At 70.6% G+C, this 115,343-nt stretch carries 91 protein-coding genes, 2 tRNA genes and 2 pseudogenes (1 of these 95 cut by a window edge); 56 read left to right on the forward strand and 39 right to left on the reverse strand.

What is annotated here, in order from left to right; genetic code table 11:
- The 6 genes from A6A29_RS09100 to A6A29_RS09125 all read left to right on the forward strand — a co-directional run.
- Nucleotides 1-234 (forward strand): acyl carrier protein (locus A6A29_RS09100; protein WP_073719658.1); only part of this gene is annotated, 234 nt, incomplete at its 5' end.
- On the forward strand, nucleotides 231-629 hold the full coding sequence (locus A6A29_RS09105; RefSeq protein ID WP_073719489.1) for a 3-hydroxyacyl-ACP dehydratase FabZ family protein: 399 nt from the start codon (nucleotides 231-233) through the stop codon (nucleotides 627-629). The genes A6A29_RS09100 and A6A29_RS09105, both read left to right, overlap by 4 nt.
- Nucleotides 626-1,141: a 3-hydroxyacyl-ACP dehydratase FabZ family protein gene (locus A6A29_RS09110; RefSeq protein WP_073719490.1), complete on the forward strand. Its 516-nt coding sequence runs from the start codon at nucleotides 626-628 to the stop codon at nucleotides 1,139-1,141. Before A6A29_RS09105 ends, A6A29_RS09110 begins: the two co-directional genes overlap by 4 nt.
- Complete coding sequence (gene fabG, locus A6A29_RS09115; protein WP_073719491.1) at nucleotides 1,138-1,884, forward strand: 3-oxoacyl-[acyl-carrier-protein] reductase; 747 nt, start codon at nucleotides 1,138-1,140, stop codon at nucleotides 1,882-1,884. The genes A6A29_RS09110 and fabG overlap by 4 nt, the downstream gene beginning before the upstream one ends.
- Nucleotides 1,885-2,180: 296 nt before the next feature.
- A complete protein-coding gene (locus A6A29_RS09120) occupies nucleotides 2,181-3,122 on the forward strand; it encodes an ATP-binding cassette domain-containing protein (protein WP_073719659.1) in 942 nt (313 codons plus the stop codon).
- Between the two features lie 37 nt (nucleotides 3,123-3,159).
- Nucleotides 3,160-4,002: an ABC transporter permease gene (locus A6A29_RS09125; RefSeq protein WP_079182666.1), complete on the forward strand. Its 843-nt coding sequence runs from the start codon at nucleotides 3,160-3,162 to the stop codon at nucleotides 4,000-4,002.
- Between the two features lie 101 nt (nucleotides 4,003-4,103).
- On the opposite strand, the gene A6A29_RS09130 is transcribed toward A6A29_RS09125, so the two are convergent.
- Nucleotides 4,104-6,065: an ABC1 kinase family protein gene (locus tag A6A29_RS09130; protein ID WP_073719492.1), complete on the reverse strand. Its 1,962-nt coding sequence runs from the start codon at nucleotides 6,063-6,065 to the stop codon at nucleotides 4,104-4,106.
- Between the two features lie 839 nt (nucleotides 6,066-6,904).
- Between A6A29_RS09130 and A6A29_RS09140 the strand changes: the two genes are divergently transcribed.
- Nucleotides 6,905-7,771: a helix-turn-helix transcriptional regulator gene (locus tag A6A29_RS09140; RefSeq protein WP_143196968.1), complete on the forward strand. Its 867-nt coding sequence runs from the start codon at nucleotides 6,905-6,907 to the stop codon at nucleotides 7,769-7,771.
- Nucleotides 7,772-8,070: 299 nt separating this feature from the next.
- Here A6A29_RS09140 and A6A29_RS09145 read toward each other — a convergent pair whose 3' ends face one another.
- Together A6A29_RS09145 and A6A29_RS09150 are read right to left on the reverse strand one after the other, a co-directional pair.
- Complete coding sequence (locus tag A6A29_RS09145; protein WP_073719495.1) at nucleotides 8,071-8,538, reverse strand: MarR family winged helix-turn-helix transcriptional regulator; 468 nt, start codon at nucleotides 8,536-8,538, stop codon at nucleotides 8,071-8,073.
- Nucleotides 8,535-9,131 carry a type 1 glutamine amidotransferase family protein gene (locus A6A29_RS09150; protein ID WP_073719661.1) on the reverse strand — a complete coding sequence of 199 codons (597 nt, stop codon included), beginning with the start codon at nucleotides 9,129-9,131 and terminating at the stop codon, nucleotides 8,535-8,537. Before A6A29_RS09150 ends, A6A29_RS09145 begins: the two co-directional genes overlap by 4 nt.
- 159 nt (nucleotides 9,132-9,290) lie before the next feature.
- On the opposite strand from A6A29_RS09150, the gene A6A29_RS09155 reads away from it, so the two are divergent.
- The 3 genes from A6A29_RS09155 (at nucleotide 9,291) to A6A29_RS09165 (ending at nucleotide 12,268) form a co-directional block, all read left to right on the forward strand.
- Nucleotides 9,291-10,664, forward strand: a complete 1,374-nt coding sequence (locus A6A29_RS09155; RefSeq protein WP_073719496.1) for an aspartate aminotransferase family protein — start codon at nucleotides 9,291-9,293, stop codon at nucleotides 10,662-10,664.
- A 107-nt stretch (nucleotides 10,665-10,771) separates the two neighbouring features.
- Nucleotides 10,772-11,476 (forward strand): GntR family transcriptional regulator, encoded by a 705-nt coding sequence (locus tag A6A29_RS09160; protein ID WP_385730754.1) that lies wholly within the window; start codon nucleotides 10,772-10,774, stop codon nucleotides 11,474-11,476.
- 141 nt (nucleotides 11,477-11,617) lie between these two features.
- Nucleotides 11,618-12,268, forward strand: a complete 651-nt coding sequence (locus tag A6A29_RS09165) for a hypothetical protein (RefSeq protein ID WP_073719498.1) — start codon at nucleotides 11,618-11,620, stop codon at nucleotides 12,266-12,268.
- Nucleotides 12,269-12,791: 523 nt separating this feature from the next.
- On the opposite strand, the gene A6A29_RS09170 is transcribed toward A6A29_RS09165, so the two are convergent.
- On the reverse strand, nucleotides 12,792-13,580 hold the full coding sequence (locus tag A6A29_RS09170; protein ID WP_073719499.1) for an SLATT domain-containing protein: 789 nt from the start codon (nucleotides 13,578-13,580) through the stop codon (nucleotides 12,792-12,794).
- 371 nt (nucleotides 13,581-13,951) lie between these two features.
- Between A6A29_RS09170 and A6A29_RS09175 the strand changes: the two genes are divergently transcribed.
- The 3 genes from A6A29_RS09175 (at nucleotide 13,952) to A6A29_RS09185 (ending at nucleotide 15,712) form a co-directional block, all read left to right on the forward strand.
- A complete protein-coding gene (locus A6A29_RS09175) occupies nucleotides 13,952-14,287 on the forward strand; it encodes a YbaB/EbfC family nucleoid-associated protein (RefSeq protein ID WP_073719500.1) in 336 nt (111 codons plus the stop codon).
- 100 nt (nucleotides 14,288-14,387) lie between these two features.
- Nucleotides 14,388-14,987 carry a recombination mediator RecR gene (gene recR, locus A6A29_RS09180; protein ID WP_073719501.1) on the forward strand — a complete coding sequence of 200 codons (600 nt, stop codon included), beginning with the start codon at nucleotides 14,388-14,390 and terminating at the stop codon, nucleotides 14,985-14,987.
- Nucleotides 14,988-15,052: 65 nt separating this feature from the next.
- The gene (locus A6A29_RS09185) at nucleotides 15,053-15,712 is read left to right on the forward strand and encodes a DUF5063 domain-containing protein (RefSeq protein WP_073719502.1); all 660 of its coding nucleotides are present in this window, start codon (nucleotides 15,053-15,055) and stop codon (nucleotides 15,710-15,712) included.
- A gap of 57 nt (nucleotides 15,713-15,769) precedes the next feature.
- Here A6A29_RS09185 and A6A29_RS09190 read toward each other — a convergent pair whose 3' ends face one another.
- Complete coding sequence (locus A6A29_RS09190) at nucleotides 15,770-16,603, reverse strand: NAD(P)H-binding protein (protein ID WP_073719503.1); 834 nt, start codon at nucleotides 16,601-16,603, stop codon at nucleotides 15,770-15,772.
- A gap of 711 nt (nucleotides 16,604-17,314) precedes the next feature.
- Here A6A29_RS09190 and A6A29_RS09195 point away from each other — a divergent pair.
- A complete protein-coding gene (locus tag A6A29_RS09195) occupies nucleotides 17,315-18,649 on the forward strand; it encodes a LamG domain-containing protein (RefSeq protein WP_241838397.1) in 1,335 nt (444 codons plus the stop codon).
- 68 nt (nucleotides 18,650-18,717) lie between these two features.
- Here A6A29_RS09195 and A6A29_RS09200 read toward each other — a convergent pair whose 3' ends face one another.
- Nucleotides 18,718-19,836 (reverse strand): abortive phage infection protein, encoded by a 1,119-nt coding sequence (locus A6A29_RS09200; RefSeq protein WP_073719504.1) that lies wholly within the window; start codon nucleotides 19,834-19,836, stop codon nucleotides 18,718-18,720.
- 685 nt (nucleotides 19,837-20,521) lie between these two features.
- Between A6A29_RS09200 and A6A29_RS09205 the strand changes: the two genes are divergently transcribed.
- The 5 genes from A6A29_RS09205 (at nucleotide 20,522) to A6A29_RS09225 (ending at nucleotide 26,492) form a co-directional block, all read left to right on the forward strand.
- Nucleotides 20,522-21,544, forward strand: coding sequence for a hypothetical protein (locus A6A29_RS09205; protein ID WP_073719505.1), 1,023 nt, complete (start codon nucleotides 20,522-20,524; stop codon nucleotides 21,542-21,544).
- 280 nt (nucleotides 21,545-21,824) lie between these two features.
- Nucleotides 21,825-23,096, forward strand: coding sequence for an aspartate kinase (locus A6A29_RS09210; protein ID WP_073719506.1), 1,272 nt, complete (start codon nucleotides 21,825-21,827; stop codon nucleotides 23,094-23,096).
- Entirely contained in the window at nucleotides 23,093-24,157 is a 1,065-nt protein-coding gene (locus A6A29_RS09215; protein WP_073719507.1) for an aspartate-semialdehyde dehydrogenase, read from the forward strand. Before A6A29_RS09210 ends, A6A29_RS09215 begins: the two co-directional genes overlap by 4 nt.
- A 359-nt stretch (nucleotides 24,158-24,516) precedes the next feature.
- Nucleotides 24,517-25,092 (forward strand): SigE family RNA polymerase sigma factor, encoded by a 576-nt coding sequence (locus A6A29_RS09220; protein ID WP_073719508.1) that lies wholly within the window; start codon nucleotides 24,517-24,519, stop codon nucleotides 25,090-25,092.
- Between the two features lie 278 nt (nucleotides 25,093-25,370).
- A complete protein-coding gene (locus A6A29_RS09225; RefSeq protein ID WP_385732007.1) occupies nucleotides 25,371-26,492 on the forward strand; it encodes a hypothetical protein in 1,122 nt (373 codons plus the stop codon).
- A gap of 395 nt (nucleotides 26,493-26,887) precedes the next feature.
- Here the strand turns inward: A6A29_RS09225 and A6A29_RS09230 are convergent, their stop codons facing one another.
- Together A6A29_RS09230 and A6A29_RS09235 are read right to left on the reverse strand one after the other, a co-directional pair.
- On the reverse strand, nucleotides 26,888-27,667 hold the full coding sequence (locus A6A29_RS09230; protein WP_079182667.1) for an SURF1 family protein: 780 nt from the start codon (nucleotides 27,665-27,667) through the stop codon (nucleotides 26,888-26,890).
- Nucleotides 27,668-28,042: 375 nt separating this feature from the next.
- Complete coding sequence (locus tag A6A29_RS09235; RefSeq protein ID WP_073719510.1) at nucleotides 28,043-29,860, reverse strand: S9 family peptidase; 1,818 nt, start codon at nucleotides 29,858-29,860, stop codon at nucleotides 28,043-28,045.
- Nucleotides 29,861-29,949: 89 nt separating this feature from the next.
- Between A6A29_RS09235 and A6A29_RS09240 the strand changes: the two genes are divergently transcribed.
- Nucleotides 29,950-30,786: a class I SAM-dependent methyltransferase gene (locus A6A29_RS09240; RefSeq protein WP_073719511.1), complete on the forward strand. Its 837-nt coding sequence runs from the start codon at nucleotides 29,950-29,952 to the stop codon at nucleotides 30,784-30,786.
- Nucleotides 30,787-31,086: 300 nt separating this feature from the next.
- Nucleotides 31,087-31,383 (forward strand): hypothetical protein, encoded by a 297-nt coding sequence (locus tag A6A29_RS09245; RefSeq protein WP_073719512.1) that lies wholly within the window; start codon nucleotides 31,087-31,089, stop codon nucleotides 31,381-31,383.
- Nucleotides 31,384-31,455: 72 nt separating this feature from the next.
- Here A6A29_RS09245 and A6A29_RS09250 read toward each other — a convergent pair whose 3' ends face one another.
- From A6A29_RS09250 to A6A29_RS09285, 8 genes are all read right to left on the reverse strand, one after another.
- Nucleotides 31,456-32,262, reverse strand: a complete 807-nt coding sequence (locus A6A29_RS09250) for an SGNH/GDSL hydrolase family protein (protein ID WP_073719513.1) — start codon at nucleotides 32,260-32,262, stop codon at nucleotides 31,456-31,458.
- A 569-nt stretch (nucleotides 32,263-32,831) separates the two neighbouring features.
- Nucleotides 32,832-34,103 (reverse strand): TIGR02679 family protein, encoded by a 1,272-nt coding sequence (locus A6A29_RS09255; protein WP_073719514.1) that lies wholly within the window; start codon nucleotides 34,101-34,103, stop codon nucleotides 32,832-32,834.
- A complete protein-coding gene (locus tag A6A29_RS09260) occupies nucleotides 34,100-37,966 on the reverse strand; it encodes a TIGR02680 family protein (protein ID WP_241838398.1) in 3,867 nt (1,288 codons plus the stop codon). The genes A6A29_RS09255 and A6A29_RS09260 overlap by 4 nt, the downstream gene beginning before the upstream one ends.
- Before the next feature lie 378 nt (nucleotides 37,967-38,344).
- Nucleotides 38,345-39,673 carry a TIGR02678 family protein gene (locus A6A29_RS09265; protein WP_073719515.1) on the reverse strand — a complete coding sequence of 443 codons (1,329 nt, stop codon included), beginning with the start codon at nucleotides 39,671-39,673 and terminating at the stop codon, nucleotides 38,345-38,347.
- Nucleotides 39,670-41,373, reverse strand: coding sequence for a TIGR02677 family protein (locus A6A29_RS09270; RefSeq protein WP_073719516.1), 1,704 nt, complete (start codon nucleotides 41,371-41,373; stop codon nucleotides 39,670-39,672). Before A6A29_RS09270 ends, A6A29_RS09265 begins: the two co-directional genes overlap by 4 nt.
- Nucleotides 41,374-41,519: 146 nt before the next feature.
- A complete protein-coding gene (locus A6A29_RS09275) occupies nucleotides 41,520-45,287 on the reverse strand; it encodes a caspase, EACC1-associated type (RefSeq protein WP_073719517.1) in 3,768 nt (1,255 codons plus the stop codon).
- Complete coding sequence (locus A6A29_RS09280; protein ID WP_073719518.1) at nucleotides 45,284-45,697, reverse strand: hypothetical protein; 414 nt, start codon at nucleotides 45,695-45,697, stop codon at nucleotides 45,284-45,286. Before A6A29_RS09280 ends, A6A29_RS09275 begins: the two co-directional genes overlap by 4 nt.
- 217 nt (nucleotides 45,698-45,914) lie before the next feature.
- Complete coding sequence (locus A6A29_RS09285) at nucleotides 45,915-47,276, reverse strand: hypothetical protein (RefSeq protein WP_143196969.1); 1,362 nt, start codon at nucleotides 47,274-47,276, stop codon at nucleotides 45,915-45,917.
- A 351-nt stretch (nucleotides 47,277-47,627) separates the two neighbouring features.
- Here A6A29_RS09285 and A6A29_RS45750 point away from each other — a divergent pair.
- Nucleotides 47,628-47,928: pseudogene (locus A6A29_RS45750) on the forward strand (PE-PGRS family protein); the annotation flags it as partial.
- Between the two features lie 413 nt (nucleotides 47,929-48,341).
- Here A6A29_RS45750 and A6A29_RS09295 read toward each other — a convergent pair.
- Nucleotides 48,342-48,415 (reverse strand) — tRNA-Pro (locus A6A29_RS09295).
- A 175-nt stretch (nucleotides 48,416-48,590) separates the two neighbouring features.
- Nucleotides 48,591-49,529 (reverse strand): metallophosphoesterase, encoded by a 939-nt coding sequence (locus A6A29_RS09300; RefSeq protein ID WP_073719520.1) that lies wholly within the window; start codon nucleotides 49,527-49,529, stop codon nucleotides 48,591-48,593.
- 79 nt (nucleotides 49,530-49,608) lie between these two features.
- On the opposite strand from A6A29_RS09300, the gene A6A29_RS09305 reads away from it, so the two are divergent.
- Complete coding sequence (locus A6A29_RS09305) at nucleotides 49,609-50,073, forward strand: GatB/YqeY domain-containing protein (RefSeq protein ID WP_073719662.1); 465 nt, start codon at nucleotides 49,609-49,611, stop codon at nucleotides 50,071-50,073.
- Between the two features lie 261 nt (nucleotides 50,074-50,334).
- On the opposite strand, the gene A6A29_RS09310 is transcribed toward A6A29_RS09305, so the two are convergent.
- Nucleotides 50,335-52,560, reverse strand: coding sequence for a transglycosylase domain-containing protein (locus A6A29_RS09310; RefSeq protein ID WP_073719521.1), 2,226 nt, complete (start codon nucleotides 52,558-52,560; stop codon nucleotides 50,335-50,337).
- 419 nt (nucleotides 52,561-52,979) lie between these two features.
- Between A6A29_RS09310 and A6A29_RS09320 the strand changes: the two genes are divergently transcribed.
- Nucleotides 52,980-53,330, forward strand: coding sequence for a WhiB family transcriptional regulator (locus tag A6A29_RS09320; RefSeq protein WP_015609457.1), 351 nt, complete (start codon nucleotides 52,980-52,982; stop codon nucleotides 53,328-53,330).
- A gap of 213 nt (nucleotides 53,331-53,543) precedes the next feature.
- Here the strand turns inward: A6A29_RS09320 and A6A29_RS09325 are convergent, their stop codons facing one another.
- The gene (locus A6A29_RS09325; protein WP_073719523.1) at nucleotides 53,544-54,986 is read right to left on the reverse strand and encodes an ArsA-related P-loop ATPase; all 1,443 of its coding nucleotides are present in this window, start codon (nucleotides 54,984-54,986) and stop codon (nucleotides 53,544-53,546) included.
- Complete coding sequence (locus A6A29_RS09330; protein WP_073719524.1) at nucleotides 54,983-55,957, reverse strand: ArsA family ATPase; 975 nt, start codon at nucleotides 55,955-55,957, stop codon at nucleotides 54,983-54,985. The genes A6A29_RS09325 and A6A29_RS09330 overlap by 4 nt, the downstream gene beginning before the upstream one ends.
- A 71-nt stretch (nucleotides 55,958-56,028) precedes the next feature.
- On the opposite strand from A6A29_RS09330, the gene A6A29_RS43830 reads away from it, so the two are divergent.
- The 4 genes from A6A29_RS43830 to A6A29_RS09350 all read left to right on the forward strand — a co-directional run bounded on the left by A6A29_RS43830 (nucleotide 56,029) and on the right by A6A29_RS09350 (nucleotide 58,719).
- On the forward strand, nucleotides 56,029-56,187 hold the full coding sequence (locus A6A29_RS43830; protein WP_003967454.1) for a DUF4177 domain-containing protein: 159 nt from the start codon (nucleotides 56,029-56,031) through the stop codon (nucleotides 56,185-56,187).
- Nucleotides 56,187-56,657 (forward strand): RidA family protein, encoded by a 471-nt coding sequence (locus tag A6A29_RS09340; RefSeq protein WP_073719525.1) that lies wholly within the window; start codon nucleotides 56,187-56,189, stop codon nucleotides 56,655-56,657. Before A6A29_RS43830 ends, A6A29_RS09340 begins: the two co-directional genes overlap by 1 nt.
- A 344-nt stretch (nucleotides 56,658-57,001) precedes the next feature.
- Nucleotides 57,002-57,892, forward strand: a complete 891-nt coding sequence (locus A6A29_RS09345; protein WP_073719526.1) for an NUDIX hydrolase — start codon at nucleotides 57,002-57,004, stop codon at nucleotides 57,890-57,892.
- Nucleotides 57,889-58,719 carry an MBL fold metallo-hydrolase gene (locus A6A29_RS09350; RefSeq protein ID WP_073719527.1) on the forward strand — a complete coding sequence of 277 codons (831 nt, stop codon included), beginning with the start codon at nucleotides 57,889-57,891 and terminating at the stop codon, nucleotides 58,717-58,719. Before A6A29_RS09345 ends, A6A29_RS09350 begins: the two co-directional genes overlap by 4 nt.
- A 175-nt stretch (nucleotides 58,720-58,894) precedes the next feature.
- On the opposite strand, the gene A6A29_RS09355 is transcribed toward A6A29_RS09350, so the two are convergent.
- Nucleotides 58,895-59,569, reverse strand: coding sequence for a Crp/Fnr family transcriptional regulator (locus tag A6A29_RS09355; protein WP_014046869.1), 675 nt, complete (start codon nucleotides 59,567-59,569; stop codon nucleotides 58,895-58,897).
- 193 nt (nucleotides 59,570-59,762) lie between these two features.
- On the opposite strand from A6A29_RS09355, the gene nth reads away from it, so the two are divergent.
- The 3 genes from nth to A6A29_RS09370 all read left to right on the forward strand — a co-directional run bounded on the left by nth (nucleotide 59,763) and on the right by A6A29_RS09370 (nucleotide 63,095).
- Complete coding sequence (gene nth / locus A6A29_RS09360; protein WP_385732755.1) at nucleotides 59,763-60,812, forward strand: endonuclease III; 1,050 nt, start codon at nucleotides 59,763-59,765, stop codon at nucleotides 60,810-60,812.
- A gap of 308 nt (nucleotides 60,813-61,120) precedes the next feature.
- Entirely contained in the window at nucleotides 61,121-61,798 is a 678-nt protein-coding gene (locus A6A29_RS09365) for an NUDIX hydrolase (protein ID WP_198953030.1), read from the forward strand.
- A gap of 91 nt (nucleotides 61,799-61,889) precedes the next feature.
- Entirely contained in the window at nucleotides 61,890-63,095 is a 1,206-nt protein-coding gene (locus A6A29_RS09370) for a MarP family serine protease (protein ID WP_073719530.1), read from the forward strand.
- Between the two features lie 173 nt (nucleotides 63,096-63,268).
- Here A6A29_RS09370 and A6A29_RS46340 read toward each other — a convergent pair whose 3' ends face one another.
- The 6 genes from A6A29_RS46340 to A6A29_RS09400 form a co-directional block, all read right to left on the reverse strand.
- Entirely contained in the window at nucleotides 63,269-63,484 is a 216-nt protein-coding gene (locus tag A6A29_RS46340; RefSeq protein ID WP_073719531.1) for a hypothetical protein, read from the reverse strand.
- 105 nt (nucleotides 63,485-63,589) lie between these two features.
- The gene (locus A6A29_RS09380; protein ID WP_073719532.1) at nucleotides 63,590-64,564 is read right to left on the reverse strand and encodes an alpha/beta fold hydrolase; all 975 of its coding nucleotides are present in this window, start codon (nucleotides 64,562-64,564) and stop codon (nucleotides 63,590-63,592) included.
- The gene (locus A6A29_RS09385) at nucleotides 64,561-65,091 is read right to left on the reverse strand and encodes a phage holin family protein (RefSeq protein ID WP_073719533.1); all 531 of its coding nucleotides are present in this window, start codon (nucleotides 65,089-65,091) and stop codon (nucleotides 64,561-64,563) included. The genes A6A29_RS09380 and A6A29_RS09385 overlap by 4 nt, the downstream gene beginning before the upstream one ends.
- A gap of 39 nt (nucleotides 65,092-65,130) precedes the next feature.
- Complete coding sequence (gene nhaA, locus A6A29_RS09390) at nucleotides 65,131-66,537, reverse strand: Na+/H+ antiporter NhaA (protein WP_073719534.1); 1,407 nt, start codon at nucleotides 66,535-66,537, stop codon at nucleotides 65,131-65,133.
- 277 nt (nucleotides 66,538-66,814) lie between these two features.
- Nucleotides 66,815-68,809: an acetate--CoA ligase gene (acs, locus tag A6A29_RS09395; protein WP_073719535.1), complete on the reverse strand. Its 1,995-nt coding sequence runs from the start codon at nucleotides 68,807-68,809 to the stop codon at nucleotides 66,815-66,817.
- 222 nt (nucleotides 68,810-69,031) lie between these two features.
- Nucleotides 69,032-71,692, reverse strand: coding sequence for a SulP family inorganic anion transporter (locus A6A29_RS09400; protein WP_079182669.1), 2,661 nt, complete (start codon nucleotides 71,690-71,692; stop codon nucleotides 69,032-69,034).
- Between the two features lie 284 nt (nucleotides 71,693-71,976).
- Between A6A29_RS09400 and A6A29_RS09405 the strand changes: the two genes are divergently transcribed.
- Nucleotides 71,977-73,368, forward strand: a complete 1,392-nt coding sequence (locus A6A29_RS09405) for a hypothetical protein (protein WP_073719537.1) — start codon at nucleotides 71,977-71,979, stop codon at nucleotides 73,366-73,368.
- Between the two features lie 107 nt (nucleotides 73,369-73,475).
- On the opposite strand, the gene A6A29_RS09410 is transcribed toward A6A29_RS09405, so the two are convergent.
- A complete protein-coding gene (locus tag A6A29_RS09410; protein WP_073719538.1) occupies nucleotides 73,476-74,471 on the reverse strand; it encodes an ATP-binding protein in 996 nt (331 codons plus the stop codon).
- 102 nt (nucleotides 74,472-74,573) lie between these two features.
- Here A6A29_RS09410 and A6A29_RS09415 point away from each other — a divergent pair, with 102 nt between their 5' ends.
- A complete protein-coding gene (locus A6A29_RS09415) occupies nucleotides 74,574-75,398 on the forward strand; it encodes an oxidoreductase (RefSeq protein ID WP_073719539.1) in 825 nt (274 codons plus the stop codon).
- Nucleotides 75,399-75,817: 419 nt separating this feature from the next.
- On the opposite strand, the gene A6A29_RS09420 is transcribed toward A6A29_RS09415, so the two are convergent.
- Nucleotides 75,818-76,660: an HAD family hydrolase gene (locus A6A29_RS09420; RefSeq protein WP_073719540.1), complete on the reverse strand. Its 843-nt coding sequence runs from the start codon at nucleotides 76,658-76,660 to the stop codon at nucleotides 75,818-75,820.
- Nucleotides 76,661-77,160: 500 nt separating this feature from the next.
- Here A6A29_RS09420 and ssd point away from each other — a divergent pair, with 500 nt between their 5' ends.
- From ssd to A6A29_RS47485, 7 genes and pseudogenes are all read left to right on the forward strand, one after another.
- The gene (gene ssd, locus A6A29_RS09425; RefSeq protein ID WP_073719541.1) at nucleotides 77,161-78,297 is read left to right on the forward strand and encodes a septum site-determining protein Ssd; all 1,137 of its coding nucleotides are present in this window, start codon (nucleotides 77,161-77,163) and stop codon (nucleotides 78,295-78,297) included.
- Complete coding sequence (locus A6A29_RS09430; protein ID WP_073719542.1) at nucleotides 78,294-79,442, forward strand: TadA family conjugal transfer-associated ATPase; 1,149 nt, start codon at nucleotides 78,294-78,296, stop codon at nucleotides 79,440-79,442. The genes ssd and A6A29_RS09430 overlap by 4 nt, the downstream gene beginning before the upstream one ends.
- Nucleotides 79,439-80,311 carry a type II secretion system F family protein gene (locus A6A29_RS09435; RefSeq protein ID WP_073719543.1) on the forward strand — a complete coding sequence of 291 codons (873 nt, stop codon included), beginning with the start codon at nucleotides 79,439-79,441 and terminating at the stop codon, nucleotides 80,309-80,311. The genes A6A29_RS09430 and A6A29_RS09435 overlap by 4 nt, the downstream gene beginning before the upstream one ends.
- 47 nt (nucleotides 80,312-80,358) lie before the next feature.
- Entirely contained in the window at nucleotides 80,359-81,126 is a 768-nt protein-coding gene (locus A6A29_RS09440) for a type II secretion system F family protein (RefSeq protein WP_107468170.1), read from the forward strand.
- Between the two features lie 142 nt (nucleotides 81,127-81,268).
- Nucleotides 81,269-81,535, forward strand: a complete 267-nt coding sequence (locus A6A29_RS09445) for a DUF4244 domain-containing protein (protein ID WP_385731240.1) — start codon at nucleotides 81,269-81,271, stop codon at nucleotides 81,533-81,535.
- 61 nt (nucleotides 81,536-81,596) lie between these two features.
- Nucleotides 81,597-81,926, forward strand: a complete 330-nt coding sequence (locus A6A29_RS09450) for a TadE family type IV pilus minor pilin (protein WP_385731265.1) — start codon at nucleotides 81,597-81,599, stop codon at nucleotides 81,924-81,926.
- Between the two features lie 50 nt (nucleotides 81,927-81,976).
- A pseudogene (locus tag A6A29_RS47485) lies at nucleotides 81,977-82,381 on the forward strand (Rv3654c family TadE-like protein); the annotation flags it as partial.
- Between the two features lie 372 nt (nucleotides 82,382-82,753).
- Here the strand turns inward: A6A29_RS47485 and A6A29_RS09460 are convergent.
- A complete protein-coding gene (locus A6A29_RS09460) occupies nucleotides 82,754-85,267 on the reverse strand; it encodes a DEAD/DEAH box helicase (protein WP_073719545.1) in 2,514 nt (837 codons plus the stop codon).
- Nucleotides 85,268-85,345: 78 nt separating this feature from the next.
- On the opposite strand from A6A29_RS09460, the gene A6A29_RS09465 reads away from it, so the two are divergent.
- From A6A29_RS09465 to A6A29_RS09515, 11 genes are all read left to right on the forward strand, one after another.
- Nucleotides 85,346-85,699 carry an STAS domain-containing protein gene (locus A6A29_RS09465; RefSeq protein ID WP_003967428.1) on the forward strand — a complete coding sequence of 118 codons (354 nt, stop codon included), beginning with the start codon at nucleotides 85,346-85,348 and terminating at the stop codon, nucleotides 85,697-85,699.
- A gap of 196 nt (nucleotides 85,700-85,895) precedes the next feature.
- Nucleotides 85,896-86,366, forward strand: a complete 471-nt coding sequence (locus A6A29_RS09470) for an ATP-binding protein (protein ID WP_073719546.1) — start codon at nucleotides 85,896-85,898, stop codon at nucleotides 86,364-86,366.
- Between the two features lie 491 nt (nucleotides 86,367-86,857).
- Entirely contained in the window at nucleotides 86,858-89,290 is a 2,433-nt protein-coding gene (locus A6A29_RS09475) for a sodium-translocating pyrophosphatase (protein WP_073719547.1), read from the forward strand.
- 414 nt (nucleotides 89,291-89,704) lie between these two features.
- A complete protein-coding gene (locus A6A29_RS09480) occupies nucleotides 89,705-90,325 on the forward strand; it encodes a small secreted protein (RefSeq protein ID WP_073719548.1) in 621 nt (206 codons plus the stop codon).
- A gap of 85 nt (nucleotides 90,326-90,410) precedes the next feature.
- Nucleotides 90,411-91,943 carry a DUF7059 domain-containing protein gene (locus A6A29_RS09485; RefSeq protein WP_073719549.1) on the forward strand — a complete coding sequence of 511 codons (1,533 nt, stop codon included), beginning with the start codon at nucleotides 90,411-90,413 and terminating at the stop codon, nucleotides 91,941-91,943.
- Nucleotides 91,944-92,780: 837 nt separating this feature from the next.
- Complete coding sequence (locus A6A29_RS09490; RefSeq protein ID WP_073719550.1) at nucleotides 92,781-92,978, forward strand: hypothetical protein; 198 nt, start codon at nucleotides 92,781-92,783, stop codon at nucleotides 92,976-92,978.
- Between the two features lie 281 nt (nucleotides 92,979-93,259).
- Nucleotides 93,260-96,145, forward strand: a complete 2,886-nt coding sequence (topA, locus tag A6A29_RS09495; protein ID WP_073719551.1) for a type I DNA topoisomerase — start codon at nucleotides 93,260-93,262, stop codon at nucleotides 96,143-96,145.
- A 339-nt stretch (nucleotides 96,146-96,484) separates the two neighbouring features.
- A complete protein-coding gene (tmk, locus tag A6A29_RS09500; RefSeq protein ID WP_073719552.1) occupies nucleotides 96,485-99,799 on the forward strand; it encodes a dTMP kinase in 3,315 nt (1,104 codons plus the stop codon).
- 187 nt (nucleotides 99,800-99,986) lie between these two features.
- Nucleotides 99,987-101,192, forward strand: coding sequence for a DNA polymerase III subunit delta' (locus A6A29_RS09505; RefSeq protein ID WP_073719553.1), 1,206 nt, complete (start codon nucleotides 99,987-99,989; stop codon nucleotides 101,190-101,192).
- A 94-nt stretch (nucleotides 101,193-101,286) separates the two neighbouring features.
- Nucleotides 101,287-102,816 (forward strand): alpha/beta hydrolase, encoded by a 1,530-nt coding sequence (locus tag A6A29_RS09510; protein WP_073719554.1) that lies wholly within the window; start codon nucleotides 101,287-101,289, stop codon nucleotides 102,814-102,816.
- Nucleotides 102,817-102,932: 116 nt separating this feature from the next.
- Nucleotides 102,933-103,006 (forward strand) — tRNA-Thr (locus tag A6A29_RS09515).
- 74 nt (nucleotides 103,007-103,080) lie between these two features.
- Here the strand turns inward: A6A29_RS09515 and A6A29_RS09520 are convergent.
- From A6A29_RS09520 to A6A29_RS09540, 5 genes are all read right to left on the reverse strand, one after another.
- Nucleotides 103,081-104,445, reverse strand: a complete 1,365-nt coding sequence (locus A6A29_RS09520; RefSeq protein WP_073719555.1) for a cryptochrome/photolyase family protein — start codon at nucleotides 104,443-104,445, stop codon at nucleotides 103,081-103,083.
- Between the two features lie 191 nt (nucleotides 104,446-104,636).
- Nucleotides 104,637-105,041 carry a GntR family transcriptional regulator gene (locus A6A29_RS09525; protein ID WP_073719556.1) on the reverse strand — a complete coding sequence of 135 codons (405 nt, stop codon included), beginning with the start codon at nucleotides 105,039-105,041 and terminating at the stop codon, nucleotides 104,637-104,639.
- Nucleotides 105,042-105,088: 47 nt separating this feature from the next.
- Entirely contained in the window at nucleotides 105,089-106,057 is a 969-nt protein-coding gene (locus A6A29_RS09530; RefSeq protein WP_073719557.1) for an ABC transporter permease, read from the reverse strand.
- Nucleotides 106,054-106,998, reverse strand: a complete 945-nt coding sequence (locus tag A6A29_RS09535) for an ABC transporter ATP-binding protein (RefSeq protein WP_073719558.1) — start codon at nucleotides 106,996-106,998, stop codon at nucleotides 106,054-106,056. Before A6A29_RS09535 ends, A6A29_RS09530 begins: the two co-directional genes overlap by 4 nt.
- 167 nt (nucleotides 106,999-107,165) lie before the next feature.
- Nucleotides 107,166-107,477, reverse strand: coding sequence for a hypothetical protein (locus A6A29_RS09540; protein ID WP_073719559.1), 312 nt, complete (start codon nucleotides 107,475-107,477; stop codon nucleotides 107,166-107,168).
- A gap of 269 nt (nucleotides 107,478-107,746) precedes the next feature.
- Here A6A29_RS09540 and A6A29_RS09545 point away from each other — a divergent pair, with 269 nt between their 5' ends.
- Nucleotides 107,747-108,751 carry a helix-turn-helix transcriptional regulator gene (locus A6A29_RS09545; protein ID WP_073719560.1) on the forward strand — a complete coding sequence of 335 codons (1,005 nt, stop codon included), beginning with the start codon at nucleotides 107,747-107,749 and terminating at the stop codon, nucleotides 108,749-108,751.
- Nucleotides 108,752-108,869: 118 nt separating this feature from the next.
- Here the strand turns inward: A6A29_RS09545 and A6A29_RS09550 are convergent, their stop codons facing one another.
- The gene (locus A6A29_RS09550; protein WP_073719561.1) at nucleotides 108,870-109,514 is read right to left on the reverse strand and encodes a response regulator transcription factor; all 645 of its coding nucleotides are present in this window, start codon (nucleotides 109,512-109,514) and stop codon (nucleotides 108,870-108,872) included.
- Nucleotides 109,514-110,800, reverse strand: a complete 1,287-nt coding sequence (locus A6A29_RS09555) for a sensor histidine kinase (protein WP_073719562.1) — start codon at nucleotides 110,798-110,800, stop codon at nucleotides 109,514-109,516. Before A6A29_RS09555 ends, A6A29_RS09550 begins: the two co-directional genes overlap by 1 nt.
- 193 nt (nucleotides 110,801-110,993) lie before the next feature.
- On the opposite strand from A6A29_RS09555, the gene A6A29_RS46350 reads away from it, so the two are divergent.
- Both A6A29_RS46350 and A6A29_RS46355 read left to right on the forward strand, forming a co-directional pair.
- Complete coding sequence (locus tag A6A29_RS46350) at nucleotides 110,994-111,305, forward strand: DedA family protein (protein ID WP_241838400.1); 312 nt, start codon at nucleotides 110,994-110,996, stop codon at nucleotides 111,303-111,305.
- Nucleotides 111,302-111,652 carry a DedA family protein gene (locus A6A29_RS46355; protein ID WP_241838401.1) on the forward strand — a complete coding sequence of 117 codons (351 nt, stop codon included), beginning with the start codon at nucleotides 111,302-111,304 and terminating at the stop codon, nucleotides 111,650-111,652. The genes A6A29_RS46350 and A6A29_RS46355 overlap by 4 nt, the downstream gene beginning before the upstream one ends.
- On the opposite strand, the gene A6A29_RS09565 is transcribed toward A6A29_RS46355, so the two are convergent.
- Entirely contained in the window at nucleotides 111,598-112,359 is a 762-nt protein-coding gene (locus tag A6A29_RS09565; RefSeq protein WP_107468172.1) for a thioesterase II family protein, read from the reverse strand. The two genes, A6A29_RS46355 and A6A29_RS09565, sit on opposite strands and share 55 nt — an antisense overlap.
- Before the next feature lie 242 nt (nucleotides 112,360-112,601).
- Between A6A29_RS09565 and A6A29_RS09570 the strand changes: the two genes are divergently transcribed.
- Nucleotides 112,602-113,336 carry an ABC transporter ATP-binding protein gene (locus tag A6A29_RS09570; RefSeq protein ID WP_073719564.1) on the forward strand — a complete coding sequence of 245 codons (735 nt, stop codon included), beginning with the start codon at nucleotides 112,602-112,604 and terminating at the stop codon, nucleotides 113,334-113,336.
- A protein-coding gene (locus A6A29_RS09575; RefSeq protein WP_073719565.1) for an ABC transporter permease crosses the window boundary here: on the forward strand, nucleotides 113,330-115,343 show its 5' portion. 482 nt of this gene lie beyond the right edge of the window; only the first 2,014 of its 2,496 coding nucleotides appear in the window; its start codon is at nucleotides 113,330-113,332; its stop codon lies beyond the right edge, outside the window. Before A6A29_RS09570 ends, A6A29_RS09575 begins: the two co-directional genes overlap by 7 nt.

The following is a 115,343-nucleotide window of genomic DNA, read 5'->3' on the forward strand; positions in this document are numbered from 1 at the left end:
CGTGAAGAGCTGCGGACGTTGCTGGCCGAGACCATCGACACCGAGGTGAGCGAGGTCGGCGACGACACGGACTTCGTACAGACGCTGGGGGTCGACTCACTGATGGCCCTGGAGGTCGTCGTGGTGCTGGAACGCACGTACGCCATCAAATTCACCGAGGACGAGATGCGCTCGGTGAGGACGCTGAACAGCGCCCACGACGAGGTGCTCCGCAAGCTGCGGGAGCGCACGTGACCAGTCCGGTCCTGGCCGGGCGGCGGGTGGTGCGGGAGCCGGGCCCCGACCCGGCCACCGGGAAGTGGTCGGCCTCGTTCACGGTGGAGGTCACCGCGGACGAGCCGGTCTTCGCCGGGCACTATCCGGACTTCCCGATCTTTCCCGGCGTGTGCGTGCTGGAGTGCGTACGGCACGCCGCCGAGTCCGCCACCCCGCCCGAGGCCGGTGAACTGCGGCTGGCCGCCGTGGAGTCAGGCCGGTTCCTCGGCTCGGTCCACCCCGGTGACGTCATGACGGTCGACCTGACCTGGGTGCCGCACGGCACCGACTGGCGCTGCACCGCGAAGGTGGCGACCGCCCGCGGCCCGGCCGCGTCGTTCCGCTGCCGCTACCGGAGCGGGGGGACGGCATGATCACTTCCGCGGGAGTACGCGCCCTGCTGCCCCACCGGTACCCGATGCTCCTGGTCGACCGGGTCCTGACGGCGGGCGCCGAGGACATCCGGTCCCTCAAGGCCGTCACGCTCAACGAACCGTGGTACGCCCGGCTCGGCCCGCAGCCCGCGGAGGCGGACTTCGCCTACCCCGAGGTCCTGCTGGTCGAGTCCTGGACCCAGACCGCGGGACTGCTGGCCCAGCGACTGGCCGGCGGCGGGAACGACGACCGGACGATGCTGTTCGGCTCCATGAGGGACGTCTCGTTCCACCGACGGGTGTTCCCCGGTGACGTGGTCGAGCACCACGCCCGGCTGCAACGCGCGGTGAACGACACGGTGATCTTCGAGGGAAGCAGCCGGGTCGGCGACGAGCCGGTACTGACCATCGGTGCCATCACGGTCGCCTTCCGCCCCCGGGAGCGGCTCGACCCCGAACACTCCGGTCCGGCGGACCCGTTGACCGGAAGCCAGCGAGGAGAGAAGTCATGACGGACAACGCAGCACCGGTCGCCCTGGTGAGCGGGGGATCGCGCGGGATCGGCCGGGCCGTCGTCCTGCGGCTGGCGGCCGACGGATACGACGTCGGTTTCTGCTACCGGTCCAACGAGCGGGCCGCACAGGAGCTGGAGAAGGAGGCGGGCGAGCTCGGCGTACGCGCGCTGGCGGTGCGGGCCGATGTGACCGACTCCGCGTCGGTCAAGGAGTGGGTGGCCCGGACGGAGTCCGACCTCGGCCCGATCGGGGTGGCGGTCTGCTCCGCGGGCATCACCCGCGACAACCCGCTGCTGCTGATGTCCGACGAGGACTGGCACAGCGTTCTGGACACCAACCTCGACGGCGTCTACCACGTCTGCCGCGCGGTGATCTTCGAGATGATGAAGCGCAAGTCCGGCACGATCATCAATCTCTCCTCGGTCGCGGGTGTCTACGGAAACGCCACCCAGTCCAACTACTCCGCCTCCAAGGCCGGAATCATCGGCTTCTCCAAGGCGCTCGCCAAGGAGGTCGGCCGCTACAACATCCGCGCCAACGTGGTGGCGCCGGGCTTCATCGAGACCGACATGACCGCCGAACTGACCGACAAGGTCAAGAAGGACGCGGCGAAGCAGATCCCGCTGCGCCGCTTCGGCGGGGCGGACGAGGTCGCGGACCTGGTCGCCTTCCTGGCGAGCGAGCGTGCCGCGTACATCACGGGATCGGTCCTCCAGATCGACGGCGGCATCACCATATGAGGGCCGGCCGGGCCTGAGATGACGACGACCGGACACCGTCCCCGCGCCACGGACGGCATTCCGGTAAAGCCTCCAGCCGTTTCCCGAAGGCGCCGGTGGCCACAGCGAATTCTCGAAGTGCTCGTGAACGGGCCGCTGTTCGCTGATTTCCGCAACCTGCAGCGCTCCGTTCCCGGAGGTCGCGCACTTTTAGTATGGCCACCCGGCGCCGGTGGCTATTCCGAGCCCATATTCGAACCGGGGCCTGCCACCGGGCACCGGAAATAGCAACGGAGGCCCTGCACGTGGCCAAACCCATGATTGAGGCAGTCGACGTCATAAAGTCGTTCGGTGACGTCAAGGCACTGAACGGGGTGAATGTTTCCGTTCCCGAAGGTTCGATCCACGGTTTGCTCGGCCATAACGGCGCCGGCAAGACCACCCTGGTGCACATTCTCTCCACCCTGCTTCCGCCGAGCGGCGGCTCCGCCCGGATCTGCGGCTTCGACGTGGCCACCCAGCCGAAGGAAGTCCGCCGCTGCATCGGACTGACCGGCCAGTTCGCGTCCGTCGACGAACAGCTCAACGGCCGGGAGAACCTGGCCCTCGTCGCCCGTCTGCTGGGCGCGAGCAGGCGCCAGGCGGTCGCCCGTGCCGATGAGCTGCTGGAGATGTTCGAGCTGACCGAAGCGGCGAAGCGCCCGGTGCTCCAGTACTCCGGCGGTATGCGCAGGCGGCTGGACATCGCGGCGAGCCTCGTCGGCGGCCCCCGGGTCATCTTCCTCGACGAACCGACGACCGGACTGGACCCGAACGCCCGGATCGGTGTGTGGGAGACCATCGAGCGGCTGGCCAAGGACGGCACGGCCGTCCTGCTCACCACGCAGTACCTGGAGGAGGCCGACCGCCTCTGCGAGCAGATCACCGTGCTGTCCGAGGGAAGTGTGGTCGCGGGCGGCAACCCCGCCGAGCTCAAGGCCGAGGTCGGTCAGCGCATGGTCACCGTGACGATGACGGCGGAGTCCGACGTGCCGGTCGCGGTGAAGGCTCTGGAGGGTGCCGGTATCCGCGCGACGCCGCAGGAGTCGGGGAAGGCCATCAGCGCCCCGGTGGCCGCCGCGGCGGACCTCGCCGTCGTCGTACGCATCCTGAGCGACGCCGACACGGAGATCGCCGAACTGGCCTTCACCGAGCCGACCCTGGACGACGTCTACCTGACGCTGACCCACGAGGCCACCGCAAAGCCGGTGCCCGCGTGACCGTCCCCATCACTCCCATCGAAGAAGGAGCGTCGCGATGACGGTCATCGACGCCGAGATCAGCCCGCAGCCGACGGCACGTCTCACCAGGAGCGCCGCCGAACAGTGGGGCGGCAGCAGCCTGTTCACCCAGACCCTGGCGCTCACCGCACGGTCCGTCCGGCCGTACCTCCAGGCCGGGGTGCTCGTCGTGACGTTCATCGAGCCGCTGGTCATGCTGCTGATGTTCGGCGGTGTGCTGCGTGTGCTCGGCGACACGGCCGTGCCCGAGAACGACATGTCCTACATCGCCGGCCTGGCCCCCGCGATCATGATCATCACCGCGGTCGCGGCCGGTGCCCAGGCGGGCAACGGCCTGATCAACGACCTGCGCAACGATGTGATCACCCGGTTCCACACGATGCCGATCTCCCGGTTCAGCGTGCTGCTGGCCAGGAGCTTCGCGGACGCCGCCCGGTCGCTCTACCAGTTGATCGCCGTGGCCGTACTGGCCTGGCTGATCTTCGACTTCGAGCCGCCGGGCGGATTCTTCGGTGTGGTCGGCTCGATCCTGCTGGCCCTGCTCGTCGGCTGGTCCATGAGCTGGATCTTCATCGCGCTGGCCGCCGTGCTGCGCAACGGTGATGTGCTGCGCATGATCACGACCCTGTGCACCTTCCCGCTGCTGTTCGCCTCCAACGCGTTCGTGGACCCGGAGTCGATGCCGGTCTGGCTGCGCGTGGTCGCCGAGGCGAACCCGATCTCGTACGCCAACGACGCGATGCGCGGACTGGTGGCCGGGCAGGCCACGCTCACGGAGATGCTCGCCACCCTGGCCGTCTCCTTCGTCCTGGTGGTGGTGTGCGCACCGATCGCGAACCGTTCCTTCCGGGTGCTGTGACCGTTGGGCCCCGTGTGCTCCGGCCGGTGCCGCTCTGACCGGTGCCGGCCGGATGCGGGCCGGGAGGCGAGGTGCGAGCGCCTCCCGGCCGGCGCGTGCGGTCAGCCCCGGCCCCGGGAGATCGAGAAGATCACCCGGAGTACGAGAATGCAGCTGATCACCAGCAGGTTGTAGCCGATCAGCTGGCTGAGGGAGACGGAACCGATGATCGTCGGTTTGCTGTCGATGCTCAGCAGCACGGCACCGACCAGCGCGGTGATCCCGCCGATGAAGGAAAGCAGCACATCGTGGACGAGACCGCGCAGGAAGCGCCGGTCGCGCTCGTCCGCGAGCAGCCGTATCTGGATGCCGAGCCGGCCGCCCTCCAGCGCGCTGCTGATCCGGTCCACCCGCCGGGGCAGCCGGCGCAGCACGGACGTGAGCGAGATCGTCTCCTCGACCAGGGTGTCCTTGACCCGCTCGTAGGTCAGCCGCTCCTGGACCCGGGCGGCGGCGAACCTGCGGGCCTCCGTCACGATGTCGAAGTCCGCGACGAGCCGTTCGACGGTGCCCTCCACGGTGGCCAGCGCCCGGAAGGTCGCCGCCACCTCCGGCGGGACGGTCAGACCGTGCCGGGCGACGAGCAGGAAGAGTTCGGAGAAGATCTCGCGGTTCGGCCTGCTGCCGGGACTCAGATAGCGCGCCATGAACCTCCCCAGCGACCGTTCCAGCTTCTTCTCGTCGATCTGCTCCGGACGGTCGACCACCTCCAGCAGCGCGTCGCTGAGCGCCGTCGGATCGTTGCGGTGGAAGGCGAGGAGCAGGTCGCGCAGCGCGGTGCGCATCGTCCGGTCGAGCCGGCCGACCGAGCCGAAGTCGATCAGGCCCAGTTCGCCGGTGCTCAGCAGCAGTACGTTCCCCGGGTGCGGGTCGGCGTGGAACACCCCGCCGAGCATGATCTGTTCGAGGATGCAGTCCAGCAGTTGCTGGGCGAGTGCCGCGCCGTCCAGTCCGCGTGCGGCGATCGCGTCCCCGGCGGAGGTGAGGGGGACACCGTCCAGCCACTCCAGGGTCAGGACCCGCTCGGTGCTGAACTCCTCGTAGACGCGCGGCGTACGTATGGTGCCGGTGGCTCCAGATTCCGCGGCTCCTGCGGTGATGGCGGCCATGTTGCGGGCTTCGGTCCGGAAGTCCAGTTCCTCGTGGAGCGAGGCGGCGAACCCGCCGATCAGGTCGCAGAGCCCCAGGCTCCGGGCCCAGTGGGTGTGCTCCTCCAGCTTGCGGCCGATCCGGAGCAGGATGTCCAGGTCACGGTCGACGACCTGCTCGGCGCCGGGGCGCTGGACCTTGACCGCGATCTCCTGGCCGTCCGCCAGCCGGGCCCGGTGCACCTGGGCCATCGACCCCGCAGCCAGTGGCTCCCGGTCGAACGAGGCGAAGACCGCCTCCGGGTCGCGGCCCAGCTCCTCGGTCAGCGCCTCCCGCACCCGCTCCCACGGCTCGGCCGCCGCCTGGTGGTGGAGGCGCGAGAACTCCTCGACGTACTCGGCGGGGAGCAGGTCGTAGCGGGTGGACAGCATCTGCCCGAGCTTCACGAACGTCGCGCCCGCCTCCTCCAGGGCCAGCCGCAGCCGGCGCGCGGACTGCTGGCGGCCCGCGACCGATCCCTTCGGCGAACCGGCCCGGGCGAGTCCGCGCAGTGACGGCGAGAGACCGTTCCGCATGGCGATGGCGCTGAGTTCCGCGTAACGCCGGGTACGTGCCACCCGGCGGCGTATCACTCCGGGCAGCCGGACGAGGTCGGACAACATGCTGCTGGGCAGCAGGACCTCCGAGATCGCCAGGAACAGCATCGTGACCAGGATTCCGCAGCCCACCTGCACGGAGGTCATCGCCGGACGGTGACTGCTCGGGCCCATGGCCGAGATGATCTGCATCGTCGCCAGAACACCCACGGTCCCGCTGATCACCGCACGGATCTTGCCGATTCTTATACCGAGCAATCGCCGGGCGCCCATGGAGAGGCCGACCAGCGTGAACACGAAGAGGACCGGTATGAGGATCAGGAACGCTGTGTGCTGCATGGGCTGTGCCTTCCCGGACCGGAGTCCGCGTGCGGGTTCGGGTACGGGGCCTCACGTACGGGGACTTGCCCACGGAGGCCGTGGCGCTGACGGCAGGTCAGGCAGGGCCGGGGGTCGGCCGGTGTGCGGCCCCTCCTGGCTGGGGGGCCATTGTCCGTGCCCCGGCGAAGCCGCTCCACCGGGGCACGTTGCAGGAAACTGCAGATGTGCGGGCGAGGGCACCGTGGCGGCAAGGTGCGGCCCCGTTGCGGGGGGAGGCGCCCCGGCCCCGGATTCGGCCCAGGATTCGGGCCCGGATTCGGCCACGGAATCGGCCCAGGATTCGGGACCGGATTCGGGCCCGGCCCCGGAAATGCGTCGGCCGGCCGACTGCGGCGCGAAGCGATGACCCGCGCACACTCTGCCATCTTCCCCTTGCGCGACGGACGTTCACCGACCGTCGCGGCGAAGGCGGTGTCCTGAGAAGGGCGTCACACGGCGGTGATTTGATCCGGAACGGGACTGGATGGGTGCTTTCGTCGCCTTGGCCGGGAATGTGCTCACTCTTCCGGGAAGGCAGGAAACGCACCGCGGGTAGATGGCCTGTTCTGCCGCCTACCCGGCCTTGCGGTGGGGGAAACCCGAGCGGCCGTGGCACCAAGCTGTCGAAACGGGTCCTCGGACGCGCCGACTGTGCTGGACGCGGCCTAAGTTGACCTCGACAGAGCGGGCGGAGGGTTCGCCCGTGAGAAGGAAACTGCCGAGAGGTTGATGTGGCGGACACGGGGATCGGTCTGGATGCGCGGTCGGAGCTTCTGTACCGGAAGCTGCTTCTGCGGGCGACATGGAGGACGCACGAATTGGCGCAGGCCCTGGCGTGGTCGGCGGACCAGGTGATGCGAGCGCTGGACGGGCTGCGGACCGAAGGTCTGGCCAGTGCCTCCGGGGAGGACGGAGCGGCCTTCCGCGCCGTCGAGCCGTGCATAGCCCTGCCGGCGCTGCTGGCCTGGCGGATGCGTGAGGGCCGCTCGCCACAGCCCTGCCCCATCCAGATCGGCAGGTTCATCGCCCTGCACGAGCAGGCGGAACGATTCGGGGACCCCGTCGGCGGCGGCGAGAGCCGGCACGACGTGTCGGTGACGATCGAACGCCTGGTCGCCAAGGTCGAGCGCGAGGTCGTGTTCCTCGTCCCCCAGCACAACGAGGGCGGCTTCGAGTTCTCCCGCCCCATCGTGGACATGGTGCTGAGGCGCGGTGCGCGATTCCGGTCCGTGTGGGCGTCCTCGGTGCTCCAGTCGCCGGGAGCCATGGCACATGCCCAGTGGCTCACGCAGGAGGGCGCGGCGCTGCGCTCGGTCGGTACGGTGCCGCCGCGCGCCATGATCATGGACGGCGCTGTCGCGGTGGTCATCGACGAGACCGAAGGGGCCCGTGTCGTGCGCTCCGCTGCCGAACTGGACCGGCTGTGCGCCCTCGCCGAGCGGTTCTGGGAGCGCGGAGCGACGGTCCGCCAGACCGGCAGGCAGCCCGGTGCCACCACGCGCCGGCCCCGCTCGGAGGTCGTCCTGCGGCTCCTGTCCGAAGGGCTGACCGACGACGCGATCGCCCGTCGGCTGGGTTGCAGCGTCCGCACCGTGCGCAATGATGTCGCGTCCGCCATGGCCGCCCTCGACGCGCGCAGCCGTTTCCAGGCCGGGGCCCGAGCCATGCAGGTCGGCCTGATCTGAACACCCGGCGCCCTGCGCCCCGTCGAGCGGGAAGGCGGCTCCACGGCGCGGACGGGCAGCCGATGACCGGGCCGATGGGCCCGAGCAGGAACGGGCGGTGCCGGTGCGCCGGTCGCGGCGGGCGATGACCACATCGCGGGCCGCGCGTTCATCGGCCGGTACCCCCCACGCCGCCCAAGTCCGCCGTACCCAAGCCCGCCCCACCCAAGAGCCCCACCCAAGCGCCCTGCCCAGCGCCTCGCCCAAGGCCCCTGCCCAGCACCCTGCCCAAGGCCCCTGAGTGCTGCCGAGTCCTTCGGTTACGGGGCTTCCCCGGCCGGAGACGTGGACGTCACGGTGTCCAGCGCCGCCGACAGCCGCTCCAGCGCCTCCACGGCTCGCGTGAACTCCCCCTCGCCCAGCTCCTCGGCCAGCCGCGCCGCGAACTCCGCGTGTCCGGGGTTGATTTCGCCCACGGCGGCCAGCCCCTCCGTGGTGGGCCGGAGCAGCTTGGCGCGCCGGTGGGCCGGGTTCTCCACGTACTCCGCGAGCCCCTTCGTGACCAGCAGGTCCGCGATCCGCTGCACGCTCTGGCGGGTGATCCCCATCGCCCGTGCGATCCCGGCCACCGGCAACGGCTCGGGCAGCACCGCGCCCAGCACCTGCCACCACGCCGCCGTCAGCCCGCCGGGCCGGGCCAGCCCGTCCGCGACGGCGAGGAACTGTCCGTTCAGCCGGAAGACCGTGAGCGCCGCCCGGCCCAGCCGGTCCTGGTCCTCCCGGCTCATCCCTGCAACACTTCGAACGCGCTGACGTCGGAGTCGTGGAACAGCCGGTACCAGGCGTCCAGCTTCTTCGGCTCGTACACCCCCAGCAGTCCGAACACCTCGCGGGCGAACGCCACCGGCTCGGTCGGCCCCGCTGTGACGAGGAGCCCGCCATCCGTCACCGCGTCGGCGTCCACGTAGCGCTCGGCGCCCCCGTATCCGGTGGCGGCCAGGTAGAAGGAGACGGCGCTGGTGTGCGCCCGGTCGTCGAGGAGCCCCTCGCGGGCCAGTCCCGCCGTCGCCCCGCAGATCGCGGCGACCGGCACGCCCGCGTCGAGGAAGGTGCGGGCCTTGCGGGCGAACGGGGCCAGCTCGTCGCCGGAGTCCCAGAGGTCGGCCCCGGTGAGGAGGAGCAGCGCGCTGTCCTCGGGCCGCAGCTCGTCCAGCGTCAGATCGGGCAGGACGCGCATGCCGCCCATGGTGGTGACGGCCTCCGGGCCCGCGCCCACGGTCCGGACGGTGTAGCCGTTCCTGGCGAGATGGGCGGTGGTGTGCCCCGTCTCCCAGTCGGCGAACGTGTCGTAAACAGCCAGGTGAACGGTGGTGCGGGTCATGATGAACTCCTTCGACTCCATGACAGAATACTGTCATGTCGACAGCGTACTGTCAAAGTTTCGCCTCGCTCGAAAACCCGACACCTTGCCGAACCGCACGCCCCACGCCATACAAGGTGGCCATGGAGCACCACCCCTGCCACGGCCTACGCTCGCCGCATGACCCCTCATGCCCCTCATGCCCCGTATGTCGACTCCGCGGCCGGTGCGGCCGTGAAGGCCGCAGACCGCGCGCACGTGTTCCACTCCTGGTCCGCCCAGGGCCTGATCGACCCGCTCGCCGTCGCCGGCGCCGAGGGGGCGTACTTCTGGGACTACGACGGCAACCGCTACCTCGACTTCACCAGCGGTCTCGTCTACACCAACATCGGCTACCAGCACCCCACCGTCGTCGCCGCGATCCAGGAGCAGGCGGGCAAGCTCGTCACCTTCGCCCCCGCCTTCGCCGTCGAGGCGCGTTCCGAGGCCGCACGCCTCATCGCCGAGCGCACCCCCGGCGACCTGGACAAGATCTTCTTCACCAACGGCGGCGCCGAGGCCGTCGAGAACGCCATCCGCATGGCCCGGCTGCACACCGGCCGTACGAAGGTGTTCTCCGCCTACCGCTCGTACCACGGCGCCACCTCCACCGCGATCAACCTCACCGGCGACCCGCGCCGCTGGCCCTCCGACAACGGCTCCGCGGGCGTCGTCCGCTTCTGGACCCCGTTCCTCTACCGCTCGCCGTTCCACGCCGGGACCGAGGCCGAGGAGTGCGCCCGCGCGCTCCAGCACCTGGAGGACACCCTCGCCTTCGAGGGCCCGGCCACCGTCGCCGCGATCATCCTGGAGACGATCCCCGGCACCGCGGGCATCATGACCCCGCCGCCCGGCTACCTCGCGGGCGTCCGTGAGATCTGCGACCGGTACGGCATCGTGTTCGTCCTCGACGAGGTCATGGCCGGTTTCGGTCGCACCGGCAAGTGGTTCGCCGCCGACCACTACGACGTGGTGCCGGACCTGATGACCTTCGCCAAGGGCGTCAACTCCGGTTATGTACCGCTCGGTGGCGTCGCCATCAACGCCGAGATCGCCGCCACCTTCGACACCCGCCCCTACCCGGGCGGACTCACCTATTCCGGCCACCCGCTGGCCTGCGCCGCCGCCGTCGCCACCATCCATGTGATGGAGGACGAGAAGGTCATCGAGAACGCCGCGCACATCGGTGAGACGGTCCTCGGCCCCGGCCTGCGCGAACTGGCCGAGCGCCACCCCTCGGTCGGCGAGGTCCGCGGCCTCGGCGCGTTCTGGGCGCTGGACCTGGTCCGCGACAAGGAGACCCGCGAGCCGCTCGTGCCGTACAACGCCACGGGCGAGGCCAACGCCCCGATGGCGGCCTTCGGGGCGGCGGCGAAGAAGCACGGCCTGTGGCCCTTCATCAACATGAACCGCACGCACGCCGTTCCCGCCTGCAACGTCACGGAGGCGGAGGCGAAGGAAGGGCTCGCGGCTCTGGACGCGGCCCTCGCGGTCGCCGACGAGCACACGGCGTAGTCGTCCGCGCACGACCCCCTCCCCCTGCCCGGATCCGGGCACGGTGACCTGGCTTAAGGTGACCGAAGCCGAACAGGGGAGGGGGCGTCATGTGTGCGAGCGGAGGTGTGACCCGCAGTACGCTGCGCCAGCAGATCGCCGACGCGTTGCGTGACGAGGTGCTCGCAGGGCGTTTGCCACCGGGGCGGGAATTCACGGTCAAACAGATCGCCGAGCAGTACGGAGTCTCCGCGACGCCCGTCCGCGAGGCGCTCTTCGACCTCTCCGCGCAGGGGTTGCTCGCGTCCGATCAGCACCGCGGCTTCCAGGTCCGCGAATTCACCATCGCCGACTACCGCTCCATGGTGGAGGCGCGCTCCCTCGTGGTGGAGGGCATCTTCCGCAGCCCCGGGGACCAGGTGGCCACCCGGGACGACGCGATGGCGTCGATCCGGCGGCGCGCGGCGGAGGCGGTACGGGCGGCGAAGGGCGGCGACCTCGACGTACTGATCGGGTACGACCTGCGGTTCTGGCGGGAGCTCGGGGCGTTCGTCATGAACCCGTACATCAGCGACTTCCTCACCAAACTCCGCGTCCAGGCATGGGTGTTCGCCGTGCACCGGCTGCGCGGCGACGAGGACAACGGGAACTGGCTGTGGTTCGGCCACGAGGAACTGGTCGAGGCGATCGCCCGCGGCGACCGGGACCAGGTCCACGCGACGATGCGGTCCTACTACGCGCACGCGCTGGCCTGGGCGGACCGACTGGCCGAGGAGGAGGCCCGGGACAGGGCCCCCGCCGCCGAGCCCGCCCCGGAAGAGACCCGCGCCTGACGCCGGGGCCCCGCCCCCCCCGAAGAGCCCCGCCCCTGCCCCCTCGGCTCCCGTCTGCTTCCGGTCGGGGCCCTGTGCGCGACGTGGACGCCGCATTACGCTGTCCCGACGATCGCCGAACCCATTGGAGAGCGAGACTTCGTGGCCTGTGACCTGTGGCTGGTCCCCCTCGTCGATGTGCTGTGCCACAGCCCCGACAATCCGTTCGCCGAAGAGATCGCCCTCTACGACAAGGCGCTGAGCGACGCGGGGCTGCCCCCCGTCCCCGTCTACGCCTACATGCCGGGCCTGAACGGGGACGTCGCCCCCGTCGCGGGATTCGACTACGACGCCCTGCACTTCCTGCGCCGGGCCTACTTGCTCACGCTGAGCGGACTCGCCGTCACACCCATCGGTGAACTGGGCGGGGACTACCAGCAGTTGCTGGAGATGTTCGAGCAGAACGCACAGGCGTCGCACCTGGTCTGGCACTACGACCACGCCGGGGCGTACGTCCCGGTGGACTTCCCGTACCCGCTCTCGGACGACCGGCTGCTGGAAGGCGGCGGCCCACTGGGCTCGGCGCACGGGCTGCTGCGGGAGCTGGAGTTCGTCGCCCCGGCCATCGGCATCGACCCGGCCAACCCCCCGGCGCCCCCTCAGCCGCCCGCCCGTCCGACCTCGCTGGAGGAACCGGCGGGCCCGATCCCGTACGACGAGAGCCCGTTCGCCCGCGAACGTCACGTCTGGCTCGGCCTCCACGCGGCAGCGACCCGCAGCCTGGCCCAAGGCTCAATGATCATCTTCAGCTGACCCCAAAGCCCCCGGCCTGCCGCTGCCTTCAATCCCGCCCGGCGCCCAATTTGAGCCCGTCCGGCGCAGGGGCGGTCCGGGGCCACATTTAAGCCTGCCCGGCGCAGGGGCAGTTCGGGCCCACATTTCAGCCCCGTTCCCGCACGGGCGTTCCGGGTCCACATTTCAGCCCGTCCGGCGATTGAGGACCGGGGGTCCGGGGGCAGCGCCCCCGAAAGCTTTCAGGCCGGGCCCCGCACGGGGCGGCCGGTGACCGTTTTCAGCCCGTTCCCCCGCATGGGCGTTCCGGGTCCACATTTCAGCCCGTCCGGCGATTGAGGACCGGGGGTCCGGGGGCAGCGCCCCCGAAAGCTTTGAGGCCGGGCCCCGCACGGGGCGGCCGGTGACCGCTTTCAGCCCGTTCCCCCGCACGGGCGTTCCGGGTCCACATTTCAGCCCGTCCGGCGATTGAGGACCGGGGGTCCGGGGGCAGCGCCCCCGAAAGAAACCCCCCCGCCCCCGCCCCGCCCCGCCCCACCCCACCTCAGCGCGGCGACTCCGGCGGCCGCTGCCGCGGCATATTCGGCCGGGTGGCAACCGACGGCATCGCGAACCGCCCCGCCCCCGCCCCCGGCTCCGCCCGCGCGGCCCCGCCGCCGGACACCAGCGACTGCATCCCCATCGGCGCGGGCCCGGCCCGGAACTCCACCATCCAGTCCGCGGTCTCCGACCTGACCAGCTCGGTGATGTCCTCCGAGAACCTCCGCAGCACCCCGAGGCACCGCTCGGCGGCCTCGCTGGCCGTTCCCTCGGACGGCCCGAGGACCTCGCGTACGCACTCCGACGCCCAGTCGAACTGGAGCACCTGAAGGCGCCGCTGCACGGCCTGGGCCGTCGCGAGATTCCTTATCCAGCCGGAGGTGAGACCGAAGTACCGGTCGCACGCCATACAGGCGGCGCCCAGCAGTAACGACGGATAGCCCCAGCCGGCCGACCCGGACAGGGCGCCCGTGAGGTCGAGCAGCGGCAGTGCCGTGCCCGCGACCACCCCGGCGGCGGTGCCGAGCCGCAGCGCGCGGGCCCCGCGCCGCTTCCGGATCCGGTCGTTCAGATACCAGTCGGCGGTACGCAGGGCGCCCGTCTCGACCCAGCGGTACAGCTCGTCGAGGCGTTCGGCGGGCTCGCCCCAGTCGCCGAGCGGGAAGGCGCGACCGGTCAGGTCGCGTCCCGCGGCGGAAATCGGAACAGGTTGTTCCGCTTCGGTACCCCCACCGGATCCCGCGTCGGACTCCTTGCGGGGCGGCCCCTCGGGCTGCATCTCCGGCTGACTCACCGGGGCACTCCTCTGCACTCTGCTTAAGGACTCTGCTTAAGGACTCGACGTGACTCGACGTGCTCCGGGCGTGGCTCGGGCACGGGAGGCAGTCGGCGCGGCCGACGGCCTCGCCCGGGTAACTCTGCGTTACCGGCGGTGCGGGTGTGTGTACTGATACGCGTGCCCTTCCTACCGCCGAATGGTGGGCCGTGGGGTCGAAATCGCGGGATTCCTGCCTTCGCACGGCCTGTGATCAGGTATAGGAGGCGGGGAGGGGCTCCCGCGATCTCACCCGAAAGAGTTGGTCCCCGGCGGGTGGGGCGCGGCGTCCGGTGAACACGTAGGCTCGGCTTACCGAAACATTTGTCGTCGAAATGCCAGGAGTGACCGTGATTCCCGGTGGTGGTCAGCCCAACATGCAGCAGCTGCTCCAGCAGGCCCAGAAGATGCAGCAGGACCTTGCCGTGGCCCAGGAGGAACTGGCCAGGACCGAGGTCGACGGCCAGGCGGGCGGGGGCCTGGTGAGGGCCACCGTGACCGGCTCCGGCGAGCTCCGTGCCCTGGTGATCGACCCGAAGGCCGTGGACCCGGAGGACACCGAGACGCTGGCCGACCTGGTGGTCGCCGCGGTCCAGGCGGCCAACGAGAACGCGCAGGCGCTCCAGCAGCAGAAGCTGGGCCCGCTGGCCCAGGGCCTGGGCGGCATGCCCGGCCTCCCCTTCTGACCTTCTGGACCTCCGGGACCCTTCCGGGTCCTCACGAGACCTACTGGTACCCACGCGTACCCACTACGGTACGAAGCAGGAATAAGGGAAAGGCGTTCCGTTGTACGAAGGCGTTGTTCAGGACCTCATCGACGAGTTGGGCAGGCTGCCCGGCGTCGGTCCCAAGAGCGCCCAGCGGATCGCCTTCCACATTCTGCAGACCGAGCCCACCGACGTACGCCGTCTCGCCCATGCCCTCCTGGAGGTCAAGGACAAGGTCCGGTTCTGCGCCGTGTGCGGCAACGTCGCCCAGCAGGAACAGTGCGGGATCTGCCGGGATCCGCGCCGCGATCGGACGGTCATCTGTGCGGTCGAGGAACCCAAGGATGTCGTCGCGATCGAGCGGACCCGCGAATTCCGGGGCCGCTACCACGTCCTCGGCGGCGCGATCAGCCCGATCGAGGGCGTCGGCCCGGACGACCTGCGCATCCGGGAACTGCTGGCCCGGCTCGCGGACGGTTCCATCACGGAACTGATCCTGGCGACCGACCCCAACCTGGAGGGCGAGGCCACCGCGACGTACCTGGCGCGGATGGTCAAGCCGATGGGCCTCAGGGTGACCCGGCTGGCCAGCGGCCTGCCCGTGGGCGGCGACCTGGAGTACGCCGACGAGGTCACCCTGGGCCGTGCCTTCGAAGGAAGGCGGCTGCTGGATGTCTGACGCCCACCCGGTGCTTTTCCGGCCCCACTCACCGTTCGTGACCGCGCCCATGGGAGGTCCCCTCGATGTCTGACGCCACGCTGAACTCCGTCACGCAGGACCCGGACGACTTCGCCGTCCAGATCGCGGACCAGATCAAGACGTTCATCGTCGCGGTCACCGAGGTGTCCAAGGTCGACGAGCCCGAGGAGGCCGTCCCGGTCCTGCTCCTCCAGGTCTCCCAGCTCCTGCTCGCGGGCGGTCGCCTCGGTGCGCACGAGGACGTCCTGCCCGACGAGCGGTACGAACCGGACCTCGGCGCCGAGCCGGACGCGGACGGGCTGCGCGAACGCTTCGCGGCCCTCCTGGAGCCGATCGACGTCTACTCCGAGGTCTTCGACCCGTACGAGCCCCGCAAGCCCCCGGTCCCGCACCGCATCTCGGACGACCTGGCCGATCTGGTCACCGACCTCGGCCATGGAATGGCCCACTACGATGCCGACCGCACCGCCGAGGCGCTGTGGTGGTGGCAGTTCTCCTACTTCTCCAACTGGGGCTCCACCGCCTCCGCCACCCTGCGCGCCCTCCAGTCCCTGATCGCCCACATCCGCCTCAACCAGCCCCTCGAAGAGCTCGACGGCCTGGACATCGACCAGGATCCGGGCGAGGACGACCTGGCGGAGGAGGCGGGGCGCGTGATGGTGGCGGAGATCGCGGGACCGCTGGGGCTACGACCGGTGAAGTAGCGGGCGGCGAGGCCCCGCCACGTCACGGACGGTTCACCGGAAGGCTTACCGGAAGCTTCACCGGAAGGCGGCGGCGTTCTCCGTGGCCCACTGCCGGAACGTCCTGGCCGGCCGCCCGGTGACCCGGGCCACGGTGTCGCGGACGGTGAGCAGTTCCTCGTTGACGTCCCCGCCCATCAGGTCGAGGACGCTGTTCGCGGAGCCGTCCCCCAGGGCGGCGGCCAGCGGCCCATGGGCCTCCTCCCGGCTGATCCCGACGCATTCCAGATCACGTCCGAGCGCCGTCGCCAGGTCCAGGACCTGCCGACGGGGACTGATCCGCTCCGGCCCGGTGAGCAGGTGGGTGCGCCCCCGGTGGGCCGGATCGGTCAGCGCGACACGGGCCGCGGCCGCGATGTCGGCGGGGTGGATCGTGGGCAGGCCGACATCCGCGTACGGCACCCGGACCACGCCCCGCTCACGGACCGACTCCGCCCACCACAGGGTGTTCGAGGCGAACTGTGTCGGCCGCAGGACCGTCCGGTCCATCCCACTGGTCACCAGCAGCCGCTCCATGTCCAGGTTCGCCCGCGCCTCGGGCAGATGAGGATGGCTGGTGACCGTGATCGACGACACGAGCACCACATGCTCCACACCGGCCCGCCGGGCGGCGTCCAGGACCTTGAGGTCCGCGCCCCTGCCCGCCGGCAGGACCAGCGAACGCACACCGTTCAAGGCCGGCTCCATGGACGCGGCGTCCCGCAGATCCCCCTCCACGACCTCGACCCCCTCGGGGAACGAGGCCCGCCGCGCCTCACGGGTCAGCCCCCGTACGGACAGGTCTCCCTGAGCGCGTAACTGCCCGAGCAGCTCCCTGCCGATGTTTCCGGTCGCACCGGTCACCAGGATCATCGTCGTCCTCCTCCGTGATTGTTCCGTGCTGGTCAGGAGCAGGCTAGGACCTCAACTCCGCTTGAGATCAAGGGGGAGCGGGGTCTGTTCCGGGGCGGTCGCCGAGCTGTGCGGCCCGCAATTCCCCATAAATTGAGGGCAGTTGTGACAGGTGATTGCTAGCCTCCCTGGGCCTGTGATCTTCATGGGCTCGGCAGGGGAGGGATACGCACATGGCAGAGGGTGCGGGATACAGACGCGCGAGACCGGCGCGACGGTCGGGACGGGCGGGACGGTCGGGACGGGCGGGACGGTCGGGACGGTCGGGACGGGCGGCGGTCGCGACGCTCGTCGGCGGAGCGGTACTGGCGTCACCGGGCATCGCGACAGCGGCGACGGCCGGCACGCTGCCGCCGAAGCAGCCACTGGTGACGGATCTGAGCATCGGCACGCGGCCGTGTGCGGCGGGCGAGGAACGGCCCTATCTCAGATCCCGGGCGACGGTGACGGCGCGGTTGTACGGCCCCGGGGACAACCAGCCGGGCGAAGCGAGCCGGGTCGCGGGGGAGTTCGAGGCATGGTGGAAGGACGGGACCGGCGTCGAACAGCGCACGACCGGACAACGGCGCGGATATTTCCTACCTTCCGAAATCCCCCGGCCTGCACGGGCTGGAGGTCCAGGCGTTCGACCGGGCCTCCAACAGCAGCATCCCGCGGAACTATCAGTTCCGTGTGGCGACAGGGCGCACCCCCGCGGCGCACTGGAAACTGAACGACGCCGAGGGCTCGCCCGCGGCGGCTGCCGAAGCGGGTCCCGTGGCCCGTGCCGGGGCGGGCGCGGTCTTCGGATCGGCAGGGCCCTCGGGTACGGCAGTGGCGTCGACGGTCGGCCTGGACGGGACCGGAAACGCCTTCCTGACCCCTGACACCCCGGTGGTGGTGGCCGGGCAGACGTTCGCGGTGGGCGGCTGGGTACGACCTGCCGCGGTGGACGGCACCCGCACGATCGCCGCCCAGGACGCGTCCGGCGGGTCCGCGTTCACGCTGGGGCTGTCGCAGTCCGAGGGGCGGCCGGTGTGGTCGTTCGATGTCGGCGGTACGCGGCTGACCGGCGGCCGGCCGGAGGTGGACGAGTGGGCGTATGTGCTCGGCCAGTACGACGCGAGGACAGGAAAGGCGCGGCTCCATGTCAACGGAAGGGCGATGGGTGAGGAACAGCCCGTGTCCCCCGTGGCGGGCGGCGGGAACTTCCAGATCGGCAGAGCGCAGGGACCTGCGGGCCACCAGGACCACTGGCGGGGCGAGATCGGGGACGTACGGGTTCATGACCGGGTGGTGGTGCCCGACGAGCTGACCGGGCTCGCGAGCCGGAAGGCCCGGCTGCGGGGCCACTGGGCGCTGGAGACGGCCCCGGACGGGCTCAGCGCCGAGGCGGACGGCGGCGAGCCGCTCAAGCTCGGCCCCGGCGCCTCGGTCTACCGGCCCGCACTCGACTGCGATCCGCTGGACCCGGAGTGCTTCCCCGAGGTGTCGCCGATCGAGGGCGAGGGGCACCTGGCGCTGGACGGCACCTCCGGATACGCGGCCACCCAGCAGCCGGTGGTCGACACGGGGGACAGCTTCACCGTCACGGCGACCGTGCGCCTCGCCGACAGCCACCCCGACCGGCCGATGACGGTCCTCTCCCAGAGCGGCGAGCACCGGAGCGCGTTCAAGGTCCGCTACGGACCGGCGACGGACAGCTGGGAGCTGGTCGTGCCGGCCGCGGACACCCCGGGCGCGGCCGAGACGGTGGCCGCCCGTATCCCGTCCTGGGGCGCCGGCTATGACCAGCGGCTGGCCGTGGTCTACGACGACGCGACGGACGAGGTCAGGCTCTATGTGAACGGCCGGACGAACGCGGAGGCCGGTGCGGAGTTCCACGACGCGCGGAAGAGCACCGGCGGCCTTCAGGTCGGGCGCGGGATCACGGCCGACGGATGGGGCGAGTACCTGCACGGCGACGTCGACCAGGTGCGGGCCTTCGCCGGTGCGCTGACCGGCGGGGAGATCGCCCTGCTCAGGTAGCAGGCGCGCGGCCCCTCAGCCCGCGCATCCCCCTCACCCCTCACCTCACCCCTCTCACCGCATCCCCCTCACCGTCCCGCCCTCCCGAAGTGCCGTGACAGTGCGTGGAAGGACTCCTTCGGTTCCCAGTGCCAGGGGGACGCCGGGTCGTCGGGGTCGCCGTCGCGGATCGTCTTCACGAGGCTGTACGTGGCCATGTCCAGGTCGTGCAGCGGGTCGTCGGGGCGGTGGGGGGCTTCGGGGGCGGAGAAGGAGTAGACCAGCGCCGCGTACAGGCCCAGCGACTCGAAGACGTCGAACACGTCGGTCAGGTACGCCGCCTGGACCCGCTCGCTGCGGACCAGGTCGCCCTTGATCTCGCCCTTCTCGTAGTCGATGACGTTCCAGCCCATGCCGCCCTGCTCGGGTGCGCCGACGTATGTGCACGTGCCGCACTCGGTGATGGCGACCGGCTTGCCCCACCGCAGATACGGGCGCAGGTCGCGGACGTAACCGGCCCGACTGCCGTGATACGCGTAGTAGTTGACGCTCACCAGGTCGAAGAGGTCCCAGTCGACCACGTCCTCGTGCGCGGCGCCGTACGTCAGCGGCCCCCCGAACACGGACCGTCCGGCCTTCGCCGCCCGTGCGATGAACGAGGTGAGACGCCGCTGCATCAGCACGGGATCGAACGTCCCGTTGAGCAGGTTCTCCACGCGTTCGAGCGCCGAGTCCCCCGGGACGATCCCCGGGACGTACAGCACGAACTCGCACCCGACGCTGAGGTGTACGCGCGCCCCCTGGCGTCGCAGCCGTTCCGCGTGCCGGCCGGTCTCGGCGAGGTGGTCGAGGATATCCGCCTCCGGGACGTCGCCCAGGCGCGGCTGGAGCCAGACGTGCAGGCCGCGTTCGGCCGCCTCGGTCGCCGTGGCCGCGAGCCGTTCGACGCCGTCGCCCCAGACCGAGACGGAGTTGGCGTGCAGGTCGTTCCTGATCGCCCGGAGGTCGGCGCGCATACGATGCGCGTTCCACCCGGTCGCCGGGTTCTCGCCGTCGGCGACCTCGTACAGCACGCCCCGATACGTCAGTCCCGGTCGCGGTGACGCACCGGCCGGGGCCGCCGAGAGCAGCGGACCGGCCGCTCCCGCCACCCCCAGCGCCGCCGTCCCGGCCAGAAACCGTGCCCGGCTGATTCCACTGCTCCGCACTGGGTGCCTCCCGTTCGTTCCCCGTGATCCGGTGTTCCCGTGATCCGGTCGAGGCGTCCAGTGTCGTGAGCGAGGGGCTGCCGGGGCGTCGGCCGATGGTCTACGGGAGGCCGACGAAAGTCGTACGGGCCTGCACCTCGGGGCTCGCCCGCTCCTGCTCCTGCCGCGTCCGCTCTTCCACGTGGTCTCCTCCGCTTCTCCTCGGCCGGCCGGGCGTTCCACCAGGAGGAACCCGCCGACGGCGATCACCATGGCACCGGAGGGGCGGGGGACCGCCCGTGCCGCTGACGGAGGTGTCCTCTGTACGGAGTGGGCGAGTGGCGTCGTTCGTCGCTGTTGCCGCAGGTCGTCCCGAGGCTCAAGCCCCGAGTTCCGGGCCCCGGGCTCCGAGCTCTTTTCTGTAGGAATGGGTGGTGGAGGTTGAACCCACCCACCCTCCCAAGTCCCGCGCGGACCTGCGCAGATGAGCCGGCAGGCGACGCGGGGGTGACATTCGGTGATCGGTTTGCGCCGCAGCGTGTGTGCACTCTAGATTCACGGTGAGCAACCCACAGTCCGAAAAGCGGACGACCCCGGCGGTGCTACCAACACCATCCGGGGTCTGACCGTTCCAGATCGAAATGAGGCTTCGATCCGCATGGCTGCTGCCCATGTTAGTGCTGCCCTGCGTGCGCCCGCCCACCCCATGGCCAAAGCCGGGTATGGAAAGCGTCACGCCCCCGACGAAGCCCCGCGCGGAGCCGACGACTTCGGCCACCTGGACGCCCGGGAAGCGGCCATCGCCGCGTACATCGACCGACTCCCCGAAGGCGCCGCCGTCGGCTACAAGGTGCTGGCCGAGGAACTGCCGGAACACGGCCAACAGGCGTGCCGCAGCGCGCTGGACCGGCTGACCCGCGCCGGGCATCTGCGCCGGATCAAGGTGCACATCACCGTGACCGACGGCGGGAAGCGCTGGGTGACGCGTACGTACTTCTCGCGGACCGCCCGCGACGCCGACTGGTGGGCGCGGTACGTGCGGTTCGTACGGGGCGTCGACGCCCCCGGTCAGCCGCCTGCCCCGGACGCGGTGCCGCAGCAACAGCAACAAGCACAGCAACAGCAACAAGCACAGCAGCAGCGACAGCAACAAGCACAGCAACAGCAAGGGCGGTCGCAGCGGCGGACGGAGTCGGAGCCTGAGCCCGGCGTTCCGGCCGCGCGCTCGGAGGCGTACAGCGTGCTCGCGGGGCTCGGCGGCCAGGAGCCGAGGCTCCAGCTGTCCTCCGGCGAGTGCCTGGCGCTGGAGCACCTCGTCGACGAGTGGCTCGTACGCGGGCTCGGCCGTGAACAGGTCACCAGGTCCCTGGTGGCGGGGCTGCCCGCCTCCGTGCACTCCGCCGGAGCCTTCCTCCGTACCCGACTGGAGAACAAGATGCCCCCTGCACCGCAGCCCGCCATGACGGACGCCCACCGCGAGGAGATCGTGGGCGCCCTGATGATGTGCGCCTTCTGCGACGAGGACGAGACCACGACCGCGCTGGTCGACGGCGTCTGTGCGGACTGCCGCGCCGACATCGACCGCGACGAGGCGAGCGGGGCGACCGGCGACGTACCGGACACGTTCCTGTCCCGCCCGCGCGGACAGCTCGATGTCGCCGCCCGCGTGGCCGAGCTGCGATCGGCGGCGGGACGTGGAACGGCCGCGGTGCCGAGGCCGCGCCGATGAGCGTGAGGACTGGGCGATGATCCCTGGCACCGCCGATCGAGGGACCGGCTGATCGAGGGACCGGCCGACCGGCCGCAGGCGGGGCTTCCCGGCGTGTGGGCTGGGCCACATAGGGGAGTGCGGGGGCGATCGGCGGGCAGCAGCCCGGTACGAGCAGTTCGGGTCGACACGCCGGATCATGTGGTGGGCGGGACATCTCACCATCTGGTATGAGGCGGGCGATTCCGGACTGCTCGTTAAACTGAGCCGACCGCAGTAATGGACTGAGCGAGGAGCGCACGTGGGCCTTGTCGTGCAGAAGTACGGAGGCTCCTCCGTAGCCGATGCCGAGGGCATCAAGCGCGTCGCCAAGCGAATCGTCGATGCCAAGAAGAACGGCAACCAGGTGGTTGTCGTGGTGTCAGCGATGGGCGACACGACGGACGAGTTGATCGATCTCGCCGAGCAGGTATCCCCGATTCCTGCCGGGCGCGAATTCGACATGCTGCTGACCGCCGGAGAGCGGATTTCCATGGCCCTGCTGGCGATGGCGATCAAAAACCTGGGCCACGAGGCCCAGTCGTTCACGGGCAGCCAGGCCGGTGTCATCACCGACTCGGTTCACAACAAAGCGCGGATCATCGATGTCACGCCGGGCCGGATTCGTACCGCGCTCGACGAGGGCAATATCGCGATCGTCGCCGGATTCCAGGGTGTGTCCCAGGACAAGAAGGACATCACCACCCTGGGCCGCGGCGGATCCGACACCACCGCGGTCGCGCTCGCGGCCGCGCTGGACGCCGAGGTCTGTGAGATCTACACCGATGTGGACGGTGTCTTCACCGCCGACCCGCGGGTCGTGAAGAAGGCCCGTAAGATCGACTGGATCTCCTTCGAGGACATGCTGGAGCTGGCGGCGTCCGGCTCCAAGGTGCTGCTGCACCGCTGTGTGGAGTACGCACGCCGATACAACATTCCGATCCACGTCCGTTCGTCCTTCTCCGGACTGCGCGGCACCTGGGTCAGCAACGAGCCGCAAGGGGACCAGCAGGTGGAGCACGCGATCATCTCCGGAGTCGCCCATGACGTCTCCGAGGCCAAGATCACCGTCGTCGGCGTCCCCGACAAGCCGGGCGAGGCCGCCGCGATCTTCCGCGCCATCGCGAACGCGGAAGTCAACATCGACATGGTGGTGCAGAACGTCTCCGCCGCGTCGACGGGGCTGACGGACATCTCCTTCACGCTTCCCAAGGCCGAGGGCCGCAAGGCCGTCGACGCCCTGGAGCGGACCAAGGCCACCATCGGCTTCGACTCGCTGCGCTACGACGACCAGATCGCCAAGATCTCCCTGGTCGGCGCCGGTATGAAGACCAACCCGGGCGTCACGGCGGGCTTCTTCGAGGCGCTGTCCGACGCGGGCGTGAACATCGAGCTGATCTCGACATCCGAGATCCGCATCTCGGTGGTCACCCGCGCCGACGACGTCAACGAGGCCGTGCGCGCCGTGCACACCGCCTTCGGCCTCGACAGCGACTCCGACGAGGCCGTCGTCTACGGGGGCACCGGACGATGACTGCCCGCCGCCCTTCGCTCGCGGTCGTCGGCGCGACCGGGGCGATCGGTGGCGTCATGCTCCAGATCCTTTCGCAGCACGCGGATGTCTGGGGCGAGGTGAAACTGATCGCCTCGCCGCGTTCGGCCGGCCGCAAGCTGGTCGTACGCGGTGAGGAGACCGAGGTCCTCGCGCTCACCGAGGACGTGTTCGACGGGGTCGACGTGGCCCTGTTCCTGGTGCCGGACGAGGTCTCCGCGCGATGGGGCCCGATCGCCGCGTCCAAGGGCGTCGTGGTCATCGACGACTCGGCGGCCTTCCGGCTCGACGACGACGTACCGCTGGTCGTCCCCGAGATCAACCCGCACGCCGTACGGCTCCGGTCGCGCGGAATCGTCGCCTCCCCGAACTGCACCACGCTGTCACTGATCGTCGCGGTCGGTGCGCTGCACGCCGAGTTCGGGCTGCGGGAACTGATCGTTTCCTCCTACCAGGCGGTGAGCGGCGTGGGCCGGGACGGTGTCTCGGCCCTGCGCGAGGAACTGTCCCTGGTGGCCGGTACGGAGCTGGGCACGCACCCCGGTGACGTACGGCGGGCCCTCGGCGACCGCGAGAAGAGCCCCTTCGCCGCACCCGTGGCCCTGAACGTCGTGCCATGGGCCGGTACCGACGCCGGGGACGGCTGGTCGTCCGAGGAACTGGCGATCCGCGAGGAATGCCGCAAGGTCCTGGACCTGCCGGACCTGAAGGTCGCGGCGACCTGTGTGTACGTCCCCGTCGTCACGACGCACTCGATGTCCGTCCACGCGCGCTTCGAGAACGAGGTCGCCGTCGACCGGGCGCACGAGATCCTGGCGACCGCGCCCGGAGTGGTGTTGTTCGACAGCCCGGCGTCCGGCGACTTCCCCACGCCGTCCGACGTCGTGGGCACCGACCCGACGTGGGTCGGACGGGTCCGGCGCTCGATGGACGATCCACGGGCATTGGAAATGTTCGTTTGTGGTGACAATCTCCGAAAAGGTGCGGCTTTGAACGTCGCCCAGATCGCCGAATCCGTGGCCGCTGAATTCCCCCGGGCCTGATCGAACTTGTTTTGTAGGATCTGTGAACGCCCTATGAGCAATTCGCTGGTCTGAACCCCTTGAGCTGGGGCGTTGTCATATCCGACGATGATCTCCCGGCCTTCTGCAACCGCACGTCGGTCGGGCAGCGTCTATGCCGTCACTTCTTGCGTGGCGGGGCGCATTTATGGGGCATTTGGGGAAGAGCAGGTACGTATGAGGGCATGTCGCACAGCGCTGAACGCGGTGCCGTACGCGTACAACCCTGACGGGGGGCAGCGTGTCCAACTGGCGTGGCAGAGGTTCTCGATATCACAGTGGTGGGCCAGTTGCGGGGCGCTTCGGTGCGTCCGCTCCGGCGGCCCCGCGCGGCCGGTGGCATGCCGGTGATCGCGCCCATGCCCGCTGCGCGTCCGGCGAGGCTGCCGTCGCAGCGCGAGGGCGCTGAGGAGACGGTGGCAGCGGGGACCACGGTCGACCATCTCACCGAGACCTATCGCGCCCACTACCGTTCGCTGCTCGGCCTCGCGGCCCTGCTGCTGGACGACACCGCGTCCTGTGAAGACGTGGTGCAGGAGGCGTTCATCCGCGTGCACTCGGCGCGCAACCGGGTACGGGAACCGGAGAAGACTCTCGCGTACCTCCGCCAGACCGTCGTCAACCTCTCCCGCTCCGCCCTGCGTCGGCGCATCCTCGGGCTGAAGCTGCTCTCCAAGCCGATGCCGGACATGGCGAGCGCGGAGGAGGGCGCGTACGACCAACTGGAGCGGGACGCGCTGATCAAGGCGATGAAGGGGCTGCAGCGGCGCCAGCGCGAGGTGCTGGTGCTGCGCTACTTCGCGGACATGACGGAAGCCCAGGTCGCGGAGACGCTGGGAGTGTCACTGGGTTCGGTCAAGGCGTACGGTTCCCGCGGTATCGCGGCACTGCGCGTCGTGATGGAGGCGCAGGCATGAGCGGGCCCGAGGGCAGGCACGAGACTGACCGGACTGGAAACGGAATTGTGAACCACGGGCCGGAGAACACCCCGGAGCACACCCCGGGCAACGACGCCGCGGACGACGCCCGGAGCGATACGTCGGGCCACGCGTCGGGCCACGCGTCGGGCCACGCGTCGGGCCACGTGCCGGGCCACGTGCCGGGCCACGTGCCGGGCCACGCGTCGGGTCACTCGTCGGGCCACGCGCCGGGCCACGCGTCGGAGGGCGCGTCAGGGGATGCGTCAGGGGACGTCGTGGGCATCGACACGGGGGGCATCGACGCGGGTGGAGATGGATCGGGCGCCGGTGCGGGTGGCCGCCTTTCGGGCGGCGACGCCTCGGGCACGCTGACCGACCTCTTCGCCGGCCGCGCGCGCGACGGCGGGGAACTGGACGAGGTGGCCCTGCGCCGCATGATGCGCGGCGCGGTCCATGACGTCGCACCCTCCGAGGGCACCTTGGACCATCTGCACCGTGCGGTTCCCGCCCGGCGCGCCAGGCGGCGGCAGGCCGTCGTCGGGGCGGCCGCGGCGGCCCTGCTGATCGGCACGGCCGTTCCCGCCTTCGTCCATGTCGCGAGTTCGGACGGCTCGTCCACCGACCGGCCCGCCATCGCCGGTCACGGAGAGCAGACCCAGGGCGGCAACGGCACCGAGACCGGTTCCGAGGCCGGCAACGACCTGCCGTCCAGCGCCTCCGAGCGGGAGAACGAGGGCGGCAAGGGCCTCCCGGACGCCTCCGACAGTCCCTCGGCGAGCGGCGGTACGGACACCGAGGGCAACGGGATCGGCGGCGTCGCCGACTCACCCCGCTCCGAAGCGGTCTCCATGCCGACCTGCGACCCCGGCCAGCTCGGGGTCGCCTCGGCAGGGACGGGCGCGACGGGTGCCGACGGCACGGTGTACGGCAGTTTCAAGATCGCCAACGTGTCCGGCAAGGACTGCTCGGTGAGCAGCAACGGCACTGTGAGCTTCCTGGCCAGCGGCGCGGCCGACCCGCTCAAGATCGACGTGGTCCAGCACACCGCGGGAGACGCGGCGTCCGGACTGCCCGACCCCTCGACGGAACCGGGAACGGTGTTGCTGAAGCCGTCCATGGCGTACGAGGTGAAGTTCGCCTGGGTGCCGACGGACACCTGCCCGACCACCGGCGCCACGCCCAGCCCGACCCCGACGGACGGTGCCGGGGGCTCGACCGGCGAAGGCTCCCCGCAGGACGGTACACAGGCGCAGCTCGCGGGCGAGGAGGGCGGTGCGGCGGACGGCAGCGTCGCCGTGACGCACACCCCGGAATCGGGCGCGCCGACAGCCGAGACGAAGATCGACAACGCGTGCGCGGGCACGATCTACCGGACAGGTGTGCTCACCGCGTCCTAGCCCGAACCCGCCCGGTCCCGCACAAACGGGGGGCGGGGGCTGCCGGTCGGGTGGGGACCTGGACACGGATAGGGACACCGATAGGGACACGGCCACGCGGCCGACGAGCGGCCCGAAGGGCCCACGGGGTCCGGTCGGCCGACCGGACAGGCAGCCAGCCCCTCAGCCCTATGGACCGGCAGGCAGGCACTCTCAGGGACCCGTGGACCGACAGACAGTCCCAGGCCCCATGGACCAACAGGCGCCCCCCAAACCCATGGACCAGCGGGCGGCCCCTCAGGACCCACGGACCACGCGTGGCCCCCGGGCTTCATGGACCAACAGGCGGCCCCAAACCCCACGGCCGGAACGACGCGTGGCCGCCCAGGCCGCCCGCAGGGGCGGATGTGGGTGGGTCAGTCGGCGTCGGGAACGAGACCCAGCTCTATGTCACGGGCGGCCTCGGCCTCGCGCCGGACGAGCCGGAACCACATGAAGAGCACGAAGCCCGCGAAGACGAACCACTCGCCGGTGTAGCCGAGGTTCTGGAATGCCTTCAGGTCGAGTCCGCTGCCCTGCGGCGCGGCGGCCGGGACCGGCTTCATCGCGCCGCCCGTACCCCCGGCCTCGGCCTCGGGGAGGGTCACCCAGGCGTCATACACGTCGTACGGGACGAGGTTCACCAGGGACGCGGCGCTGATGATGCCCACCTGACCGTCGGGGAGCCCGCCCTCGGAGTGGACGCCGTCGCTGTTCATGTTCTCGGAGGCCTGGAGGTCCCCGGTCACGGTGACCTCGCCCTTCGGCGCGGCGGGGACCGCGGCGCTCCCCGCGCTGCCGGGCAGCCAGCCGCGTACGACCGGCAGGGCCTTACCGCTGTCGGTACGCAGCAGGTTCAGGACGTAGAAGCCGTTGCGGTCGTCCAACTCGCGGCCGGGGACCAGGAACTGGTCGGCGTACGTGCCGGACGTGACGGCCGGACGGCCGGACGTCACCTTGTCGACGGGCAGCAGCGCGTCGAGCGGCTTGGCCGCCCGCGTACCCGGTTCGGGCTGCTTCTCGGCCTCCTCGTGCGACTGCACGCGGTCCTCGAAACGGCCGAGCTGCCAGGTGCCCATGAACACGCAGAACGGGATGGCCAGCACGACGAAGAGGTTGATCCCCCACCATCGCGGGGTCAGCAGGAACCGGTACACCCCTCCACGGTACGGTCCCCGCCCCGGCGGCCCGGAGCGGGGTACACCATTTATCCAGCCCTTACGCGTGCGCGAGGGCGTCGGCAGCCCGTCACCACGTTGACGTCGGGCCTGCCCCCGGAACACCGCGAGACACCATCCGCGCGGCCCCAGCCGCCGTCCGGGCCCCCCGCTGCCGCGACGCCTGCCGCGACGCCTGCCGCGACGCCCTGCCACGATGCCTGCCGCGACTCGCTCCGCTCCGACTCGCCCTGCCGCGACTCGCCCCGCTGTCACGACGCCCCGCCCCCACTCGCCACCGGGGCGACGAACCGTGCCCCGCCGTCTCGCTGCCGTCCCGCTCTGCCGTCCCGCTCTGCCGCCCCGCTCCTCCCGTCAGCTGCCGTCGTTGTCGGGGGCGCCCGCCAGGTGCTTCAGGGCGAAGTCGAGCTCCAGCCGGACCTGTTTGATCCGTTCCTCCACCACGAGGGAGCCGTGCCCGGCGTCGTACCGGTACACCTCGTGCACCGCGCCGCGCGCCTTGAGGCGGTCCACGTAGTTCTCCACCTGACGAATGGGGCAGCGCGGATCGTTGACGCCCGCCGAGATGTAGACGGGTGCGCGCACCGCGTCGACATACGTCAGCGGCGATGAGGCCGCGAACCGCTCGGGCACCTCCTCGGGGGTGCCGCCCAGCAGCGTGCGGTCCATCGCCTTCAGGGCCTCCATCTCGTCGTGGTAGGCCGTGACGTAGTCGGCGACCGGCACGGCGGCCAGGCCGAGGGCCCACGAATCGGGCTGCGTGCCGAGGCCGAGCAGGGTCAGATAGCCGCCCCACGAGCCACCGGCCAGGACCAGCCGCTGCGGGTCCGCGAGCCCGGACTTCACCGACCAGTCCCGTACCGCCGCGATGTCCTCCAGCTCGATCAGGCCGACGCGGTGCTTGAGCGCGTCCGTCCAGGCGCGGCCGTAGCCGGTCGAACCGCGGTAGTTGACCCGTACGACCGCGAAACCGTGATCCACCCAGGCGGCCGGACCGGAGGCGAAGGCGTCGCTGTCGTGCCAGGTCGGCCCGCCGTGGATCTCGAAAATGGTGGGGAACGGGCCGTCACCGGTCGCGGGCCGCTGCACGAGGGCGTGGATGCGGCCGCCGGGACCCTCCACCCACGCGTCCTGGACCGGTACTGACGCCGGGGCCTTGGCGCCGGGCGGGTCGAGGACGACGGAACCGGCCGTGGAACGGACGACGGGCGGCTGCGCGGCCGACGACCAGAGGTACTCCACGGTGCCGTCAGGGCGGGCCGTGGCACCCGAGACCGTACCGGCGGGGGTCCGGACCCGGACCGGCTCCCCCGCGCCCGGCTCGTACCGCCACAGCTCGCTGCGGGCCTCGAAGCTGTGCTCGATCAGCAGCGCCGAGCCGTCCGGATACCACTCGGCGCCCACGTCGCCGGGCAGCTCGATCGGCAGGGCGGTCTCGGTGCCCGCGACCGGGTCCCAGATCATCGGCTCCCAGCGGCCCCGGCGCTGATGCCCGACGAGCAGCCGGGAGTCACCGGCCACGGGTGCGAAGCCCAGCACCGCGAGGCCCAGCTCCTTGGTGCCGCCCTCGGTGTCGTCCAGCTCGGCGACCGTGGAACCGTCCGGGCGCACGACGCGCAGCGCGGAGTGCATCGCGTCGCCGTGCTCCGTGTGCTCCAGGGCGATCAGCGTGCCGTCGTGGGAGAGGTCCCCGACCCCGGCGGACTCCCGGTGCCGGTAGATCTCGGCGGGCTCCTGCTGCGGGCGTACGAGATGGATCGTCGTGCCGTCCTCGTCGGTGGAGCGGCCGATCACCGAGGTCCCGTCGCGCCCGATGGCGAGGCCCGCCGGGTACGAGGGCTCCAGACCGGGAGCCGCCGGCTCGTCGGCGCCACCGGCGAAGGGCTGCCGCATCCACACACCGAACTCGTCGCCATCGGTGTCGCTGAACCACCAGATGGTCCGACCGTCCGGGGTCAGCACACCATCGGTCGTCCCATTGGGCCGGTCGGTCGCCTGGCGCTGTTCCCCGCTGGACCGGTCCCATGCGTACAGCTCATACGTCCCGGTGGCATTGGAGACGAACAGTGAGCGCTCAGGGGCGTCCTCGGCCCAGTCGGGCAGGGAAACCCGGGGTGCGCGGAACCGCTGTTCCCACTCCGGCGTGGACGAGGCGTTCTGTGTATCGCTCATGCCACCATCCAACCCGATCGGACGCACGACCGGGTGGCCTGTGGATAACCCCTCGCGCCACCCCCCAGCCTGTGGGTAACTTTCCGCCCATGTACTCACCGACTCCGGACGACTGGCACGACGCCAACCGCGCCCGCTGGGACGAGCGCGTGGCGATCCACGCGGCGAGCGACTTCTACGAGCTGGATGCCTTCCGGGAGGGCAAGGACGCCCTGCGCGCGTTCGAGGTCGCGGAGGTCGGTGATGTCACCGGCAAGACCCTGCTGCACCTCCAGTGCCACATCGGGCTCGACACCCTGTCCTGGGCCCGGCACGGCGCCGAGCACGTCGTCGGTCTGGACTTCTCCGAGCCCGCCGTCGAGGCGGCCCGCGGCCTCGCCAGGTCGCTGGGACTCGGCCCGGACCGGGCGGCGTTCGTCGCCGCCGATGTGTACGACGCGCGGGAAGCCGTCCCCGACCCCTCGTACGACATCGTCTACACGGGCGTCGGCGCGCTGAACTGGCTTCCCGACATCGGGCGTTGGGCGGAGACGGCGGCCTCGCTCGTCGCACCCGGCGGATTCCTCTACCTCGCCGAGTTCCATCCGCTGACCGACACGCTGGACGACTCGACCGGGTCGACGATCACCTACGACTACTTCAGCCGCGAGGCGTGGGTGGACGAGACGCCGGGGACGTACGCCGACTTCGATGCCCCGACCGTCCACAACCGCAGCGTCGAGTGGCAGCACCCGGTGGGCGAGGTGGTCTCGGCGCTGGCGGCGGCCGGGCTGCGGATCGAGTTCCTGCACGAGCACGACGTTTCGCTCTTCGCCCGCTTCGGCTCGCTGGAGCGGCACGAGGACGGCCACTACCGCTTCCCGGCGGACCGGCCCCGGATCCCGCTGATGTACTCGATCAAGGCATCGCGCCAGGCCAACGGCTGATCGTCGGCCGCGCCCGGCTGATTTGTCAGTGCCGCTCGGCGGGGAGGGGGTCGGGCAGCGGTCCGGCGCGGTCCCAGCCCGGGGCGCGGACGTCCGCGGTGAGGGTGTTCGTCCCGATCTCCTGGCGCAGGTCCGGCAGACCCAGGCGGCATCGAGATCGTGCGCGCGCCCGTGCCCGTCGCCGGGCGTGCCTTCGTCCCTGTGACCCTGCCTGCCCCCCGTCGCCGGGCGGGTCTTGGGCGCTGTGCCCGCCTCCCTCGCCACGCTCGCGCTCGTCGGCGTGCCCGCCCCGTGCCCGGCATGGTCGTCACCGGTATCGGCGTCGGCCTCGCCCTGCCCACCCTGGTCGGCGCGGCGGCCGCGGCCCTGCCGCCCGCCCGCTTCGCGACCGGCTCGGCCGTCACGACGATGGCGCGCCAGACCGGTTCGGTGCCGGGGGTCGCCCTGATGGTCACGCTGCTCGGTGCCCCCGCCGCCCCCGACGCGGTACTGGAGGCGTTCCGGCACGGCTGGTGGGCTGCCGCCGCCACTGCCGTACTGGCTGCCGCGGCCGCTCTCGCACTGCCTCGTCCGACGGCTGCGCCGAGCGGGCCCTGAACACGGCAGCGGCGGTCCACCGGGCCGAACCCGGTGAACCGCCGCGCCTGTGGGGGGTGGAGCTCTGCGTCCCTAGACCGCCGAACGGAAGGCGGGCAGATAGCCGCCCGACTGTCCTGCGGCCTTGGGGTGGTACGAGTTGTAGACCGGAAGCGTCACGCTGTGGAGCCAGGCGTCACCGGAGCAGAGCTCGTGACCGGTGAACTCGTCCGCCACACCGGAGAACGTGAACCCGGCGTCGGCCGCCCGCTTGGCGAGGACGCCGTTCAGCACGTCCGACGCGTTGTTGATGGCACTGCGCTCGGTCTCGGTGAGCCCGGCGACGCAGCTTCCCGAGAGCTTGTAGAAGCGCGGGTAGCCCAGCACGACCACCTGGGCCTGCGGGGCCCGTGCCCGGATGCCGCTGTAGAGCGAATCGAGGCTCGACGGCAGGGAGTTCTGGATCTGCGAGATCGCCGTGTTCACGCTGCTGACGCAGGTGGCCTCACTGGACAGGACGCAGTCCTGCATGACGTCGGCGAACCCGACGTCGTTGCCGCCCGCGGTGACGCTGACCAGCGTCGTCGACGAACTCAGTACGCCCAGCTGGGTGCTGGCGACGGAACCGGTCGTCGCCCCGGAACAGGCGACGAAGTCGAACGAGGCGGGGGAGTTCGCCGCTGCCCAGAGGTAGGGGTAGGCATTGGTGCTGCGCCGGCAGTCGCCGCTGTCGGAGAGGTAACTTCCCGCGCCGACACCGGAGGAGTAGGAGTCGCCGAGCGCGACATAACCGCCTGCGGCGGCCGAGTCGGCGGCCGAGGCCGGCCCGGCAACGCCAAGGGCGGCAACGGCTGCGAGGGCCAGAGTGGATACGGATGCCCAAATCCTTCGTACTGACATGGCTGCCAGCCCTTCGAAGTGTGGGGGGTGGGTGGGGGGACTTCGGTGGAGCGAACCAGTTTCTAGCAGCTCCCGGTACCCGCCGGTAATGGCCTCGCGAGAAGTCGTCTGATATGCCCGAATGATCGTTCGGCGATCGAAGCTCCGCGCGTAGATAAACCCTCAACTCGATGTGACAACCGGTAATTTCGGCGGAACTCTCCACGTGGCCGACGATTGCGGCGGATCAGCGACGGGCCGGCCGAACACCGGCTCCCGACGATGCGGAGCAACGGGCCGAAGACACCCTCGCCCGTTCTCGGCGGGCCCCATCCTTCGCCGCTGCCCTTCGCCCGTGCTCTCCGTCCGAGCTCTCCGCCCGAGCTCTCGGCCCGCGTCGACGCTTCGGCGACCGCGGCGGTACCGTGCCCCTTCCTGTCCCATGCAAGGAGAACGTCACGTGCTGCGCGGTATCCGTACGGTCATGGTCTTCGTGGAGGACCAGGAGCCGCGGCACGATGGTGGGGCGAGCACTTCGACGCCGAAGTCGAGCTCGACATCGACGGCACCTCCGTCTACGCCTGGCTCCCCTACGGGGCACCCCACAGATCGTCCACCAGCAGGTCAAGCGTCGCCTCCTCATGGAGCGCCACTCCGAGCGCTGCCATGGCAGGGGCGAGACCCGCGTCCCAGGTGGCGCTGACGGGTTGACCGGCCAGCGGCAGCTGGGGGATTCCCTCGGCCTGGCTGCGAGTGGCCAGGTGCTCGTAGTCGTCAGCGCCCATGCGCCAAGGCCGGGCTCCGTAACGGCGCATGATCCGGTTTGCCAAAGCGATGCCCGGCCAGTCGAAGTCGCCGTGGTAAGCGAAGTGGCAGTCGGTGGAGGCGAGTATGTCCAGAAGGGTGAGGACCACCGTCGCGGCGCTTCCGGAGGTGCAGACCAGAGGTTGCGAACAGCCCGAGTCCGCTGCGGCCTCCACCACACGTGGGTTCTCGCAGATGTGGACGACAGATCCGGCGGGCAGGTGAAGCCGCACGTCGAGCAGGTCCCGGGACGTCAGGTGGGTCTCCGCATGGTGATCGGCCCGCTCCCGCAGTGACCTCGCGTGCCAGTCCTCGCCGAGGGGCCGGAGGCCGTACGTCAGCACGGTGCTGGAGACCTCGTCCGGTGTGACCGAGACCAGCCGCCACAGCGCCCGCCGGCCGGCCGCGTCGCCGGGAAGGCTCGTGCCGTGGGCCAGGGCGATGCCGCGATGGACGAGGCGGGCGAGCCAGGTGCCGTCGTCCAGACCGTGCGCCGAGCCCGTTACCGACGCGGCCAGCTCGCCGCGGCCCCGTGCGTCGGTACGGTGCGGGTCGAGCAGCACGCTGAGTACCTGGACCGCCTGCTGAAGCGTCCGTACGGCTGCTTCCGGTGTCACGCCTTTCGGGACGCCGGTGCGGCGCAGCACATCCGACCACTGCTTCACCCACTCCAGCCCGGCCAGCGGCGATGCGTCGAGGGATGAGGCGAGCGAGGCCCAGACACGCTGCCGCTCTGCCGCGTTCTCCTCGCGAGCCGCACGTCGGTTGACGAGCGGAGGGCCGAGTTCCTCCAGGACCTGCCTGAGCCCGAGCCCTGCGGCCGAGGTCCGCAGGCGTTTGTCGAGCACGTCGAGCCTCACCGTCGCCGCTGTACCTGTGAGGGGCTTGCCCAGCAGGAGCGACAGGTCGTTCCGCTCCTGGGAACTCACCGTTGTCAGTCGGAGGGAGCCGGTGGACTGCACCCCGTTGCTCTCCAGACGTTTGCGTGCCGCGCTCCAGAGCCGGACGAGACCGGGACCTGCCAGCCAGTCGCGCGTGGCGGGCGGAAGGGCGCTCATACCGATGCCAGCCGTCGGTGGCGACCGTTCCACGTGTAGTGCAACGTGGCCACTCCGCGTACATGAGGGTCGCGGAGGCACTCGTAGATGTGCAGGGACGGGACCTCGGCCCAATTGCCCATCAGACGTTCGCTCGTGAGAACGAAGTCGAGATCCAGATCGACCAGGATGCGGCCCAGGCGCCCGTGCGTGGGTTCGTCGACCTTGGCGAAGGCGTCGTCCAGGAGGATCAGCCGGGGCGCGTGCGGGGCCGAGTCGGCGAGGCCGGTGAAGTGGGCGGCAGCGGCGGCGAAGAGCACGAGGTATGAGAGCACGCGCTGCTCTCCCTGGCTCAGGCCGGTGCGGCCGGTCAGCTTCCTTCTGCGCCCGGGGGCGGCGTCCTCGACCACAAAGGTGTGGAAGGTGAACCAGGAGCGGTAGTCCAGCGCGGTGCGGAGGTGGGCGGTGTAGCCGGCCGACGGATCGGTGCGGCGGGCATCCTCGATGCGGCGTTGCAGTACGTCGCGGAGCTGCTCGGTCTGCTCGCGCGTCCGGAGGCTCGACGGGCTGCGCAGCAGTTCGACGGCCACCCGCACGTCGGCGTCGGCGTCATCGTTGAGTTTCCAGAGGAGTTCCACGCCGAGGCCGTGCGAGGTCCGTACGGTCTTCAGCGTGTCGTTGAGTGCCGCGACCAGGTTGGCCGCCGCGATGACCTGCGTGGAGAGGTGGTCGCCGAGCTCGCCGGTCAGGAAGCGCTGGAACACGTCGCTCTCGCGTTCGGTCAGCCGTCCTCGGGCCTCCGCGGCCTCCGCGGCGATCCGCTCGCCCACGACCGCGACGTCGTGCGAACCGTGGTCGTCGAGCAGGCGGCACACCTTGATGCCGTCGTGTTCGTCGAGCTGTGCGTCGTAGCCGCCGGCCAGTTGGTCGCGTAGCGTGGTGTGCCGTTTGAGGAGGAGGCTGTCCGACACCTCGTCCCGGATACGGCCGAGACTCCGATCTACCGCTTCCGCCAGTGCCCGTAGTGCGCGTAGGCGATCGCGTGCGTTGGAGCCCGGGTCGTCCGCTACCGGGCCGGGGAGGGACGATCGGTCCAGTCCCGCTCCATTGACGACCTCCGGGCGGCTGAGAGCAGCGCGCAGAGCGCGGCCGGTTTCGATCACGGCCGCTTCCTGATCCGCCAGTTCCACGCGTAGGCGTTCCTCCTTCTCCTCCGCCCGCACACGTTGGTCGCGCAGTCCGTTGTGGGCACGTTCTCCGGCCGGGATGGTGCCCACGGCGTTCGCGATACGGTCCTTGGCTGTCTGTTCGTCGGCGAGGATCTTCTCCTCTGACGATCCGACGGCCGCCTCGCGGGTCCGGAGATCCTGCTGCGCGGTGAGTAGTTGCCGGTGGCGAAGCCGGTAACTCTCTTCCGCCTCCGTGCGTTTCTCGCGGGCTTGCGCGTACCGCCGGTCGTCCGCCTGGCTTCCGTCGAGCCGAGTCACCGTGCTGTTGACCGCTCTGCGCAGGTGGCCGACGCCGGTGAGCAGCGAGGCCAGCGCGGTGCGTACGCGGTCCAGTGCGACGGCGTCGGTGGGCAGGTCGTGGGCGGTCGCGGTGGCGTCCGCCTCGGAGCGCGTCGAAACGGCCAGAGCGCGGGCCTCCTCCGCCTGGCGCGCCGCCTCGGCCGCCTTGGCGGAGAGTGCTCGCGCCGTCCTCTCCTGCGAAGCATGCGTGTTCCAGGCGTCGGAGAGCCGCTGCGCCCGAGGGAAGTCGCGTTCCGCTTGCGTGAGGGCCCGTCTCCGGGAATCGGCTGCGGCGAGCTCCGTACGGGCTTCGGCCGACTGCTGTTCCGTCTGCCCGAGCCGGTCTTCCAACTCGGCCAGTGCGCGTCGCCGGGTCTCGGCCCGCACCGCTGCGCCCACGTACTCGGCGGCGCTCTTGTGGTGCTGCCCTCGGAGGGCGCCCAGCCGCCAGCTACCGTCGAAGTGGACCGCACTCGCGGCCGTCGTCCCCGCGGCCGGTGCGAGCACGATGGCTGACAGCAGGTGCTCCACCTGCTCGGATGTGATGCCGCTCTCCGGCTGCGCGACCGGACGGAGGGCTGAGGCGAGGGTCTGTGCCACTGGCAGCGGTTCGTGGGCTGGGGCCCCGTGGAGAAGGGTGTCCCCGGTGAGCGGGTCGAGAAGGGCGCCGCCCGTGCTGACCCACGCGTCGAGGATTCCGCTCGCCTCCAGTGCCGCCTCCAGACCGGCCCGTTCGGCGGAGGTCAGGTGCTCGGCGAAGTCCGCCAACCGGTAGAAGGGCGTGCCGTCGGCCGGGTTCCTTGCCGCGCTGCGGTGGTACGGGGCAGGAGGCTCGGGGTCCGTGCGATGTTCCCAGGCCCGTTTCTCCTCGGTCAGGCGGTCGATCTCCTCGCCCAGTCGGCCGACGCCGAGAGCCATGCTGTCGCGGTGCCGGGTGAGGGCGTCCGCGTAGGGCTCCAGGGCCGTGTGCGCCGTCTGTCGCGCGTGGGTGTCTGCGCCGACCGGGAGGGTACGGTCGGAGAACGGCGTGTCCGGGTCGGCCGTGCAGGCCACTTCCGCGAGGACGGCATCCAGCGACGGGCACTCGGTGCCTGCCGCGGTCCGCGTCTCCCGCACCCACACGGCGACCTCGTCGGCGTACCCCCGGCTCTCCTCCACGACCTTCTGGCGGCTGACTTCGAGACGGTCGGCGGCCTCCTCCGCCTCGCCCTCCAGCCGTTCCCGCGCCTCGTCGGCCCGCACCGCGCCACTACGCGCCTCGTCGGCCCGCGAGGAGAGGCGGGCCACCTCCTGGACCATCCGCTGCCGGTTCCGTACGACGGTCTCGGCGGCCCCCAGCTGCCCCTGCCAGGACCGCAGCCCGGCCTCCGTCGTCGCCGTGTCCACGCGCACCACCGGTCGGTGCCGTACGGTGTGCGATTCCCCGTCCGGGCTGGTCAGCTCCGTCTGGGTCGACGGGGAATGGACCGTACGCGGCAGGGCGACCGCGTCGCCGAGATGTCCGGCGGGAAGCCCCGCCCGCTCCGCCTGGACCAGCAGTTCCCGGTGCTCGGTGGCCAGTTCGGTGAGTCGGGTGCCCAACTCCTCGACGCCCTCCTCCAGCCGTTCGGCCGCGCTTTCCTCCGCTTCGTGCGCGCCGCGTGACGCGGCGAAGGCGGTCATGGCCGTGGTGTGCAGGGCGTCCACCGTGCTGCGGCGCTCCGACAGCTCACGCAGGCTGCGGTAGGCGTGGCTGTCGTGCAGAGCGGCAAGGTCCGTCCGTGCGGACTCCTCCTCCTCGCGGAGTGTCCTCAGCCCCTCCTCCGATTCCTTCTCCCGTTCCTTCAGGGCGCTCGTGTGCTGCGCGGCGTCCCCGGCGTTCCGACGGCGCTCGGAGAGGGTGTCCAGTTCCCGGCTCACGTTCCGGGCCGAGGAGCGCAGGACCCCGGCGAGGTAGCGGCGGTAGTCGGCGAGGAAGGCGCGCAGGGCCGCGTCGGTACGTTCCAGGCGGCCCAGTTCGGCCCGCACGGTGTCCAGATCGTGGAGGTTGCGCGCCACCTTCTCGACCACGTCCTCGTCGAGTCCGGGCAGGGTCTCACTCAGCAGGACGGCCAGACCGCCGTGCTCGATGCGGTCCCCGACGGTCGGGCGGCGCAGCCGGTGCAGGAGCTGGGTGAGGTTGCGGTAGCGCGTCGCGTCCGTGATCCCGAAGAGGTCCCGGGCCACGCGGGCACGGTGTTCGACCGCTCGGTCCGTCGTGTTGCCGGAGCCGACGATCTCCTTGAGCCGGTCGACGGCAAGGGGTTTGCCCGCCTCGACCAGGTGCAGGTCCTCGCCGACGCGCAGGGGGGGTGACGAAGAAGGCCGGCACCGCCTTCTGCGCAGACTTCGAGGCACGGACAGCGGCGCCGAGCGTCAGATAGCGGTGGTCGCCGGCCTCGTCCGTCCCTCGGAACTCCACCCACAGATAGCCGAGGCGGTTGGTCTGCTCGAAGCCGTCCAGCATCAGCCAGGCGAGCGTCGTCCGCCCGGTGCCGGTGGCATCGAGGGCCCGGGAGTCGCCGTCCAGGAGGTACGGGAGCAGCATCTCCAGTGCCTTGGACTTGCCCGCCCCGTTCTTGCCGCGCAGCAGCAGCCGCCCGTCACCGAACGCGAACTCCTGCTCGTCGTACTGCCAGACGTTCTGGATGCCCGCGCGGTGCAGCCGGAAGCGGGAACTCGCCGCCGGTGCGTGACCTGAACGCGGAAGCGGAACGAGACCACGGGCATCGGTGGTCATAGCGGCAACTCCTGCTGGGTGTCGGTGGGTTCGTGCCGTCCGCCGGTCGCCCGCACGGTGACGCGGGTGGCGTATCGGGCCGCTGAGGCGAGCAGGACCCAGCCCTCGCCGCCGCTGGGCCTGGCCGCACGGACGTCGGTGACCTGGCGTCCCTCCGGCAGCTCTCCGGCGTACTGCTCCGGCACCCCCGCTCCCTCGGATCGCAGCGGGCCGGCAGGGGCGATCAAGCGCATACGGGAGAGCAGGTCCAGCACGGCTTCGCGCAGGGCATCGGGGTCTTCGAGGTAACCGCGCTGCCAGTTGCTGCGCTGCCCGTACTCGGCGACCAGCTCGGCCAGAAGCTCATCCACCACACCGTCCGGAACGGCGGTCCCGACGACGAGAACACCGCCGGTCGCGGGATGTCCGGGCTCCGCCGGGCGGAGCCGCTCCACCAGTCGTTCCACCAGCAGCAACGCGGCCTGGGCGACGGTCCCCGTCCCGGGCAGGTGGAGATCGGTCAGCTCCTCCTCGGGGTCGACCAGGGCCACTCCCTCGGCGCGGATCTCCGTCTCCAGGCCCAGGAGTTCGAGGAACGCCTGGGCCTCCCGGCGCTGGCGGGTGCGGAGCCAGTCGCGTTCGGTGTCGGTCAGTTCGTCGAGGTGGACGACAGGGGTCTCGACGAGCATCCGGCGCACGTAGGTGCGTGGCCCTCCGAACCCTGGGTCCGCCGCCCGCCGGACCAGGTCGGCGCCGTCCCGCGACTGGGCGAGCGGTCCGGCCACGATGACGCGGGCGAGCTCCCGGTCGACCGTGATCAGCGCCTCTCCGTCGGCCTCCTGGGCGATGACGCCCACGTGGCCGTGGGTCTCGATCAGGACACCCCACTCGACGAGCTGCCGCAGAGCCGCGACCAGCGTCCGCTTCCCGGCCGCCCGTCCCGTCTCCTCCAGCTCGACGTCCGCGTCGGCCGCCGCGGCCCGGATGTCGGCGACGAGCTGAGACAACAGCAACTGCTCCGGCGCGGTGACCAGTACAGACAGGGCCAGAGCCAGACAGGCGTAGGTATGCGGGGTGAAGGCTGTGCCGGTGGACCGTACGAGCCGGTGCCCCGACCGGGCTCCGAGCCCGGCCTTGAACAGCCTGGCGTAGGAGCTGTCGACCAGGAGGCGGTAGCCGAGCACTTGCTGGAACCGGCCGCCCAGCCAGTCGGCGTGCCTGCGGACCAGCGGAAAGAGGTCGGCGTGCGGGCCGTCCGATGTGACCAGCGGGTGGGCGAGCAACAGCCTTGCCGCGGTGCGGCGTTCGGTGGCCAGAGCCACGTCGTGGGCGGAGGGAAGCGTCATGACACGCTCATCTCCGCACCGCCGACGGGCGCGCTGTGCGACCGAGGGGGAGGAGGCTCGCTGCCGGTCGGCTCCGCTCCTTGCGCCGAGACGGCCGTCCTGTGGACCACCAGCTCCAGGTCGTCCAGCAGCAGATCCCCGTCGGCCGAGCGGAGAAGCGTGCGCGCTCCCGCCGTACGGTGCACGGTGAGCCGGATGCCCAGATCGGCGTCCTCGCTCCACGCCGCGTCCAGCCCGAAGCCCCGATTCTCCTGCCCGTCCGCCTCCTCGCGCCGCCTGAGCTGCGCGTTTCCGAGCGCCGTGGCCAGCAGCTCCAGGAGCAGGCTGAGCGCTGCCGAAGTGAGCCGTACGCCGTCGAATCGGGCGGACGCGCTGCACAGCTCGTCCGCCGCAGCGTTTCTGTCCGCTCCCCGCTGACGCGCCGCCTCCCGCAGCCGTCCCTTCTGCGCGGAATGGTCCTCCACCGATGCCGTCCGGCCTCGCTGGGCGCGGCTGCCCCTCTCGCGCAGCGCGACCGGTACCTCGACCACCGGGCCGGTCCACCAGCTGGTGTAGGCGGGCACTACCTCGTCTGCGGCGGGCGGTACGCCCAGGTGGCGCGCGCCGTACAGCCCGAAGGCGGCGACGGCGATGTCGTGCGCGTCCTGCGGCGCGGCCTCGTCGAACCACCGGGCCAGCCGCAACAGGTCCCGGCGCCGCGACATCTCGCCGGTGGCCGAGCGCAGCATCCGCTTGGCGTTGGCCAGCAGCGACTGAAGGGCCCGCAGGGTGGCGTCGCGCAGCTGGTCGACCTGGCTGCCCTGTCCGTCGGTGTCCCTGAACCAGCCCCGCAGCCCCTCCCAGTCCGCGAGCTCGCGACCCCGGCTGCGCTGCACGCGGGTCTCCGTACGGCCCTCGCTCTGCGCCGGCAGCCCGGCGAGCCCCTGCGCGTGGGTGTCCAGCTGCTTCAGCAGGCCCGGGAGGCAGGGCCAGAGCGCGTCCAGGGCTGCTGAGATGCGGGGGGCGCGGAACGACACGTCCTCCGTGATCGCCTCGACGTAGTCCAGGAGGAGTTCCTTGAAGCCCTGGTACTCGCGGCTGTCCAGGTCGTAGCGGGCGAGCACCTGGCCGAGATAGGCGTAGAAGTCCCGGACGGAGTCCGCGAACCCGGCGAACTGTACGAACAACGTGCTGACCCGCTCCAGCCCGTCCTGCGGGGCGAGGCCGCCCGGCTCGGCGACCAGCTCGGCCAGCTCCCGCAGCCCCCGCTCGACCAGGGCCAGCAGCTCGTTGCTCACCTCACGGGCGGCGTCGGCCTCGGCCAGCACCCCGTCGGCGTCCCGCTGGACGCGCTCGCCCAGCCGCGACAGCTGGTAGCGGGCCCGCGAACGCTGGTACTCCGTGATGCTGGATGCCTTCACGGTGTGGCTGCCGCGCAGCAGGTTCCCCCACTTCACCAGCTGCTCCAGCCGCGCTGTGAGGGGGTCGGCGTCGAGTCCGGCGGCGGGCCCGCCGCCCTCGCGCAGCTTCGCCATCACGTCCGGGACGGCCAGGTCAGCCAGGAGCGTGCCGCAGAAGACCCGCATGATCGCGAGATACTCCAGCCGCTCCGGCGCGCTGAGGTACGCGTATGCGTCGAGGCGACGGCGCGTCTCGTCGGCGTCGGGTGCCGAGGGCGCGTCGCCGGGTTCCGGCGGTGTGCCGGGTGCGGGTTCCTCCATGTCTGCGAGGTTACGTGGAGGGTCCGACAGGCGGTGCTGAGTGGCCGGAACTGGTCCCGGGGCAACTGGCGAATCAACTCCGGACACGCTGAAACCAGGCGTACGGAGTGGGGCAGCCTCGCCGGGCCGGGGGACAGAGCCAGAGGTCACCCCCGCTGCTCGACGGTGTCGTACAGCCGCCAGGCCGGCCAACGCGCCGCTTCGGCTTCGCCGTCACCACCGCCCAGCAGGTTCCGGCGATGCAGCATGAGCCGGAGGTGGCGTGCCCCGTCGCCGTCCTCTTCCACTCCTCGATCGAGAAGCACGGCTCGGGGAGCTGCCCCGCCGATGCCACGCACCACGGCGTCCGCGGGATGCCCGTGAACGGTCTCGCCCAGCGTGACGGTGGCTTCCTCCGCGAGGGAGAGGGTCTGGTACAGGCGTTTGAGCAGCACGTCCTCGTCTCCGCCTCCCGGGGCTAGGCCGTCCCGCTCCGCGGCCTCCAGCAGCGCGGCGCCCACGCCTCCCCGCTTTCGCCAGAGCTTCTTGTCCCCCACCACGATGAGGTGACTCCGTGCCCGCGTGATGGCGACGTTCCACAGGTTCAGCTGTTCACCGACCCAGGCGACGGAGCCCGGGTGCATGCCTTCGCCGGCGACGAGGGAGAACACCATGACGTCGCGTTCGCCGCCCTGGAAGGTGTGCACCGTACCGATACGCAGACGTTCCTCGTCATACGGTCGCAGCCGCTTCCGCAGCGCTTCGGCCTGAGGCGCGAAGGGTGTGACAACTCCGACGGTGGCCTCGGGCGGGAGCTGTTCCAGCAGATAGCGGACGCTGTCGTGCACTTTGCGGATCTCGTCCTCGTTGACCCAGGAGCCACCGAACGGAGGGTGGGCGGCCCGCCCGGTCACATCCGTCCAGATGACGGCGGGGCGGCGGGCCAGAGCGGGACGGCCACGGGTGTCGGTGAGAACGGTCAGCCCACCGTCGTAGAAGAGTTCGTTGGAGATCGCGGCGATGTGCGGATGACAGCGGAAGTGCTCGTCGAGAAGCAATGTGCCGCCCGCGGACTGTTCGGCCGCGTGGAAGGCGGAGTGGCGCCGGTAGGCGAGATGGTGCTTCTCCAGCCAGGCGGACCGCAGCCCGTTCCCGCGCCGGATGAGAGCCTCGCGGTGCGGGCTGGTCTGCGTGATGTGCGTGAGCTGCATGGGGTCGCCGATGACCAGGGCGCGCCGCGCGCGGAACAGCAGCGGCAGGACGTGGGGGATGGCGCACTGGCTGGCCTCGTCGATGACGACGAGGTCGAACAGGGCCGGGTCCGGAGGGAAACGCCGGGCGGAGAGGCTGGTGACTGCCCATCCGGCCACCGCGGGCGCGTTCATCGAGGTTCCCGAGCGCCCGAGGACCCTTCCCAACTGCGGCCAGTCGCCGCGTTTGCCGTCCCGAGCCGTCAACAGCTCCATGATGCGGCGGCGTCCGGCCCAGGCGGCAGCTTGGACCTTGGTGGCGAGGAATGTGCGTGAAGCGTCCTGGACGGCGCTCTCCGCATCGCGGAGGGCACGCGTGAGCGCTGTGTCGTCAACGGTGGCCGCGTGCTCGCGCCCGTCACGCCATTCCGCCTCGGCCGCGGCGAAGCCGGCGAGCGCGAGGCAGCCCGCGGCGGGATCACCGGCATACCCCTCCAGACCGGCCTTGCGCAGGAAACGGGATCGACGCCACGATCCGAGGAAGCGCGCGCGGGAATGGCGGCGTGCGCTGTCCTCCAGCTTCCTCGGCAGTGGCGGGCCGCCGAGCAGCTCCTGGAGTTCGGTGACGGTGATCCCGAGCTGTTCCGCGTGGTGGGCGCGGGCCTCGCCTGCCCGGCGAAGCCGCAGCTCGGTCTCGGCGATGTGGGCCAGATGCCGCCGTACCTCTGCCAGGCGGTCGGTGGCCAGCACGGTCGCCATGGATGCCGTGGCCACGGTGGTGGACGGCTCCGGGCCGGTACGCAGCGCGTGGAGCGCGGCGGCCTCGTGCTCCGCGTTGCTCTTGCCGGTCTTCCGTGCCGAGCCGGTGCGCACGACGCTGCCGGGCACCAGCTCGTCGCAGCGGCGCCATACCTCGTCCACGGCATCGTTGTTGGTGGACGCGACCAGCACGGTCTGACCTGCCGCGATCGCCGTGGCCACGAGATTGGCGACCAGCTGGCTCTTGCCGGTGCCGGGCGGGCCTGTGGCCACGGTGAGGCGACGGGTCATGGCGGACCGGAGAACCGCGCTCTGTGCCTCGTTGCAGGGCAGCGGAGTCACGAAGTTCGCCGGTTCGGGATCTGTGTGGGCGAGGGACCGGATGCGCTGCGAGGAGTCGGGCGCGAGCACCCCGAGGGCGGTCTTCCCGATCTGGTCCGTCTGTCTGGCGATGCCGGCGAAGTCGTTGAGAAGCCCCTTCGTGAAGTTCGTCTGGGGGCGTGCCGCGAACAGGACCGCGGTGTTGCGGGCTCCGTGGCCGGGTGTGCGGACGTCGATGCGGTCGGCGAGCTGGTCGGGACGGAGCTCCTGTACGCACGGCAGCTCGAACTCCTGCGTGAGGAGGTTGCGCACCTCCACCGCCATCCGGTCGTGCTGTCCGCGATGCCAGGACGGCTGAAACGTGTCGATGAGCTGGTTGGCCTCGTCCTCGCCCAACCAGTCGTGCGCCAGCTGAGGATGTGGCTGGACCGGTCCGTACGGCTTCAGCCGCACCTCGCCCTCGTCCTGGACGATCTCGACCCGACGTACCAGCAGGGGCGCGAACTTCGGCTGCCGCCAGGGGCTCCCGGTACGAGGCCCGGTGAGGAGCACGGCCGGATAGCCCGCCCATAGCTCGGCATCCTCCTCTGCCGCTGAATCCACCAGCGGGCCCGCTTCCTTGGGGAGCGCGAGGCAGCCGTCGTCGTCGACGTCGCCGGAGATGAACCTCTCCGCGCCGTCCAGGCACACGTACGACGTGCCCTGACGGCTCACGTCCATCAGAGGTGTCTCGGCACTCTCGGCCAGGACGCACTCGCGGTAGTAGTCCAGCAGGTTGGTCCAGGTGGGTTGCGCGTGAGCGGATTTCGCGGCGTGTGGCGGTGCAGCTTCTCCGGCGGCTGCCCGGGGCCGAGAACTCAGAGGATCGAGGATGGGGGCCCGGCCGAAGGGGCTGTCCGCCATGACGATGCGGTCGTCGACGCCGAGCGCGGACTGCACCGGCACTTGACGCCCGCCGTCCTGGGCACGCATACGCCGGTTGACATAGTGGAACAGGTCGCTGACCGTTACCGCGCTGCCGCCGTCCTTGCTGACCTTCCCCGTGCGCAGCGCCTCGATGACCTCGCCGGTGAACGCCGACGGCTTCACATCATCGCCGCCGCCCGCGTCCGCGTACGAGTCCTCCCCGGCCCGCGAGGACGACAGGACGTACACGCCCCTGCTGGTCAGCGGGGGCCGCTCACCGGACTTGGCCACGGAGCCGTCGGCTTGCCGGTCCGACGTACGCAGACCCACGGCGAACCCGCCACTGCGGCAGCAGTCGATCATCACGACCTTCTGTGGCGCGACGCACTCCTCCAGCGCGTCGTTGAGGAACCCGGCGCTGACACCGGTCGCGGACACCCGGTCGTAGTCGGTGTCCTTGGCGACGAAGTGGAACTCGCCGCCGTCACGTACGGTGCGCACACCGTGCCCGGAGACGTACACAAGCGCGAGTTCATCCTCGTCGCGCTCCTGGAGGAACTCGCCGATGACTGCCCGCATGTCATCGGCGGCGAGATCGGATTCTGTCTGTACGGAGACGAAGTTGCCGATCTTGTGGTGCTTCAGGACCTGGGTGAGTCCCCAAACGTCCGCCCGTACGGAAGCGAGCGAAGAGAAGCGGCCGTCGTCGTAGTGCTCGTTGCCGATCAGGAGAGCCCGGCGCTTGTGGAGGCGGGTCACGCCGCGTCGTCATCCGATGCGGGACCGTCGTTGCCGGCGACCCGGTCCTGGAACTCCCGGACCATGCGCTCCTGCGCGGCGTCCGGACGCCCAGTGATCTCGACGGAGTCGTCCCCGACGGTGACCACGACCTTGCGGTGCCGCTCCTTGGCGCACCACTCCTTGATCAGGGTGATCAGGACCTGGGACGCCGGGCGGGCGACAGCGGCGGTGGTGGCCCAGAGAGCCACTTCGCCCACGGTGGTGCCCTTACTGCCCGGTTCGGTGGGTCCGTCGGCGTCATGGAAGCCGACGACGAGATCGTCTGCCCTCCGCAGGCTGTCGTGCAGATCCCGGGTGAGACGCTCCTGCCGGAGTGTGTCGCCGCCTGTGGGCACGGTGAGTGTCCACGGCGATCCCCCGTCGCGCATGTGCTGCTCCTTGCGTTCGTGTATGTGCTTGCTGGGTCTGTCCAGCGACTTTGGCATGCGGGCCTTCGTCAGGGACAACCGAGGCTGACTGGAAGGGACGGCATCCGGCCACGTCCGAGCGTCGGAGGAGGGGTGTCCGACCCGCTGCCCGGCCTACCCCGAGCCGGCGCGGACCGTGAAGAGCCCGCTCCTTCGCCGGGAACACCTCTCGTATGGGTCAGCCCGGGGACCGGTCGTCGGGCGATGCCTGCTCCGGCACCACCCTTATCGCGAGTGCGGTGCCGTCCGGCCGGAAGGAACTCGCACCCCAGTCGTCGATGTCGTCCGGCTCAGGCCAGCCATTCCGCCGTTCATACGCCCGTCGGCGGTACTCCTCCACCTTGCCCTCCGCGAGCAGGCCGTAGAGATCTGCGGCCACGCCGGAAAACGCTTCGACGCGCGTGCCGTTGATACGGAAGACCTGGTCAGTTCCGACGTATTGCTCTCCCGCGAAACAGGCTTTCGCGTCGTGGACACTGGCAGTCCCGGCGAAGGCGGTTTCGCTGAAGTGCTTGCGGCCCTGCTCGTCGATCAAGTACCGGCCGACCGTCCCACCGCCGCCGGCCAGTGAGAGCTGCCCGGCGGCGTGGGCCCGGGCGACCACGCGGCCGAACCACGAGAATTCCTTCTCAGGGATCAAGAAGGCGTTGTGCCGTTCCGCTCCCCGTTCCTCCGGGAGGGCCACGGAGTCCACGTACGGCAGAGCCCGGCGTCCGATGGCCACATCGGCTGAATCCGCGCCGGACGTCGGCCGTACCGGGAGCTCGACACCTCCACCCGTGTGCAGGACATGCACCGTCACACCGGCAGTGGCCAGGAACTCGGTCGAGGTTGTGAGCGTGGGAGTCGCGTTCCACTGCCCCAGATGGAATCGCTCCACGCGCTCACTGCCCCGGGCCAGCTGCCTGTATGTCGTGCGAGAGCTCGCGGAGGTCTTCGGCTTCACAGCCTGGTGGTTGCCGTTCACGGTCACCACGAAGATCCGGGAGCCTTCACCGGGACGCCATGCCTCCAGCAGGAAGTCCGGCCGTGGCCTCGCGCCGAGAGTCCCGGCCGGCTTGGTCCGCGCGAAGCCGGGAAGCAGGACGGTTTCCGCGTCGACGATGCTGATCAGGTGGTCCGGATACCTCTCGCGAAGCGCCCGTTCAGCGACGGCGAGCCCGAACGCCCGGCCCAGCTCCCTTGCCTGCATGGCCCGATAGGACAGTTCGGGAGCCTTCCCTTCGTCGGTGAGGCGCAGGCTTCCGTGCCGGTCGGCGGCGAAGGCCCGGCAGTACTTCAGCCCCTGCCAGTGCTCAGCCAGCCCCCTGCCTCGTCCTTGCCGGGCCAAGGTCGTAGCGCGCGCGAACGTCGCGAGCAGGTCCCACGTAGTCATGCGTACGGGACCACGCTCGGCTCGGGGTAGTTGGCGCACGTCCGGCTTGCGGGGGCCGTGGCCTTCGTTTGGGGTCTTCTTTTTCGCCCGCTCGCGGTCGACGGCATCGGCTGCTTTCCCTACTCCGGCGATGAGCTCGGGTGATGAGTTCACCTGCACGGTCAAAAGGTCACCGAGACGCCTGATCACGTCGAAGGCTGTGGAGTCCATGCAAGGGGACGGTAGGAATCGCCGATATCAGCGGCAAGAATGCGATTCAGGCCATGGCGGTGGAGCTGCCCGTCCTCGTGAAGAGCTGGACGAGCTTCTCCTGGTTGTACGCCACAGGTGCGCAGTGACGTCGTGGCCTCCCATGGTGCGTGGCCCGCGCGGGCCACGCCGAGGTTGGCGTCGCGCGAAGCGCTGGGCCTGCCTACCGGGCCTGATCACGCCACGGAATCTGGGGCGCTCGATTCCTTCCGGTGGTTTTGGTGAATCGGCGGGCGCTGGTGCCAGCAGACCTGGCTCAATAGGCGCATGGAGATGGGCGAGCACTGGGCATATCGCGTGAGGCCGAAGGACCCGGGCAGCGCGGTTCGCCAGGTACAGATCGTTCGTGTGGGCGGCCCCGGCAGGACGGGCCAGGTCCATGTGCGGTTCCCCGAAGGCGACGCCGCCGGGCTACAGGAATGGGTTGCCCTCGCTTGCCTCGTGACGCCCGTGGGCGAAGGCCGAAGAGTTCCACGCGGACGACGAGGCGGAGCTGGCGTTGGCCCAGGCGTCGCGACACGTGAGGGGCAGCACGGAATTCGAGGCCGCGCGGCTGATCCTCGGCTTCTGCCTCGCGCTGGCCGCCGGCGCCGAGTACCAGGACCGGGAACCGGACGGGAACGGCCTGTTCTATGTCGGCACGGATGCGGGGCCGGTGGGCGGCCCGGGGGCTGCGCTTCTGGGTGCTCTGATGGTCCAGCGCTTGGGGCGGCGTCCGGGAGACTGCGCTTTCAGGCTTCTCGACCCGCCGGAGGATTCTGCCCCGGGGGTGGAGTCCGCTGCTGCTTGACCGCGGGGAGGCTCTGCCAGGCATCCGTCCCGTAGGCGTCTCGTCGAAATTCTGCTCGGCAGGCTCATCGGCGGCTCCCTGGGAACCGGGTTCCGAGATCGACTTCCAAACGGCTCCCAAGACGCCCCCGGAAACCACTCAGGGGCCTGATCCACTGAGTGGATCAGGCCCCTGACCTGGTGTTTCAGCTGTCGGGGTGGCGGGATTTGAACCCACGACCTCTTCGTCCCGAACGAAGCGCGCTGCCAAGCTGCGCTACACCCCGATGCCCACCGGTCTCCCGGCGACATCGATTACTTTAGCCCACCGGCGCCCGGAGGCGAAATCTGCTTTCTTCGGCGCCGGGCCCGCTCCAGTACGCCCGGCCGGCCGCGCCCGGGGCCGGGGCGGCGCCCCGGTGGCCGGTAGCGGCGGTCCCGGCCGGTCCCGGGGCGTCGGCGTCAGTCGCGGGGCGTCAGCGTGAGCAGGGTCACCTCGGGCGGGCAGGCGAAGCGGATCGGGGTGTAGCGGTTGGCGCCGCAGCCCGCGGAGACGTGGAGGTAGGCGCGCCGGGAGCCCACGGTGTGGCTGGAGAGGCCCTTGACCCGGTCGGTGTCGAGGTCGCAGTTGGTGACGAGTGCCCCGTAGAACGGGATGCAGATCTGGCCGCCGTGTGTGTGACCCGCCAGGATGAGCGGGTATCCGTCGGCCGTGAAGGCGTCCAGGGACCGCAGGTAGGGGGCGTGGACCACGCCGATGGAGAGGTCGGCGCCCGTCTCGGGGCCGCCGGAGACCTCCGCGTAACGGTCCCGCTTGATGTGCGGGTCGTCCAGCCCGGTGAACGCGATCTCCAGGCCGTCGACCTTGAGCCGGCCGCGGGTGTTGGACAGGCCCAGCCAGCCCGCCTCGTCGAACGTGTCGCGCATCGGCTCCCAGGGGTTGTGGACGACCCCGACCGCCGGGGCGTTCCCGTTGAGGCCGTGCTTGCCATGGGCCTTCTCCAGGAGGTAGCGGGCCGGGTTGCGGAGCTTGGGGCCGTAGTAGTCGTTGGAGCCGAAGACGTACACCCCGGGGAACTCCATCAGCGGACCGAGCGCGTCGAGCAGCTCCGGTACCGCCTCCGGGTCGGAGAGGTTGTCGCCCGTGTTCACGACGAAGTCGGGCCGCAGCCCGGCCAGCGACTGCAGCCAGGCCCGCTTCTTGCGCTGACCGCTCACCATGTGGATGTCGGAGACCTGGAGCACGCGCAACGGGCGTGCCCCGTGCGGGAGTACGGGGACGGTGACCCGCCGCAGGCGGAACGAGCGGGCTTCGAATCCGGCGGCGTAGGCGAGGCCGGCAGCGCCGACCGCTGCGCCGACTGCCGTGACTTTCAGGGGTACTCCGTAGCGTGCGCGCATGCGTCCATCGTCGCAGACACGGTGCGGCGACCGGAAAACCGGCGGGCGGCAGATGGCCCGCACCTGTCACAATCGCGGCATGACCACGCTCAAGTCCAAGCTCAAGGAAGACCTCCACACGGCCATGAAGGCGCGCGACGAGCTGACCTCGTCCACCCTTCGGCTCACCCTCACCGCGATCACCAAGGAAGAGGTCAGCGGCAAGACGGCGCGCGAACTCTCCGACGACGAGGTGCAGAAGGTGATCGCCAAGGAGGCGAAGAAGCGCCGCGAGGCGGCCGAGGCCTTCGCCCAGGGCGGCCGTGCCGAGCAGGCGGAGCGGGAGAAGGCGGAGGGCGAGCTGCTCGACGGCTACCTGCCCAAGCAGCTCTCCGACGACGAGCTGAACGCGATTGTCGGATCCGCCGTCGAGGAGGCGAAGGCCGCCGGGGCCGAGGGGCCGCGCGCGATGGGCGCCGTCATGAAGATCGTGAACCCGAAGGTGGCCGGGCTCGCCGAGGGTGGCCGGGTGGCCGCCGCGGTGAAGAAGCTCCTCGCGGGCTGAGCGGACTTCCCGTACGTACGGCGGTGTCGCGTACGGCGGCGGGTCTGCGTACGACGGCGGTGCCGCGTACGGCGGCGGGGCCGCGGGTCTCTCGCGGGCCGAGAGGCCGGGGAATCGCCCCGTACGCCGCTGGACGCGCGATCGTACGCCCGGCGGAGGCGGAGCCCGTACACGTATATACGAAGGTGGGGCGCTCCCGGTCGACGTGACCGGGAGCGCCCCACCTTCATCCGTACGCCGGACGGGTCGGGGACCGACGGGTCAGGGACCGTTCCCGCCGCCGCCGTGGTTGCCGCGGGAGTCGCCACCGAGGCCGCCGATCATGCCGGGGAACGGGTCGGTGTCGCCGGGCTTGCCGTCCTCGCGGTCGTCGTCCTCGTCGCGGCCCTTGTCCTTCTCCTTGTCCTCCTTCGGCTTCGTCCGGGGGACGGAGACCGGGTTGAAGGAAGGAGTCTCGGAGGCGTTCAGCGCCCCGGTCATCGCGATCTTCCAGATCGGGCCGGGGAGGCAGCCACCGCAGACCTTGTCGTAGTACTGGCCGCCGATGTTGACGTTGTACATCGAGCTCTTCTCGCCGATGTCGTCACCGACCCACACCGCCGTGGAGAGGTTGGGGGTGTAGCCGACGAACCAGGCGTCCTTGCGGTCGTTCGTCGTACCGGTCTTGCCCGCGTTGTCACGGTCGTTGAGCCCGGCCTGCGTACCGGTGCCGTCCTCGACGACGCCCTTGAGCATCTGGTTGATCGTGTCGGCGGTCCGCTCGTTCATCGCCCGCGAGCAGGAGGACTTCGGGACCTTGATCTTCTTGCCGTTGGCGTCGGTGATCGACTCGATGGCGATCGGCGTGCAGTACGAACCGCGGTTGGCGAACGTCGCGTACGCGGCGGCCATCGAGAGCGGGGTGCTCACCTCACCGCCGAGGGTGATCGACGGGTTCTCGCCGATCTGCTTGCCGTCGCCGCGCTCGTAGCCGACCTTCTTCGCCATCTTGACCGTGTCGCACAGACCGGCCTTCTGCTCCAGCAGCGCGAAGTAGGTGTTGATGGACTTGCCGAGCGCGCTCGTCATGTCCCAGGAGCCCTTCTCCGACTCCAGCTCGTTCTGCAGGTCCCAGTTGCCGCCACCGGCAGTGGACCCCGAGCAGGTGGTGAAGGAGCTCATCGGGACCGAGAGCTTCCAGTCCGTGGAGAACGAAGTGGCCGGGCTGATGCCCTTCTCCAGCGCCGCCGCAGCGGTGATCGGCTTGAACGTCGAGCCGACCTGGAAGCCGTAGGTGCTGCCGCCCATCTTGTTGCTGACGGAGAGGTTGAGCACCGTCTCGTTCTTCTTCTGGTCCAGGCCGTAGGGGCGGGACTGGCCCATGGAGAGGATCTTGCCGGTGCCCGGCTGGACCTGCACGACCGACGCCGCGAACTTGTCGTCCTTGTTGACCTTCGCGGTGGCGGCGTCGTTGGCGGCCTGCTGCGCGCGCGGGTCGAGCGTGGTCTTGACGGTCAGACCGCCGAGGTTCCAGAGCTTGGAACGATCCTCGTCGGTCTTGCCGAACGCGGGGTCGCTGAGGATCGCCTTGCGTACGTAGTCGCAGAAGAAGCCGGAGCCGCTGACGGCGGTGATGCAGCCGTTCTTCGGCTTCTTGACCTTCAGCTTGATCGGGGTGGCCATGGCCTTGTCGGCCTCGGCCTGGGAGATGCTGCGGACGGCGGCCATCCGGGCGAGCACGGTGTTGCGGCGCTTGGTCGCCTCTTCCGTGTCGTTGACCGGGTCGTAGCGGCTCGGCGACTGGACGATGCCGGCGAGCAGCGCGGCCTCCTCCAGTTTCAGGTCCTTGGCGTGCTTGGAGAAGTAGCGCTGGGACGCGGCCTCGATGCCGTACGCCTGCTGTCCGAAGAAGGTGATGTTGAGGTAGTTCTCCAGGATCTTCTTCTTGCCGAGCTCTTCCTCCACCTGGATCGCGTACTTCAGCTCGCGGACCTTGCGGCCCAGCGTCTGCTGGGTGGCTTCCGCGACCTTGTCGGGGTCGTCGCCCGCCTCCTCGACGAAGACGTTCTTCACGTACTGCTGGGTGAGGGTCGACGCGCCCTGCGCCGCTCCGCCCGCCTGAACATTGCGGTTCATCGCGCGCAGGATGCCCTTGAGGTCGATCGCCCCGTGCTCGTAGAAGCGGGAGTCCTCGATCGCGACGATCGCGTCCTGCATGTACGGGGAGATGTCCTTGAGGGGAACGACGGTGCGGTCACGCGAGTAGACCGTCGCGATCGCACCGCCCTCGCGGTCGAGGATCGTGGTGCGCTGGCTGAGCGGCGGAGTCTTGAGGTTGGAAGGGATTTCGTCGAATCCCTCGACCGTCCCCTTGGCGGCGAGACCCAGTGCTCCGGCTGCGGGCAGCGCGATGCCCGCCAGCACAGCTCCGGAGAGTGCGGCGACACCGAGGAACTTGGCGGCCTGCTGGGTCGTCGTGAGACCCCCGCCCGAGCGCTTCTTTGGCATGGGGGCAGCCTACGTTCTCATTTGCCGGACAGGCGTATATGCATTGGCCTAAGCTGCTCACAACTGTCACAGCAGTCCGGTTTCGTATCAAGCCCCGTGCGCAATTTCCGGTCATTCTCTCCCTGGCCGGGGCGCAGTGGGACCAAGCACCGAGACGTTCCCGAAATCGCCTCGTGTGTCAGGGAACGTCCGTTGCAACTCGGGTGTACTGTCCCGTTTTCGCGGAGATAGTCCCGCATGTCCTCACCTCACTCCCCTGGGTGATCTGCCGCGTACGCATAGTCCGTTCGGACCATTCAAGATTGGGCCCGAAGGGGGTGTTGTGGTGTCCCTACCTTCCGTAACGTCCTCAACTGGCAACGGTGAATATGCCGCTGCCGCCGTGGGGGAGCCTCGATTCGGGAGAGGACGGCGCCGGCATGGGCTGGGTAACCGACTGGAGTGCGCAGGCAGCCTGCCGCACTACCGATCCGGATGAACTGTTCGTACAAGGAGCAGCGCAGAACAGGGCCAAGGCGGTGTGCACCGGATGCCCGGTGCGGACCGAGTGCCTGGCCGATGCGCTGGACAATCGCGTCGAATTCGGCGTGTGGGGCGGAATGACGGAGCGGGAAAGACGCGCACTGCTGCGCCGTCGGCCCACCGTCACGTCCTGGCGTCGACTGCTGGAGACCGCGCGCAGTGAGTACGAGCGGTCCACGGGCATCCTGCCCGCAGTGATCGGGCTGGAGGACGACGAACTGCACGAGACGTACGCCGCTGTGGGGTAGGGACAGGTACGACGACGACTGCTTCCTTTTCCGGCACCGGGTTCCTTCCGGCACCGGGTTCCTTACGGCACCAGGTTCCTTACGCCACCCGGTGCGGTGCCGCCTGTCCATGGCGGTGAGCGGCGTTCCCGTCGTCGGGTGGGGCGTGGTGCGGCCACGGTGGCGTGGCGTGCTGCCAGGGCGTGGCGTGGTTACTGACGTGTCCTGGCGTTGCTACGCGGATTCGGCCGGGGCTGAACCGGAGCCGGTCGCGAGCCGGTCTCCGATGGTCCGAAGGCCGACGAGGTCGTGCACATCCCCCGGCAGGGCCGCGACTTCGGTCACCGGGACCTCGGGATGCAGCGCGGCGAAGCGGTCGCGGGTGTGCTGTTCGCGCGCGACGACCTGCATGCGCTCGGCATGCAGCCGCAGCAGACCTGCGGTCAGTTCCTCGACGGGGACTACAGGGGCTGCGGGAACGGCGGGGGCAACGGCTGGAGCGGTCTCGGGTGAGTTCTCGGGAGCGCGGTCGGGTGCGGATGCTGGGTCACGCTCGGATTCGCGCACGCCTGCGGATTTCGGGGCGGGTTCCGGGGCGGGCCCAGATGCTGGCTCAGATGTGGGGTCGGGCTCCGGCTCGGGGGAGAGCGGCGGCTCGGGGGCTTCGGGAGAGGTGACCGCCGGGTCACAAAGGGCAGCCTTCCCGGCCGTCTGATCCACAATGCGGGTCTCTTCAAGATTTTCTGCGGCGGCAAGCGCCCGCTCGGCGGAGAGCCGGGAAGCCTCGCTGCCATGGACGCGGTTGAGGACGAGGCCGGCCAGGGGCATGTCCTCCGCGGCGAGCCGTTCCACGAAGTACGCGGCCTCGCGCAGCGCGTCCCGCTCCGGCGTCGCGACCACGAGGAAAGCCGTGCCGGGCGCCTGGAGCAGCTTGTACGTCGCGTCGGCCCGGGTGCGGAAGCCGCCGAACATCGTGTCCATCGCCGCTACGAAGGTCTGTACGTCCCGCAGGAACTGGCCGCCGAGCAGTTTGCCCAGCGTCCCCGTCATCATCGACATGCCCACGTTGAGGAACTTCATCCCGGCCCGCCCGCCCATCTTCGCGGGGGCCATCAGCAGCCGGATGAACGTGCCGTCCAGGAAAGAGCCCAGCCGCTTCGGAGCGTCCAGGAAGTCCAGCGCGGAGCGCGAGGGCGGAGTGTCGACGATGATCAGGTCCCACTCGTCGCGCGCCCTGAGCTGCCCGAGCTTCTCCATCGCCATGTACTCCTGCGTACCGGCGAACCCGGCGGACAGGGACTGGTAGAAGGGGTTCTCCAGGATCGCGCGGGCCCGCTCGGCGTCCGCGTGGGCCTCGACGGTCTCGTCGAAGGTCCGCTTCATGTCGAGCATCATGGCGTGGAGTTCGCCGTCGCCCTCTATGCCCTCGACCCGGCGCGGGATGTTGTCCAGCTGGTCGATGCCCATCGACTGGGCGAGGCGCCGGGCCGGATCGATGGTCAGGACGACGACCTTCCGGCCGCGCTCGGCCGCCCGTACGCCGAGGGCCGCCGCGGTCGTGGTCTTGCCGACGCCACCCGAACCGCAGCAGACGATGATCCGGATGTCCGGGTCGTCGAGCAGCGCGTCGGTGTCCAGCCCGGGTGCCGCGTCCGTGACCGCTGTGACCGGGGTCATGACCCCACCTCTTCCCCTGCGCCCTGTTTTCGGAGCTCTGCCGCCAGGTCGTACAGCGCGGAGAGGTCCACCCCCTCGCCGATCAGCGGGAGCTCCGCGGTCGGCAGCCCGAGACCGGCCAGCACGGCACGCTGCTCGCGCTCCAGACCGACCCGCTGGGCATGCTCGGCGGCCTGCTCGACCAGCGGTCGTACGAGGGCGGCGGAACCGGTCACTCCGGCCCGGGTCAGCGTCTTCGCGATCTCCTTGCGGCGGCCGCCGGACGCGGTGCGCAGCGCGTCCTCGTCCAGCAGGTGCGGGCGCACCATGTTCACGACGACCCGGCCCACGGGCAGTTCGGCGGCCCGGAGCTCGGCGATGCCGTCCACGGTCTCCTGGACCGGCATCTCCTCAAGGAGGGCCACCAGGTGGACCGCGGTCTCCGGGGACTTCAGGACCCGCATCACGGCCTGTGCCTGATTGTGTATCGGGCCGATCCTGGCCAGCCCCGCCACCTCGTCGTTCACATTGAGGAAGCGGGTGATGCGCCCGGTCGGCGGGGCGTCCATGATCACGTGGTCGTAGACGAAACGCCCCTGCTTGTCCTTGCGGCGGACGGCCTCGCAGGCCTTGCCGGTCAGCAGGACGTCCCGGACGCCGGGCGCGATGGTGGTCGCGAAATCGATCGCGCCGAGCTTCTTGAGCGCCCGGCCCGCGCTGCCGAGCTTGTAGAACATCTGGAGGTAGTCCAGGAGCGCGCGCTCCGCGTCGATCGCGAGGGCGTACACCTCGCCACCGCCGGGGGCGACGGCGATCTTCCGCTCCTCGTAGGGAAGGGCCTCCGACTCGAAGAGCTGGGCGATGCCCTGTCTGCCCTCGACCTCGACGAGGAGGGTGCGCCCGCCCTCGGTCGCGAGGGCGAGCGCGAGGGCGGCGGCCACCGTGGTCTTACCGGTACCGCCCTTGCCGCTGACGACCTGGAACCTGCTCACGTATTCGAGCCTAACCAGTCCGGCCCCGGGCTACGCACGGGACCGCACGTGCCAGGCATTACAGTCGGCCCATGACCAAGTGGGAATACGCGACCGTGCCCCTTCTCGTGCACGCGACCAAGCAGATTCTGGACACCTGGGGCGAGGACGGCTGGGAGCTCGTCCAGGTCGTCCCCGGCCCGAACAACCCCGAGCAGCTCGTGGCCTACCTGAAGCGGGAGAAGGCGTAGTGGCGGGCGCCGTCGAGGCGAAGCTCGCCGAACTCGGCCTGACCCTGCCGGGCGTCGTGCCGCCGCTGGCCTCGTACCAGCCGGCCGTGCGGTCGGGCGTGTACGTGTACACCTCGGGCCAGCTGCCGATGGTGGACGGCAAGCTCGCCGTCACCGGCAAGGTCGGCGCCGAGGTGACGCCCGACGAGGCGAAGGAACTCGCGAAGATCTGCGCGCTCAACGCGCTGGCCGCCGTGAAGTCGGTAGCGGGCGACCTGGACCGGATCGCGCGCGTCGTGAAGGTCGTGGGCTTCGTCGCCTCGGCCTCCGACTTCACCGGACAGCCCGCCGTGATCAACGGTGCGAGCGAGCTGCTGGGCGCCGTGCTCGGCGACAAGGGCGTGCACGCACGCAGCGCCGTGGGCGTCGCGGTGCTGCCGCTGGACGCACCGGTGGAGGTCGAGGTCCAGGTCGAGCTGGTCGACGCCTGAGACGTCACCGCGCGGTGCGCGAAGACATCATGATCCCGTCCGGTCGATGCGACCGGGCGGGATCTTCTTTTGGGCCTCGTTCCGCTGCCTCCACGCGGTGGTATTCGGCTCCGGGGCGGATGTGCCCCGGTGTCTTCCCTGGTGGTGGTGGGTGAAACGGCGGACGTGCTTCGGCGTTTTCCCTGGTGGTCGCGGGTGAAACGGCGGACGCGCTTCGTTGTCTTCCCCGGCGGTCACGGGTGAAACGGGCACGGGTCACGGGCCGCCCCGGGCGACGGCGGGTCCTCCGACGATCTTCCCGGCGGCCTCTCGAACATCGGCGCGCTTCCGGATAGCCTCCGGCCATGTCCAATGGTCAGTGGTACCCACCGGAATGGCCCGACCGGATCCGGGCACTCGCCGCCGGAGAGCTGACGGCCGTGACACCCCGGCGGGCCGCCACCGTGATGCTGCTGCGTGACCGGGCGGGCGCGGACGCCGGAAGCGGTCCGGTGGTGCACATGCTGCGCCGCCGTGCGTCCATGGCATTCGCCGGAGGCGCGTACGCCTACCCGGGGGGCGGCGTGGACCCGCGCGACGACGACCGCCTCATCGGCTGGGCAGGACCGTCCCTGGAGAGCTGGGCCGCCCGGCTCGGCGTCGACACGGTCACCGAGGCGCAGGCCATCGTCTGCGCGGCGGTTCGCGAGACGTACGAGGAGGCGGGCGTCCTGCTCGCCGGGCCGGCCGTCGACACGGTCGTCGGGGATGTCACCGGAGCCGACTGGGAGGCCGACCGCGAGGCGCTGGTGGCCCGCGAGCTGTCGTTCGCCGAGTTCCTGGACCGGCGCGGTCTGGTGCTGCGCTCCGATCTGCTGGGCGCCTGGGCGCGCTGGATCACCCCGGCCTTCGAACCGCGGCGGTACGACACCTGGTTCTTCGTCGCGGCGCTCCCGGACGGGCAGCGCACCCGCAACGCCTCCACCGAGGCCGACCGTACGGTGTGGATCGCCCCCGGGGAGGCGGCCGACGGCTACGACCGGGGCGAGCTCCTGATGATGCCGCCCACCGTGTCGACGTTGCGGACGCTGAGGCCGTACGGGACGGCCGCCGAGGCCCTGGAGGCGGCGGATTCCCAGGACCTGACTCCCGTACTCGCACAGGCCCGGCTGGAGGGCGACGAGTTGGTGCTGAGCTGGCCCGGTCATGACGAGTTCACCAAACACATCCCGGGCGCGGGAGGCGGTGCCGCGTGAGCGACGCAGCCGCACTGCCGGGACAGCCGCGCGGCGGTGTGCTCTCCGGTCCCGCCACCGCCCGTACGGTCAACGTCCTCGCCCCCAACGCTTCGGCGATGACGCTGGACGGCACCAACACCTGGATCGTCGCCGAGCCGGACTCCGATCTCGCCGTCGTCATCGACCCCGGACCGCTCGACGATGTACACCTGCGGGCCGTCATCGACACGGCCGAGCGGGCCGGGCGACGCATCGCCCTCACCCTTCTCACCCACGGGCACCCCGACCACGCGGGGGGCGCGGCACGCTTCGCCGAGCTGACGCGTACGAAGGTGCGGGCCCTGGACGCGGCGCTGCGGCTGGGCGACGAGGGGCTGGCGGCCGGTGACGTGATCACCACCGGAGGGCTGGAACTGCGGGTGGTGCCGACCCCCGGGCACACCGCGGACTCGCTCTCGTTCCATCTGCCCGCCGACCGGGCCGTGCTGACGGGAGACACGATTCTCGGCCGCGGCACGACCGTCGTCGCGCACCCGGACGGGCGGCTCGGCGACTACCTGGACACGCTGCGGCGGCTGCGCTCGCTGACGGTCGACGACGGGGTGCACACGGTGCTGCCGGGCCACGGACCGGTGCTGGAGGACGCGCAGGGGGCCGTCGAGTTCTACCTGGCCCACCGCGCGCATCGCCTGGCCCAGGTGGAGACGGCGGTGGAGGCGGGGCACCGCTCGCCGACGGAGGTGGTGGCGCAGGTGTACGCCGATGTGGACCGCTCCCTGTGGCCGGCCGCGGAGCTTTCGGTACGGGCCCAGCTGGAATACCTCACCGAGCACGGCCTGATCTGAGGGCTGTGCCGCAGTTCCCGGCAGCGCGCGTGAGGAAGGGTCCCACCGTCCGGCGGGACCCTTCCTCACTCGCAACACATCTGCACGCAACGCATACGCGCGCGACGCATCGGCACGCGACACGGCGCACGTGTCAGCCCGGCAGCCGCAGGTATCAGCGCGACCGCCACACGTATCAGCGCGACCGCTTCGCCAGCCGCTCCACGTCCAGCAGGATCACCGCACGGGCTTCCAGCCGCAGCCAACCGCGTCCGGCGAAGTCCGCGAGCGCCTTGTTGACCGTCTCCCGGGAGGCGCCGACCAGCTGGGCCAGCTCTTCCTGGGTCAGGTCGTGGACGACGTGGATGCCCTCTTCCGACTGGACGCCGAAGCGGCGCGACAGGTCCAGGAGCGCCCGTGCGACGCGGCCCGGAACGTCGGAGAAGACCAGGTCGGACATCTGGTCGTTCGTCTTGCGCAGGCGCCGGGCAACGGCGCGCAGCAGCGCGGTGGCCACCTCGGGGCGGGCGTTCAGCCAGGGCTGGAGGTCGCCGTGGCCGAGGCCGAGGAGCTTGACCTCGGTCAGCGCCGTCGCGGTCGCGGTACGCGGGCCCGGGTCGAAGAGCGACAGCTCACCGATCAGCTCGCCGGGGCCGAGGACGGCCAGCATGTTCTCGCGCCCGTCGGGGGAGGTGCGGTGGAGCTTCACCTTGCCCTCGGTGACCACGTACAGGCGGTCCCCCGGGTCGCCCTCGTGGAAGAGCGCGTCGCCGCGCGCGAGGGTCACCTCACTCATCGAGGCGCGGAGCTCCGCGGCCTGCTCATCATCGAGCGCCGCGAAAAGCGGGGCGCGCCGCAGAACGTCGTCCACGAGTTCTCTCCTTGTCGGCCTGTTCAGGGAACCGTGGTCCCCATCATGCCGGACGGTAAAACAGTGCGATCAATCACAAACCAGTTTGACGCACGGGCGTGCCGGACCCTACGGCAGGGGGCCGATCGGGCGTGGATACGCGGCGACCGGGGCGGATGTCAGTGGCGGGCTCTAGGCTGGCCGGGTGTCCAGAATGCCGGTGAGAGCGCAGGCCAAGGGGGCTGATGGGGTGCCGGAAAGCCGCAATTCCGCTGTGGGCGAACAACTCGCTCGGCGCTCGAAAAATGCCGCAAAAGGCCCCGCTGGAGCGTTGGCCCGGAAGCCGGCCGGGAGGCCCGAAGTGAAGACGACCGCACCGAACTCGACCACAGCCAAGGCGACCACACCGAACGCGACCGCGCCGAAGTCGGCCCCATCGAAGTCAGCCACATCGAAGCCGGCCAAGCCGAAGACCGCCAAGACCTCCACGTCTCCGAAACCGGAATCGCACCTTGCGATGGTCCGCCGGGCCCGTCGGATCAACCGCGAGCTCGCCGAGGTCTATCCGTACGCCCACCCCGAGCTGGACTTCCGTAACCCTTTCGAGCTTCTCGTCGCCACGGTGCTGTCCGCTCAGACGACCGATCTGAGGGTCAACCAGACCACTCCCGCGCTGTTCGCCGCCTACCCCACTCCCGAGGACATGGCCGCGGCCGTCCCGGAGGAGATGGAGGAGATCATCCGGCCGACCGGCTTCTTCCGGGCCAAGACGAAGTCGCTGCTCGGCCTGTCCACGGCTCTCAGGGACAACTTCGGCGGTGAGGTCCCCGGCCGCCTGGAGGACCTCGTCACGCTGCCGGGTGTCGGCCGCAAGACCGCCAACGTGGTGCTGGGCAACGCGTTCGGCGTCCCCGGCATCACCGTCGACACCCACTTCGGCCGACTGGTCCGCCGCTGGAAGTGGACCGAAGAGGAGGACCCGGTGAAGGTCGAGGCCGATGTCGCCGCGATCTTCCCGAAGAGCGAGTGGACGATGCTCTCGCACCGGGTGGTGTTTCACGGCCGCCGGATCTGTCACTCCCGCAAACCCGCCTGCGGCGCCTGTCCGATCGCCCCGCTCTGCCCCTCGTACGGTGAGGGCGAGACGGACCCGGAGAAGGCCAGGAAGCTCCTGAAGTACGAGATGGGCGGCTATCCGGGCCAGCGGCTCAGCCCGCCCGCGGACTACCCGGGCAAGCCCGCGCCCGTCCTGGGGGCCGAATGAGTGACAGTGCGGCACGGAAGACGGGCCCGCGGGGGAGACGGCGCCGTACGACGGGCAGCGCCACATGAGGAAAGCACCCTCCCCACGGAATGGCTCGGAACGAAATGGCCGACGACAGGCGTTGTAAAGCGACGGGGGTGCCTATGACGCACGCACAGAGCACGACACACACGCAGGGTGCGTCGCCCGCACCGGACACCCGGACCGCGCCGCGCACAGCGAACGCACCAAGCACAGGGAACGGACCGGGCACAGGGAACGGACCGAACGCGGCGCACGGACCGCGCACGAGGTCTGCCGTCAGCACGATGACCGACAGCGCGATGGCCGTCACCAGCGACGGTCTGCCCGGCTGGCTCGACCCCGTCGCCGGTGCGGCGCGCACCGTGCGCCCCCAGCAGCTCAGCCGTTTTCTGCCACCCGAGAGCGGCGCGGGACGGCAGTCCGCCGTCCTGATCCTCTTCGGTGACGGGGTGCGCGGTCCCGAGCTGCTCCTGATGGAGCGTTCCGGATCCCTGCGTTCCCATGCCGGACAGCCGTCCTTCCCCGGCGGCGCCCTGGACCCCGAGGACGGCGACCAGGCGACGACCGGGCCGCTCAGGGCCGCGTTGCGGGAGGCCGAGGAAGAGACCGGGCTGGATCCGCGGGGCGTCCAGCTCTTCGGCGTGCTGCCCCGGCTGTACATCCCGGTCAGCGGCTTCGTCGTGACCCCCGTCCTCGGATGGTGGCGGGAGCCCAGCCCGGTCGGGGTGGTCGACCCGGCCGAGACCGCCCGGGTCTTCACGGTTCCCGTGGCGGATCTCACGGACCCGGCCAACCGGGCGACGGCAGTTCATCCGAGCGGCCACCAAGGACCGGCATTTATGGTCGAATCCGCCCTGGTATGGGGTTTCACGGCCGGAGTGATCGACCGGATTCTGCACTACGCCGGGTGGGAACGCCCGTGGGACCGGGCCAAGCAGGTGCCGCTCGACTGGCGTGCATGACAGGCTGACCCCACCTGCTGCGCTGTTCCGGGCCCGGCCCGGACCCCGTCGTACGGACGGGCCAGGTGACGAATCTGCGAGGCTATAGACGGTGAACGTGCTGGACATCCTGCTGTTGGTCGGCGCCGTGTGGTTCGCGGTCATCGGCTACCGCCAGGGTTTCGTCGTCGGCATCCTTTCGGTGATCGGCTTTCTGGGCGGCGGACTCGTCGCCGTCTACCTCCTGCCGCTCATCTGGGACCGGGCGACCGACGGGTCCGAGGTCTCCTCCACGGCCGCCATCGTCGCGGTCGTCATCGTGATCGTGTGTGCCTCGGTCGGCCAGGCATTCACCACCCACCTGGGCAACAGACTCCGCCGGTACATCACCTGGTCGCCCGCGCGCGCCCTGGACGCCACCGGGGGCTCACTCGTCAACGTGGTGGCGATGCTGCTGGTCTCCTGGCTGATCGGTTCCGCGCTCGCCGGTACGTCGCTGCCGACGCTGGGCAAGGAGGTCCGCAGCTCCTCGGTCCTGCTCGGCGTCTCCCGGGTGATGCCCCGACAGGCGTCCACCTGGTTCACGGACTTCACCTCGGTCCTCGCGCAGAAGGGCTTCCCGCAGGTCTTCAGCCCCTTCGCCAATGAGCCGATCACCGACGTCAAGGCCCCGGACCCGGCCCTGGCCGGCAGCCCCGTCGCCGCCCGCGCGAAGAAGTCCATCGTCAAGGTCATGGGCATGGCCCCGAGCTGCGGCAAGGCCCTCGAAGGCACCGGATTCGTCTTCTCCGAGCGCCGCGTGATGACCAACGCCCACGTGGTCGGCGGCGTCGACGAGCCGACCGTCCAGATCGGCGGCGAGGGACGGCTGTACGACGCGAAGGTCGTCCTCTACGACTGGCAGCGCGACATCGCCGTACTGGACGTCCCGGACCTCCGGGCCGAGCCGCTCAAGTTCACCGGCACCGACGACGACGCGGAGTCGGGCGACAGCGCCATCGTCGCGGGCTTCCCGGAGAACGGTGCCTATGACGTGCGCTCCGCCCGCGTACGTGGTCGCATCGACGCCGACGGTCCGGACATCTACCACCGGGGCACCGTGCGCCGTGATGTGTACTCGCTGTACGCGACCGTGCGCCAGGGCAACTCCGGCGGGCCGCTGCTCACTCCGGACGGAAAGGTGTACGGAGTGGTGTTCGCCAAATCGCTCGATGACCCGGACACCGGCTACGCGCTGACGGCGGACGAGATCCGCCCGGACATCGCGCGCGGCCGTACCGCCAACCAGCAGGTCGACAGCCAGGGCTGCGCGCTCTGAGTCCCGGCTGCCGACCGGCCGGCTTGCCCGCCGGAGCCTTCGCCGCCGACTGCCGGACCTGTCGCCCTCTGACGGCCGGAGCCGCCGCCCCTTGACCGACCGGACCTCGTGGTGCGGTCAGTGAGTCGGAGCGGGCGGCCCGTTGTCAGAGTGCTGTTGAGCCATCTCCGCGATCAGTTGCGCGGGTGACGCAGCCGCGCCGAGACCCAGCGGGCCCGACGGCGGAGAATGCGCGGAATCCCGAGCCGGTGATGGGTCCGGGGATGGTGCATGTCATGCGCATCGTGCAGCCGGCCCTGGGGGCCGCCCCCCTCGTGAGTGCCCACACCGGCTGTCGCGGTGGAGCGGCGGTTGCGTGCTTCGTCAGTGAAGTCGTGCGTCCAGCCCATACCCCGACGTCTGCCCGTGACCCAAGGTCGGTAATCGTGTGGGAGTCAGCCAATTGGCCTATGCGGCAGGCAAGTGGCTGCTCGCCGGACGGCTGCGCCCCGGTGCTACCGGTCGGGCTCGGGATCCTTGAGCCAGTTGATGAGTTCGGTCGAGAAGCCGACCGGATCCTCTTCGTGGGGGAAGTGCCCGAGACCGTCGAAAAGTCGCCAACGGTAGGGCGCCTCGACGTACTCGCCGGACCCCGCGGAACTCCGTGTCCTGACCGCAGGATCGAGTGACCCGTGCAGGTGCAGCGTCGGTACGCGTACCGGCCGCTTCATCCGCCGGTTGAACTGGATACCGTCCGGTCGCGCCATGGACCGCACCATCCAGCGGTACGGCTCGATCGCGCAGTGCGCCGTCGACGGGATGCACATGGCACGCCGGTAGACGTTCACGGCCTCCTCGTCGGGGAAGTCCGCGGTCCGCGGCCCCGACCAGTCCCGGATCAGACGGCCCACCAGGGCGGCGTCGTCCGCGACGAGCTGGCGTTCCGGCAGCCACGGCCGCTGGAAACCCCAGATATACGAGCCCGACCGGGACTGCGAGAAATCGGAGAGCATCGCGGAGCGCCAGCGGCGCGGATGCGGCATCGAGGACACCACGAGCCGCCGGACCAGCTTCGGCCGCATCACCGCGGCCGTCCACGCGAGATAGCCGCCCATGTCGTGGCCGACCAGTGCGGCGTCGGGTTCACCGAGCGAGCGGATCACGCCGGTGACGTCGAGCGCCAGGTTGGCGGGGTCGTAGCCCCGGGGCGTGCGGTCGCTGCCGCCCACCCCGCGAAGGTCCATGGCCACGGCACGGAAACCCGCGTCGGCGAGTGCGGTCAGCTGGTGGCGCCATGTCCACCAGAACTGCGGGAAGCCGTGCAGCAGCAGCACCAACGGCCCGTCCCCCATCTCCGCGATGTGGAAGCGCGCACCGTTGGCCGCCACGTCGCGGTGGGTCCAGGGGCCGTCGAGACGTACAGGACTACCGGTACCGGACGGACTCGACGAGCCTGCCGGACCGAATGGGCTGGAATCGGGGACCGTCATGTGGACGAGCGTGCCACAGCGTCGGCCTTGTCCATACCCGGGCGGTTCTCGACGGCCTTGTCCGCCAGGGTGCTGCCCGAGCGCCGCAGGATCGCGTCGGCCTCCACCGAGGGCCGGGGGTGCGGCTTGACGGCCTGGAGCACGGCGGCGGTCTGCTTGGCCGAGGCGATCGACTTCTCCGGCGGCTTGACCTTCTTGAACTTGGCGATCGCGATCAGCGCCAGCAGCACCGCCAGCAGAATGAACGCGCCGCCCACGATCAGGAACGACCAGGCGAGTCCGAGCCCCAGATTATGGATCCCGTACGCGGCCGCGAAGCTCAGTACGGGCAGCGCGAACAGAATCAGCACGCCCGCGACGATGAAGGCCACGCTGCCGATGACGCCGCGCTTGACGTCCTGTCGTACCTCGGCCTTGGCCAGGGCGATCTCATCGTGCACCAGCGCGGACATCTCGGCCGTCGCCGAGGCGACCAGCTGTCCGAGACTGCGGTCCGCGCTGCCCGCGTAGTTGCCGGGGTCGCTCATCCCTGACTCCCTCTCCTCTTCAACACATCCGATGTCAGATCATGCCGGACTGTCCGGCTTGTTGCGCGCTGCCCCCGCCAGTTCGGCCAGACGGCGGTGCTCGGCCGCCTTCCTCTCATGGATCACGGCCATCCGCAGGTGATACTCCGGGTCGTCCTGTTCGTAGATGTCGGGTACGCCGGACTGGTCCTCGTCGAGTTCCTCCGCCTCGTACAGGGCCCGGTATGTGCGTACCCGGAGTTTGAGCAGTACACCGGAGATTACGGCCGCTATCAGGGAGCCGATCAGTACGGCCGCCTTGATCTCGTTGACCATTTCCGTATCGCCCTCGAAGGCGAGCTCGCCGATGAGCAGCGAAACGGTGAAGCCGATTCCGGCGAGCGAGGCGACCGCGAAGACATCCGCCCAGGCCAGGTCCTTGTTCAGCTCCGCCTTGGTGAAACGGGTCGCGAGCCAGGTGCCGCCGAAGATGCCCACGGTCTTGCCGAGGACCAGTCCGAGGACGACACCGAGGGTCTCGGGCCGGGTGAAGACACCGGCGAGCGCGTCGCCCTTGAGGGAGACACCGGCCGAGAAGAGCGCGAACAGCGGCACGGCGAGCCCGGCCGACAGCGGGCGGACCAGATGCTCGATGTGCTCACCGGGGGAGTGCTTCTCGCCCTCGCGCCTGGTGCAGCGCATCATCAGGCCCATGGCGACACCGGCGATGGTGGCGTGGACGCCGCTGTTGTACATCAGGCCCCAGATGACCAGGGCCAGCGGTATGTAGATGTACCAGCCCCGGATCCCCTTGCGGATCAGTACATAGAAGACGGCCAGTCCGGCGAAGGCTCCGCCGAGCGCCATGAAGTCGATGCTGTCCGTGAAGAAGACCGCGATGATCAGGATCGCGAAGAGGTCGTCGACGACGGCGAGGGTCAGCAGGAACGCGCGCAGGGCGGAGGGCAGCGAGGTCCCGATGACCGCGAGCACGGCGAGCGCGAACGCGATGTCCGTGGCCGTGGGGACGGCCCAGCCGTCCGTCGATCCGCCGCCGAGGGACGTGGTCAGGAAGTAGACCAGCGCGGGCACGGCCATGCCGCACAGCGCCGCGACGACCGGGAGGGCGGCCGCCTTGGGGTCCCGGAGTTCGCCCGCGACCAGCTCACGCTTGAGTTCGACGCCCGCGACGAAGAAGAAGACGGCGAGCAGCCCGTCGGCCGCCCAGTGCGCCACGGAGAGGTTCAGGCCCAGCGCCTCGGGACCGAAGTGGAAGTCGCTGATCGTCTCGTAGCTGGACTGGAAGGTGTTCGCCCAGACGAGGGCCGCGACGGCGGCGACCAGCAGGATGACTCCGCCGACCGTCTCGGTACGCAGCGCTTCCGCGACATAGTTCCGCTCGGGCAGCGGAAGACGGCCGAGCAGGGTGCGGCGGGGGGACGGGGGTGCGGGGGCAGGCGCGGCCACGAGTGGGGACCTCCGGGTCGGTACGGCAGCGATGGCATGGCTGATGCACTTGCCGACCAGACTTCCCGGCACACCCTTTGGAAATTTCTTATTGCGTTGTTGACGCAGCGACCACTGTACCTGGGAGGCCGGAAACCGTATCCAGTGGTTTTCACCCTAAATGCCCGATGGGCACCCGGCGCGTCGCCGGATGCCCATCGGGGTCGTACGTACAGATGCTTCTCGGTACGTCCTGGCCGTCGACGCGTCAACGGCCCAGGTACGTGGTGGCGGGCTGTCAGTCCTCGGAGGAGGCCGGCAGCTGCGTCTGGATCAGGTCCATGACCGAGGAGTCGGTGAGCGTGGTGACGTCACCCAGTTCGCGGTTCTCGGCGACATCGCGCAGCAGACGGCGCATGATCTTGCCCGAGCGGGTCTTGGGCAGCTCGGCGACCGGCAGGACCCGCTTGGGCTTGGCGATCGGTCCGAGTGTGGTGCCGACGTGGTTGCGCAGCTCCGCGACCAGTTCGTCGGAGGCGGTCGCCGAACCTCGCAGGATCACGAACGCGACGATCGCCTGGCCCGTCGTCTCGTCGGCCGCGCCGACCACGGCGGCCTCGGCGACCGACGGGTGCGACACGAGGGCCGACTCGACCTCGGTGGTCGAGATGTTGTGCCCGGACACGAGCATCACGTCGTCCACCCGGCCGAGGAGCCAGATGTCGCCGTCCTCGTCCTTCTTCGCCCCGTCGCCCGCGAAGTACTTGCCCTCGAAGCGCGACCAGTACGTGTCGAGGTAGCGCTGGTCGTCGCCCCAGATGGTGCGGAGCATGGAGGGCCACGGCTCGGTGAGGACGAGGTAGCCGCCCCCGCCGTCCGGAACTTCCCGCGCCTCGTCGTCGACGACCGTGGCGGAGATGCCCGGCAGCGCGCGCTGGGCGCTTCCCGGCTTGGTCTCCGTCACACCCGGCAGCGGCGAAATCATCATCGCGCCGGTCTCGGTCTGCCACCAGGTGTCCACGATCGGGCACTTGTCGGCGCCGATGTGCTTGCGGTACCACATCCATGCCTCGGGGTTGATCGGCTCACCTACCGAACCGAGGACGCGCAGCGAGGTCAGGTCGAACTTGGCGGGGATGTCGTCCCCCCACTTCATGAACGTACGGATCGCGGTCGGCGCGGTGTAGAGGATCGTGACGCCGTACTTCTGCACGATCTCCCAGAAACGCCCCTGGTGGGGAGAGTCGGGCGTGCCCTCGTACATGACCTGGGTGGCGCCGTTGGCCAGCGGACCGTAGACGATGTACGAGTGTCCGGTCACCCAGCCGATGTCGGCGGTGCACCAGTAGACGTCGGACTCCGGCTTGAGGTCGAAGACCGCGTGGTGGGTGTACGCCGCCTGGGTCAGGTAGCCGCCCGAGGTGTGCAGGATGCCCTTCGGCTTACCCGTGGTGCCCGAGGTGTAGAGGATGAAGAGCGGCTGCTCGGCCTCGAATGCCTCGGGGGTGTGCTCGGCGGACTGGCGGGCGGTGATCTCGTGCCACCAGATGTCGCGGCCCTCGGTCCACGCGGTGTCCTGACCGGTGCGGCGGACCACGAGGACGTGCTCGACGCTCTCGATACGGGAGACGGCGTCGTCGACCGCGGGCTTGAGCGCGGAGGGCTTGCCGCGGCGGTATCCGCCGTCGGCGGTGATGACGACCTTGGCGTCCGCGTCCCGGATGCGGGCGGCGATGGCGTCGGCCGAGAAGCCGCCGAAGACCACCGAGTGCGCGGCGCCGATGCGGGCGCAGGCCAGCATCGCGATGGCGGCCTCGGGGATCATCGGCAGATACACGGCGACCCGGTCGCCCGTACCGACACCGAGTTCGGTGAGGGCGTTGGCGGCGCGGGAGACCTCGTCCTTCAGTTCCGCGTAGGTGATGGCGCGGCTGTCGCCGGGCTCACCCTCGAAGTGGATGGCGACCCGGTCGCCGTTGCCCGCCTCGACGTGGCGGTCCACGCAGTTGTACGCGACGTTGAGCTTGCCGTCCGCGAACCACTTCGCGAAGGGCGGGTTGCTCCAGTCGAGCGTCTCGGTCGGCTCCGTGGCCCAGGTCAGGCGACGGGCCTGCTCGGCCCAGAAGCCCAGCCGGTCCGCCTCGGCCTGCTCGTACGCCTCTGCGGTGACGTTGGCGTCAGCGGCCAGCTCGGCAGGCGGCGCGAATTTCCGCTCTTCCCGAAGCAGGTTGGCCAGGCTTTCGTTGCTCACGACTTCTCCCAGTCCCAGGGTGTCCGTTGTGTCCCGGGGCATAGCTCATCAGGCCAAGGGCCAGGTGACAAGTGTCTGCCGGGAATTGGTTTAGACCTGTGTCTTCGTGTATGGAGGCACGATCCCGCTCCCGGCCAGGACCTCGCACGGCTCCTTCACGGGGTCGCACGGGCACCTCACGGCACCGCACGATCCCCAGGGGCAATGCGTTGTCCTGGTAGGAAGCGGGATCACAAGGTCTCACGGACTGGGGGTGTGTCTGGTTCAGACGTGGGTACGTTCCAACTCGCCCGGACCGGAAGGGTCGATGAACGGGGTGAGGGGCGGCTCGGCCGGCATATCCGGATCGGCACCTGGCCCGACCCGGTCGAAGACCTCATCGGGCCCCGTACCGGAACTGGAGCCCTCGGTCAGCAGATACGCCTGCGCCTCGCCGACATGGAAGTACATGCCGTGCAGCTGCAGTGTGCCTTCCGCGAGCCGTCGCGCCACCGCCTCGTGCGCCCGCAGATGCTCCAACTGCTGAACCACGTTGGTGAGACAGAGCTGTTCCACCGCATCGGTGGGCAGCCGGCCGGAGATCCGCGCCCAGGAATGATGGCGGGACGCCATCCGCTCCAGGCTCGGCAGCCCGTACCGCAGCCAGCGCCACAACGGCGTCCTGGGGGTCTCGGGACCGGCATTGAGCAGGGCGTTCATGGCCCCGCAGCCGGAGTGCCCACAGACGGTGATGGACTCGACCCTCAGCACGTCCACCGCATACTCGATCGCCGCGGCCACCGAGTCGTCGCCGCTCTCCGGCGATTCGGTGTCCGGGGTGGGGACCAGGTTGCCGACATTGCGCACGGTGAAGAGGTCACCCGGGCCGCTGGACGTGATCATGCTGGTGACCAGGCGGGAGTCGGCGCAGGTGATGAAGAGCTGGGAGGGGCGCTGACCCTCGGCGGCGAGCCTGGCCAGCTCCTCGCGCACCAGCGGTGCCGTATTGCGCTGGAACGAGCTGAGGCCGCTGAGCAGGCGCTGGGCCCCGGTCGGGCGCGTCGCGCCTGCGGTGCCGTCGGTGGATCCGGTGGCTCTCGCGCCGACCGCGTTGCCGGCGGCGCCGGTGCCGGACTCGTGGAGCGTGTCGGCGGCGGTGGTGGGCTGTGTGGGGCGGTCATGGCAGTGGTGGTTGCGCCACGGGGTCCAGGGGCGACAGCAGGAATGCGCCGCCGCGGCCGGTTCGGCGATGCGGCCGCCCGATCTCCCGGTGAAGACGATCCGTCCGCCCTGGGCGAGCTGAGCGGTGCGCCAGTCCTGGATGGCCTCGTACGCCCCGTGGTCCATGAAGAACCCGTCCAGCTCGACGGTCGCGTCGACCCTCTGCGGAAGCTGGCCGAGCGTCCGGGTGAGGCGCGGAACGGCCAGAAAGGTCAGCTGACCGCGCACGATCACCAGATGCCGGCCGTTCTGCTCGCTCACCGTGATTCTGGTGCGGGCCAGCCGATGCAGCGCGACGGCCACGGCCACGGCGATACCGATCGCCACGCCCTTGAGCACCCCGAAGGCGAGCACGCCCGTGATCGTCGCCCCGTACACCAGGAACTCCCGGTGTTTGTGGACGTTGCGGATGTGAGCGAAGCTCACCATCTGGATGCCGACGACCATCACCAGGGCGGCGAGCGCGGCCAGCGGAATCCATTCGAGCGCCGTGACGAGCAGCGCCGCCGCGAGCAGTACCCAGACGCCGTGCAGCACGGTGGCGGCACGGCTGGTCGCCCCGGCCCGTACGTTGGCCGAACTGCGGACCGCGCCGCCGGACACCGGAAGCCCGCCGAGCAGTCCTGCGAGCGCGTTGGCCATGCCCTGCCCGCGCAACTCGCGGTCGAGGTCGGAGCGTTGGACGGGAGAGGGTGGCTGACCGGACTGCTCGGCGGTCACCTGGGAGGGCCGAGGTGGGTCCGGGGCGGCTGTACGGGCGGGCGGCGGGTCGGACTCCTGCGTGGCCGGCGGGCCGGACGGGGAGGGAGCCTCCCCCGACGCGCGGTCGGCCTGGTTCGCCGCACGTTCGGCGGCCAGCTTGTCCACGGCCACCGCGGCGAGCAGTGACTCCAGGCTGGCCACCAGCATCACCGTGAACACGGCTGTGGCCAGGGCCAGTACGGGGCCCTTGGGCAGCTCGGCCAGGGCGTGCGAGCGCCAGGACGGCAGATCGACCCGGGCGATCCGGGGCGTCACCGCGGCGGCCACCGCCGTGGCGATCACCACTGAGGCGAGCGCGGCCGGAATTCTCCGTACCGCTCTCCCGGCACGCCCCGGCAGCCGTGGCCACAGCACCAGAACGGCGATGGTCAGCGCACCGATCATCGGGGCGGCCGGACTGAGTCGGGCCAACTGGGCGGGCAGGGAAAGGGCGTTGCCCATGGCCGAGCTCTGGGGTGAGCCGCCGAGCACGATGTGCAGCTGAGCGAGGGCGATGGCCACACCGATACCGGCGAGCGTGCCGTGCACGATGGCGGGGCTGACGGCCAGCGCACTGCGGGCCGCGCGCAGGGAGCCCAGCAGGATCTGAAGGAGGCCGGCGCCGATGGTGATGGCACAGGTCGTGCGCCAGCCGTAGATCTGGATCAACTCGGCTGTGACCACGGTCAGTCCGGCGGAAGGGCCGCTGACCTGGAGGGGGGTCCCACCGAGCAGTCCGGCGACGATCCCGCCGATGGCCGCGGAGACCAGACCGGCGGACAGCGGGGCGTCGATGGCGACGGCCAGGCCGAGGGACATCGGGACGGCGATAAGGAAGACGGTGATCGATGCGGACACATCCGCGCCCGCGATACGGAATCGGCGCCCGCCGGGCGGCGGGCTGTGGGGGCGCTTGACTCCCGAGGCGCGGGGAGGGCGCGAGCTGGGGGTTCGTTCATGACGAGTGGGGACGCAGGCAGACATGTTCCCGTCTCCTCCGGGGCAGCGCGGTCGCGGGGGTGTGGGGGACGCGGCCGTGGGTCACGGCGTGCAGCGGCGGGATTTCTCAACTCTCAGTAAACGAATCGTAATGCAGAGTAAAGTCGCGTGTCTCACAATTGGGGCAAATGGGCCATCGAATCACCCATTCAAGTGAATAAGCGTCTTTTCATACGGCCTGTCGCCCGTGGCTTGCAGGGCTGCGTGCGACTTTGACCGCGCCTGTCGGCACTTCAACGCAAATAACCTGCAAGGAAGAGGGTGGGCGGATGATGGCCGCCACGAAGAGGATCGCCGTGGGCCTCACGGCCACGGCGCTGATCGCGGGACTCGCGGGCTGTTCCGGTGCGGAATCCGGTGACCCCGGTTCCCGGGCGCCCGGTTCCGGCGCCGAGAAGAAAGCCCAGGAAGCCAAGCAGAAAGGCCCTGGCGGCGCCCCCAAGAACGCAGTCAAGCTCATCGGCGACGGCTCGACCGCCTTCACCGGTGTCCAGCCGAAGCTCCCGGTGGCCAAGCGCATGGCGCCCGGTCAGAAGCCTCCGCAGTTCGTGGTGTTCTCCTGGGACGGTGCGGGGGAGGACAGCCAGAAGCTCTTCTCGCACTTCCGCGGTGTCGCCAAGAAGTACAACGCCAGCATGACCTACTTCCTCAGCGGCGTGTACCTGCTCCCGGAGGAGAAGAAGACCCTCTACGACCCGCCCAAGCACTCGGCCGGCCGCTCCGACATCGGCTTCAACGACACCGAGGGAATCCGCGACACCCTCGACGAAGTGCGTGCCGCCTGGCAGGACGGCAACGAGATCGGTACCCACTTCAACGGTCACTTCTGCGGCAAGGACGGTGGGGTGGGGACCTGGTCCGTGGAGGAGTGGAAGAGCGAGATCAACCAGGCCAAGTCCTTCATCAAGAACTGGAAGACCAATACCCCGGAGCTCAAGGCGGAAGCGCCCCTGCCCTTCGACTACGACAAGGAACTCGTCGGCGGCCGCACCCCCTGCCTCGAAGGGCAGAAGAACATGGTCGCCGCAGCCCGGACGATGGGCTTCCGCTACGACTCGAGCGGCGTGGGCAACCAGGTCTGGCCCGAGAAGAAGGGCGGCGTCTGGGACCTCCCGCTCCAGCTCGTCCCGGTGCCGGGCCGCGCCTTCGAGACCCTCTCGATGGACTACAACTTCATGTTCAACCAGTCCGGTACGACCCAGGGCGACCCGGACCAGCACGAGTACTGGGGCGACCAGATGCGCGACGGTCTGCTCCAGGCGTTCGACCGCTCGTACAACGGCAACCGCGCCCCGCTGATCATCGGCAACCACTTCGAGTCCTGGAACGGCGGCACGTATATGCGTGCCATCGAGGAGACCATCAAGAACGTCTGCACCAAGGAAGGCGTGCGCTGCGTGTCCTTCCGGCAGCTGGCCGACTGGCTGGACGCGCAGGACCCGGCGGCACTGGCCAAGCTCACCACTCTCGGTGTCGGCCAGGCGCCCAAGGGGGGCTGGCCGGCCTACCTCTCAGCCCGGACCGCTCCCGCCAAGCCCGCGGAGAAGGGTGCGGACAAGCCTGCGCACAAGCCGGTGGAGAAGGGCGAGGCCGGCCGGCCCGCAGACAAGGGAGGGGCCGAGGCCGCCCACGCGAAGTCGGCGGACCAGGACGCCGGTTAGGGCGTTCCTTTCGATCCCACCGGGCTCGGATGCCCCGGCACGGGCATCCGCGGCATGCCCGGGACGCCGGACCGGCCGGACTCACCCGGCCGGTCCGGCGGCCACGGCTACGCGGGTGCCGCGACGCCCGTCTCCGCGTGATGCTCGTCGAGCACGAAGGCGGGGTCGACCTGCGCGGCCAGGTCGGCGCCCGTCTTCTCGTTGCCCCAGCTCTTCGCGTTCTTCAGGTGGAAGTGCACCATCTGCCGTGTGTAGCGCTCCCAGTCGCGCAGTTCGTACGAGTCCTCCGCGGCGTCCTGCAGGGCCTGCAGCGCCATCCGGTTGTCCGCCTCCAGCAGCTCGAACGGGGACGGGCGGCCCTTCTCCATCGCCCGTACCCAGTCGGAGTGGCCCACCCCGACGAGCAGATCGTCGCCGACCTCCGCGCGCAAAAAGTTCAGATCGTCCTGCCCCTGCACCTTGTTGCCGATGACCTTCAGGGCGATGCCGAAGTCCCGCGCGTACTCCTTGTACTGGCGGTACACCGACACCCCCTTCCTGGTCGGTTCCGCGACCAGGAACGTCATGTCGAAGCGGGTGAACATCCCGGAGGCGAAGGAGTCCGACCCTGCGGTCATATCGACCACGACGTACTCGTCCGGACCGTCGATCAGGTGGTTGAGGCAGAGCTCGACCGCCCCGACCTTGGAGTGGTAGCAGGCCACCCCGAGGTCGGACTCGGTGAACGGGCCGGTGGCCATCAGCCGGATGTCCCCGTCGTCCAGCCGAACCGTACGCGCGCAGGCGTCGTAGACCGGGTTGTCCTCGCGGACGCGCAGCAGCCGCGATCCCTCGCCGGGCGGCGTCGTCTTGATCATCGTCTCGGCGGAGGCGATGCGGGGGTTGCTGCCCCGCAGATAGTCCTTGATGAGGGGCAGCTGCGCACCCATGGCGGGCAGCGCGGCCGCTTCCTCCTCGTCGAGCCCGAGTGCGACTCCGAGGTGCTGGTTGATGTCGGCGTCCACTGCGACGACATGGGCTTCATTGGCAGCGAGGTGGCGGATGAAGAGCGAGGACAGCGTCGTCTTGCCGCTGCCGCCCTTCCCGACGAAAGCGATCTTCATGTTCACCTAGGGTAGTCGGCCGAGCGCGGTCCGCTGCCATGGTTCGTGAAGAAGACCACTCCAAGGCGGTAAGGGTGTAGGGGGCGCGTAGCCTCGCTACTTATGAGTACGACTGCCTCAGACCCGCTTGCCACCCTCGGTGCCCTGCCCGGGGTCACCGACGCCGTGGACTCCGTACGCAAGGCCGTGGACCGGGTCTACGGTCACCGCGTGATGCGTCGTCGCAGCAATGAGGTCACCGCCGAAGCGGCGCTGCGGGGTTCCCGCGGTTCCGCGGCGCTGGCCGGCGCCGACTGGAATCTGGAGGAGGTGCGCCGGCGCACCGACTTCCGGGGTGAGGACGAGGCGCGTACCGTCGGGGCCGCGCTGCGGCTGACCGCGGAGGCCGGTCAACTGCTCTCCATCTGGCGGCAGTCGCCGCTGCGGGTCCTTGCCCGGCTGCATCTGGTGGCGGCCGGCGGAGCCGGTCCCGATGACGCGGTCGGACGTCCGCGGCTGGCCGGTGAGCCCGTCGACGAGCCGCTGATCGAGGCACCGTTGCCGAGCGCCGACGAGGTGGCCGGACGGCTCGAAGGTCTTTCGCAGCTGATCATCGCGGGTGGTGCGGCCCCGGCACTGGTCACCGCCGCGGTCGTGCATGGCGAACTGCTCGCCCTGCGTCCCTTCGGCTCCCGCAACGGCCTGGTCGCACGCACGGCGGAGCGGATTGTGCTGATCGGCAGCGGACTGGACCCGAAGTCCATCTGCCCCGCCGAAGTGGGCCATGCGGAACAGGGGCGGGCGGCCTATGTCGCGGCGTTCGAAGGCTATGTGGCGGGGACGCCCGAGGGGATGGCCGCCTGGATCGCGCACTGCGGACGCGCGGTCGAGCTGGGTGTCAGGGAATCGACCGCGGTCTGCGAGGCGCTGCAGCGCGGCGCCGCGTAGGCGCGGAACCCTCGCACGCTTCGGCAGTGGGGCGGGGCGAGAGGGGCGCCGGGTCGGGATTCCTGGGTTCCGGACGCCAGGGGAACGGGTTGCGGCGGTACCGGAACCGGTACCGCCGCTGGCACGTCCGCCCAGTTACCAAGCGTCCTCGAAATATGCCCATCAGGTCGGGAACTTTGCCCGTCACCTGGTGCGGCTGGCCCGTAATCGACGGGTCGACGTCGCGTGGGTGCTCGGCTTTCATGCTCGGTCCGTGGGGCCTTATCTGCGTGAAAGGTGATCCTCTCGGATGTCCCTGGTCTCGCGGGCCGTTGACTCCTTTGTACTCCTGTACCGGGGGAAGGGAAACCCCTGGCCCTACTTTCTTTACTTTTAGGTTCAAACAAGGGTGAATCGGGCGGTCGGCCGAAGGTCGGTCATCACGCGGAAAGCGCGCCGGCGGTACGTCGGCGGTTGGCGTACCAGACCAGCCCCGCGGTCACGGCTGCCGCCCCGACCGCCGCCGCGGCCACGAGTGCCGGGCGCGGCGGCATCGAGAAGGCGGGCAGTCGCTGCTTGAGGCGGACGGGGCGGTCGAAGACGAGAATCGGCCACTCTCTGAGGGTCGCTTCGCGTCGCAGTGCGCGGTCGGGGTTGACCGCGTGCGGGTGTCCGACCGCTTCCAGCATCGGTACATCGGTGGCGGAGTCGCTGTAGGCGTAGCAGCGCGAAAGGTCGTACCCCTCCGACACCGCGAGCGCCTTGACGGCCTCGGCCTTGGTCGGTCCGTACGCGTAGTACTCGACCTCGCCCGTGAAGCAGCCGTCGTCGCCGACGACCATCCGGGTGGCGACAACCCGGTCGGCGCCGAGCAGCTCGCCGATCGGTTCGACGACCTCGGCGCCCGAGGTCGAGACGATGACCACATCGCGTCCGGCGGTGTGATGCTCCTCGATGAGGGTGGCCGCCTCGTCGTAGATGATCGGATCGATCAGCTCGTGCAGGGTCTCGGCGACGATCTCCTTGACCTGCTGGACGTTCCATCCCTTGCAGAGGGCGGAGAGGTATTCACGCATCCGCTCCATCTGATCGTGATCTGCGCCCCCGGCGAGGAACACGAACTGTGCGTACGCGGTGCGCAGTACGGCACGGCGGTTGATCAGTCCGCCTTGGTAGAAGGACTTGCTGAAGGTCAGAGTCGAAGACTTCGCAATGACCGTCTTGTCCAGGTCAAAGAAGGCTGCTGTACGCGGCGAGAAGCAGTTTTCCACAAAGGTGAGCATAGGGGCCCACCATTCGGCGTAAAGTCCGGCGCGTGGGTTTGCCTGAGAAGGCTGTCGGGTACACCATGGAAGTCACGGATCGTTCGCGACCGTGCTAACCCGGTCCGACTCCTCCCCCCCCGAGTCGGCCGTGGGGACGACCCCCGCTCTCCCCCCCGGCGGGGGTCGTCGCATGTCCGGACGCGTTTTTGACGCTCGGATCCAAGCTTTTTCGCCTCCTCCCGGCCGCGGCGGCCCTTCTCTCGCCCGCGCTCCGTCCACCATGCCTCGTCACAGTGTGTAGCGGAAGTGCTGCGCTCCGGAAGTCGCCTGTATGAGCTACGGAGTTATTCACAACGCCGAAGTTGTCCACAGTTTTTCAGCAAGATCCACATGTTTTTCCGAGGTGTTGCACGTTGATTCCACCCGCGAAGTCCGCGGGTTCCGGAATCGCGCATCTCGGAACGTTCCGAGATCGCCGCGAACCGCACTGAAGGGGCAGTGGGAAGGGGGCGGAGATCGTGGCTGGATCGCTTGCACGGGAAGGTCTGCCGTGCGTCGAAGGGCGGCGGGGCGGACCGCTGATCGTGACCGAGGACGTGGAGCTGCTCGACGATCTGCTGCGGCTGTGCGCGGCGGCCGGAGCGGAACCGGAAGTGCATCACGGACCGCCCGAACGCAGGGGCGGCTGGGAGCAGGCGCCGATGGTGCTGGTGGGCGACGACGCCGCCCTGCGGTGCCGCGGTGCCGCCCGCAGGAGTGGCGTGATGCTGGTCGGACGGGACCAGGACGACCCGGACGTCTGGCGGCGGGCAGTGGAGATCGGGGCCGAATATGTGCTGAGGCTGCCCGATTCCGAGAGCTGGCTCGTCGACCAGATTGCCAACGCGGTCGAAGGGGTGGGCCGGCCCGCCCTCACCGTCGGGGTGATCGGAGGAAGGGGCGGCTCCGGCGCATCCACGCTGGCCTGCGCCCTCGCGGTGACTGCGGCGAGGTCCGGCCGACGGACCCTGCTGATCGACGGCGACCCACTGGGCGGAGGCATCGATGTGCTGCTCGGGGGTGAGCGGGCCGAAGGAATGCGGTGGCCGGATTTCGTCCATTCCAAGGGCCGCCTCGGCGGTGGGGCACTGGAGGATTCCCTGCCCGCACTGCATGGTCTGCGGGTGCTCAGCTGGGGCCGGGACGACGAGGTGGTCATCCCGGCGCAAGCGATGCAGGCCGTACTTGCCGCCGCGCGACGGATCGGTGGGGTGGTCGTCGTGGATCTCCCGCGAAGGGTCGACGAAGGAGTTGCGGAGGCACTGGCTCAGCTGGACCTCGGCCTGCTCGTGGTCCCCGGTGAGCTGAGGGCGGTCGCGGCGGCGAAGCGGGTGGCGTCGATGGCCGGAATGGTGCTGGGCGACCTTCGGGTGGTGACCCGAGGGCCGTATGCGGCGGGCCTGGACGAACGATGGGTGGCGCAGGCGCTCGGCCTGCCGCTCGTGGGTGAACTTCCGTCGGAATCAGGGCTGCTGGCGGCCCAGGACGGGGGTGCGCCACCGGGCGGCAGCGCGCGCGGACCACTGGCCCGGTTCTGTACGGCGTTCTGGGACCGGGCGGACGTCACGGGCGGCGGGAGCCTCGCCGCGGGCGTGCCCGGGGGAGGTGTGTCATGACGGAGGCGCTGCTCGACGCGGTGCGGCAGCGACTGGCGCGCAGCGGTGCGGCACCCACACCCGCCGGAGTGGCCGCCGCGCTGCGGGCTCAGGGGCGGTTGCTGGGGGACGCGGAAGTGCTCGGCACGGCAGCGCTGTTGCGTGGCGAGCTGGTCGGCACCGGAGTGCTGGAGCCACTGCTGGCGGACCCGGCGGTGAGCGATGTGCTGGTGTCCGCGCCGGACCGGGTGTGGGTCGACCGGGGCGGCGGTCTCGAACTGACGGGGATTTTCTTTCCGGACGCGGCGGCGGTGCGGAGGCTCGCGCAGCGGCTTGCGGCGGTGGCCGGGCGGCGGCTGGACGATGCCCGCCCGTGGGTGGACGCGCGGCTTCCGGACGGGACCCGGATGCATGCCGTTCTGCCGCCGGTGTCCGTCGGCTCGACGTGTCTCTCGCTGCGCGTGGTGCGGCCCCGGGCCTTCACCCTGGCGGAGCTGGTCGAGGCGGGGACGGTGCCGCCGGGTGGCGACCGGGTTCTGCGGGCGCTGGTGGAGGCCCGGATCTCCTATCTGATCAGCGGGGGGACGGGAGCAGGGAAGACGACCCTGTTGGCAAGCCTGCTCGGAGCGGTCGGCGCACACGAGCGGATCGTGCTTGCCGAGGACTCTGCGGAACTGCGGCCGGACCATCCGCATGTGGTGCGCCTGGAATCCCGCCCCGCGAATCAGGAGGGTGCGGGGCGGGTGACCCTGCGGGATCTGGTGCGGCAGGCGCTGCGGATGCGCCCCGACCGGCTGGTGGTCGGGGAGGTGCGAGGGGCCGAAGTGACGGACCTGCTGGCCGCTCTGAACACAGGTCACGAAGGTGGCTCCGGCACTGTTCACGCGAACGCGGCCGAGCACGTCCCCGCCCGGCTGGAGGCCTTGGGGACGGCTGCGGGGCTCGATCGGGTGGCGTTGCACAGTCAGTTGGCGGCCGCGCTCTCGGTGGTGGTCCATCTCGTACGGGACCGCTCCGGGCAGCGGCGGATCGCCGAGGTGCATGTGTTGGAGCGGGATGCGGCGGGGCTGGTGCTGACGGTTCCGGCATTGCGCTGGGGTGCCGAGGGCTTCGTGCGGGAGCGGGGCTGGGAGCGCTTGGGGGCACTGATCGGGGGTGCGCCATGACCGGAGGGGCTCCGGCGTACGCGGCGTACGCGATGGCGGTCTGCGTGGGGTCGGCGGCGTGGCTGGCCGCGGCACAGGACCCGGGGGTACGGCGGGCGCGGGTGCTGTTCGTGGACGAGGCGGTGGTGCCTCGGCGGCCGTGGGCGGGGCTCACCGCGGTGCGGGTGTTCGTCCTGGAGCGGCGGGAGTGGTGGTGCGTGCCGCCGGCGGTGCTGCTTGCCGTGCTGGGGGCTTCGGTGCTGCCGCTGGTGGCGGGGGCCGTGGCGGTTCCGTTGGCGCGGCGGTGGCTGAGGGGGCGGTCCCGGCGACGGGTGAGGGAGCGCGGGGCGGAGGCGGTGACCGCGCTGTGCGGTGCGGTGGTGGGGGAGTTGCGCGCCGGGCGGGAGCCGGGTCAGGCGTTGCAGGTCGCCGTGCGGGAAGCGGTGGCGCCGGGCGGGGCACTGGGTGGGGCGGAGGTCGCGTTGCTGGCGGCGGCGCGGTTCGGCGGGGATGTGCCGGATGCGTTGAGGAAGGCGGCGGACGGGCCGGGCCTGGGCGGGCTGGCCGGAATGGCGGCGTGCTGGCGGGTGGCGGTGGACGGCGGGGCCGGGCTCGCGGCCGGTCTGGACCGGCTTGAGGGGGCGTTGCGGGCCGAGCGGCTTCGGCGGGAGGAGCTGCGGGCCCAACTGGCGGGCGCCTGGTCGACGGTGGTGGTGCTGGCACTGCTGCCGGTGGCGGGTCTGGGGCTGGGTGCGGCGCTCGGGGCGGACCCGCTGGGGGTGCTGCTGCACAGTCCGGGCGGGCTGGCGTGCCTGGCGGTGGGCGGACTGCTGGAGGCGGCAGGGCTGTTGTGGGCGGCCCGGATCGTACGGGGAGGGGAGGCGGCGTGAACGTGGTGACCGGTGAAGTTCCCTGTGGCCTGGGCGCATGGGGGGCGATGGCGGGTGCAGTCGCGTATCTGGCCCTCGTGTGGGCCGGGTGGCGGCGGGAGCGGGCGGTGCGGGACCGGGGTGCGGCGTTGCTGGCCCTGAATGCCGGGGGGCGGGGGCATCGGTGGGGCCGGGTGGGGTGGACGGGCCTGACCGGCGACGGCAGCCGGCTGAGGCGGTGGGCGGCGCCGCTGGGAGCCTTCGCGGCCGGGTGGATTCTGGTCGGCGGGGTCCTGGGATGCGTGACGGGTTCGGCTGCCGCGTACGGGACTTGGCGTTGGCAACGGTCCCGGCCGGAAGCTCGGCCGGACGGCCCGGGCGAGGATGCTGCCTGGGCGGCACGACAACTCCCGCTCGCTGCCGATCTGTTGGCGGCCTGCATCGCGGCGGGGGCGGGGCCTCGGGATGCGGCGGAGGCGGTCGGGGAGTCGATGGGCGGCCCGGTCGGCGACCGGTTGGCCCGCGCCGCAGCGGAGATCCGGCTTGGTGGTGAACCGTCCCTGGCGTGGGGCCGGTTCGGGGAGATAGCAGGAGCTGGACCGCTGGCCCGCTGTCTGTACCGGGCCGGGGCGACCGGGGCTCCGGCGGCGGAGGCGGTCGCCAGGCTGGCCGAGACGATACGTGCCGAGCGGGCCGGTGCGGCCGTGGCGCGCGCGCAGCGGGCGGGTGTGCTGATCACCGCGCCGGTCGGGCTCTGCTTCCTCCCCGCGTTCCTGGCGGTCGGGGTGGCGCCCGTGGTGATCGGTCTGGCGGCCGGGCTGTTGGGCGGCGGCTAGCACCTCTCCCAGGGCAACGATTCCTGGGCTGCTTCTCCGCGGGCAGGGTTTTTCGGCCGGGCCGGAGAGGCGTGAACTTCTCGAATTCTCGCGGGTGTTGCTTCGAGCGCCCGCTCCATATCGCTGTCAATCGGGGGTTGAAATGAACAAGAACATCATGGAATGGGTATCCGGTGCGCTGTGCCGCGCGCGGTCGGTGAAGTGGCCTCCGGAGTGGCCGGTGAGGTGGTCGGCACGTTGTTCGGGCCGACTTGTCCGGTCCGATCGAGGGATGACGACGTCCGAGTACGCGGTGGGGACCATCGCGGCCTGCGCCTTCGCGGCCGTGCTCTACAAGGTGGTCAACAGCGGGCCCGTGCTGTCGGCCATGCAGTCGTTGATCAAGGACGCGCTCGATGCGAAGTTCTGAGGCCGGACCGGAAGGCCAGTCGGTCGTGCGGAAGCGTGTGTGGTGTCCGGACAGGGGTGCGGTGACGGCGGAGGCGGCCGTGGTCATTCCCGTGCTGGTGGCGTTCGCCATGGCTCTGGTCTGGGCGCTGGTGGCGGCGTCCGCACAGATCCGGTGTGTGGACGCCGCGCGGGCGGGGGCGCGGGCGGCTGCCCGCTCGGAGCCGGAGGCGGCGGTGGTGGCGGCTGCCCGCGCCGCGGCGCCGGAACGGGCCCGGGTCGGGGTGGAGCGAACGGGGGAGTGGTGGCGGGTCCGGGTGGAGGCACCGACCCCGGGTCCGGGCGCGCTGGCCCTCACGCTGAGCGCCGAAGCCGTGGCGCTGGCGGAGGACACGGTGGGGGCTGCGCGGTGACGGGGGAGGCGGAGGCCGTGTCAGGGCCGGGCGCGAAGGGGGCCGTTGGCATGCCCGGCGAGTGGCGGGGCGGAGCAGCGGGGGCGGGGTTCCGGAGAACGGCCTGTAGAAGGGCCGGCGGACGGTGGGCCAAGAGGACGAGGGGGGCCGGGAGGACGAGGGGGGCCGGGAGGTGCGGGAGGACGAGGGGGGCGAGGTGCGGGGACCGGGGGGTGGCGACGGTGTGGGCGGCGATCACCACGGCCTCCCTGTGCACGGTGTTCGCGATCGTGCTGGCGCTGGGGCAGGCGGTGGCCGCACGGCACAGAGCCGGCGGGGCGGCGGACCTGGCGGCCCTCGCGGCGGCCGACCGCGCGCTTCTGGGGGCCGCGGCGGCGTGCGAAGCGGCGCGGCAGGTGGCCGGGGCGCAGGATGCCGTGGTGGTGCGGTGCGTGGTGCGGGGGGAGGTGGCCGATGTGACGGCGCGGGCGAGCTTCGGCCCGTACCGACCCGAGGTCAGGTCCCGGGCGGGACCTGCGGGTCCTACAGGCCTGGTGGACCCTTTGGGCTCCGCGGATCCGGTGGACCCTTTGGGCTCCGCGGATCCGGTGGACCCGTTGGGCCCCGCGGATCCGGTGGACCCTGCGGGTTCTGTGGGCGCTGCGGCCCTGGGTGGGTCCTTGCGGGCCCTGGGGGGCCTGTGTGGCTGTCTGCCGCTCCCCGGCCGTCTCCGAGGCCGCGAAGGTCGCCCACGGCCTCAGACGCGTTGTCACGGCGTCCTGCGGCCCCTCAGCATGCTGGGCACCCTGGCGGGGCGACACGGGGTCCCGCCGCCCTGTCCAGGCCGCCTATTCCGCCGTCCTTGGCTGGTTGGGCTGCTCCGGCTCTTCCGCCGCGTTCGGTTCTGCCGGGTCGGGCGGTGCGGCCCTGAGGAGTTCGGTGAGCAGACGTACGGCGCCCCGCTTGTGGAGCGGCTCGTTGCCGTTGCCGCACTTGGGGGACTGGATGCAGGAAGGGCAGCCCGCCTCGCACTCGCAGGACGCGATGGCCTGGCGGGTCGCGGTCAGCCACGTACGGGCGGTGTGGAAGGCCCGCTCGGCGAATCCCGCGCCGCCCGGATGACCGTCGTACACGAAGACGGTCGGCAACAGCGTGTCCGGGTGGAGCGGGACCGAGACACCCCCGATGTCCCAGCGGTCGCAGGTGGCGAAGAGCGGGAGCATCCCGATGGACGCGTGTTCGGCGGCGTGCAGGGCGCCGCCGAGGATCTCCGGGTTGATCCGGGCGGCGTCGAGCTGGCCCTCGGTGACCGTCCACCAGACGGCGCGGGTGCGCAGGGTGCGGGGAGGCAGGTCGAGCTTGGTCTCGCCCAGGACTTCCCCGGTGATCAGTTTGCGGCGCAGGAAGGAGACGACCTGGTTGGTGACCTCCACGGAGCCGTAGCAGAGCCGTCCGTCGCCCCAGGGGATCTCGGTGTCGGTCTCCAGGACGGCGATGGCGGTGGTGTCGCGGGCGGTCGTGGAGTAGGGCGGGACGGCCTCCTCGACGAGGGCGACGGAGTCCTCCAGATCCAGTTGCCGGACCAGATAGGTGCGGCCCTGGTGGAGGTGGACGGCGCCTTCGTGGACAGCGGTGTGAGCGGCCGATTCGTCGACGGTGCCCAGCAGGCGGCCGGTGCCCTCCTCGACGATCTGGACGGGACGGCCGCCCTCACCCCGGATGTCGGTGAGGTCGGCGGCCCGCTCGCGGCGGGTCCAGTGCCAGCCCGATGCCCGCTTGCGCAGCAGCTTCGCGGCTTCCAGCTGCGGCAGCAGCTCGGGCACGGCGGGCCCGAAGAGCGCGATGTCGGGTTCGGTGAGCGGGAGCTCGGCCGCTGCGGCGCACAGGTGCGGGGCGAGGACGTACGGGTTGTCGGGGTCCAGGACGGTCGACTCCACGGGCTGCTGGAACAGCGCCTCGGGGTGGTGCACCAGGAAGGTGTCCAGCGGATCGTCCCTGGCGATGAGGATGGCCAGGGCGCCCTGCCCGGAGCGCCCCGCGCGGCCCGCCTGCTGCCAGAGGGAGGCCCGGGTGCCCGGATAGCCGGCGATGAGGACGGCATCGAGGCCGGAGACGTCGATGCCGAGTTCGAGGGCGGTGGTGGCGGCCAGTCCGAGCAGTTCGCCGGAGTGCAGGGCGCGCTCCAGGGCGCGGCGCTCCTCGGGGAGGTAGCCGCCGCGGTAGGCGGCGACCCGTTTCGGCAGCGCGCGGTCCACCTCGGCCAGGCGCTCCTTGGCGATGACGGAGATGAGTTCCGCGCCACGCCGGGAGCGTACGAAGGCGACCGAGCGGACGCCCTGGACGGTCAGGTCGGTGAGGAGGTCCGCGGTCTCGGCCGTGGCGGTGCGGCGTACGGGGGCGCCCTTCTCGCCGTGCAGCTCGGTCAGCGGGGGCTCCCAGAGGGCGAAGACCATCTCGCCGCGCGGAGAGGCGTCGTCGGAGACCTCCTTGACCGGCAGGCCGGTGAGACGGCCGGCGGCGACCGAGGGCTCCGCCGCGGTGGCGGAGGCGAGGAGGAAGACCGGATGCGCGCCGTAGCGGGCACACAGGCGGCGAAGACGGCGCAGGACCTGGGCGACATGGGAGCCGAAGACGCCGCGGTAGGTGTGGCACTCGTCGATGACGACGAAGCGCAGGGCGCGCAGAAAGGAGGCCCAGCGGGGGTGGGACGGAAGGATTCCGCGGTGCAGCATGTCGGGGTTGGTCAGGACGTAGTTGGCGTACTGGCGCACCCACTCGCGTTCCTCGACGGGGGTGTCCCCGTCGTAGACCGCGGGCCTGATCGCGTTGCCGAGGGGCACCGTGAGTGCCTTCACCGAGCGGCGCTGGTCGGCGGCGAGGGCCTTGGTGGGGGCGAGGTACAGGGCGGTCGCCCCCCGGCCGTTGGGGGCCTCGGAGCCGTCGAGGAGGGTGCTGAGTACCGGGGCCAGGTAGGCGAGCGACTTGCCGGACGCCGTGCCGGTGGCGATCACGACGGATTCACCGTCCAGGGCGTGCTCGGCGGCGGCGGCCTGGTGCGCCCACGGATGGTCGATTCCGATTTTCTGAATCGCCGCGATCACTTCTGGCCGGATGCGTTCCGGCCAGATGGCATGGGTTCCCGTACGCGGGGGCAAGTGCTCCGTATGAGTGATGCGCGCGGCCCGGCCCGCCCCTGCGGCGAGCCGGTCGAGGATCATGGCGGGAGGGGGGCGGAAGTCCCCGCTCTCGGGTGGTCGACTGGGGCGGTGATTCTTGGCCATCGGCACCGAGTGTGTCACTGGCGTGACGGACAATGGTCCCAAGGCGTCGTGCATGGCTGCTGGTAAGTGATTGAATGCCATCGCGGCTGGCGATCCGTCCCCTGGCTCCGTCGGGGAGACCGAGGGGCGACCGCTCGATAGCAAGGTGCTGGAGGATCCGTGGACCTGTCCCTGTCGACTCGCAATGTGTCCGGCCCTGGTGGCGACCGTACGGTCGTCGAGGTCGGTGGCGAGATTGATGTGTATACCGCGCCCAAGCTGCGCGAGCAGTTGGTCGAGTTGGTGAATGACGGCAGCTACCACCTGGTTGTCGACATGGAAGGTGTCGACTTCCTCGACTCCACCGGCCTCGGCGTGCTCGTGGGTGGCTTGAAGCGTGTCCGAGCCCATGAGGGCTCGCTGCGCCTGGTCTGCAACCAGGAGCGCATTCTCAAGATCTTCCGGATCACAGGTCTGACCAAGGTGTTCCCGATTCACACCACGGTCGACGAGGCTGTCGCGGCCACCGACTGACGTCGGCGCAGGTCGGCCAATCGGTCGGCAGGCAGGCAGTGACGGACCGGCAGCGGCAGCAGGCAGGCCGTGACGGGCAGGCGGTCGACCTTTGGTCGGCTGTCGGCTTTGTCGGCTTCCGGAGGAGGAGAGCAGGGGTACCGGGCGACACGCCCGGGCCCCTGAGACGCACGCCCGAACGTTCGAGGGGGATCACATGGCCACCGTTGAACTCCGCTTCAGCGCTCAGCCTGAACATGTCAGGACGGCCCGCCTTGTGGCAGCCGCCGTGGCGCGGAGGGCCGGCGTGGACGAGGCGGTGCTCGACGAGGTCAGACTCGCCGTCGGCGAGGCGTGCAGCCGCGCCGTCGGGCTGCATCGCAGCCATGGCATCACCTCTCCGGTCAGCGTCGTGCTGACCGATGAGGACAAGACGTTCTCGATCGAGGTCGGTGACGAGGTTCCCGGCCCCGGGAGCGTCCCCGCCACCGGCGCACCGGGAGCGGCCGGCGCCACGCCCGAGGTGGGCCTCGATGAACCCGATCCCGATCCCGACGGTGACGGTGAGGACGAAATGGGCCTCGCGGTCATCAGTGGGCTGGTGGACGACGTAGAAGTCCGGTCGGGCGCCAACGGCGGAGTGATCCGCATGAGCTGGCCCATGGCGCACGCGACGCTGCTTTCCTGACACGTGCGGGTGCCTGGGGCCGCGTGGCAGCCTTGACCCGTGCCCTTGGTGCCCCCGGCCGCCCGGTTACATCCCGCGCCGCCTGGTGGCCCCGTGGTGGCTGGTGGTGCTGCGCCTCCCCCCGGTGATCCGGTGCACCCGGTGCACCCGGTGCACCCGGTGCACCCGGTGCACCCGGTGAATCCTGTGCGCCCGGCGATCCTTTGTCGCCCCGTGAGCCCGCGCCGCTCGGTGGTCCCGGTCGCCCGGCGATCCGTCCGTTGTTTCGATTTTCAGGGCCTTGCTGAGCAGGGCCCTTTTCCTTTTTTGCTTGATCAATGATCTCCGGGGCAAATGCGCCTGCCCCATTACTGCATTCGGGCCGATTCGGTGGCCTGATCTTTTGGCGTTGGGGGGAGAGTTTCCTATTCCGTTCCCTGCCCACTGTTTTGATCAGGTTCCGCTCCCTACAATCCGTCCACGTCTTGAGCGCTGAGCGTCAAGGAGGACGTATGGCGGAGTTCGTCAACACACCCGTGGCAGTACTGACGCAAGAATCCGCACTTTCCGGCCGCCCCGCCTCACTCGCGGCGGCGGAACTCACCGACGGCAACCGGCTGATCGTCGTCGTCATCGCGGTCGTCGCCGTCGCCGCGCTGGTCGTCGCCCGGTTGCTGGTGCGCCAGGTCCTGGCGGCCGGTGAGGGCACCGAGCGCATGAAGGAGATCGCGGCGGCCGTCCAGGAAGGCGCGAATGCCTATTTGGCCAGGCAGCTGCGTACGGTCGGTGTCTTTGCCGTCGTCGTATTCTTCCTGCTTCTGTTGTTGCCGGCCGACAACTGGTCGCAGCGCGCGGGACGTTCGTTGTTCTTCCTGGTGGGTGCGCTTTTCTCGGCGGCCACCGGATACATCGGTATGCGACTCGCGGTGCGCAGTAATGTGCGTGTGGCGGCTGCTGCGCGTGAGGCGACTCCGGCAGAAGGTGAACCGGAGAAAGATCTCACCTCCGTCTCGCACAAAGCAATGAAGATCGCCTTTCGCACCGGTGGTGTGGTCGGCATGATCACGGTGGGTCTCGGCCTGCTCGGCGCCTCCTGCGTGGTCCTCGTCTACGCCGCCGACGCGCCCAAAGTGCTGGAGGGCTTCGGCCTCGGGGCCGCGCTGATCGCCATGTTCATGAGGGTCGGGGGCGGCATCTTCACCAAGGCCGCCGATGTGGGCGCCGACCTCGTCGGCAAGGTGGAGCAGGGCATCCCGGAGGACGACCCGCGCAATGCCGCCACCATCGCCGACAACGTGGGCGACAACGTCGGTGACTGCGCGGGTATGGCCGCCGACCTCTTCGAGTCGTACGCCGTGACGCTCGTGGCCGCGCTCATCCTCGGCAAGGCCGCCTTCGGGGACGCCGGACTGGCCTTCCCCCTGATCGTTCCGGCGATCGGCGTGCTCACCGCGATGATCGGGATCTTCGCCGTCGCCCCGAGGCATGCCGACCGCAGCGGGATGACCGCGATCAACCGGGGTTTCTTCCTCTCCGCGGTGATCTCGCTCGTCCTGGTGGCGGTGGCGGTGTTCGTCTATCTCCCGTCCTCGTACGCGAAACTGGACGGGGTCACCGATGCTTCGATCACCTCGCACGGCGGCGATCCGCGGATCTTCGCCGTGGTCGCCGTCGCCATCGGCATCGTTCTGGCCGCACTGATCCAGCAGCTCACCGGCTACTTCACCGAGACCAGTCGCCGCCCCGTCCAGGACATCGGGAAGTCCTCGCTGACCGGGCCGGCGACGGTGGTGCTCGCGGGCATCTCCATCGGCCTGGAGTCGGCCGTCTACACCGCGCTGCTGATCGGTCTCGGCGTCTACGGGGCCTTCCTGCTCGGCGGGACATCGATCATGCTCGCGCTCTTCGCGGTGGCTCTCGCCGGAACCGGGCTGCTCACCACCGTGGGTGTCATCGTCGCCATGGACACCTTCGGGCCGGTCTCCGACAACGCCCAGGGCATCGCGGAGATGTCCGGGGATGTCACCGGCGCCGGTGCCCAGGTCCTCACCGACCTGGACGCCGTGGGCAACACCACCAAGGCCATCACGAAGGGCATCGCCATCGCCACCGCCGTACTGGCGGCCGCGGCGCTCTTCGGCTCGTACCGCGACGCCATCGCCACCGCGGTCGACGATGTGGGGGCCAGTGCTGGGGAGATGGGGCTGAGTCTCGACATCTCGCAGCCCAACAACCTGGTCGGCCTGATCCTCGGCGCGGCGGTCGTCTTCCTCTTCTCCGGGCTCGCCATCAACGCGGTCTCACGGTCGGCCGGGGCCGTGGTCTACGAGGTGCGGCGGCAGTTCCGCGAGCATCCCGGGATCATGGACTACACGGAGAAGCCGGAGTACGGGCGCGTGGTCGACATCTGCACCAAGGACGCCCTGCGTGAGCTGGCCACCCCCGGGCTGCTCGCGGTCCTGGCGCCGATCGCGGTCGGCTTCACCCTCGGGGTCGGCGCGCTCGGCTCGTATCTCGCGGGTGCGATCGGTACGGGCACCCTGATGGCGGTCTTCCTGGCCAACTCCGGCGGTGCGTGGGACAACGCCAAGAAGCTCGTCGAGGACGGGCACTACGGCGGCAAGGGCAGCGATGCCCATGCCGCGACGGTCATCGGTGACACGGTCGGAGACCCGTTCAAGGACACGGCGGGCCCGGCGATCAACCCGTTGCTCAAGGTGATGAACCTCGTGGCGTTGCTCATCGCTCCGGCGGTGGTGCAGTTCAGCTACGGGCAGGACGCGAGCGCCGGAGTGCGGGCCGTGGTGGCCGCCTTCGCCATCGCGGTCATCGTCGGTGCCGTCTACGTCTCCAAACGGCGTGGAATCGCCGTGGGTGACGACGACGGCTCCGGGGGCGAAGGCGGTCAGCCGGCCAAGTCACCGGATCCCGCGGCGGCTTCATGACCGGTTCGGCCGGGCGGACCACAGGATTCCGCGGGTTCCGTCCGATCGAGATGCGGTAGAACACGGTCAAGGGGTGGACGGGCGGCGCATTCTGAGGTGCCGTCCGTCTCCGTGTCCCCCCCCCGCTCGCCCCCCTGCCCCTCCCCATGTCCGCCCCCAAGTCTGTCTTCGCGCCCGTGTGTCCGTGTGTCCGTGGGGTCTTGGGGCCGTGTTCTCCGGTCGGCCGGAGTTCGCAGGGTCAGTCGACCGGATGAGTGTCCGTACGAGTGCCCGAGCACGTAGGTGAGTTGTATCTCCCTCATTTCCCTTGGTGCAAATGGCTGCAAAAGCATGTACATCGGATGCCCGGCACCCGGATGTCGCCCACTCGGCGTGTAAGTTCCGGGGCCGAGAGCCTTGGAAGGGACCAATCCGGTGAACAAGAAGCTTGCTGCCGCACTGTCCGGCGGTGCGGTACTCGTACTGACGCTGTCGGGCTGCAGCGACGACAGCGACAACAAGGTGAACGACTGGGCCAAGAACGTCTGCGACCAGGTGCAGCCCCAGCTGCAGAAGATCGCGAACGCCAACGCGGCCATCCAGCAGCAGACCGCGGACAACAGCAAGCCCGCAGACGTCCAGAAGACCGACTCCGCCGCCTTCCAGCAGATCTCGCAGGCGTACAAGGCGCTGGGCACGGCCGTGGACTCGGCAGGCGCGCCGCCGGTCGACGACGGCGAGACCACGCAGAAGGAGGCCGTGAAGGAGCTCAACGCCTCCTCCGTGGCCTACGCCGGTCTGAAGACCAAGGTCGATGCCCTCGACACGAAGGACCAGGCGAAGTTCGCCGACGGTCTGAAGGGCATCGCCGACGAGCTGAACAAGATCAGCACCAACGGTGACCAGGCACTGAAGAAGCTTCAGTCCGGCGATGTCGGCACCGCGATGGCCAAGCAGAAGGGCTGCCAGAAGCCGACGGCGTCGGCGCCGCCGGCCGCGGCTCCCTCGGCGTCCGAGCCCGTGTCGCCCACCCCCTCGGCCAGCAAGAAGGCCTGACCCAAGGTCGCACGGCGCGGCCCGGACACCCCCTGCGGGTGGCCGGGCCGCTGCCGTTGTCGGTGGGAGCGGACACAATGGGCGGGTGAGTACGACCAGCCTTCCCGCGCCCGACCGTATCCCCGGCCTCCGTGAGGCCCTGCTCGCCGCCGCGTTCACCGCCGACGGGCTCCTCGAACTGCTCGGTGCGCCCGCGTACGCCGCGCTCGCCCGCAGCGAGACGGTCCCCGCCCTGCGGGCCACCCGGGGCGAAACGCCGCTCGACACGCTGGTGCGGCTGTTTCTTCTTCAGCACCCCGTCCCGTACGAGCGGGCCCGTGCCGCGCTTCCCCTGGAGGAGTGCGTCGAGGACGGCTGGCTGAGCCGACGGGACGGCCTGGTCCGGGCCACCGTCGACATCCGGCCGTACAGCGGGCCCGATGGCCAGGACTGGTTCATCGTCTCCGATCTCGGCTGCGCGGTCGGCGGCGCGGGCGGCATCGGTTCGCACGAGGAGGGGGTCGTCCTGGGCGTCGGCGGAGCGTCCACCACGCTCGCCGGGATCACCGTCCGTACGCCGGTCGCCGCCGCCCTCGACCTCGGTACGGGCTCCGGCATCCAGGCGCTGCACGCCGCCCAGCACGCCACCCGGGTCACCGCCACCGACCTCAATCCGCGCGCCCTCGACTTCACCCGGCTCACCCTCGCCCTGTCCGGCGCCGCCCCGGCCGACCTGCGCGAGGGCTCCCTGTTCGAGCCGGTCGGCACCGAGACCTTCGACCTGATCGTCTCCAACCCGCCGTTCGTCATCTCCCCCGGCGCCCGCCTCACCTACCGCGACGGCGGCATGGGCGGCGACGACCTGTGCCGGACCCTGGTGCGCGATTCCGGCGACCGGCTGAACGAGGGCGGCTATGCCCAGTTCCTCGCCAACTGGCAGCACGTGGAAGGCGAGGAGTGGCAGGACCGGCTGCGTTCCTGGGTGCCGCACGGCTGCGATGCCTGGATCGTGCAGCGTGAGGTGCAGGACGTCACGCAGTACGCGGAGCTGTGGCTGCGCGACAGCGGCGACCACCGCACGGACCCGGCCGAGTACGCCGCCCGTTACGAGGCGTGGCTGGACGAGTTCGACGCCCGCCGGACCCGGGCCGTCGGCTTCGGCTGGATCACCCTGCGGAAGTCCGCCGCGGCCGTCGCCGGGAATCCGTCGATCGTGGTCGAGGAGTGGCCGCACGCGGTGGAGCAGCCGCTCGGACCGGCCGTCCTGGACCACTTCGCCCGTCAGGACTACCTCCGGGAGCAGGACGACGCGGCCCTGCTGGCCGGGCACTTCACCCTGGCCGCGGAGGTCGTGCAGGAGCAGGTCGGGATGCCCGGCGCCGAGGACCCCGAGCATGTGGTGCTGCGCCAGCACCGAGGGATGATGCGGGCGACGAAGGTGGACGCGGTCGCCGCGGGGTTCGCGGGCGTGTGCGACGGTTCGCTGCCCGCGGGCCGGATTCTGGACGCCATCGCCCAGCTGATGTCCGAGGACCCGGTGCTGCTGCGTGACCGGACCCCGCAGGCGATCCGGCTGCTGGTCGAGGAGGGCTTCCTGGAGCCGGTGCCCGTGCCCGCGGCCGGGCCGGAGGCCGGGTGACGGGCGTTGTGGGCGAGGGAGGCCGGGGGGGGCGGGGCCCGAGGCCGGGTGACGGCGGTCGCGGGCGCGGGAGGCCGGATGGCGGGACAGAAGGCCGGTCGGACGGCGCGGGAGGCCCGGTGATCCGGCCCGAGCGGTCACCCGCACCTCCCGCCCCGTACCTGTACGACTCCGAGAGGGCCTGCGCCGTGCTCTCCGTCGCGTAGGTGGCGTGCCGGGACGGTGCGCCGGGCAGCTGTGGCCGACCGTGCGGCGGCTCGGTGCGGACGAAGTGCCGGTCCGGGCCCGGACGTTCGCGGCGCGGGGACGTGGACGGGTTTGTCCGGCCGTCCTTGAGCTGACCAGGCGCGTCGACGCCGACCACCGGGCGGGCGGGCGACGGCTGTTGCCGGGCCCGGATACCGGTTCCCGGCCCTTCCTGGCACGCGTGGCCGGACCCGTGGCCGGACCCGTAGCCGGACCTGTGACCGGACCTGTGGCCGGACCTGTGGTCGGCCCCGCCGTGGTCCCTGCCGCCGCACCCGCAGCCGGGCTCCGCTCCGGCAGGGCCCGGCCCCGTCCTACGTACTCAACGGCCTTCTCACCAGCGTCTTCACACGCGCCGCTGCCTCGCTCCCGCCCGGTCCGCGGATTCCGGTCCCGGCCCTTCCGGGGGTACTCCGCAGGAGCCCCGCGCGGGCATCGGACAGGAGGCCGACGCGGCCGCTGCCGCCGGGGGAGTGCTGTTCACCCGGGGTTCGTGTCGGCGATGCCCCGGCGTGGCAGCCTCCCCCTGCCGGGCGGTCACCGCCGGACGGGTTCACCACCACAGGTTCGCGATGGGTTGAGGGGTACGACATGGAGAGCGTCTCAGCGGTCTTCGCCGGTGCGGCCTTCGCACTGTTCGGCACCGCCCTCCTGGTCTGGACAGGGGCGCGCGCCGTTCACCGCGCGCCGGTGGCGCACGGTGTGAGCCCCGTCGCTTCCACCGCCCTCGCCACACTCTTCGGCGTGGTTTTCCTCGGCCTCGGCCTGTGGTGTTTCACGCTCATCTGATCCTTGCTCCCAGCAGGGCCGGACACCCGGTGGGCCCGCCGCCCGCGGGCGGCCCGACGGCACCCGGAAATCCGCAGGCCGCAGGCCATGACGGCGCGGACCGGACGGTCCGGGCGGCAGGAATGGCGGAAGTCGGGTTACCGTTCGAGTGGCCGTTGCGGGCTTTTGCCGTTTGACACGGGGGCGGGTTGTACCGTCACACTCCGCAGCGACAGCACCGCGGGCAGCGTCACGGCGCTGCCCGGATGCCCACCGAGTGTCGACCGGAGAGAAGAGCGAAGTTGTCCCCGACCAGCGAGACCGCACAGGGCGGCCGCCGACTCGTCATCGTCGAGTCGCCTGCCAAGGCGAAGACGATCAAGGGCTATCTCGGCCCCGGATACGTCGTCGAGGCGAGCGTCGGGCACATTCGCGACCTGCCGAACGGCGCCGCCGAGGTGCCGGACGAGTACACCGGCGAGGTGCGTCGTCTCGGCGTGGATGTCGAGAACGACTTCCAGCCCATCTACGTCGTCAATGCCGACAAGAAGGCCCAGGTCAGGAAGCTGAAGCAGCTTCTGGCCGAGTCCGACGAACTCTTCCTCGCCACCGATGAGGACCGCGAGGGCGAAGCCATCGCGTGGCACCTCCAGGAAGTCCTGAAGCCCAAGGTCCCGGTCCACCGGATGGTCTTCCACGAGATCACCAAGGACGCGATCCGGGCCGCCGTCGCCAACCCGCGCGAGCTCAACCAGCGCATGGTCGACGCCCAGGAGACCCGCCGTATCCTCGACCGCCTCTACGGCTACGAGGTCTCGCCGGTCCTGTGGAAGAAGGTCATGCCGAAGCTCTCGGCGGGCCGTGTCCAGTCGGTCGCCACCCGCCTCGTCGTCGAGCGGGAGCGCGAGCGCATCGCCTTCCGCTCCGCCGAGTACTGGGACCTGACCGGCACCTTCTCCACCGGCCGAGCCGGTGACGCGTCCGACCCGTCGACCCTCACCGCCCGGCTCAGCGCGGTCGACGGCCGCCGGATCGCCCAGGGCCGCGACTTCGGTCCGGACGGGCAGCTCAAGTCCGCCTCCGGCCAGACGCTGCACCTGGACGAGACGAACGCCCGCGCCCTGGCCGCCGCGCTCGCCGACTCCACGTTCGCGGTCCGGTCCGTCGAGTCGAAGCCGTACCGCCGCTCCCCGTACGCACCGTTCCGTACGACGACCCTCCAGCAGGAGGCGAGCCGCAAGCTGGGCTTCGGGGCCAAGGCCACCATGCAGGTCGCGCAGAAGCTGTACGAGAACGGCTTCATCACCTACATGCGTACCGACTCCACGACGCTCTCGGGGACCGCGATCTCCGCGGCCCGCGCCCAGGTCACGCAGCTGTACGGGGCGAGCTACCTGCCCGACAAGCCGCGTACGTACGCCGGCAAGGTCAAGAACGCGCAGGAGGCGCACGAGGCGATCCGCCCCTCCGGCGACCGCTTCCGTACGCCCGCCGAGACCGGGCTCACCGGCGACCAGTTCCGGCTCTACGAGCTGATCTGGAAGCGGACCGTCGCCTCCCAGATGAAGGACGCGGTCGGCAACTCCGTCACCGTCAAGATCGGCGGCCGGGCGAGCGACGGCCGGGACGCCGAGTTCTCCGCGTCCGGCAAGACGATCACCTTCCACGGCTTCATGAAGGCGTACGTCGAAGGCGCCGACGACCCGAACGCCGAGCTCGACGACCGTGAGCGACGCCTGCCGCAGGTCGGCGAGGGCGACGCGCTGTCCGCCGAGGAGATCTCGGTCGACGGTCACGCCACGAAGCCCCCGGCCCGCTACACCGAGGCCTCGCTGGTCAAGGAGCTCGAAGAGCGGGAGATCGGCCGTCCGTCGACGTACGCCTCGATCATCGGGACGATCCTCGACCGCGGCTACGTCTTCAAGAAGGGCACGGCGCTCGTCCCGTCCTTCCTCTCCTTCGCCGTGGTCAACCTGCTGGAGAAGCACTTCGGCCGACTCGTCGACTACGACTTCACCGCCCGCATGGAGGACGACCTCGACCGCATCGCGCGGGGCGAGGCCCAGTCCGTGCCGTGGCTGAAGCGTTTCTACTTCGGCGCGGTCCCCGGTGACGACACGGCCGGTGCCGGTGCGGCGTCCGACGCGGGCAACGGCGACGGCGACCACCTCGGCGGCCTGAAGGAACTGGTCACCGACCTCGGCGCCATCGACGCCCGGGAGATCTCCTCGTTCCCGGTCGGCAACGACATCAAGCTCCGGGTCGGCCGCTACGGCCCGTACATCGAGCGCGGCGAGAAGGACTCCGAGGGCCACCAGCGCGCCGACGTGCCCGAGGACCTGGCACCCGACGAGCTGACCGTGGAGCTGGCGGAGGAGCTGCTGGCCAAGCCCAGCGGCGACTTCGAGCTCGGCGCGGACCCGGTGAGCGGGAACCAGATCATCGCCAAGGACGGGCGCTACGGCCCGTACGTCACCGAGGTACTGCCCGAGGGCACGCCGAAGACCGGGAAGAACGCGGTGAAGCCGCGGACCGCCTCGCTCTTCAAGTCCATGTCGCTGGACACGGTGACGCTGGCCGACGCGCTCAAGCTGATGTCGCTGCCGCGCGTCGTCGGCGAGGACGCCGAGGGCGTCGAGATCACCGCGCAGAACGGCCGCTACGGCCCGTATCTGAAGAAGGGCACGGACTCGCGTTCGCTGACCTCCGAGGACCAGCTGTTCGACATCACGCTCGACGAGGCCCTCGCGATCTACGCCCAGCCCAAGCAGCGGGGCCGCGCCGCGGCCAAGCCGCCGCTGAAGGAACTGGGCACGGACCCGGTGAGCGGGGCTCCGGTGGTCGTGAAGGACGGCCGCTTCGGCGCGTACGTCACCGACGGCGAGACGAACGCGACGCTGCGGACCGACGACAGCGTCGAGGACATCACGCCGGAGCGCGGCTACGAGCTGCTCGCCGAGAAGCGCGCCAAGGGACCCGCCAAGAAGAAGACGGCGAAGAAGGCCCCTGCCAAGAAGGCGACAGCCAAGAAGACGGCCGCGAAGACCACGGCGACCAAGACCACGGCGACCAAGACCACGGCCGCCAAGAAGACCGCCGCGAAGAAGACGACGACGGCCAAGAAGGCCACGACCACGAAGACGGCGGCGAAGAAGACCGCCGCTTCCGGTTCGACCGTCAACGACTGACCCGTCGGGGGTCTGACCCGTCAGGGTTCGACCGGTTGGTTGAGGTTTGACCGGTTGAGGTTTGACCGGTCGGGGACTGACCGGTTGCGGACTGATACGCCGACGTTCGGCCCGTCGAGGTCGGATGCCTCGTGCGGGTGTCAGGACCGTCGGCTCACGCCCGGTGCCTCTCCAGGCACCGGGCGTGAGTCATGTCCCGGCTTGACCCGTCCTGTCCCGCTGCTCGGCAGTGGCTCGGCGGCGGCTCTTCGGTGGCCGTACGTCCGCCGCCGCGCGCTCGGCGGCCATATGTTCGGACGGGGCCGACGGCCACCGTGCCGCTGCCGATAGGCTGGGCGGATGACGCGAGCCGAGCAGCCAACGGTCGTGAGCCCCACCTCCGACACACTTGCCGCAGACTCACGCGAGCGCGCCGTACGAGCCCTGTTGCGTATTCCTCCGCTGAAGCGGTTGTGGAGCGCCCAGCTCGTCGGAAGTATCGGCGATGCACTCGCCCTTCTCGTGCTGGTGTTGTTGTCGCTGCAAGCGGCGGTCCTGGAGGGCTCATTCGGAGCCGGATACCGCGGGGCGGCCTTTGCCGTCGCCGCCGTGTTCGGCGCCCGGATTATTTCCACCCTGCTCTTCGGAGCCGTACTCCTGGGGCCGTTGACGTCGCTCACGGCGCCCGGCGGGCCGCTGGACCGGCGCTGGCTGATGATCGGGACGGACGGGCTGCGGCTCGCGCTGCTGGTCGTCGCCCCGCTGTGGATCGACTGGGCACCCGACGAGGCGCTCCTGATGATCCTGATCACCGTCTTCGTGACCGGTGTCGCCGAGCGACTGTGGACGGTGGCCAAGGAGAGCGCGGCCCCCGCGCTGCTGCCCGCCCCGCCGCTCGAAGGCGCGGCCGTGCGTCCGCTGCCCGACCGCCTCGACGCGCTGCGCCGGCTCTCCCTGCGGACGAACTTCCTGGCCGTACCCGCCGCCGCGGTGGTCCTGCTGGTCGCCACGCTGATCGGCAATCTGCTCGGCTCCGGCCTTGAGTGGTTCTCCTTCCACCAGGCGGCCCTCGGCTCGTACATCGCGGCCGGGCTCTTCTCCGCCTCGATCTCCACGCTGTACTTCCTCGAACTGCCCGCCACCCCGACGCCCCGCCCGCGCTCACCGCTGGAGGGTCTGCGCAGGCCGACCTATGGCGACGGCCCCGAGAAGGGCCGCACCGGATCCCTCCCGCTGGTCGTGGGCGCCTGCGCCGCCGTGGCCGGGGCGATCGCCGCGACCGCCGCCGTCTCCGTGCTGCACGCGGCCGACCTGGGCGGCGGACCCGCCACGTTCGCGCTGCTGATCCTCGCGCTGACCGGCGGCACCGCACTCGGTATCCGTACCGCGCAGAAGGTGCTGCCCACCCTGTCGCGGCGCCGGCTGCTGGCCCTCGCCACCGCCGTCACCGGCATCGCGCTCCTCGCGCTCGGACTGGTGCCCGACACCGCGACCGGGCTGATGATCGCGATGCTCGCCGGTTACACCGCCGGAGTCGCCGCGAACACCGGCCACGCACTGGTGGACCAGGAGACCGAGGAGCCCCGGCGCGCCAGGATCGGCGAGCACCTCCAGGCCGTCGTCCGGGTGCTCGTCGCCCTCGGCGCCGTCGGAGGACCGCTGCTCGCCGCCGCCATCGGCCGGCACCGCCTGGGATCCGGCGACTTCGTCTTCGCCCATGGCGGAGCGGCCTTCGTCCTGATGCTGTTCGGCGCGCTGCTGCTGCCCGTCGCCGCGATCCTCCTGGCCAGGACGGACGACCGGGCGGGCGTACCGCTCCGCCGTGACCTGCGGGAGGCGCTGCGCGGGGGCGACCCGGCGGTCGCGCCCGCGGCCACCGGCTTCTTCCTCGCGCTGGAGGGCGGCGACGGGGCCGGAAAGTCCACCCAGGTGGAGGCGCTCGCCGAGTGGATCCGGGCCAAGGGCCACGAGGTCGTCGTGACCCGTGAGCCGGGCGCCACCCCGGTCGGCAAGCGGCTGCGGTCGATCCTGCTCGACGTGTCCTCCGCCGGGCTCTCCAACCGGGCCGAGGCGCTGCTGTACGCCGCCGACCGCGCCGAGCACGTCGACTCCGTCGTCCGCCCGGCGCTGGAGCGGGGCGCGATCGTCCTCTCCGACCGCTACATCGACTCGTCCGTCGCCTACCAGGGTGCGGGCCGCGATCTGTCCCCGACCGAGATCGCCCGGATCTCCCGGTGGGCGACGAGCGGCCTCGTACCGCATCTGACCGTGCTGCTGGACGTCGACCCGGAGACCGCGCGGGAACGCTTCACCGAGGCTCCGGACCGGCTGGAGTCCGAGCCGCCGGAGTTCCACGCCCGGGTACGTTCCGGCTTCCTCACCCTCGCGGCGGCCGACCCGTCCCGCTATCTGGTGGTGGACGCCGGCCAGGAGCCGGAAGCGATCACCACGGTCGTACGCCACCGGCTCGACCAGCTCCTTCCGCTCTCCGAGGCCGAGATCGAGGCGCAGGCGAAGGCGCGCCGCGAGGCCGAGGAAGAGGCCCGGCGCAAGGCCGAGGAAGAGGCGGCCCGCAAGGCCGAGGAGGAGCGGCTGGAGCGTGAGCGCCAGGAGCAGCTCGCCAAGCTCCGTGCCGAGGAGGAGGAGCGCAAGCGCCGCGAGCTGGAGGAGGCCCGGCAGCGCGAGGCCGAACGCCAGGCCGAGGAGGCCCGGCAGCGCGCCGAGGAGGCCCGCCGCCGCGCCGAGGAGGACCGGCTGCGGCTCGAAGCCGAGGAGAAGGCGCGCGAGGCCGAGCAGGAACGCCTTCGCAGGCAGGCCGCGGAAGAGGCCCGGCTGCGCAAGGAGGCGGAGGAGCGGCGCCTGGAGAAGCAGCGCAAGGCGGAAGAGGCGCTGATGCGGGCCGAGGAGGCCCGGCGCCAGGCGGAGGCCGCCGCGGCGGTCCGTACGGAGGCGGCGCGCGCCGAGGCCGAACGCATCGAGGCGGCGCGTGCCGAAGCCGCACGTGCTGAGGCCGCGCGGGCCGCAGCGGTTTCGCGGGCCGAGGCGGCTTCGAGGGAACAGGAGGCTTCCCGCGCCGAGGCTGCTTCGCGTGCTGAGGCTGCTTCGCGTGCGGAGGCGCCCGGGAACTCGTCCGTTCCGGACAACGAGCTCACGGTGCCGACGCCGATCGTGAACCCGAACGAGGTGACGCAGCCGGTCCCGAAGGCGCAGACGACCGACCGCCCGGCTGACGGCGGTTCGTCGTCCGGCCGGGCCCGGTCCGACCGCCCGGCCTCGGACAACGAGGAGACGGCCATGCTGCCCAGGGTCACGGACCCGGCCGCAGGGCGTTCCGGCCACCGTCCGGTGCGGGACGCGGAGGAGACGGCCGTCCTTCCGCCCGTGCGCGGCGAGGAGCCCGCCGACCGGGTGCCGCCGGGCATCTTCCGGGACGAGCGTCCGGCCGCGGCGGAGAGCGAGAACGAACGCACCCGCGAACTGCCGCAGATCAGCGACGATCCGCAGGCCCCCCGGGCCGCCCACGACCAGCCGGAACAGGGCCGGCGTAACCGGCCCCGGCCGGACTGGGCGGAGGAGACCCCGCTGGACGATCTGCCCTCCCTCGCCGACGAACTGCTCGGCGAGCACGAAGAGGACCCGGGCACGTCGCGCCGGGGCCGTCGGCCGCGCGGCTGACGGGGCGGGCGGGACTGTCGGCCGACAAGCGGGCGGGACTGTCGGACCCTTCCCCCACAATGGGAAGGGACGGAACGCAGTCCCGCGGCGCCGCATGATGACGCCGCGGTCCCGCCACCCCGCGGACCCGCAGCCCCGCAGCCCCGCACGACGCCACCGCACGACACCACCGGAAGGGCGGTGACCCATGACCGTATGGGACGACCTGGTCGGACAGGACCGAGTGCAGGAACAGCTCGGTGCCGCCGCCAAGGACGCCGATGCGCTGGTCACCGCCCATTCCACGGGTCAGCCCGTGCCCTCGGGTTCGAGGATGACCCACGCCTGGCTGTTCACCGGACCGCCGGGCTCCGGGCGGTCCACCGCCGCCCGCGCCTTCGCCGCCGCGCTCCAGTGCACCAGCCCGGACCGGGCTATGGGCGGGGAGCCCGGCTGCGGTTTCTGCGACGGCTGCCACACCAGCCTGATCGGTACGCACGCCGACGTCGAAGTGATCCGTACGGACCTGCTCTCCATCGGAGTGAAGGACACCCGCGAGCTGGTCCGCCGGGCCCAGCTCTCCCCGGCCGTGGGCCGTTGGCAGGTCATCGTCATGGAGGATGCCGACCGTCTCACCGAGGGGGCGGGGAACGTGCTGCTGAAGGCGGTCGAGGAGCCCGCGCCCCGCACGGTCTGGATGCTGTGCGCGCCCTCCCTCGAAGACGTCCTGCCCACGATCCGGTCCCGCTGCCGCCACCTCACCCTGCGCACGCCGCCGGTCGAGGCCGTCGCCGACGTACTGATCCGGCGGGACGGCATCGACCCGGAGCGGGCCCATGCGGCGGCCCGCGCCACCCAGGGGCACATCGGCCGGGCGCGCCGCCTGGCCACGGACGAGCGGGCCCGCGCGCGGCGTGCCGCCGTGCTCAAGGTGCCGCTGCGGGTCGCCGACGTCGGCGGCTGCCTCAAGGCGGCCCAGGAGCTGATCGACACGGCCACCGACGATGCCAAGCAGATGGCGGAGGAGGTCGACGTCAAGGAGACCGAGGACATGAAGGCGGCGCTCGGCGCGGTCGCCGGGGGCCGGATGCCGCGCGGCACCGCGGGGGTGATGAAGGACCTGGAGGACAAGCAGAAGCGCCGCAAGACGCGTACGCAGCGCGACAGCCTCGATCTGGCACTCACCGAACTGACCGGGTTCTACCGCGATGTGCTGGCGCTCCAGCTCGGCTCGCAGATCGCCATCGCCAACGCCGATGTACGGGACAGCCTCGACCGGATCGCGGAGTCGTCGGCCCCGGCGCACACGCTGCGCAGGATCGAGGCGGTGATCGCCTGCCGCAGGGCGCTGGACCGCAATGTGGCGCCGCTGCTGGCGGTGGAGGCGATGACGATGTCGCTGCGGGCGGGCTGAGGCGTATTGCGGCTCAGGTCCGGGGCCTTCGCCACCGTTCACCCGATTGAGCAGGGAATCGGACGAGTCGTCACCCGGCGACTACGCTCCCAGGATGAACACCAGGCGCCTGCTCCGTACCCTCGCCACCGGCCTCGGCACTGCCGGCCTGCTCGTCTCAGGCTGTAGCAGCGGCAGTTCGACCTCCAGCGCTTCGGCCACCGGTACGGCCGCCCCCAAGGGCCTCACGTCGTACTACACGCAGAAGCTGAGCTGGCGCGACTGTGGTGTCGAGGGCTTCCAGTGCACCTCGATGAAGGCACCGCTGGACTACGGGAAGCCGGGCGACGGGGACATCAAGCTGGCGGTCTCCCGCAAGAAGTCCACCGGTCCGGGCAAGCGGATCGGCTCCCTCCTGGTGAATCCGGGCGGACCCGGCGGTTCGGCGGTCGGCTACCTCCAGGGGTACGCGGCGATCGGCTACCCCGCCCAGGTCCGCGCCCGGTACGACATGGTGGCCATCGACCCGCGCGGTGTGGCCCGGAGCGAGCCCGTCGAATGCCTCACCGGCAAGGAGATGGACGCCTTCACGCAGGTCGACCAGACGCCCGACGACGCCGGCGAGGCCACCAGGCTCAGCGGCGCCTTCGAGAAGTTCGCGGGCGGCTGCGAGAAGCGCTCGGGCACGATCCTTCCGCATGTTTCCACGGTGGAGACGGCCCGCGACATGGATGTCCTGCGCGCCCTGCTCGGCGACGAGAAGCTGCACTACGTCGGGGCCTCGTACGGCACCTTCCTGGGTGCGACGTACGCGGACCTGTTCCCCACCCGCGCGGGGCGCCTGGTCCTGGACGGTGCGATGGACCCGTCTCTTGAGGCCATCGATATGAACCGCGACCAGACGGCCGGGTTCGAGGGGGCGTTCCAGTCGTTCGCCGCCGACTGCGTGAAGAAGACGGACTGCCCGCTGGGCACCACGTCCACCGCGGACGCGGCCACCGCCCTCAAGAAGCTCTTCACGGACCTGGACGCCAAGCCGGTCCCGACGGGGGAGAGCCGTGACCTGGGCGAGTCCCTGGCCACCACCGGTGTGATCGCCGCCATGTACGACGAGACGGCCTGGCCGCAGCTCCGCGAGGCCCTCGCGGGCGCCCGGCGCGGCGACGGCGCCGGGCTCCTGGCCCTTGCCGACAGCTACTACGAGCGCGAGCCGAACGGTAAGTACGCCAACCTGATGTACGCCAACGCCGCCGTGAACTGCCTCGATCTGCCGCCCGCCTTCGACGGTCCGGACGCGGTGCGCAAGGCCGTCCCCGGCTTCGAGAAGGCGTCCCCGGTCTTCGGCCGCGGCTTCGCCTGGGCGTCCCTGAACTGCGCCTACTGGCCGACGAAGGCCGCGGGCTCCCCGCACCGCACCGAGGCGAAGGGCGCCGACCCGATCGTCGTGGTCGGCACCACCCGCGACCCGGCCACCCCCTACAAGTGGGCGCGGTCCCTCGCCGGCCAGCTCTCCTCCGGCACCCTCCTCACCTACGAGGGTGACGGCCACACGGCGTACGGCCGCGGCAGCGACTGCATCGACACGGCGATCAACACCTACCTCCTGGAGGGCACCCCGCCCACCGACGGCAAGAAGTGCACCTGACCCGCCCGATCCGTCTGACCTGCGCTGATGGCCCCGGAGGTGCCCGGTACGGAGCACCTGCCGAAACTGTGTAGACTTGGCGTCGCTGCTGATCGCACCATGGTGCGACAGGGCGCGCCGCCTTAGCTCAGTTGGCCAGAGCAACGCACTCGTAATGCGTAGGTCTCGGGTTCGAATCCCGAAGGCGGCTCAGAAGAACCCCAGGTCGGATAGTCCCTGACCTGGGGTTTTCTGGTGTCCGGGGTGCGGCGGGGGTGTGCCGTGTCACCGCTGGTCGCGGGCCTGCCTGAATCTGGCCAGGGCGTCGGGGAGTTCCACGAGGGGGGCCGGGTAGGCGTAGCGGGCTCGTTCCGGGGGTGGGAGTTTCCAGGGCTGGTGGATCGTGGCGCCCTCCAGGCCGGAGAGTTCGGGCACCCAGCGGCGTACGTAGTCGCCCTGTGGGTCGTGGCGTTTGGCCTGGGTGAGGGGGTTGAGGACCCGGTTGGGGCGGGTGTCGGTGCCGGTGCCCGCCATCCACTGCCAGTTGAGCTGGTTGTTGGCCACGTCCCCGTCGACCAGCAGGTCCAGGAAGTGCCGGGCGCCCAGGCGCCAGTCCAGGTAGAGCGTCTTGGTGAGGAAGCTCGCGGTCAGCATGCGTGCCCGGCCCGGCATCCAGCCCTCGTGCCTCAGCTGGCGCATCGCCGCGTCGATCACCGGATAGCCGGTCAGGCCGTCCCGCCAGGCCCGTGCCTCGGCCTCGGCGTGGCGCCAGTGGTCGTGCCGGGGGCGGTAGTCGGTGTGGGCCGCGTCCGGCCGGGCCGCGAGGACCTGGTGGTGGAAGTCGCGCCAGGCCAGCTGGCGTACGAAGGCGTCGGCGCCGGCGTTGGTGGGGTGGTCGGCCCGGTGCACCAGTTCGGTGGCGGACAGGGTGCCGAAGTGCAGGTGGGGGGAGAGCCGGGAGGTGGCGTCGGCCGCGAGGTCGGAGTTCCGGTCGGCGTAGGCGTCCAGGGAGCCGCGCAGCCAGGACGTGACGCGTTTGCGGGCCTCCCGCTCGCCGCCCGTCGCGAGACCCGGTGACACCCCGGTGACGGCCCGGCGTTCGGGCAGGTCCAGGGAGCCGATGTGCTCGGGGACCGGTACGGACCGCGGGGCGCCCAGGGGTTTTCGGACGGCCGTCTCCCGCCAGCGCCGGAGGTAGGGGGTGAACACGGCGAAGTGGTCCTTCTGCTGCGGGACGTGCGCCCCCGGGGGGACGACCGTGACCACCGCGTCGTGGACCCGGAGCGTGCGGCCCTGTCCGGCGAGGGCCGTGTGCAGCCGTTCCTCGCGCCGCCGCGCGTAGGCACTGGCGCCCCCGGCCACGTGCACCTCGTGGGCCCCGGACCGGGCGGCGACCGCGCAGACCTCCTCGACCACCCCGCCGGACCGCAGCACCAGCCGTCCGCCGCGTTCGCGCAGCCCGGCGTCCAGATCGGCCAGGCAGTCGGCGAGGAAGGCCAGCCGGTTGGGTGCGTCGAACCCGGCCGCGCGCACACCCTCGTCGAGGACGAACAGCGGCACCACCTGCTCGCTGTCCCGCAGCGCGGCGGTCAGGACCGGGTTGTCGCGCAGCCGCAGATCGGCGGTGAACAGACAGATGGACACGCTCACTTCGGCACGCCTCCCTGGCCGGGGAACGGAAAATCTCCGCCGGCCGTCCGGTACGACTCCCTGTCGGTCATATGACCGGCCCTTCTCGCTGGTGTCTCATCCACTGGTCCGGAGCGGGTCCGGCGGTGGATCGGTGCGCGAGGGGAACGTATCGGATGGTCGGCGGAGCCGGACCGGGACGTGCCGGTGGGTCAGGCGTTCGTGTCGGAGGGGTACGTGGCTTCGAACGCGGCCCGGAAGAGGGCGGTGACGTCCTGGCCGCTGAGCCCCTCGGCGTGTGCCTGCCGTATCCATTCGGACAGCGCGCTGTGCAGCGGGGAGTCGGGGCCCGTCAGGGGCTGCGCGAGGGAGCGGGTGATGAAGGTGCCCGCGCCCTGGCGGACCTCGGCGAGGCCCGCGCGCTCCAGCTCGCGGTACGCCTTGAGGGTGGTGTTCGGGTTGACCTTGGTGGTCGCCGCGACCTGTGCGGCCGTGGGCAGCCGGTCACCCTCTTCCAGGGCGCCCATCCGCAGGGCCTGTTCGACCTGGTGGACGATCTGGAGATACGTTGCGATTCCGCTGCGCCGGTCGATGCGGAATACGACCACGGACTTCACCTTCCGCTCGATGCCGACACTTTACGTAGAACGAGGGGGCGCGCGCCCTACAGGGGACGCCGGGAGACCCGCCACAGGGTGAACGCCGTCAGCAGTGCCGTTCCGGCGAGCAGAATGCCCGCGCCGGTCCACTGCATGGCCGCCATCTGGTCGTAGCCGAGGTACTCGATGACATTGTTGACGATGCCCTTTTCCTTGATGCACGCGTCCGTCGCCTTCTCGGTCGCCTCGGCGCAGGACCCCCAGCCGTAGAGGTGTCCGTCGGCGCTGCCGACCCATCGGTCCAGCTCATGTGACTCGGACAGCCGGGCCGGGAGCTCCTCGTTCAGGGGATAGGTGAACATGCGGGACGGAGCCAGGCTCGTCCGGAACTCGCCCCAGGCGACCTGGACGAAGGCGGCGAAGACGAAGGTCACCACCATGGAGGCCAGCAGACGGCGCAGCAGTACGCCGATGGTGATGCCCGCTGCCGTGAGGAAGAGACACAGGGCCGGGAGCATGGGGCCGGTGCTGTCGAAGATGGTGCCTTCCATCCAGGTGTACTGGAACACCGAGCGGTGGGGCTCCCACCACCAGGTGAAGCACACGGAGAGCACCGTCCCGGCCAGCAGGGCGATGCCGAGGCCCCAGGCGCACTTCGCGGCCAGCCAGCGCCGGCGTGTCACGGACTGGGTGGTGGCCAGCTGGGCGGTGCCGTTCTCCTGGTCGCCCGCGATCAGCGGGGCGCCGAGGAAGACGGCGAGAACGATCGGGATCGCGTTCAGCAGGGTGGAGAGATAGTCGTACTGCCGCCCCAGGGGCTGCTGCGGCGCCCCCTTCTCGGGCCAGCCCACCGCGTCGAGCGTCTGGATCAGGTCGGCGCGCTGGTACAGGATCCAGGCGGAACCGAGCAGTACCAGGGCGAGAAGCCCGGCCAGCGTGGCGCGGTGCTGGCGTACGAAGAGCCAGTTCAGGCCGCGCAGTATCCGGGGCCGGGAGGTCTTCCCGGTGCGGGGTTCGGTCAGGGTGGTGCTCATGCGGTCCTGGCCCCTTCGGCCTCGATACGGGCGCCGGGTGTGTACAGCGCGGGTGCGTCCGGCGAGCGGAGATGGGCGAGCAGCACTTCTTCGAGGCTGGGTTCGGTGATCTGCCAGGCACCGCCCAGCGGGCCCTGCGGCCGCACCATCGCGCGGAACTGGCGGCCCTGGATCCGGGCCTCGATCAGCGTGTGGGGGGCGAGTGCGGCGGGCAGCGCCCCGTCCTCGGTCACCCCGGTGACCAGGGTGTGCGCCGGGACCAGCGCGTCGGCGTCACCGGCCATCCTGATCCGGCCTCCGGCGACGACCAGCAGGTAGTCGCACATGTCCTCCAGCTCCGTCAGCATGTGTGAGGACATCACCACGGTGGTGCCGCGCTCGACGGCTTCCGCCATCAGCAGCGTGCTCATCTCGTCGCGGGCCAGCGGGTCGAGGTCCGACATCGGCTCGTCGAGCAGCAGCAGATCGGGCCGCTTGCCGAAGGCGAGCGCGAAGGCGACGCGGGTGCGCTGACCGCCGGAGAGCGTGCCGACCCGGGCGTGCATCGGTACCTGGCCCGAGCGGACGATGCGCTCGGCCGCCGCCATGTCCCAGCCGGGGTTGAGCTCGCTGCCCATGCGCAGCGTCTCGGCCACGGTGAACCGCTTGAACAGGGGCTTGTCCTGTCCGAGGAACGCGAATCTGGGCATCACCGCGGGGTCGTCCACCGGCACGCCGAAGACGCGCAGTTCGCCCTCGGTCGGTTCCACCTGCCGGGTGGCCAGTCCGAGCAGGGTGCTCTTGCCCGCGCCGTTGGGGCCGACGAGACCGCAGATTCGGCCGGCCGGAAGCCGGAAGGAGCAGTCGCGCAGGGCCCAGCCGCGCCGGTATCGCTTGCTCAGACCGCGGGCCTCCAGTGCCCACGTGCCCGAAGTCCCGTTCGGGGTGCTCGTGTCCGCCACGCGCCTCGCCTCGATTCCACTAGTCAACTAATGGAATCATTGTCTGCGGGGTGAGTGGGTGTCAAGACGGCTCGTGGTGGAGGGCTGTGCGGACAACGCGCGAGGCGCCGGCCGAGGTACCCCCCTGGGAACCTTCTCGGCCGACGCCTTGCGTGGTGGTTGCCCGGTTATCGGGTCCAGGGCAGGTCCGGGTCCGGCTCATCCGTGTCGGTGCCGGTGCCCGGGTCGGGGTCGCCGGACGTGGTGCCGACGGTGGCCGCGGCGAAAAGTGACGGCGGGGCCGGCGAGGGGGTGGGGCCGGTCCAGGGCAGATCGTCGTCCGTGCCGGCCGTCAGGGTGAGCGACGCGCCGGTCGTCGGGGCCGCCTTCGTCCAGGGCAGGTCCTCGTCCGTTCCGGCGTTCGCCGTACCGGCGAAGAGCAGGACGTTCAGGCAGGCCGCACCGATGACCGCCGCGAAGAAAGTTCTGTTCTCACGCATTCTTGAGATCCCCCTCGATTGCTGCTTCGTTCGTTCTGGTCAAACCGTACCCCACCCAATTTTTAACTACATTTTTCCGCGATTTCCTGCTGGGGAATCCACGCAAAAATGTGCCGAAACAGTGTGCGGCTAAGCTCCCCCCGAGAAGCCGGTGGGATGGGGTTGAATTCCCTCCGGTGCCGCCTGCTTCGGCAGTGACGTGGGCATCAGGGAAACGGTTCGTTCCTTGCGTGGTGTGGGGGAACGCCGTGGCACGGAGGGGGAGTGGCATGCTCAAGGAGATCGGGCTCGGCCAGGATGCGGAATACGCCTATCGCACCCTGTTGAAAGAACCGACAGCACAGGTGCAGGTGCTGGCGGAACAGTTCGGCTGGTCCGTCGACCGGGTTTCTTCCGCGCTCGCCGAGCTTTCCGATCTTTCGCTCGTGCGGCCGTCCTGGGAGAACCGCGGAAGTTCGCGGCTGGTGGATCCCGAACTCGGACTGAAAATGCTGATCCAGTCCCAGGAAATGGAACTGCTGAAACTCCAGCAGACGCTTTCGGAGAGCAAGCTCGCGGTGGCACGGCTCATCGCCGACTACCGGGACGAGGAGGACCGGCTCGCTCCGAGCACGGTGAAGCTGGCGAGCGGACCGGACGCGATCCAGTCCTGCATCGAGAAGGTCAGCCATGAATGCCGCGACGAGGTCGAGGTGTTCCTGCCGGGCGGCGCGCAGCCGGCGGTGAGCCTGAAGGAGTCCCGGCCGCTGGATCTCATGCTGCTGGAGCGTTCGGTGCGGGTCAGATGCGTCTACTTGGACAGCATCCGCAACGACCGGCCGACCAGCGAGTACGCCCAGTGGCTCGGCGAGCAGGGCGGGCAGGTGCGGACCGTTCCCCAGCTGCCGCTGCGGATGATCATCTGGGACCGGCGGGTGGCGCTCCTACCGGTGGATCCCCATGATCCGGACCGGGGCGCGTTCCTGCTGTCGAGCCCGGGGCCGGTCGCCGCCCTCCAGGCACTGTTCGAGCAGGTCTGGCAGATGGGCTCACGCTTCGGTGAGGAGCGCGACCGCGATCGCTGCCGCGATTCCGACGGTGCCCCGGCCGATCAGGAGGCCGCCGTGCTGGGGCTGCTCGCCGCCGGGCTCACCGACGAGGTCATCGCCCGCAAGCTCGGTGTCTCCGTACGCACCAGCCGCCGGATCACCGCCGAGCTGATGAGCCGGCTGGGAGCGCGCAGCCGGTTCCAGCTGGGCGCGCTGGCGGCGCAGCGCGGCTGGCTCGCGGGATGAGCGGAGCGACGCGGGTGGGGTGGGCGCGGCGGGCGGCGCGGGTGGGGTGGCGGGGCGGGGTGACCGGGTGACGTTCTGGTGGGTGTGGGCGGTCGGGGGGTGCCTGTGGGCGGTGTGGTCAGCCGCGCAGGTAGGCCAGTACGGCGAGGACCCGGCGGTTGGTGGAGTCGGACAGGTTGAGGTCGAGCTTGGTGAGGATCGAGCCGAAGTGCTTGCTGACCGTGCCTTCGCTGACGGTCAGGGCCGCGGCGATGGAGGCGTTGGACTTGCCCTCCGCCATCAGGGCCAGCACCTCCTGCTCACGGGCCGTCAGCCTCGACATGGGATCGCGGCGGTGCCGGATCAGCTGCCTGACGACTTCCGGGTCGACCACCGTGGCGCCCTCGGCCACCCGGTGCAGGGCGTCGATGAACTCCTCGACGTTGCCGATGCGTTCCTTGAGCAGATAGCCGACGCCGGTGCCGTCCGCTGAGTCCAGCAGATCCTCGGCGTAGGCGCGCTGGACGTACTGGCTGAGGACCAGGACGGGCAGGTCGGGCTGCTTCTTGCGCAGCTCGACCGCGGCCCGCAGACCCTCGTCGGAGAAGCCGGGCGGCATCCGTACATCGGTCACCACGATGTCCGGGCGGTGTTCGAGCACCGCCTCGGTCAGCTCCTCGGCCGTGCCCGCTCCGGCGACCACCTGATGGCCGAACCGCTCCAGGAGACCGACCAGGCCCTCCCGCAGGAGCACGCTGTCCTCGGCCAGTACGATGCGCAACATCAAGTCCTCGATCGGGCCGGTGAGCAGGGGACTTGAAGACGGAACACCGTGGGACCCCCGGGCGGACTGGACACTAGCAGGTGGCCGCCGAGCACCGAGATGCGATCGGCGACGCCCTGGAGACCCGTGCCGTCGACCGTGTCGGCGCCGCCGATCCCGTTGTCCTCGACCTCCACCGTCAGCCGGCCCTTCTCGGCCCGGCCGGTGACTTTCGCCCGGGTCGCGCGGCTGTGTTTGGCCACGTTCGCCAGGGCCTCGCAGATCGCGAAGTAGACGGCGGTCTCGATGGCTTCGAGCATCCGGCCGGGCAGGTCGAAGCTCACGTCCACCGGCACCGCGGAACGGTCGGCGATGTCCTCCACGGCGGCCTCCAGGCCCCGGTCGGTGAGGACTTGGGGGTGGATGCCCCGGATCAGTTCCCGGATCTCCACCAGGGCCACCCCCGCCTCCTCGTGCGCCTTGGTCAGCAGGCTGCCGAGCGGCTCGGCGGGGTTCTCCAGCCTGGCCAGGCCCAGTGTCATGGAGAGGGCGACGAGCCGCTGCTGCGCCCCGTCGTGCAGGTCGCGTTCGATACGGCGGCGTTCCGCCTCGAAGGCGTCCACCAGACGCATCCGGGAACGCCCCAGCTCCTGGATGCGGGAGTCGAGCCCGGACTCCGGGATGGAGAGCAACTGCCGGGTCAGTACGGCGCGTCCGGCGGCCAGCACGCCCAACGGATAGGCGAGCAGCGGGAGAAGAAGGACACCGGCGACCAGGGCGGCGAACGCCTCCGGGTAGGAGTCGGCGATCCAGAGCTTGAGTACGCGGGCCTCCTCGTCGCCGCCCGCGGCCATCATCGCGGGCGTGGCGATCAGGCCCCCGCACACGGTCAGGACGGTGCCGACGGCCAGCCCCTCAAGGGGCCACAGCAGGCAGGCGAACAGCAGTGCGTAGCCCAACTCCCGCCAGGTGGGCCGCTCCTGGAGCCGCGTACGCAGCCAGGAGTACAGCCCCGTGCTCCGCGGCTCGCGGTGCGGGCCGGGGATCGGGTCGCGGTCCAGGAGCCGGAGCCTGCGGCGTTCCAGGGCGGCCAGCGGGATGCCGGTGAGGACGAGGGTGAGGAGCAGGGGCACACCGATCAGGACCACGGTGAGCACGCTGCCCGCGAGGGCGAGCAGCAGCAGGGTGGCCAGCGTGGCGATACCGAGCGGCACGCTGGTCAGCAGATAGAGCGCCGAGCGCCACGGCCAACTGCTGAGGACATAGCGGCGCTGCTGGAGTGCCTGCCAGAGGCTGGGGGAGTGCATGAGGGCACGCTATGAGACGCCGTGCGGGCGGACCACCCAGCTAGCTCCACCCTTGGGGTGGGCACTGCCTCTCCCGGAAGAGTCCCCCCAGTTGCAATGTGCCCGACCCGCTCGCTCGGGTCTCCTTGAGGCAGTGGGCAGCCCACTGCTCCCGCCCCGCACTTCGGGGCCGTGCCACATCGAGGGGACTTCCATGGACTGGCTCCAGACCCAGTTGTCAGCCGTGCCTGTCTGGCTGACGCTGGTGATCGTGTTCCTGCTACCCACGATGGAACCGGTGCTTCCGGTGTTGGGCATGCTGCTTCCTTCCCAGACCGCTCTGGTGGTGAGCGGAGTGCTCGCCCACCACGGCACGCTTCCGCTGGCCGGTGCGCTCACCGTCGCGGTGCTCGGTGCGGTGGCGGGCAATGTGCTCGGTCATCTCGTCGGACGGATGTGGGGGGCAGGATCGCCGCCGGGCTGCCCGCCCGGGTCACGCAATCGCGCAAGTACCGGGCCGCGTTGAGCGCGGTCAGTACGTACAGCGGCCGGGCGGTGCTGCTCGGGCGGTTCAATGTGGCGCTGCGCACGATGGTTCCGGTCATGAGCGGTACCGTGCGGGTGCCCTGGGCGCGGTATCTGCTGTGGTCGGTCGTGGGCAGTCTGCTGTGGGCCCCGGCGTGTGTGGTGATGGGGCTCCTGGCGGGCAGTTCGTGGCAGCAGTGGGGCGGCTCCGGCGTACTGGCCGGCGCCTCGGTGCTGCTGCTCGTCACCACCTCGCTCCCGGCGCTCCTGTCGCTGCGGCGCGGCGGGACGGTTCAGAGGCGGTCGCCGATGAACGTCAGCAGTTCCGCCTCCTTCGGCACCAAGTAGAAGTGGTCGCCGGGAAAGACCCGGCTCTCGAATCCGGCCGTGGTGAGCGAGGACCAGGATTCCAGTTCCGCGACCTGGCAGCCCGGGTCGCGGTCCCCGCCCACCGCGGTGACCGGTGCCCCGAGCGGGGTGGTGTCGCGGGGCCGGTAGGACTCGATCAGCCGGAAGTCGCCCCGCAGGGACGGCAGCAGCAGCGGGCGCAGATCGGGGTCGTCGTACACGGACGAGGCCACGTCGCCCAGGCGCCGTGCCGAGGCGATGAGCCGCTCGTCGTCCAAGGTGTGCAGGGTGCCGCCGCGCTCGGTGTGGGGCGCGCCGCGTCCCGACACGATGACGCGGGCGGGGACGACGCCGTGCCGTGCGTCGAGGCGGCGCGCGACCTCGTAGGCGACCGCGGAGCCGAGGCTGTGGCCGAACAGGACGATCGGCAGCCGCCGCGCGCCGGTGACCACGGGTTCCAGCGCGTCGGTGATGCGGTCGGCCAGCTCGTCCATGGTCTCGACGCAGGGTTCGGCGAACCGCTCCTGCCTGCCCGGGTACTGGGTGGCGAGCAGTTCCACATCGGCGGGCAGACGTCCCGGCCAGCGGTGGAACAGGGTCGCCGTGCCGCCCGCGTGCGGGAAGCAGACCAGCCTGGCCCTGACCTTCCCGGCCCTCCGGTACGTCCGGAACCACTGGTTCCCATTTTCGGCGTCGATGACCGCCACGCGAATCCACCCCTTCGGGGCCTCGGCCGGCCCCACTCGTGCACGTCATGATCCGGCCTCGAAGTGGCCGACGGACGTCCTCGGGCGTGCAGGGTCCTGTCGGCGCAGCTTCCTGCCTTCCGGTTCGCTGCTTTTTCGGCACCGGTGCAGCCATCGTGCACAGAAAGGTGGAGCTATCTCCACCACCAAGATTCCGCTCCGCTCCGATGTGTCGGAAGCGCGGGCCCTATTGAGTGGACACCATGAATCAAGCAGCCGTCCGGCTCAGTTCGGTCACCCGGTCCTACGGCAAGGACGCCAGCGCGGTCACCGCGCTGGACCGGGTCAGCCTGGACATTCCCCAGGGCACCTTCACCGCCATCATGGGCCCGTCGGGCTCCGGCAAGTCGACCCTGCTCCAGTGCACCGCGGGACTGGACCGGCCCACCAGCGGCCAGGTGTTCCTGGGTGACACGGACCTGACCCGGCTCAGCGAGAAGAAGCTGACGCTGCTGCGCCGCAAGCGCATCGGGTTCGTCTTCCAGGCGTTCAACCTGCTGCCCTCGCTGACCGCCGAGCAGAACGTGGCGCTCCCGCTGCGACTGGCCGGGCGCCGTCCCAAGCGGGCCCAGGTGCTGGAGGTACTGGAACAGGTGGGGCTGCGCGAGCGGGCCGGGCACCGCCCCAGTGAGATGTCCGGCGGCCAGCAGCAGCGCGTGGCCCTGGCCCGCGCCCTGGTGACCCGCCCCGAGGTGCTCTTCGGGGACGAGCCGACCGGCGCCCTGGATTCCACCACCAGCCGGGAGGTGCTGTCCATGCTCCGCTCGATGGTGGACCGCGGCCAGACCGTGATCATGGTGACGCACGACCCGGTCGCCGCCTCCTACGCGGACCGGGTGCTGTTCCTCGCCGACGGCGTGGTGCAGGACGAGCTGTACTCGCCCTCCGCCGAGCAGGTCGCCGCGCGCATGACGAAGCTGGCGGCGGTCCCGTGCTGAGCCTCGCACTGCAGGGCATGAAGACCCGCTGGGTCACCTTCGTCGGCTCCTTCATCGCCCTGGCCCTGGGCGTCGGGCTCATCGCGACCACCGGGCTCGCGCTCGCGGCCACCTTCAGCGCCCCCGACCGGGGCCCCGAACGGTTCGCCCAGGCCCCCGTCGTCGTCCAGGCGTCCGACCGGCTCCGTGTGGACACTCCGATCGGCGTCCGTACCCAGCCGCTCGACAACCCGCGCCCGGTGCCCGCGAAGCTGGCCGCCGAACTGGCCGGACTCGGCCGCACGGTCCAGGACCGGACCTTCCCGGTCACCGTCGAGGACGCGAACCTGGACGGCGATGTCGAGGCGACGGTCGGCCACCCCTGGTCGGTCGCGGGCTCCACCCCGTACCGACTCTCCGGCGGACGCACCCCCTCGGCGCCCGGCGAGGTCGTCGTCACGGCCGGGCCCGGCGCCGATGTGCGGACCGGGGACCGGATCCGGGTCGCCACACCGGCCGGCACCGGCACCAGGACCGTGGTCGGCACCGTGGCGGCCGCGGGCTTCGAGACCGCTGTGTTCTTCACCGACGCCGAGGCCGCCAGGATCTCCCCGGCCATCGACGCCGTGGTGGTGCACGCCGCCGCCGGCAAGGTACGGGAGGTGGCCGGCGAGAAGACCGGCCTGACCGTCCTCACCGGCGACGACCGGCGCCGCGCCGACCCCGACCCGGACCGCGACGACGAGGCACTGGTCTCCGTCAACGCGCTGCTGGGCACCGCGGCGGCCATCACCGGCTTCGTCTCCGTCTTCGTCGTCGCCTCGACGTTCTCCTTCGCCGTGGCTCAGCGCAGGCGCGAGTTCGGCCTGCTGCGCACGGCGGGCGCCACCCCCAACCAGGTGCGCCGGATGGTGTACGCGGAAGCCGTCGTCATCGGCGTCCTGGCCTCGGCCGCGGGCTGCTGGCTGGGGGCCGCCGGAGCGCCGCGGCTGGCCTCCTGGATGGTCGATGTGAAGATCGCGCCGCACTGGTTCGCCATCGGTGACCAGACCTGGCCGCTGCACACCGCCTTCTGGACCGGACTGTTCGTGGCGATGGCCGGGGTACTGGTCTCCTCCTACCGGGCCGGGAAGGTCGGCCCCACCGAGGCGCTGCGCGAATCGGCCGTCGACAGCCGGGCGATGCCGGTGAGCCGCTGGCTGATGGCCACGCTCGTGCTGCTGACCGGACTGGGCCTGCTGGGCATGGCGCTGGTCTCCGACCCCGGGGACGTACTCAAGCGCAAGACCTACATCACCCAGCCGATGCTGCTGATCGTCGGGTTCGCCCTGTTCGCCCCGGTCCTGGTGCGGCCGCTGACCCGGCTGCTGACCTGGCTGCCCGCCCAACTGCCCGGCGCCACCGGCGTACTGGCCAGGGAGAACGCCGCCGCCGGAGTGCGCAGGACGGCGGCCGTGGCCGCCCCCGTCATCATCACCGTCGCCCTCGCCGCCTCGCTCATGGGGACGACGGCCACCATCAACGAGGCCAAGGCCACCGAGGCGCGCAACCACACCGTCGCCGACTTCGTCGTGGCCTCCGAGGGCGAAGGCCGGGCGATCTCACCGCAGTTCGTCCAGCGCACCCGGAACATCGAGGGCGCCACGGTCAGCGCGTCGCGCTCCACCGGGGTGACCGTGCTCGAAGAGGGCACGGCGCTCGTCAAGTCCGAGGCCAGGGCGGTCACTCCGGCCGGGCTGGCCGCCGTGTCCGACCTGCCCGTGGTGGCGGGCCGGCTCACCGACCTCGACGACCGCAGCATCGTCGTCAACGAGGAGTGGCTGACCACGACCGTGGGGCAGCGGGTCTCCGTCTGGCTGGGCGACGGCCGCAAGGTCTCGCTCAGGGTCGCCGCCGTCCTCGGCACGGGCACCGGAAGCAACGGGGTGTATCTGACCCCGCGCAACGCCGCGGGCGCGGGCATCGACCGGATCGACGTCAAGGTGAAGGACGGCGCCGACCGGGAGGCCGTCGCCGCGGCCCTGCGCG

The sequence above is a fragment of the Streptomyces sp. TSRI0281 genome, from assembly GCF_001905125.1.
GTDB lineage: Bacteria > Actinomycetota > Actinomycetes > Streptomycetales > Streptomycetaceae > Streptomyces.

Excerpts from the sequence above, each read along its gene's own strand:
- A6A29_RS09110 (WP_073719490.1), top strand. The coding sequence starts at position 626 with ATGATCACTTCCGCGGGAGTACGCGCCCTGCTGCCCCACCGGTACCCG.
- fabG (WP_073719491.1), top strand. The coding sequence starts at position 1,138 with ATGACGGACAACGCAGCACCGGTCGCCCTGGTGAGCGGGGGATCGCGC.
- A6A29_RS09120 (WP_073719659.1), top strand. The coding sequence starts at position 2,181 with ATGATTGAGGCAGTCGACGTCATAAAGTCGTTCGGTGACGTCAAGGCA.
- A6A29_RS09125 (WP_079182666.1), top strand. The coding sequence starts at position 3,160 with ATGACGGTCATCGACGCCGAGATCAGCCCGCAGCCGACGGCACGTCTC.
- A6A29_RS09130 (WP_073719492.1), bottom strand. The coding sequence starts at position 6,065 with ATGCAGCACACAGCGTTCCTGATCCTCATACCGGTCCTCTTCGTGTTC.
- A6A29_RS09145 (WP_073719495.1), bottom strand. The coding sequence starts at position 8,538 with ATGAGCCGGGAGGACCAGGACCGGCTGGGCCGGGCGGCGCTCACGGTC.
- A6A29_RS09150 (WP_073719661.1), bottom strand. The coding sequence starts at position 9,131 with ATGACCCGCACCACCGTTCACCTGGCTGTTTACGACACGTTCGCCGAC.
- A6A29_RS09155 (WP_073719496.1), top strand. The coding sequence starts at position 9,291 with ATGACCCCTCATGCCCCTCATGCCCCGTATGTCGACTCCGCGGCCGGT.
- A6A29_RS09185 (WP_073719502.1), top strand. The coding sequence starts at position 15,053 with ATGTCTGACGCCACGCTGAACTCCGTCACGCAGGACCCGGACGACTTC.
- A6A29_RS09190 (WP_073719503.1), bottom strand. The coding sequence starts at position 16,603 with ATGATCCTGGTGACCGGTGCGACCGGAAACATCGGCAGGGAGCTGCTC.
- A6A29_RS09205 (WP_073719505.1), top strand. The coding sequence starts at position 20,522 with ATGGCCAAAGCCGGGTATGGAAAGCGTCACGCCCCCGACGAAGCCCCG.
- A6A29_RS09215 (WP_073719507.1), top strand. The coding sequence starts at position 23,093 with ATGACTGCCCGCCGCCCTTCGCTCGCGGTCGTCGGCGCGACCGGGGCG.
- A6A29_RS09220 (WP_073719508.1), top strand. The coding sequence starts at position 24,517 with ATGCCGGTGATCGCGCCCATGCCCGCTGCGCGTCCGGCGAGGCTGCCG.
- A6A29_RS09235 (WP_073719510.1), bottom strand. The coding sequence starts at position 29,860 with ATGAGCGATACACAGAACGCCTCGTCCACGCCGGAGTGGGAACAGCGG.
- A6A29_RS09240 (WP_073719511.1), top strand. The coding sequence starts at position 29,950 with ATGTACTCACCGACTCCGGACGACTGGCACGACGCCAACCGCGCCCGC.
- A6A29_RS09245 (WP_073719512.1), top strand. The coding sequence starts at position 31,087 with ATGGTCGTCACCGGTATCGGCGTCGGCCTCGCCCTGCCCACCCTGGTC.
- A6A29_RS09250 (WP_073719513.1), bottom strand. The coding sequence starts at position 32,262 with ATGTCAGTACGAAGGATTTGGGCATCCGTATCCACTCTGGCCCTCGCA.
- A6A29_RS09255 (WP_073719514.1), bottom strand. The coding sequence starts at position 34,103 with ATGAGCGCCCTTCCGCCCGCCACGCGCGACTGGCTGGCAGGTCCCGGT.
- A6A29_RS09265 (WP_073719515.1), bottom strand. The coding sequence starts at position 39,673 with ATGACGCTTCCCTCCGCCCACGACGTGGCTCTGGCCACCGAACGCCGC.
- A6A29_RS09270 (WP_073719516.1), bottom strand. The coding sequence starts at position 41,373 with ATGGAGGAACCCGCACCCGGCACACCGCCGGAACCCGGCGACGCGCCC.
- A6A29_RS09280 (WP_073719518.1), bottom strand. The coding sequence starts at position 45,697 with ATGCGCGACGGGGGATCGCCGTGGACACTCACCGTGCCCACAGGCGGC.
- A6A29_RS09300 (WP_073719520.1), bottom strand. The coding sequence starts at position 49,529 with ATGCGCGCACGCTACGGAGTACCCCTGAAAGTCACGGCAGTCGGCGCA.
- A6A29_RS09305 (WP_073719662.1), top strand. The coding sequence starts at position 49,609 with ATGACCACGCTCAAGTCCAAGCTCAAGGAAGACCTCCACACGGCCATG.
- A6A29_RS09310 (WP_073719521.1), bottom strand. The coding sequence starts at position 52,560 with ATGCCAAAGAAGCGCTCGGGCGGGGGTCTCACGACGACCCAGCAGGCC.
- A6A29_RS09320 (WP_015609457.1), top strand. The coding sequence starts at position 52,980 with ATGGGCTGGGTAACCGACTGGAGTGCGCAGGCAGCCTGCCGCACTACC.
- A6A29_RS09325 (WP_073719523.1), bottom strand. The coding sequence starts at position 54,986 with ATGACCCCGGTCACAGCGGTCACGGACGCGGCACCCGGGCTGGACACC.
- A6A29_RS43830 (WP_003967454.1), top strand. The coding sequence starts at position 56,029 with ATGACCAAGTGGGAATACGCGACCGTGCCCCTTCTCGTGCACGCGACC.
- A6A29_RS09345 (WP_073719526.1), top strand. The coding sequence starts at position 57,002 with ATGTCCAATGGTCAGTGGTACCCACCGGAATGGCCCGACCGGATCCGG.
- nth (WP_385732755.1), top strand. The coding sequence starts at position 59,763 with ATGCCGGTGAGAGCGCAGGCCAAGGGGGCTGATGGGGTGCCGGAAAGC.
- A6A29_RS09365 (WP_198953030.1), top strand. The coding sequence starts at position 61,121 with ATGACCGACAGCGCGATGGCCGTCACCAGCGACGGTCTGCCCGGCTGG.
- A6A29_RS46340 (WP_073719531.1), bottom strand. The coding sequence starts at position 63,484 with ATGGGCTGGACGCACGACTTCACTGACGAAGCACGCAACCGCCGCTCC.
- A6A29_RS09380 (WP_073719532.1), bottom strand. The coding sequence starts at position 64,564 with ATGACGGTCCCCGATTCCAGCCCATTCGGTCCGGCAGGCTCGTCGAGT.
- A6A29_RS09385 (WP_073719533.1), bottom strand. The coding sequence starts at position 65,091 with ATGAGCGACCCCGGCAACTACGCGGGCAGCGCGGACCGCAGTCTCGGA.
- acs (WP_073719535.1), bottom strand. The coding sequence starts at position 68,809 with ATGCCCCGGGACACAACGGACACCCTGGGACTGGGAGAAGTCGTGAGC.
- A6A29_RS09400 (WP_079182669.1), bottom strand. The coding sequence starts at position 71,692 with ATGTCTGCCTGCGTCCCCACTCGTCATGAACGAACCCCCAGCTCGCGC.
- A6A29_RS09405 (WP_073719537.1), top strand. The coding sequence starts at position 71,977 with ATGATGGCCGCCACGAAGAGGATCGCCGTGGGCCTCACGGCCACGGCG.
- A6A29_RS09410 (WP_073719538.1), bottom strand. The coding sequence starts at position 74,471 with ATGAAGATCGCTTTCGTCGGGAAGGGCGGCAGCGGCAAGACGACGCTG.
- A6A29_RS09415 (WP_073719539.1), top strand. The coding sequence starts at position 74,574 with ATGAGTACGACTGCCTCAGACCCGCTTGCCACCCTCGGTGCCCTGCCC.
- A6A29_RS09420 (WP_073719540.1), bottom strand. The coding sequence starts at position 76,660 with ATGCTCACCTTTGTGGAAAACTGCTTCTCGCCGCGTACAGCAGCCTTC.
- A6A29_RS09430 (WP_073719542.1), top strand. The coding sequence starts at position 78,294 with ATGACGGAGGCGCTGCTCGACGCGGTGCGGCAGCGACTGGCGCGCAGC.
- A6A29_RS09435 (WP_073719543.1), top strand. The coding sequence starts at position 79,439 with ATGACCGGAGGGGCTCCGGCGTACGCGGCGTACGCGATGGCGGTCTGC.
- A6A29_RS09440 (WP_107468170.1), top strand. The coding sequence starts at position 80,359 with ATGGCGGGTGCAGTCGCGTATCTGGCCCTCGTGTGGGCCGGGTGGCGG.
- A6A29_RS09445 (WP_385731240.1), top strand. The coding sequence starts at position 81,269 with ATGAACAAGAACATCATGGAATGGGTATCCGGTGCGCTGTGCCGCGCG.
- A6A29_RS09460 (WP_073719545.1), bottom strand. The coding sequence starts at position 85,267 with ATGGCATTCAATCACTTACCAGCAGCCATGCACGACGCCTTGGGACCA.
- A6A29_RS09470 (WP_073719546.1), top strand. The coding sequence starts at position 85,896 with ATGGCCACCGTTGAACTCCGCTTCAGCGCTCAGCCTGAACATGTCAGG.
- A6A29_RS09475 (WP_073719547.1), top strand. The coding sequence starts at position 86,858 with ATGGCGGAGTTCGTCAACACACCCGTGGCAGTACTGACGCAAGAATCC.
- A6A29_RS09490 (WP_073719550.1), top strand. The coding sequence starts at position 92,781 with ATGGAGAGCGTCTCAGCGGTCTTCGCCGGTGCGGCCTTCGCACTGTTC.
- tmk (WP_073719552.1), top strand. The coding sequence starts at position 96,485 with ATGACGCGAGCCGAGCAGCCAACGGTCGTGAGCCCCACCTCCGACACA.
- A6A29_RS09505 (WP_073719553.1), top strand. The coding sequence starts at position 99,987 with ATGACCGTATGGGACGACCTGGTCGGACAGGACCGAGTGCAGGAACAG.
- A6A29_RS09510 (WP_073719554.1), top strand. The coding sequence starts at position 101,287 with ATGAACACCAGGCGCCTGCTCCGTACCCTCGCCACCGGCCTCGGCACT.
- A6A29_RS09530 (WP_073719557.1), bottom strand. The coding sequence starts at position 106,057 with ATGAGCACCACCCTGACCGAACCCCGCACCGGGAAGACCTCCCGGCCC.
- A6A29_RS09540 (WP_073719559.1), bottom strand. The coding sequence starts at position 107,477 with ATGCGTGAGAACAGAACTTTCTTCGCGGCGGTCATCGGTGCGGCCTGC.
- A6A29_RS09545 (WP_073719560.1), top strand. The coding sequence starts at position 107,747 with ATGCTCAAGGAGATCGGGCTCGGCCAGGATGCGGAATACGCCTATCGC.
- A6A29_RS09550 (WP_073719561.1), bottom strand. The coding sequence starts at position 109,514 with ATGTTGCGCATCGTACTGGCCGAGGACAGCGTGCTCCTGCGGGAGGGC.
- A6A29_RS09555 (WP_073719562.1), bottom strand. The coding sequence starts at position 110,800 with ATGCACTCCCCCAGCCTCTGGCAGGCACTCCAGCAGCGCCGCTATGTC.
- A6A29_RS46350 (WP_241838400.1), top strand. The coding sequence starts at position 110,994 with ATGGACTGGCTCCAGACCCAGTTGTCAGCCGTGCCTGTCTGGCTGACG.
- A6A29_RS09570 (WP_073719564.1), top strand. The coding sequence starts at position 112,602 with ATGAATCAAGCAGCCGTCCGGCTCAGTTCGGTCACCCGGTCCTACGGC.